This window comes from Algoriphagus alkaliphilus (genome assembly GCF_900103735.1).
GTDB classification, from domain to species: Bacteria; Bacteroidota; Bacteroidia; order Cytophagales; family Cyclobacteriaceae; genus Algoriphagus; species Algoriphagus alkaliphilus.
Genome location: NZ_FMXE01000010.1, coordinates 1 through 115,343 on the forward strand (window position 1 = coordinate 1; position 115,343 = coordinate 115,343).

Annotated in this window: 85 protein-coding genes, 2 tRNA genes and 1 pseudogene (1 of these 88 running past the window's edge); 41 read left to right on the forward strand and 47 right to left on the reverse strand. The window is 43.0% G+C overall.

What is annotated here, in order from left to right:
- Positions 1–432 precede the first annotated feature (432 nt).
- Positions 433–2,238 carry a translational GTPase TypA gene (gene typA / locus BLQ81_RS08405; protein WP_092729516.1) on the reverse strand — a complete coding sequence of 602 codons (1,806 nt, stop codon included), beginning with the start codon at positions 2,236–2,238 and terminating at the stop codon, positions 433–435.
- Between the two features lie 207 nt (positions 2,239–2,445).
- On the opposite strand from typA, the gene BLQ81_RS08410 reads away from it, so the two are divergent.
- Complete coding sequence (locus BLQ81_RS08410) at positions 2,446–3,516, forward strand: bile acid:sodium symporter family protein (RefSeq protein ID WP_092729517.1); 1,071 nt, start codon at positions 2,446–2,448, stop codon at positions 3,514–3,516.
- Between the two features lie 239 nt (positions 3,517–3,755).
- The gene (locus tag BLQ81_RS08415; RefSeq protein WP_139183593.1) at positions 3,756–5,042 is read left to right on the forward strand and encodes a hypothetical protein; all 1,287 of its coding nucleotides are present in this window, start codon (positions 3,756–3,758) and stop codon (positions 5,040–5,042) included.
- A 2-nt stretch (positions 5,043–5,044) separates the two neighbouring features.
- Here the strand turns inward: BLQ81_RS08415 and BLQ81_RS08420 are convergent, their stop codons facing one another.
- On the reverse strand, positions 5,045–5,830 hold the full coding sequence (locus BLQ81_RS08420; protein WP_139183594.1) for a GDSL-type esterase/lipase family protein: 786 nt from the start codon (positions 5,828–5,830) through the stop codon (positions 5,045–5,047).
- Between the two features lie 116 nt (positions 5,831–5,946).
- On the opposite strand from BLQ81_RS08420, the gene BLQ81_RS08425 reads away from it, so the two are divergent.
- From BLQ81_RS08425 to rapA, 4 genes are all read left to right on the forward strand, one after another.
- Entirely contained in the window at positions 5,947–7,068 is a 1,122-nt protein-coding gene (locus BLQ81_RS08425) for a DUF4407 domain-containing protein (RefSeq protein WP_092729520.1), read from the forward strand.
- 115 nt (positions 7,069–7,183) lie between these two features.
- The gene (locus tag BLQ81_RS08430) at positions 7,184–7,438 is read left to right on the forward strand and encodes a DUF6364 family protein (protein ID WP_092729521.1); all 255 of its coding nucleotides are present in this window, start codon (positions 7,184–7,186) and stop codon (positions 7,436–7,438) included.
- Positions 7,435–7,851 carry a PIN domain-containing protein gene (locus tag BLQ81_RS08435; RefSeq protein ID WP_092729522.1) on the forward strand — a complete coding sequence of 139 codons (417 nt, stop codon included), beginning with the start codon at positions 7,435–7,437 and terminating at the stop codon, positions 7,849–7,851. Before BLQ81_RS08430 ends, BLQ81_RS08435 begins: the two co-directional genes overlap by 4 nt.
- Before the next feature lie 310 nt (positions 7,852–8,161).
- On the forward strand, positions 8,162–10,990 hold the full coding sequence (gene rapA / locus BLQ81_RS08440) for an RNA polymerase-associated protein RapA (RefSeq protein ID WP_092729523.1): 2,829 nt from the start codon (positions 8,162–8,164) through the stop codon (positions 10,988–10,990).
- A 131-nt stretch (positions 10,991–11,121) separates the two neighbouring features.
- On the opposite strand, the gene vap15 is transcribed toward rapA, so the two are convergent.
- Positions 11,122–11,352, reverse strand: coding sequence for a type II toxin-antitoxin system VapB15 family antitoxin (gene vap15, locus BLQ81_RS08445; RefSeq protein WP_092729623.1), 231 nt, complete (start codon positions 11,350–11,352; stop codon positions 11,122–11,124).
- A 404-nt stretch (positions 11,353–11,756) separates the two neighbouring features.
- Between vap15 and BLQ81_RS08450 the strand changes: the two genes are divergently transcribed.
- Both BLQ81_RS08450 and greB read left to right on the forward strand, forming a co-directional pair.
- Positions 11,757–12,215 (forward strand): COG2426 family protein, encoded by a 459-nt coding sequence (locus BLQ81_RS08450; RefSeq protein WP_092729524.1) that lies wholly within the window; start codon positions 11,757–11,759, stop codon positions 12,213–12,215.
- Positions 12,216–12,226: 11 nt separating this feature from the next.
- The gene (gene greB, locus BLQ81_RS08455; RefSeq protein WP_092729525.1) at positions 12,227–12,700 is read left to right on the forward strand and encodes a transcription elongation factor GreB; all 474 of its coding nucleotides are present in this window, start codon (positions 12,227–12,229) and stop codon (positions 12,698–12,700) included.
- Between the two features lie 256 nt (positions 12,701–12,956).
- On the opposite strand, the gene BLQ81_RS08460 is transcribed toward greB, so the two are convergent.
- Positions 12,957–13,814, reverse strand: coding sequence for an MBL fold metallo-hydrolase (locus BLQ81_RS08460; protein ID WP_175454193.1), 858 nt, complete (start codon positions 13,812–13,814; stop codon positions 12,957–12,959).
- A gap of 120 nt (positions 13,815–13,934) precedes the next feature.
- On the reverse strand, positions 13,935–14,816 hold the full coding sequence (locus BLQ81_RS08465) for an SDR family oxidoreductase (protein ID WP_092729527.1): 882 nt from the start codon (positions 14,814–14,816) through the stop codon (positions 13,935–13,937).
- 112 nt (positions 14,817–14,928) lie between these two features.
- Here BLQ81_RS08465 and BLQ81_RS08470 point away from each other — a divergent pair, with 112 nt between their 5' ends.
- Entirely contained in the window at positions 14,929–15,264 is a 336-nt protein-coding gene (locus tag BLQ81_RS08470) for a winged helix-turn-helix transcriptional regulator (protein WP_092729528.1), read from the forward strand.
- Between the two features lie 149 nt (positions 15,265–15,413).
- Here BLQ81_RS08470 and BLQ81_RS08475 read toward each other — a convergent pair whose 3' ends face one another.
- From BLQ81_RS08475 to BLQ81_RS08505, 6 genes and pseudogenes are all read right to left on the reverse strand, one after another.
- A complete protein-coding gene (locus tag BLQ81_RS08475) occupies positions 15,414–16,133 on the reverse strand; it encodes a tellurite resistance TerB family protein (RefSeq protein ID WP_092729529.1) in 720 nt (239 codons plus the stop codon).
- 1,553 nt (positions 16,134–17,686) lie between these two features.
- The gene (locus BLQ81_RS08485) at positions 17,687–18,196 is read right to left on the reverse strand and encodes a helix-hairpin-helix domain-containing protein (RefSeq protein ID WP_092729531.1); all 510 of its coding nucleotides are present in this window, start codon (positions 18,194–18,196) and stop codon (positions 17,687–17,689) included.
- A gap of 377 nt (positions 18,197–18,573) precedes the next feature.
- Positions 18,574–18,942 carry a helix-turn-helix domain-containing protein gene (locus tag BLQ81_RS08490; protein WP_092729532.1) on the reverse strand — a complete coding sequence of 123 codons (369 nt, stop codon included), beginning with the start codon at positions 18,940–18,942 and terminating at the stop codon, positions 18,574–18,576.
- 1 nt (position 18,943) lies between these two features.
- Positions 18,944–19,168 (reverse strand): annotated as a pseudogene (locus BLQ81_RS22665) (type II toxin-antitoxin system HigB family toxin); the annotation flags it as partial.
- A gap of 304 nt (positions 19,169–19,472) precedes the next feature.
- Positions 19,473–23,147 (reverse strand): phosphoribosylformylglycinamidine synthase, encoded by a 3,675-nt coding sequence (gene purL, locus BLQ81_RS08500; RefSeq protein ID WP_092729533.1) that lies wholly within the window; start codon positions 23,145–23,147, stop codon positions 19,473–19,475.
- 232 nt (positions 23,148–23,379) lie between these two features.
- Positions 23,380–24,192 carry an alpha/beta fold hydrolase gene (locus tag BLQ81_RS08505; protein WP_092729534.1) on the reverse strand — a complete coding sequence of 271 codons (813 nt, stop codon included), beginning with the start codon at positions 24,190–24,192 and terminating at the stop codon, positions 23,380–23,382.
- Between the two features lie 223 nt (positions 24,193–24,415).
- Between BLQ81_RS08505 and BLQ81_RS08510 the strand changes: the two genes are divergently transcribed.
- Genes BLQ81_RS08510 through BLQ81_RS08525 form a run of 4 tightly spaced genes read left to right on the forward strand, consistent with a single transcriptional unit; the run spans position 24,416 to position 30,978 of the window.
- Positions 24,416–25,024: a TetR/AcrR family transcriptional regulator gene (locus BLQ81_RS08510; RefSeq protein WP_092729535.1), complete on the forward strand. Its 609-nt coding sequence runs from the start codon at positions 24,416–24,418 to the stop codon at positions 25,022–25,024.
- Between the two features lie 14 nt (positions 25,025–25,038).
- On the forward strand, positions 25,039–26,397 hold the full coding sequence (locus BLQ81_RS08515) for a TolC family protein (RefSeq protein WP_092729536.1): 1,359 nt from the start codon (positions 25,039–25,041) through the stop codon (positions 26,395–26,397).
- A 39-nt stretch (positions 26,398–26,436) separates the two neighbouring features.
- On the forward strand, positions 26,437–27,570 hold the full coding sequence (locus tag BLQ81_RS08520; protein WP_092729537.1) for an efflux RND transporter periplasmic adaptor subunit: 1,134 nt from the start codon (positions 26,437–26,439) through the stop codon (positions 27,568–27,570).
- A 3-nt stretch (positions 27,571–27,573) separates the two neighbouring features.
- The gene (locus tag BLQ81_RS08525; protein ID WP_092729538.1) at positions 27,574–30,978 is read left to right on the forward strand and encodes an efflux RND transporter permease subunit; all 3,405 of its coding nucleotides are present in this window, start codon (positions 27,574–27,576) and stop codon (positions 30,976–30,978) included.
- A 179-nt stretch (positions 30,979–31,157) separates the two neighbouring features.
- Here BLQ81_RS08525 and BLQ81_RS08530 read toward each other — a convergent pair whose 3' ends face one another.
- Entirely contained in the window at positions 31,158–32,630 is a 1,473-nt protein-coding gene (locus BLQ81_RS08530) for an alpha-amylase (protein WP_092729624.1), read from the reverse strand.
- Between the two features lie 317 nt (positions 32,631–32,947).
- Between BLQ81_RS08530 and BLQ81_RS08535 the strand changes: the two genes are divergently transcribed.
- Complete coding sequence (locus tag BLQ81_RS08535; RefSeq protein WP_245693212.1) at positions 32,948–33,262, forward strand: STAS/SEC14 domain-containing protein; 315 nt, start codon at positions 32,948–32,950, stop codon at positions 33,260–33,262.
- A 183-nt stretch (positions 33,263–33,445) separates the two neighbouring features.
- Here BLQ81_RS08535 and BLQ81_RS08540 read toward each other — a convergent pair whose 3' ends face one another.
- Both BLQ81_RS08540 and BLQ81_RS08545 read right to left on the reverse strand, forming a co-directional pair.
- Complete coding sequence (locus BLQ81_RS08540) at positions 33,446–36,745, reverse strand: ligand-binding sensor domain-containing protein (protein WP_092729539.1); 3,300 nt, start codon at positions 36,743–36,745, stop codon at positions 33,446–33,448.
- A gap of 668 nt (positions 36,746–37,413) precedes the next feature.
- Complete coding sequence (locus BLQ81_RS08545) at positions 37,414–37,698, reverse strand: hypothetical protein (RefSeq protein ID WP_092729540.1); 285 nt, start codon at positions 37,696–37,698, stop codon at positions 37,414–37,416.
- Here BLQ81_RS08545 and BLQ81_RS08550 point away from each other — a divergent pair, their 5' ends adjacent.
- Positions 37,699–38,271: a hemerythrin domain-containing protein gene (locus tag BLQ81_RS08550; RefSeq protein WP_092729541.1), complete on the forward strand. Its 573-nt coding sequence runs from the start codon at positions 37,699–37,701 to the stop codon at positions 38,269–38,271.
- Between the two features lie 74 nt (positions 38,272–38,345).
- Here BLQ81_RS08550 and BLQ81_RS08555 read toward each other — a convergent pair whose 3' ends face one another.
- The 6 genes from BLQ81_RS08555 to BLQ81_RS21965 all read right to left on the reverse strand — a co-directional run bounded on the left by BLQ81_RS08555 (position 38,346) and on the right by BLQ81_RS21965 (position 42,240).
- Positions 38,346–38,744: a DUF2784 domain-containing protein gene (locus BLQ81_RS08555; RefSeq protein WP_092729625.1), complete on the reverse strand. Its 399-nt coding sequence runs from the start codon at positions 38,742–38,744 to the stop codon at positions 38,346–38,348.
- Positions 38,745–39,618: 874 nt separating this feature from the next.
- Positions 39,619–40,386, reverse strand: a complete 768-nt coding sequence (locus BLQ81_RS08560; RefSeq protein WP_092729542.1) for an SAM-dependent methyltransferase — start codon at positions 40,384–40,386, stop codon at positions 39,619–39,621.
- Positions 40,387–40,540: 154 nt separating this feature from the next.
- Positions 40,541–41,104, reverse strand: coding sequence for an IS66 family transposase (locus BLQ81_RS08565; RefSeq protein ID WP_092729543.1), 564 nt, complete (start codon positions 41,102–41,104; stop codon positions 40,541–40,543).
- A gap of 142 nt (positions 41,105–41,246) precedes the next feature.
- A complete protein-coding gene (gene tnpB, locus BLQ81_RS08570) occupies positions 41,247–41,582 on the reverse strand; it encodes an IS66 family insertion sequence element accessory protein TnpB (protein WP_217636658.1) in 336 nt (111 codons plus the stop codon).
- 10 nt (positions 41,583–41,592) lie between these two features.
- A complete protein-coding gene (tnpA, locus tag BLQ81_RS08575) occupies positions 41,593–41,871 on the reverse strand; it encodes an IS66 family insertion sequence element accessory protein TnpA (RefSeq protein WP_092729545.1) in 279 nt (92 codons plus the stop codon).
- A 159-nt stretch (positions 41,872–42,030) separates the two neighbouring features.
- A complete protein-coding gene (locus BLQ81_RS21965; protein WP_139183595.1) occupies positions 42,031–42,240 on the reverse strand; it encodes a hypothetical protein in 210 nt (69 codons plus the stop codon).
- 166 nt (positions 42,241–42,406) lie between these two features.
- Between BLQ81_RS21965 and BLQ81_RS08580 the strand changes: the two genes are divergently transcribed.
- The 4 genes from BLQ81_RS08580 to BLQ81_RS08595 all read left to right on the forward strand — a co-directional run bounded on the left by BLQ81_RS08580 (position 42,407) and on the right by BLQ81_RS08595 (position 48,758).
- Complete coding sequence (locus BLQ81_RS08580) at positions 42,407–42,757, forward strand: hypothetical protein (RefSeq protein WP_092729546.1); 351 nt, start codon at positions 42,407–42,409, stop codon at positions 42,755–42,757.
- Positions 42,758–42,832: 75 nt separating this feature from the next.
- A complete protein-coding gene (locus BLQ81_RS08585; protein ID WP_245693213.1) occupies positions 42,833–44,023 on the forward strand; it encodes an efflux RND transporter periplasmic adaptor subunit in 1,191 nt (396 codons plus the stop codon).
- 25 nt (positions 44,024–44,048) lie between these two features.
- Positions 44,049–47,216 (forward strand): efflux RND transporter permease subunit, encoded by a 3,168-nt coding sequence (locus BLQ81_RS08590; RefSeq protein WP_092729547.1) that lies wholly within the window; start codon positions 44,049–44,051, stop codon positions 47,214–47,216.
- A 102-nt stretch (positions 47,217–47,318) separates the two neighbouring features.
- Positions 47,319–48,758 carry a TolC family protein gene (locus tag BLQ81_RS08595; RefSeq protein ID WP_092729548.1) on the forward strand — a complete coding sequence of 480 codons (1,440 nt, stop codon included), beginning with the start codon at positions 47,319–47,321 and terminating at the stop codon, positions 48,756–48,758.
- Between the two features lie 474 nt (positions 48,759–49,232).
- Here the strand turns inward: BLQ81_RS08595 and BLQ81_RS08600 are convergent, their stop codons facing one another.
- Positions 49,233–49,847, reverse strand: a complete 615-nt coding sequence (locus tag BLQ81_RS08600) for a hypothetical protein (protein WP_139183596.1) — start codon at positions 49,845–49,847, stop codon at positions 49,233–49,235.
- A gap of 454 nt (positions 49,848–50,301) precedes the next feature.
- On the opposite strand from BLQ81_RS08600, the gene BLQ81_RS08605 reads away from it, so the two are divergent.
- From BLQ81_RS08605 to BLQ81_RS08620, 4 genes are all read left to right on the forward strand, one after another.
- Positions 50,302–52,722 carry an ABC transporter permease gene (locus BLQ81_RS08605; protein ID WP_092729550.1) on the forward strand — a complete coding sequence of 807 codons (2,421 nt, stop codon included), beginning with the start codon at positions 50,302–50,304 and terminating at the stop codon, positions 52,720–52,722.
- 417 nt (positions 52,723–53,139) lie between these two features.
- A complete protein-coding gene (locus BLQ81_RS08610) occupies positions 53,140–53,832 on the forward strand; it encodes a head GIN domain-containing protein (RefSeq protein ID WP_092729551.1) in 693 nt (230 codons plus the stop codon).
- Positions 53,833–54,032: 200 nt separating this feature from the next.
- Positions 54,033–56,450, forward strand: a complete 2,418-nt coding sequence (locus BLQ81_RS08615) for an ABC transporter permease (protein WP_092729552.1) — start codon at positions 54,033–54,035, stop codon at positions 56,448–56,450.
- 168 nt (positions 56,451–56,618) lie between these two features.
- On the forward strand, positions 56,619–59,045 hold the full coding sequence (locus tag BLQ81_RS08620) for an ABC transporter permease (RefSeq protein ID WP_092729553.1): 2,427 nt from the start codon (positions 56,619–56,621) through the stop codon (positions 59,043–59,045).
- A 160-nt stretch (positions 59,046–59,205) separates the two neighbouring features.
- On the opposite strand, the gene BLQ81_RS08625 is transcribed toward BLQ81_RS08620, so the two are convergent.
- The gene (locus BLQ81_RS08625; protein ID WP_092729554.1) at positions 59,206–60,192 is read right to left on the reverse strand and encodes a bestrophin family protein; all 987 of its coding nucleotides are present in this window, start codon (positions 60,190–60,192) and stop codon (positions 59,206–59,208) included.
- Between the two features lie 93 nt (positions 60,193–60,285).
- Between BLQ81_RS08625 and BLQ81_RS08630 the strand changes: the two genes are divergently transcribed.
- Positions 60,286–60,696: an inorganic phosphate transporter gene (locus tag BLQ81_RS08630; RefSeq protein WP_175454194.1), complete on the forward strand. Its 411-nt coding sequence runs from the start codon at positions 60,286–60,288 to the stop codon at positions 60,694–60,696.
- A gap of 492 nt (positions 60,697–61,188) precedes the next feature.
- On the opposite strand, the gene BLQ81_RS08640 is transcribed toward BLQ81_RS08630, so the two are convergent.
- From BLQ81_RS08640 to BLQ81_RS08650, 3 genes are all read right to left on the reverse strand, one after another.
- Positions 61,189–64,344 carry a TonB-dependent receptor gene (locus BLQ81_RS08640; RefSeq protein WP_092729557.1) on the reverse strand — a complete coding sequence of 1,052 codons (3,156 nt, stop codon included), beginning with the start codon at positions 64,342–64,344 and terminating at the stop codon, positions 61,189–61,191.
- A gap of 335 nt (positions 64,345–64,679) precedes the next feature.
- On the reverse strand, positions 64,680–65,312 hold the full coding sequence (locus BLQ81_RS08645; RefSeq protein ID WP_092729558.1) for a DedA family protein: 633 nt from the start codon (positions 65,310–65,312) through the stop codon (positions 64,680–64,682).
- Between the two features lie 55 nt (positions 65,313–65,367).
- Positions 65,368–66,504 carry a dicarboxylate/amino acid:cation symporter gene (locus BLQ81_RS08650; protein ID WP_092729559.1) on the reverse strand — a complete coding sequence of 379 codons (1,137 nt, stop codon included), beginning with the start codon at positions 66,502–66,504 and terminating at the stop codon, positions 65,368–65,370.
- Between the two features lie 763 nt (positions 66,505–67,267).
- Here BLQ81_RS08650 and BLQ81_RS08660 point away from each other — a divergent pair.
- From BLQ81_RS08660 to BLQ81_RS22675, 3 genes are all read left to right on the forward strand, one after another.
- The gene (locus BLQ81_RS08660; protein ID WP_092729561.1) at positions 67,268–67,948 is read left to right on the forward strand and encodes an ERCC4 domain-containing protein; all 681 of its coding nucleotides are present in this window, start codon (positions 67,268–67,270) and stop codon (positions 67,946–67,948) included.
- 229 nt (positions 67,949–68,177) lie between these two features.
- Positions 68,178–68,858 carry a hypothetical protein gene (locus BLQ81_RS22670; RefSeq protein WP_245693215.1) on the forward strand — a complete coding sequence of 227 codons (681 nt, stop codon included), beginning with the start codon at positions 68,178–68,180 and terminating at the stop codon, positions 68,856–68,858.
- Between the two features lie 146 nt (positions 68,859–69,004).
- Positions 69,005–69,676, forward strand: a complete 672-nt coding sequence (locus BLQ81_RS22675) for a hypothetical protein (protein ID WP_245693216.1) — start codon at positions 69,005–69,007, stop codon at positions 69,674–69,676.
- A gap of 190 nt (positions 69,677–69,866) precedes the next feature.
- Here the strand turns inward: BLQ81_RS22675 and BLQ81_RS08675 are convergent, their stop codons facing one another.
- Positions 69,867–70,091 carry a hypothetical protein gene (locus tag BLQ81_RS08675; protein ID WP_139183597.1) on the reverse strand — a complete coding sequence of 75 codons (225 nt, stop codon included), beginning with the start codon at positions 70,089–70,091 and terminating at the stop codon, positions 69,867–69,869.
- 466 nt (positions 70,092–70,557) lie between these two features.
- Between BLQ81_RS08675 and BLQ81_RS08680 the strand changes: the two genes are divergently transcribed.
- The 8 genes from BLQ81_RS08680 to BLQ81_RS22935 all read left to right on the forward strand — a co-directional run bounded on the left by BLQ81_RS08680 (position 70,558) and on the right by BLQ81_RS22935 (position 77,161).
- On the forward strand, positions 70,558–71,520 hold the full coding sequence (locus BLQ81_RS08680; protein ID WP_175454195.1) for an alpha/beta fold hydrolase: 963 nt from the start codon (positions 70,558–70,560) through the stop codon (positions 71,518–71,520).
- Positions 71,521–71,713: 193 nt separating this feature from the next.
- Complete coding sequence (locus BLQ81_RS08685) at positions 71,714–73,060, forward strand: dihydroorotase (protein WP_092729564.1); 1,347 nt, start codon at positions 71,714–71,716, stop codon at positions 73,058–73,060.
- 11 nt (positions 73,061–73,071) lie between these two features.
- On the forward strand, positions 73,072–73,908 hold the full coding sequence (locus tag BLQ81_RS08690) for a DUF6671 family protein (protein WP_092729565.1): 837 nt from the start codon (positions 73,072–73,074) through the stop codon (positions 73,906–73,908).
- A gap of 355 nt (positions 73,909–74,263) precedes the next feature.
- Entirely contained in the window at positions 74,264–74,782 is a 519-nt protein-coding gene (locus tag BLQ81_RS08695) for a mechanosensitive ion channel domain-containing protein (protein WP_092729566.1), read from the forward strand.
- Positions 74,783–75,149: 367 nt separating this feature from the next.
- Positions 75,150–75,707, forward strand: coding sequence for a cupin domain-containing protein (locus BLQ81_RS08700; RefSeq protein WP_092729567.1), 558 nt, complete (start codon positions 75,150–75,152; stop codon positions 75,705–75,707).
- Between the two features lie 489 nt (positions 75,708–76,196).
- Positions 76,197–76,592, forward strand: coding sequence for a CHRD domain-containing protein (locus BLQ81_RS22925; protein WP_175454196.1), 396 nt, complete (start codon positions 76,197–76,199; stop codon positions 76,590–76,592).
- A 17-nt stretch (positions 76,593–76,609) separates the two neighbouring features.
- A complete protein-coding gene (locus BLQ81_RS22930; protein WP_092729569.1) occupies positions 76,610–76,993 on the forward strand; it encodes a CHRD domain-containing protein in 384 nt (127 codons plus the stop codon).
- 42 nt (positions 76,994–77,035) lie between these two features.
- Entirely contained in the window at positions 77,036–77,161 is a 126-nt protein-coding gene (locus BLQ81_RS22935; protein WP_262481045.1) for a CHRD domain-containing protein, read from the forward strand.
- Positions 77,162–77,809: 648 nt separating this feature from the next.
- Here the strand turns inward: BLQ81_RS22935 and BLQ81_RS08715 are convergent.
- The 10 genes from BLQ81_RS08715 to BLQ81_RS08760 form a co-directional block, all read right to left on the reverse strand.
- Complete coding sequence (locus tag BLQ81_RS08715) at positions 77,810–81,646, reverse strand: PVC-type heme-binding CxxCH protein (RefSeq protein WP_092729570.1); 3,837 nt, start codon at positions 81,644–81,646, stop codon at positions 77,810–77,812.
- Positions 81,647–81,711: 65 nt separating this feature from the next.
- Positions 81,712–83,055: a hypothetical protein gene (locus BLQ81_RS08720; protein WP_092729571.1), complete on the reverse strand. Its 1,344-nt coding sequence runs from the start codon at positions 83,053–83,055 to the stop codon at positions 81,712–81,714.
- Positions 83,052–83,825, reverse strand: coding sequence for an HAD family hydrolase (locus BLQ81_RS08725; RefSeq protein WP_092729572.1), 774 nt, complete (start codon positions 83,823–83,825; stop codon positions 83,052–83,054). The genes BLQ81_RS08720 and BLQ81_RS08725 overlap by 4 nt, the downstream gene beginning before the upstream one ends.
- Positions 83,826–83,884: 59 nt before the next feature.
- Positions 83,885–85,249 carry a glutamate-cysteine ligase family protein gene (locus BLQ81_RS08730; RefSeq protein WP_092729573.1) on the reverse strand — a complete coding sequence of 455 codons (1,365 nt, stop codon included), beginning with the start codon at positions 85,247–85,249 and terminating at the stop codon, positions 83,885–83,887.
- A 27-nt stretch (positions 85,250–85,276) separates the two neighbouring features.
- A complete protein-coding gene (locus BLQ81_RS08735) occupies positions 85,277–86,347 on the reverse strand; it encodes a deoxyribonuclease II family protein (protein WP_092729574.1) in 1,071 nt (356 codons plus the stop codon).
- On the reverse strand, positions 86,344–87,315 hold the full coding sequence (gene gshB, locus BLQ81_RS08740) for a glutathione synthase (RefSeq protein ID WP_092729575.1): 972 nt from the start codon (positions 87,313–87,315) through the stop codon (positions 86,344–86,346). Before gshB ends, BLQ81_RS08735 begins: the two co-directional genes overlap by 4 nt.
- Before the next feature lie 129 nt (positions 87,316–87,444).
- Positions 87,445–92,865: an AAA family ATPase gene (locus BLQ81_RS08745; RefSeq protein ID WP_092729576.1), complete on the reverse strand. Its 5,421-nt coding sequence runs from the start codon at positions 92,863–92,865 to the stop codon at positions 87,445–87,447.
- Positions 92,866–92,868: 3 nt separating this feature from the next.
- Entirely contained in the window at positions 92,869–93,585 is a 717-nt protein-coding gene (locus tag BLQ81_RS08750) for a hypothetical protein (protein WP_092729577.1), read from the reverse strand.
- 60 nt (positions 93,586–93,645) lie between these two features.
- Entirely contained in the window at positions 93,646–94,440 is a 795-nt protein-coding gene (locus tag BLQ81_RS08755) for a gamma-glutamylcyclotransferase family protein (protein ID WP_092729578.1), read from the reverse strand.
- A 2-nt stretch (positions 94,441–94,442) separates the two neighbouring features.
- Positions 94,443–95,468: a hypothetical protein gene (locus tag BLQ81_RS08760; RefSeq protein ID WP_092729579.1), complete on the reverse strand. Its 1,026-nt coding sequence runs from the start codon at positions 95,466–95,468 to the stop codon at positions 94,443–94,445.
- 221 nt (positions 95,469–95,689) lie between these two features.
- Here BLQ81_RS08760 and BLQ81_RS08765 point away from each other — a divergent pair, with 221 nt between their 5' ends.
- The gene (locus tag BLQ81_RS08765) at positions 95,690–97,834 is read left to right on the forward strand and encodes an alkaline phosphatase family protein (protein WP_092729580.1); all 2,145 of its coding nucleotides are present in this window, start codon (positions 95,690–95,692) and stop codon (positions 97,832–97,834) included.
- A 97-nt stretch (positions 97,835–97,931) separates the two neighbouring features.
- Positions 97,932–99,002 (forward strand): AI-2E family transporter, encoded by a 1,071-nt coding sequence (locus tag BLQ81_RS08770; RefSeq protein ID WP_092729581.1) that lies wholly within the window; start codon positions 97,932–97,934, stop codon positions 99,000–99,002.
- Between the two features lie 35 nt (positions 99,003–99,037).
- On the opposite strand, the gene BLQ81_RS08775 is transcribed toward BLQ81_RS08770, so the two are convergent.
- The 3 genes from BLQ81_RS08775 to BLQ81_RS08785 all read right to left on the reverse strand — a co-directional run bounded on the left by BLQ81_RS08775 (position 99,038) and on the right by BLQ81_RS08785 (position 101,161).
- Positions 99,038–99,119 (reverse strand) — tRNA-Leu (locus tag BLQ81_RS08775).
- A gap of 110 nt (positions 99,120–99,229) precedes the next feature.
- Positions 99,230–100,651 carry an alanine/glycine:cation symporter family protein gene (locus BLQ81_RS08780; RefSeq protein ID WP_092729582.1) on the reverse strand — a complete coding sequence of 474 codons (1,422 nt, stop codon included), beginning with the start codon at positions 100,649–100,651 and terminating at the stop codon, positions 99,230–99,232.
- Between the two features lie 436 nt (positions 100,652–101,087).
- A tRNA-Pro gene (locus BLQ81_RS08785) sits at positions 101,088–101,161 on the reverse strand.
- Between the two features lie 332 nt (positions 101,162–101,493).
- Here BLQ81_RS08785 and mobA point away from each other — a divergent pair.
- From mobA to BLQ81_RS22695, 4 genes are read left to right on the forward strand one after another with little or no spacing between them, the layout of a single operon-like run.
- Positions 101,494–102,060, forward strand: coding sequence for a molybdenum cofactor guanylyltransferase (gene mobA, locus BLQ81_RS08795; protein ID WP_092729584.1), 567 nt, complete (start codon positions 101,494–101,496; stop codon positions 102,058–102,060).
- A gap of 11 nt (positions 102,061–102,071) precedes the next feature.
- A complete protein-coding gene (gene cobA / locus BLQ81_RS08800) occupies positions 102,072–102,878 on the forward strand; it encodes a uroporphyrinogen-III C-methyltransferase (RefSeq protein WP_175454197.1) in 807 nt (268 codons plus the stop codon).
- Positions 102,879–102,913: 35 nt separating this feature from the next.
- Entirely contained in the window at positions 102,914–103,432 is a 519-nt protein-coding gene (locus BLQ81_RS22690; protein ID WP_262481046.1) for a cyclic pyranopterin monophosphate synthase MoaC, read from the forward strand.
- A gap of 3 nt (positions 103,433–103,435) precedes the next feature.
- Positions 103,436–103,834, forward strand: a complete 399-nt coding sequence (locus BLQ81_RS22695) for a molybdopterin-binding protein (protein WP_262481047.1) — start codon at positions 103,436–103,438, stop codon at positions 103,832–103,834.
- 408 nt (positions 103,835–104,242) lie between these two features.
- Here the strand turns inward: BLQ81_RS22695 and BLQ81_RS08815 are convergent, their stop codons facing one another.
- The 8 genes from BLQ81_RS08815 to nirB form a co-directional block, all read right to left on the reverse strand.
- Positions 104,243–105,685 carry a rubredoxin gene (locus BLQ81_RS08815; RefSeq protein WP_092729586.1) on the reverse strand — a complete coding sequence of 481 codons (1,443 nt, stop codon included), beginning with the start codon at positions 105,683–105,685 and terminating at the stop codon, positions 104,243–104,245.
- Entirely contained in the window at positions 105,682–109,206 is a 3,525-nt protein-coding gene (locus BLQ81_RS08820) for a nitrate reductase (protein WP_092729628.1), read from the reverse strand. Before BLQ81_RS08820 ends, BLQ81_RS08815 begins: the two co-directional genes overlap by 4 nt.
- A gap of 95 nt (positions 109,207–109,301) precedes the next feature.
- Positions 109,302–110,726, reverse strand: a complete 1,425-nt coding sequence (locus BLQ81_RS08825; RefSeq protein WP_092729587.1) for an MFS transporter — start codon at positions 110,724–110,726, stop codon at positions 109,302–109,304.
- Positions 110,727–110,871: 145 nt separating this feature from the next.
- Positions 110,872–111,534: a response regulator gene (locus BLQ81_RS08830; protein WP_092729629.1), complete on the reverse strand. Its 663-nt coding sequence runs from the start codon at positions 111,532–111,534 to the stop codon at positions 110,872–110,874.
- A 266-nt stretch (positions 111,535–111,800) separates the two neighbouring features.
- Positions 111,801–113,606: a sensor histidine kinase gene (locus BLQ81_RS08835; RefSeq protein WP_092729588.1), complete on the reverse strand. Its 1,806-nt coding sequence runs from the start codon at positions 113,604–113,606 to the stop codon at positions 111,801–111,803.
- A complete protein-coding gene (locus BLQ81_RS08840; protein WP_092729589.1) occupies positions 113,599–114,189 on the reverse strand; it encodes a DUF4202 domain-containing protein in 591 nt (196 codons plus the stop codon). Before BLQ81_RS08840 ends, BLQ81_RS08835 begins: the two co-directional genes overlap by 8 nt.
- A 9-nt stretch (positions 114,190–114,198) precedes the next feature.
- Complete coding sequence (nirD, locus tag BLQ81_RS08845; protein ID WP_092729590.1) at positions 114,199–114,576, reverse strand: nitrite reductase small subunit NirD; 378 nt, start codon at positions 114,574–114,576, stop codon at positions 114,199–114,201.
- An 18-nt stretch (positions 114,577–114,594) separates the two neighbouring features.
- A protein-coding gene (gene nirB, locus BLQ81_RS08850; protein WP_092729591.1) for a nitrite reductase large subunit NirB crosses the window boundary here: on the reverse strand, positions 114,595–115,343 show its 3' portion. It continues 1,762 nt past the right edge of the window; only the last 749 of its 2,511 coding nucleotides appear in the window; its start codon lies off the right edge, out of view; it ends in the stop codon at positions 114,595–114,597.

Consider the following 115,343-nt stretch of genomic DNA (forward strand, 5'->3'; position numbering starts at 1 on the left):
TATTACTGCAAGTTCCATAAATGGACTACGGTAGGATTGTGGTATTGGCTGAACAGAAAATTGATAGAATGGAAGATGGCTCAGAAACGGAGAATGGGTAAAAGAAAGGCTATCAGGTAGCTGGTAACAGTTTACCGGGGAAAGCCAAATCTATTCGCACATTGGCAACTTGTACCACCAACTCTTGGTAAAAAGTAGGGGACCTGACTTTGGAAGCGTCCGCCGCGGCGGAGAGACTATCACGCACGGTGCTGTGAGAGGTTTGGGGTGAAATTCCCCTTACCTACTCGACTAATTTTAGTTTATCTGACGAAAGTTTGGCTTTTTGGTTACAATTGAAAATCAAATTCATGATGAATGGAAATAAAAAATCCTCCAACTTTAGGTCGGAGGATTTTGATTTATGTTGGATTGTACTTAGAATCAGTTCAATTAGGCATCTTTTTTAGCCATTCTTCCTCTTTCGTTTTCATCCAAATAAATTTTCCGCATTCGGATGGATTTTGGAGTGATCTCAAGGTATTCATCCTTTTGGATGTATTCCATAGATTCTTCCAAAGAGAATTTTTTGGCAGGAATGATTCTCACGTTGTCATCAGAACCGGAAGCTCTCATGTTCGTTAGTTTTTTTCCTTTTTGGATGTTTACTACGATGTCATTGTCACGTGAGTGCTCACCAACTACCTGTCCGGCGTACAAATCATCTCCTGGATCAACGAAGAATACACCTCTGTCCTGAAGTTTGTCGATGGCATAAGCAGTACAAGGCCCGCCTTCCATGGCGATCAATGATCCATTGATTCTGCCCTGGATATTGCCTTTGAATGGCTCGTAAGCAGAAAATCGGTGGTTCATGATTGCTTCACCCTGAGTTGCTGTCAGGACGTTGTTTCTCAAACCGATCAACCCTCTGGAAGGGATTCTGAATTCGAGATGCTGAAGATCACCCTTAGGCTCCATGATCGTCAGTTCGCCTTTTCGCTGTGTGGCAAGTTCGATGACTTTACCCGCAGTCTCCTGTGGGACGTCCACAACGAGCAATTCGATAGGCTCACATTTTACCCCGTCGATATCCTTGAAGATCACCTGAGGCTGGCCTACCTGAAGTTCGTAACCTTCTCTTCTCATGGTCTCAATCAAAATTGACAAGTGAAGAATACCACGGCCATAGACCAAAAATTTATCTTCAGAATCTGTTGATTCAACTCTTAGCGCAAGATTTTTCTCGGTTTCTTTGAAAAGTCTGTCTCTCAAGTGACGGGAAGTCACGAATTTTCCTTCTTTACCGAAGAAAGGAGAGTTGTTGATAGTGAAGAGCATATTCATGGTCGGCTCATCGATCGAGATTCTAGGAAGTGCTTCCGGATTATCAGGATTTGCGATGGTATCGCCGATTTCGAAATCTTCCACGCCCATTACTGCGCAGATATCTCCGGCCGTAACTTCAGAAACTTTCACTCTACCCAATCCTTCAAAAACCTGCAATTCCTTGACACGCATTTTCTTGATCACGCCGTCCGCTTTGCAAAGTGCGATTTGTTGGTTTTCAGTGATTGTTCCTCGTTTCACACGGCCGATTGCAATACGACCTACGAAGTTGGAATAATCCAATGAAGTGATTTGCATCTGAAGTGTGCCTTCATCGATTTTTGGAGCAGGAATGTATTCCAAAATCGCATCCAAAAGTGGGAAAATAGAATCAGTTGGGTTTTTCCAGTCCGGGCCCATCCAATTTTGCTTGGCTGAACCATATAAGGTGTGGAAATTTAATTGCTCTTCTGTGGCATCCAAGTTGAACATCAAGTCAAAAACTGACTCATGAACTTCGTCCGGACGACAGTTTTCTTTATCTACTTTATTGACTACTACAATAGGAGTAAGTCCGAGTGCCAAAGCTTTCCCCAATACAAATCGGGTCTGTGGCATTGGTCCTTCAAAGGCATCCACCAAAAGAATAACCCCATCGGCCATCTTCAGAACGCGTTCTACTTCACCTCCGAAGTCAGCGTGACCTGGAGTGTCTATGATGTTGATTTTCGCGTCTTTGTAACGTACTGACACGTTTTTGGAAAGAATCGTAATGCCTCTTTCGCGTTCGAGGTCATTGCTGTCCAAGATTAGGTCTTGGAATTGTTGATTTTCTCTGAAGATTTGAGAGGCGTGGATGATCTTATCCACGAGGGTTGTTTTACCGTGGTCAACGTGAGCGATGATCGCGATATTCCGAATATTCTGCATGGTTTGCCTAATTGAAGCCGCAAAAGTAAGAATTTTATTTGGGAGTAAGGTTATTGACCTGTGAAGTTTACGATGACAATTTGCCAAAGCGACAGGAACTTTGGATTAGATTGGATGGCTAAAATTTTCTAAAATTGAAAATTATGTGGCGAGCAGGCTTTTTAGAAAGGGCTGTTATCCCGAAACCTGAATATCCCCAAGAGCCTGATGTATCGAATGTTTCTGAGATTTTCGTTTGTACTATTTTCCGTTTGGATACTGCTTTGGGTGTTTTTCGGGTTGGAATACTCCGGATTGGCTCTGATTGGTTTTTTCATTTTTTTGGGAATTGGATTTCGGAGCAAAGAATCCCTGAGAGGCTTGAGTTTCCCGGTTTTGATTTTTGGTGTAGTAGCAACAGCACTATTTTTTCCACAATATTTTCAGGAAATCAAAGGTTATTCGCTCTCCAATCTGATCACACCATTAATTCAAATCATCATGTTTGGAATGGGCACTTCCCTCAGTCTGAGCGATTTTTCCGAAGTGGTGAAAAGTCCCAAATCAGTAATGATTGGAGTTTTCGCTCAATTTTTAATCATGCCGTTAATTGGATTTTCTCTTGCCAGTTTCAGTGGCTTGCCTCCCGAGATTGCAGCTGGAATTATTCTCGCAGGATCCTCTCCGAGTGGTACTGCCTCCAATGTGATGACTTACCTCGCTAAAGCCAATCTTGCACTTTCGGTGACGCTGACTTCGATCACCACCTTGATGGCACCGCTGATGACGCCTGTATTGATGAAGTTATTGGCGGGTGAGTTCATCGAGATCGATTTACTGAAAATGATGTGGGATATCGTGAAAATGATCCTTCTCCCAATCACAGCCGGATTAATTTTTAATAAGATTTTAAAAGGAAAATCCGATTGGTTGGACAAGGCCATGCCGATAGTTTCCATGATTGGGATAGCATTGATCATTTTAGTCATCACTGCCGCAGGTCGTGACAGTCTGCTGAGTATCGGTCCAATTCTTATTGTTTTGGTCATGATTCACAATCTCTCCGGCTATGGTATCGGCTATTATTTGAGCAAACTATCGGGTTTGAGTGAGCGGGATTGCCGGACGATTGCCATTGAAGTAGGCATGCAAAATGCCGGTTTGGCATCAGGCTTGGCCAAGTCGCTTGGAAAGATCGCAACCGTTGGTCTAGCACCTGCTGTTTTTGGCCCTATACAAAACATTTCCGGTTCGATCTTAGCAAGTTATTGGCACAAAAAGGTGGTAAACGAAAAGTGACTTTTTTATTTGAAACGAGCGCAATAAAAGCATAGGAGTTTAGTTATAATATCATCTTTTATCGTAACGCTTCTTATATGAATAAATCAGCGCTTATTTCTTTTCTGGCTTTTTTCGGGGTTTTATCACCTGGCTTTTGCCAAGAAAAGTTTGCCTTTGAATTTTATGCTGGCCCTTCACAAGCTTTTTTGACATATGAAGTTATTCCACGGAATGATTTTATTTCTCCATCTAATAACATGCAGTATCATCTGGGTACTACTTTTCTATGGAAATTGAGAGACGATTGGCAGTTGACTGCACAATTGGAATTTTTCAAACGGGAGTTGGGGACACACGCTTATTCAAGTCCTGCTGACACGATCCAAATCACGGGATATTCCACTGAAGGAATACCACTTTTGGCTTTGGGAGTGAGGAAAACTTGGGGGAATCTTTACCTCCAACCTAGTGTGAGTCTGATGAGAAGTCCTTCCGTTTTGGATCAATACGATCGGGGAAATGAATGGAATGATATTAGGTTAGGCGTTATATCTGAGTCCGACTGGGGTATAGGTTTGAGGCTAGAAGGAGGGATGAAAATTTATAATCGAAGGGGAAATTACTTCTTGGGTGGACTGAGATACCAGCAGGGGCTGATTTTAATGGATAAAATGAATGCTGCGGTTCGCTATAATGAGCGGATTGGACATGTCTTGTCTGCAAAGAGTCGAGGCACGTATGCGGGACTATTTGTGGGATATGGCATCAACGGTCACAACCTAAAATCAGCCGGTAGCCGATCCCCCAAGCGGCTGTACAATGACAATAAATTGCTTAAGCATGAATTGTCCATTGAGGATGGTTGGTATTTTATGCTTTATGGAGGTCTGAGAAGACGGGAAAATCCGCTTTCCAATGAATTTACCTATTCCAATACCAGCGGGCAATTTCAGGCAGTTTTGGGTTATAATTACAACCGCTTTTCAGTAGAAACAGGTTATGGGAACTTCAGTTATAATGCCAATTATCAAATTGATTTTGATGGGGTAGAAGCATTAGTTATGAAGTGGGAAAAATATGATATGCCCATTATCCCCTTGACTTTCAAGTACCATATTCCGCTTAATGAGCAAAATACCGTACGTTTTGGTCCAAGCTTCAGTACTTACTTTGGGATTAGGGATCAAAGTAAATATAGATTTATTTCTAAAGGTTCGGGAGCAACGATTACTGATGAAAAAGAATACAGATACACCAGTGAATCGTATTCTGTCCGGAATCTGGACCATGGAAGATTTATTTTTAACGCAGGTATGTTTGCCGAAATGTCGGTTTTCAATTCCAGTTTTTTGACATTCAAGGTTTCCAGAAATTTCGCTTCACCTGACTTTGTACTAATCAAAGGAAATTACATCATTGAAGGAATACCTATTTCAATAGAAAGCCCGGGAAATATCAATGGCTTCATGTTCGATTTAGGTTATAAAATCCCACTTAAAGTGCTTAATCGACAACTGAAACAAGCGCGAAAAGCGACAGCCTAATATCAATTTTCAAAATAGCTTCTAAAAATCTCCGTCCAGAGTTCATACCCTTTTTCATTCAGATGAAGCTGATCTTGAATAAATAACTCCGGTCTTGGGTTTCCTGCTCCATCAGTTAAAGCCTTCCAAGTATCCACGAATTCTACTTTTTCTTTGGATAGACAATACTCATTTAACTTCTGGTTGAAAATCTCATAATTCAGCTTTTTCTCCCAGCGGGAAGGACTCGGTTTGGCACCGATCAGGTAAATCTCCATATTCGGATCGATGAGTTGTAGGCGATTGACGATTGCGTCCAGGCTGGTAAGAATAGCAGCAACCGGCACATTGCTCCAAAGGTCATTATCTCCCTCATAGATAAAGACTCGACTTGGCTCCAAGCGGATCACCAATGGAAATAAGTGGCTTTCAAGATCGGAAGCTTTCGACCCTCCGAAACCAGTGTTCAGAATATTTTCTTTCGGAAAAGAGCTTTGAAGGCTCTTCCACATACGGATCGTTGAGCTTCCGGTGAAGACTGTCCCCCCTTTTTTCCATCCTAAACTGTCAATTCGTGCGGAAATTTGTCTGACTTCTTGTTCGAATGGAAGAGATTGGGAAAAGGCGGTCAGATGGAGAAGACCAAAAAAGACAATAAGAAAATAAAGCGGCTTGTTCATAGGACCAAACTTAGTCGATTTTTTGCCTGAACCAAAACCGTTCATCAGCTGGCCGAATGCGTACAGTCCGTACAAAATAGATGGTTGTACGCTGTGTATTCTGGAGTTCTCAAAATCTGTTTCTGTCACAGGAAATGGGGGTTTGGTCACATTTCTAAGGGGATGTGGATGTCAAAAACTTTCCAGCATCTTTTTGGAGGAGTTTTAGCGTTCTCTTTAATATTCCAACAATCAATCTTCCATCCATGCATCAACTCACCCGTTTCTTTTGGTTTTGCAGCGGAGCAAATTTTGCTTTGCTCAAGCGTGCCCCTACCGAATCCAACAAATATTTTGGAATTGGCGCGACAGTTTTTTTCACAGGTGTACTGGCGGCATTGGCTGCCGGCTATGCGCTTTTCACGGTGTTTCAATCTTTGGTACCAGCGATTTTCTTTGGGGTGCTTTGGGGACTGATGATTTTTAATCTGGATCGGTTTATTGTTTCCAGTATGCGAAAAAAAGAAAATGCCTGGGCTGAATGGAAGCTTGCAATTCCAAGACTGGTCTTGGCTGTTTTACTCGCATTAGTAATTTCCAAGCCTTTGGAATTGAAAATGTTTGAGCGGGAAATTAACCGTAAGCTGGATGAGAAAAAGACTGAATTTATTGCACAATCCAAAGCGAATTTAGCCAAAGGATTTCCTGAGATTCAGGAATTGGAATCAAAGATTGACACCTTGAAAAGTGAAGTTTCCCAAGCGGAAACTTTCAGAGATCAGGTTCAAAGAGAATACGATGCAGAGCGATTCGGGGAGAAAACCTCCGGCACCAGCGGAATTGTAGGCCTGGGAACCAATGCCAAAAAGAAGGAAGCGCAACTCGATGCCGCACAGCTTGCATTGGATGAGTTGCGCAAAAGAAATCAGGTGAGGGTTGATACCTTGGAAGCGCAGATTCGTCAATTTATCGCCTTTCGTCAGGCAGAATTTGAAAAGCAACAACCCGGAATCGAAGGCTTTGACGGTTTGGCTGCCCGAATGGATGCCCTGTCTGTGTTGACAACGGAAAGTTCTGCCATGGCGATGGCTAATATTTTTATCATGCTCCTTTTCATCGCAATCGAAACTGCGCCGATCTTCGTGAAATTGATTTCAGCTCGGGGTCCCTATGATGAATTGCTGGAGCTACACGAGGAAAAAGTGAAACTCTTCAAAGGTGAAAAGTGGACCAAAGCCAAAGGGGAATCCGAAGCCCGGGTGAATTACTTTCAGGATACACATTTTTACGCCACGGACCTCAACAAAGAAAAAACCAATAAGAAGAACAAAGCGCAAACCGAGGCCGAAATCGCTGAAATTGAAGAAAAATGGCGAAGGAAGGTTTAAGTTAATAGGTTTATTTCTAATTGATTGTGAGAAAAAAGGTCGAAAAAATTTTGCTTTACGTATAGATTTATTTTTCTTTGCGTAGTAAATCTATTGTTCATATAATTTCTTTGTCATGGATGCTAAAATCACACTTGCCTTCAATAAAGATGTCATTGAAAAGGCAAAGGACTTCGCAGAGAGCAATAATATCAGTCTTTCCCGATTGACAGAGTATTTGTATTCTCAGATTACCTCCAAAAACTATAAATCTTTGGAGGAGTTGCCTGTTTCGGATTGGATCAATGAAGTATCTGAAGGACCGATCGAATACAGAAAGCTTCCTGGCCGAAATGACCTCAAGAATGAATTTTTTGAAAATAAAAAATGAGAGTTTTTCTGGACGCCAATGTGTTGGTTTCGGTCTTGAACAAGGAGTATCCACTTTTTCCAAACTCATCCCGGATTTTAAGTTTGGCGGACAAACCCGGCTTTGAGCTTTATACTTCTCCGATTTGTCTGGCAATTGCTTATTATTTTTCGGAGAAAAAAAGCGGAACTGCTATGGCTAAGAAGAAGCTTGAAATCATTTCCACCAAGCTCAAAAGCACCTTAGTCGATCAGGAGACTGTGCGATTGACTGCATCGGACGAGCGCGTGAATGATTTTGAAGATGGTTTGGAGTACTATTCAGCATTGAATTCTGCCTGTGAATTGATTATCACGGAGGATAAAAACGGCTTTTATTTCTCCAAAATTCCTGTGATGAATTGTGAGCGATTTATGCAGGAAAGATTGTTTTAGAGTAGAAAAAAACTCTGATTATCCGCAATCCTTCCAGTAATTAAGAAATATGCTTTAGATGTTGCGGATAATCGTCCACGGATGACGGTCGACGGTCCACAGCATGTTCTAAGGAACTTCAAACGATATTTAATAGGGTTATTGGTATGTAATCGGTAAAACATAAAAAATTAATACTATCCAATCTTAGGTTGATTTAGCCATAACCTTATAGTTTTTCCTGATCCCCTTCCCGAGACTGTTACCTTTGTGCGATTCTGAACCTAAAACCTAATGGTTTATTTTTCGGAACCTGACATTTAAATACAACATGGGAGAATTTTTATTAAATCAACGCTATACCAGTGCCGGAGAGCCTGAGTTGGGGGTGGGTATCGTGACAGAAGTCAGTAAGGGTAAGGTACGGATCTCTTTTTCTGCGTCAGCCGAAGCGAGACAGTATTCAATAGAAAGCGCTCCCTTACTGCGGACGATTTTCAAACCGGGGCATTCCATTGTCGATCAGCAGGGACAGAGGCTGGTGATTGAAGAAGTAAAACTCGAAGGTGGGCTTTATACCTACTTTGGCGAGGGCAGAAAGTTAAGTGAGCCGGAACTTGGGGATGTGACCATCTCTCACACAGTAGAAGATCGACTGTTTTCGGGAGACGTGGATTTGCCGGAATTTTTTGCCCTGCGCCGAGAAACGCTGGATCACGATTATCAACGAAGAATAGCTCCGGTGTATGGATTTGTTGGAGGGAAAGTAGATTTGATTCCGCATCAATTGTACATCGCACATGAGGTGAGCTCGCGGTTTGCGCCACGTGTTTTGCTTTCCGATCAGGTGGGACTGGGAAAAACCATTGAAGCCTGCCTGATTCTACATCGCCTTCTGGTGACGGGTCGGATATCACGGGTACTGATTCTTGTTCCTGAATCCCTGGTTCATCAGTGGTTTGTGGAGGTCTTGCGAAAATTCAACCTGTGGTTCAATATTTTCGACGAATCACGCTGTGCTTCTCTTGAAAAAGGTGCTCCCGAAGGAAATCCATTTCTGGATGATCAGCTGGTGATTTGTAGCACCGAGTTTCTGGCAGGTTCTGAAAAGCGAACCAAACAGGCCGTTTCTGCCAATTGGGACATGCTGGTAGTGGACGAAGCGCATCACCTCGAATGGTCGGTAGCCGAGGCAAGTCCGGAGTATTGTATTGTAGACTTGTTGAGCCGGGTGGCAAAAGGCCTGTTGCTCTTGACTGCTACTCCGGAGCAATTGGGGGAAGAAAGTCACTTTGCCCGGCTTCGGTTACTTGATCCCAATCGGTATGCTGATTTCCGGGATTTTATAAACGAACCTGAAGGTAACAAAGACATCGCTTCGATTGTCGAAAAACTATCTGCTGGCAAAGCTTTAAAAGCTAAAGAAACAATGCTATTGGAGTCGATTTTTTCCAAGGAAAGAGTTGCGCTACTTGTCAAAAAGGATGAACAAGCTATTCACAACTTAATCGAAGATTTGCTGGATCAACATGGCCCCGGAAGAGTGCTTTTTCGAAACACCCGATTGGCCATGAGCGGATTTCCCAAACGAATTGCCCAGCTGATTCCCCTTTCCGAAGGGGAAAATCAAAACCTATGGATTGATCGGCTGAGAAATGAGTTTTCCCGGGATATGGAAAAGGGCTCTGATTCAAATTCTGAGCAGGAATTTTGGTTTGACGAAGATCCGAGGGTGAAGTGGCTGGTGGGAAAAATGGAGGAGTTGGACCCTGCAAAGATCCTGTTGATCTGCACTTCCAAGGAAAAAGTACTGGCCCTAGAGTCGGCATTAAGTAAATTCCCTGAGCTTACCGCGAGTGTTTTTCACGAAGACCTCACGCTTGTACAGCGGGATCGCAATGCCGCTTGGTTTGCTGAGCCTGATGGTGCTCAGATCCTGCTTTGCTCTGAGATAGGCAGTGAAGGACGGAATTTCCAATTTGCCCATCACCTCGTCCTGTTTGATCTGCCTTACCATCCCGAGTTGCTGGAGCAGCGAATCGGCCGACTTGACAGAATCGGCCAAAAGGAGGATGTCACGATCTACATTCCCTATCTTATCGGCAGCCCTCAAGAGTTCCTTGTCAGGTGGTTTCATGAAGGCTTAAGTGCGTTCACTGTCAATTTGGAAGGTGGAAATATGATCTCCAAACTCTTCAGCAAGCGATTACTTGCCATTTCCAATAAAGCATCTTTTGATGCCGCCGAATCCGAATTGGATGCCTTGATCTCCGAGACCGCTGACTATCAAATAGTGCTGAAGAAAAGCCTTGCCGAAGGGCGGGACAGTATGCTGGAAATGAATTCATTTCGCCCGAAAGTTGCGGAGAAATTGATTCAGCAAATACGTGCCGAAGACAATGATCCTGCCTTGGAGATGTATCTGACCAAAGTTTTTCGACATTTTGACATCGAGATGGAAGACCTTGCTGCACGGACCTACTTGCTCCATCCTGCTTCGTTCAGCGCTTCCGTATTTCCGTCTATTCCGAAGGAAGGAGTGCAGGTCACCTTTGACAGACAGCGCGCACTCAGCAGAGAGGATGTTAGCTTCATTACTTGGGATCATCCCATGGCAACTGGAGCCATCGATAAGGTACTAAGCTCCTCCATCGGAACTGCCAGCTGTGGGCTGATTCGGAAATCGGGTAAACCCGGACTTATGCTTGAATTGATTTTTGTTCTGGAAACAGCGGGAAAGCAGCGGATGGATATAGACCGCTTTCTGCCTCATACCCCACTGCGAGTGGTGGTAGACCATGAAGGGGAGGACCAGACAGACAACTATTCTGTGGCAATGCTCAACAAAAGTATTGTTCCCGGCAACATAGATACCTTGCTGGAAAATGATCTATTTGTGGAAACGATGCTGCCCAATATGATTGAATCCGCCACAGAAATCGCAGAGGAAATGGGCGAAATAGAAATCGAAAAAGGATTGGAACGGATGAAAGGCATCCTGAATCATGAGATCAATCGGCTCACTACTTTGCAAAAGAAAAATAAAGACATTCGAGCTGACGAAATCCAGGCAGCCATAGAAGAGCGAAACACTTTATTCTTCCTAATCAAAAAAGCAAGAATAAGATTGGATGCGGTGCAGATGATCAGGATGGAGTAGATGATAAGTTTTATTCATCGGGAAACTAGGCACTATCCCTTAATAGGTATTCAAATTCGGTTGGTGTGATGATTTTTGAGAGTCTTTTTCCGATTAAAAAACTAATCCAGACATTGGTGTCAAAAATGACCTTAAGACTTTTGCTTGCCATAGATTTCTTCCCTTACACTTTCAACCTCATCAGTGAGGATATCAAGATCCAGATCATCTGCCTGAAAAGATTTCATCAACCTAGAAAGCTTTGTATCGATAACCTCTTTTTCCAACTCCTTCGCTAGTTTTGGCTTTTCATTTTTTGGCAGCCGGTTTACAATTGAAAGAATTTGTTCAAAAGTCAAGTTGCTTTTTCCTATAGTTTTCATAGAAATGTTTTTTTGATAGATCAATTTAACGAAATATCGATTTAAAAAGGTTGTTGGGTTCCATCATCAATCCATGGTGCTAAATACGATAGAAGCTGCTGCCTTCAAATGCCAATCCAAGGGTTTTATAATTCGATTCCAATACGGGAAGCTAGGATGTAGTCGAATCCGATCCCAATTTGGTTAGGATACTTGGGTGTTTAATCGCGTAGAGCTGTCCTGACTACAACCAGTCCAGGTTGATAAGTAGCGGTTAAGGGTCAGAGGAATCATGGAAATCGCTTCTAACTTCCTAAAAAGAAAATCCTTTTGTACGGGAAAGCGTTTTTATCAACAAATCGAAGTTTTTCCCTGAGGTCGCACTTCCGAAATTCACTACTTTTGTTGGTTCTAATCTTCACCTGATGTTTCTCGACATATTAATCGCCATGCTGTGGAGCATTTCTCCTTTTGGAGAGGCGAAATTGGGTATCCCTTACGCCTTGCTGAATGATATAAATATTTATTTGGCCTTTGTTCTTTGTTTTTCGGCCAATGTGCTGGTATTCCCCATTATGATATTTTTTTTAGATGTAGTAAACCGATATTTCATGAAATGGAATTCCTACAAAAAAGCGGCAATTTTTGTAGGGCGTAGGGCCAAAGCTGGAGCTGGGAAAAACGTGAAGAAATATGGTTTTTGGGGCTTAATGATCTTTGTTCTGATTCCGCTTCCCGGCACTGGGGTGTATGCTGGGAGTATTGCAGGATATCTTTTTGGTTTGGATAGAAAGAAAGCTTTTCTAGCCAACACCATAGGGATTTTTTTCTCGTGTGTCATCGTTTGGGGAACGACCGTTCTAGCCATGGGAGGGTTTAATTAAGCTGTGGAAATATGAAGACCATGTGGATTACTCCCGAAGGCTTGGAGAAGGTGAAGTCCGAATTGGATCATCTATGGAAAGTTGAGCGTCCGGAGACTACCCAAAAAGTCGCCTGGGCGGCAAGCTTGGGAGATCGCTCGGAGAATGCCGACTACCACTACAATAAAAAACGGCTCCGCGAAATAGACAAGCGAGTCCATTATCTCCGCAAATGCCTGGATGACTTGAAGGTAATTCACTATACACCCTATCAAGAAGGAAAGGTGATGTTTGGAGCTTGGGTCGAGATCGAGAATACAAAAGGGCAAAAGATACGCTTCCGTATTGTGGGTGGTGAGGAGATTTTTGAGCGCAGGGACTACATCTCAATCGATTCACCCATGGCCCATGCACTGCTCAAAAAGGAAGTAGGGGATGAGGCTCGCGTCCAAACACCCACGATACAGATTCTTTGGCGGATTAAGAAGATTGAGTATGAGAAATAAGAAGAATCGCCTCGGAAGCATGGTGTTTTTGAATTGGTAGAATTTTTCTCGAAAAATATATCCTCGTCAAAAAGTAAAAAGGCCTAATTCCCGAACTGATGTTGGGACCCTGTTTAAGGAATATTTTTATTTTTAGAGTGAGTCAAATCTCCTTGCCAAGTGATGAAACAGGTGGCGCAGCCCATCGGTAGGATATAAAACAAAAGTGAAGTAGGTCAGAAAGACCTACTTCACTTTTGTTTAACCAGTTAGGAGCTTATTTAGCCCAAGTATTGGGTTCCAAATAATAATCGAGGTAGATATCAACCAATTGTTCGCCTCCATACTCAGGATATTTTTTGAGGATAGCTGCCTTAAACTCTTCCTTATCTTTTGACTTCAAGATGGTTTCATTCACGAAAGCTAAGTAATTAAGATTCTCATTTAGAAGCTCAATTCCACCTTCTTTTCCGTGTCCCGATAGGATTGTTTGATAGGTTTTATCCTTTATGATTTGATGTAAAGCAGTCTCCCAACCTTTGGTGTCGCCTTCTATGAATAAATGAATCTTGTTGTAAACAATATCTTGGGCGATATACACGCCAAGTTCAGGCAGTTTGATGAGAAGCGAAACAGCCGATTCATTATTTACAGACTTTTCAAAGATAAACTTTACGTTTCCTATGGTTTCCTCTCCCGGTTGTTGTACAACCGAAGGTTTGTTCAATTTAGAAGCAATCATAGGTCCAAACTGTGCCTGTCTTTGCTCAAGAACACCTTGTCCAGCCTGCTCAATGGCCGCTTTTGTTTCAGCCAAAGCATACACTGGTACATTCGGAAAAGCATCTCCAAATCCTATGTAGTGGTCTGGATGGTCGTGGCTTACGTAAAACCTCGTTACTGGTTTGCCTAATGAGTCAGTAAATTCTTTCAATTCAAGTGCATAAGGCGCAAAGAATTGTCCATCGACTATGATGAGCTCATTTTTCAGTTCGATTACATGGCTTGTGTTTGCAAACATGGCCGAGGGGCTCATGTAAGTGTGAACTTTCACCTTCTTGTTTTGAGTGACAGTCCACGAGGTTCCAGTAGGAAGATTTTGTGCTTTTAGAGTTGAGAAAGCACTCAGAATCAAAAGGAAAGTAACTGATTTTAAAGACTTCATCTGTTTATATTTTGTTTTTCAGTGGTCAGATGGAATGCCCTGGATAATCATCCCCCTGTATGATCCGGTAAATACGGGATCATGGACATTTCATCTGTTTGATTGGGAATAAACCTGATTAAGGAATGTCTTTACAGTTGTTGGTTTGCGACCCAAAAGCTGCGCTAAGTCCGAACCGACTGTATCCAATTCCCCATTTGCCTGCGCTACCGCAAAGCTCGAAAACAAGCCAATGTACTCGGCCGGTACGCCGTATCCCGATAAGGTCAGTGTATACTCTTCTGCTGTAGGGGAGTGATAGGCGATGGATTTACCGGTAATCTCAGAGAGCTGATCGGCTACTTCCTGATAAGAAAATGCTTCTTGATGGGTAAAGTGATAAGTTTTACCGGCGTGATCGGACCCTGTCAAGGTATTCGCTGTAGCCTCTGCCATTTCTGATCTCAATACCGCCCCGACTTTGCCATGGCCTGCGGGCAGGTAAATGACACCTGTTTCTATTACATTTTCACCCAGAAAAGTGGGTACAAAGTCCATGTAGAGCGTATTCTTGAGAATGGTATAGTCTATGCCGCTTTCTTTAAGCCAAGTTTCGGTCTGCAGGTGGGATTGGGCTACCAGCCAAAGTGGGGAAGAGGCCGTTTCGTTTTTTCCCAGAAAACTGGTGTACACTATATGCTGTACTCCGGCTTCCTTGGCAGCAGTGACCACGTGCTGATGCTGTGTACGGCGCGCCATGATGTCGCTTCCGGATACGAAGAGCAGTTTTTCTACTCCTTTGAAAGCATTTATCAGAGAAGAATAACTGTCGTAATCGCCTATCCGCAATGCAACTCCTTTGTTTTTTAGATCCGCCGCCTTTTCCTCGTCCCGGACCAATGCCCCGATATTACTTTGAGAAATCCCTTTTTCCAGAAGAAAATCAATCGTTGACTTTCCAAAATGCCCTGTGGCTCCTGTTACTAAAATCATGTGTTTTGTTTTTTTTAAGTGGATTATTTACATTTGTTACACAAAGTAACAATTGATAGTTTTGAAAAGTAACAAGTAACCTTTTGGTAACTGGAAATAAAGTGGTAACAAAATGGTAACTGGAGCAGCAAAAAAGCGAGAAGTAAAATGTCCGGTCACCGGAATGATTCAACTGATCGGAGGGAAGTGGAAGCCCATCATTTTGTATTGCCTCAGGTCGGACAAGAGGCGCTTTGGCGAAATCTCCGCCCGAATCCCAGCTATTTCCAGGAAGGTGTTGGCCGAACAGTTGAAAGAGTTGGAGGAAGATGGCTTGCTCACCCGAACGCAGTACAATGAAATTCCTCCCCGCGTGGAATATGAATTGACAGCCCTGGGAAAAAGCCTGAACCCAGTCCTGAACGAAATGGAAAAATGGGGGATGGAAAACCTGATGAACAAATCCTGAATTCGAAAGGAGGATAAGGCAAAAAAATGACCCTTTGGTGGGTCATTTTTGGTTTTAGCTAGTGCGTCGTTGGGCAAACTATACCCAGCGCCCCAGAGGGGGCAGCCTATAGGAATGCACAATAGAAGCACTGAACTTTTCTTACTATATCATCCGCGATTCAGCGGCTGGCGAACTTGAGCTTCAAGCTCACCTTTAAGATCCGGATCAATTTTTAGCTGACGTGCCAGCTCCTCCAGGTATGATCGCTCCATGAAATTTTCTTCATCCACCATCAAAACACTTGCGATATACATCTCTGCAGCCATTTCAGGTGTTTTTCCAGCACTAGCTACATCAGCAGGATCAAGCGGTTTATTAAGTTCAGACTCAAACCAGCGCCGTAATTCCAAATCGTTTGAATACCTGTTTAATTCCTGGTCCAAGAGTTGACGTTCCTTTGCATCGAAATGACCATCAGCTTTCGATGCAGCAATAAGGGCTTTAAGAATTGCCATGCTGTGCTGCTCAACCTGCGGTGCAGGCAAAAGATTAATGGTTCTTGGCTCGCTATGCGTAGTTTGTAATTTTTGAGTCTGCCAGTTGCTGTAAGCTTTGTAAGCAATTACACCAAGCGCACCCAGGCCGCCAACCTTTGCGACTTTTGCGCCAACCTTACGGGCTTTTTTATTGCCAACCATTAAACCAATTGCGCCACCTGTAAGAGCTCCTCCACCAAAACCGGAAAGCATGCCTCCCAAACCACTGCCCGAAAGGAGGTCTCCGAGTCCGCCCAAAGGCGAATTTACATTTTTAGATTGTTCACTTCCGTTCTGCCCTATTCCTTGGACTGATTTAAGTAATTGATCGAGGATGCTGGTAGTATTCATAAGTTAGATCTCCACTTTAGGTTTTTAAATTTCGTTTTGGATTTACCGTTTAAATTGCTGTAATATCTCATAAGTATACTTATATGTCTTTATACGCAATGACACCAGTACAAAGTTGAACACAGAATAAAATTTATGAAATTGATTTTTCTTTGAAAATTCAAATCTACTCCTCAAGCTCCTCCGTAGGAGCGGAAGCCCAAGAAAAGCATCAACGGGCCTGCGGACTGGTATAATTAAAAAGTTTCTTCAAACACCCTTACTGCCGGGATATTCTCCCGGCAGTATTTTTGTGTCTTTGCTTCGATTCAACTTTTTATTGATCTATTTCAAGATTTAATATAAACATTACAATAAAAAGTAGTAACGTTTCATCTCTCGGTAGTAACGTTCAATGAAAAAGTAGAAATGCTTCTACTAAAAGTAGAAACGTCCCATGAAAAAGTAGCAACGTTTCATGTGTTTATAATTTGGTTTTTAATTGCCACATGGAATACCCCCAGATAATCATGCTCCTGTGTGTCGCTCTTTCGACATGGGTATTTCATCTGTTTATAATTGTTTTTTAACGGTCAGATGGAATGTCCTTAATAATCATACCCCTCCCGAAACCAGTTCGGGATCAGTTGTGTGTGAAGAGTTCCTCATGGGCATTTCATCTTGGAATAGAAAAGGTTAGTGAAAAAGATGAAATGCTCCATAAAAAAGTAGAAACGTCTGATCTCAAGGTATCAAGGTTCAATAAAAAAGTAGAAACGTTTCGTGCCTGAGTAGAAATGTTAAGTGGAAAAGATGAAAATTTTTTAATTCAGGTTGCAAGGTAGATTTCCAAAAAAAATGGAATTTTCAAGGAATTACAAATTCCCTAGGATATAAAAGCGGAGTTGCAAACTCCGCTTAGCTATACATACTACTCCCAGACGGGGCAATTGAATGAGTGTCAGTCCGAGCGGAGTCGAGGACCTTTCGGACTTCCCAACTCGTGTTGGTCAGGTTCTGCCAGTGGCAGAGTATATTTAGTTTCGAAAATATCGATATTTCAAAAATTTATTCTGTTTTTATGTCTTCCTATTTCCTTTTAACAAATAAAAAAGGCCATCGGATTTTGGTTGGCCTGTTCCATTTCTTTGTTCTTTTGGCTTGAATTAGGGCCTAGCGTATAGAAACAGTCCAGTGGACTGTTTTAGCTAGGAGCCAGGAGTAGCAGAGGAAAAGTTCAAGATTTGCGCCACCCTGCAAGCTGACCCCTCGCTAAATCTCTCCACTGGAGAGATTCTTAACACTCGGTCCTCACCGCACTAGGCCGAACGCTGGCTCGCTCCTGCCTGCTGTAGGCAGGGGCAAATCCTCCCACCGCGCCCTTCCGATCAATGTTTTGTCTAAGCAGCCAAAATTCAATCGTAAATCAAGAATTTCTTGGGCCTTCGACTCCAGTCACCCTAAGCGGAGTCGAAGGGTTAACCTGACATCGGAAGGCATAAAGTGATAGCCTCGTTTTCTTCCCGGTAGCTCGTGTACTGCCCCCATTCCAGGACCCCGCTTAACCCAAAATTCTACGCTCCGGAATGGCTGCCTTTCTTGTCCTTTCCTCCATATCCCAGAATTTCAAACCATGCTTTTTGAGGTCTGCTCTCAGGATATCCATTTTCAGCGCGAAACTTTTTTCGTTCTGGGGTAAAGTCCCACCACGTTTTTTTCTGGTCGTTTGTGTTGGCATAATGTACGACTAATCGGAATTGGTCTTCCACACAAGGGTCTGTCCAATACCCTTTTTTCAGTTCGTATTCGTCTGTCAGTTTTGCGCCGTCTTTGTCTTTTAGTTCGTCTAGCGAAAAGTATCCTAAAAACACCAGGTTCTCGGCAAATTTTATCCCAACGGAGGGGACAGTTTGAAATTCTGCCAAAGCATGGATTTCTTTAGCTCGCTCGGGTGAAGCCTGAAGCAAAACTTCCAATTCGTCCACAGCAAAGTCAAGAATGTTGGCCATCTTGATTTTATGGGCTCTCAACCTGGCCTTTTCAGCGTCAGTGAGCGGAAGTTTGAGATTTTTTTTACTGATCATCAGGAACAAAAGTTAGCAAATAGTTGGTAGGATCTCCGCTCGATAATTCTGAGGAACCGAAAATGTTATTTCTAGTCCTTTGACCAAGTTTGTTTGTCTTGGGTTAGGCGTAATCTTGGGCTTGGTGTAGTAAGCAAAACGCCTTCCTTTCAAATCGAATTGCGAATTCGATTTCATGCCGTGATAGAAGGTGGAATCATTCCCGATTACAAATCGGTTAGGATATTTGGGGATTGCTCCAAGGGATTTTTGGGGATTTAAGATTTAGAATTTATGATTTGAAATTCTCAAGCTTTCGGTTTGCAGTAAATTTCGAATGTCGAATGTCGAATGTCGAATGTCGAATGTCGAAAATCGAACGCCGAACACACCGAACATCAAACCACCAAATCATAATCCTTAATGAGAGTCTCGGCCGAGAGGTTGAGTTTATTGGTCAGTTTGCGTACCATCTCAATGGTGAGTTTTCTTTTACGGTTCAGAATTTCAGACACTCGATTGGTTCCGCCCATAGCTTCAGCCAAGTCAATTTGCTTGAGCGAAAGTTCCTCCATCCTGATTTTTATAGCTTCAATTGGGTCAGGGGGACCAATTTGGAAATGCTTGTTTTCATAGTCTTCAATCAACAAAGCCAAGATATCTGCTTCATCACTTTCCGGACTTTCAATCGGTGCATCGAAAATTTCATTCAATCGTTTTAAGGCGAATTGGTAATCAGTGTCAGTTTTAATCGGTTTTATATCCATCTCAAATTGTGTTAGCATCTATTGAATCGTATTCTCGGTGTGTTCCAATGAACCGGATAAAGAGCCATTCCTTTTCATAGTTAATTCGGGCTATTAATCGGAAGGAATTGCCTTTAATGTTGAAAACAACTCGACCTTCTTTTAGAATACTAGCGTTAGCAAAAGTTGCTTTCACATCAGCAGGACTTTTCCAAGTAGACTTATGAACTGTTTCATACCAGACCTTTAAGTGCTGTTCGGTTTCTGGATATCGTTCCCAATACGCTCTTAATGTTCCCTTGGAAAAAAATCCGCTCCATTTCTAAAGAATTTAAATGAAGTAATTATTCCCAATTTGGGAATAAAAATTAAGAGAACAAAAAAAATCCCTCAGATTGCTCCAAGGGATTTTTGTTGATTTGAGATTAGGGATTCGAGATTTGAAATTCTCAAGTTTTCGGTTTGCAAGTTCTTCAATCTAAAATCTCAAACTTCAAATTTCGAATCAAAAGAATATCGAACACCGAATGCTGAACGTCGAATATTGAAGATTAGGAATGCTCCTCCACCCATTTCCTCGCATTCACAAAAGCCTCCATCCAAGGCGTGAAGTCGTCGTTTCTGTCGCTAGGGTAGTGGCCCCAGTTCCAAGGCTTGAGGCTTCGCTCGATATGGGGCATGATAGCCAGGTGACGTCCGTCTTCCGAAGCAATACCGGCTGTGGCAAAGTCCGAACCGTTTGGATTTCCCGGATAGGAGGCGTAGCTGTATTTCATCGCAAAGTTGTATCCGTTTTCACCTTTTGGAAGGGAGAATTTGCCTTCTCCATGGGCTACCCAAACTCCTAATCGCTGACCACCCAAAGAGCCCAGCATTACGGAGTTATTTTCCGGTACAGTCACATTCACAAAGCAGGACTCAAATTTATGAGAGGAATTGTGGAGCATTTTAGGTTGCTGATCGTGATCAGGGGTGACCAAACCAAGTTCCACCATCAGTTGGCAGCCGTTGCACACGCCCAATGAAAGCGTATCAGGTCTCGCATAGAAATTATCCAAGGCCTGCTTGGCTTTTGGATTATAGAGGAAGGCACCGGCCCAACCTTTGGCCGAACCCAGAACATCCGAATTGGAGAAACCACCAACAAAGACGATCATCTGTACATCTTCCAAGTTTTCACGGCCAGCGATCAGGTCAGTCATGTGAATGTCTTTCACCTCAAATCCTGCCAACCAAAGTGAATAGGCCATTTCCCGGTCACCGTTCACGCCTTTTTCACGGATAATGGCTGCTTTAGCTTTTCCCTTTGTAGTTCGGAATGGATCCAATCCTGCTGCTGCAAAGCTGCCTTTCCAGCCTTCTGCAAATTGATAGGAAAGGGCTTGGTTTTTATAGTTTTCAAATCGCTCTTTGGCCAGTTTCTCTCCGCATTGCCTTCTGTCCAATAAATAGGATGAGCTAAACCAAAGGTGACGCATTTCGGTCACGTTCAGACTTTGATTTTCAAGCGTCACCGTTCCGTTTAGGGTAACTTCAGCCAATTCCACAAAGTCGATTTCAGCCGCTGTGAGGTAATCTTCAACAGCATGATCAGCTGCGACCTGGATCAGGATTCCCGGATTCTCTGCGAAAAGGGCCTTGATCAAGTCCGTTTCCTTCAGGCGGGATTCTTTAACAATCAACCCAAGGTTCATAGAAGGGAAGCACATTTCGAGCAAAGCAGTGATGATTCCGCCTGATGAAATATCGTGACCAGCCAGCACCAATCCCTTTTCGATCAGATTTTGAACCGCTCCAAAAGCAGCTGCGAAATAGGCAGAATCGGTGACAGTAGGGGTTTCAGTCCCGATTTTATTCAGGATTTGGTAAAAAGAAGAACCTGCGAGTTTGGCTGAATCTTTGGAAAAATCAATGTAAAGTACCTTGCTTCCCACCTTGGGTAAAAGCGCTGCCTTTACCGTTTTTTTGATATCGGAGCATTCACCGACGGTGGAAATTATCACTGTACCCGGAGAATAGACCACTTTTCCGTCAGGATATTTCTGGGTCATAGAAAGGGAATCTTTTCCTGTAGGTATGTTCACTCCCAATTCTATTGCGAATTCAGAAACTGCTTGTACAGCTCTGTATAGCCGATCATTTTCACCTTTGTTTTTTGCAGGCCACATCCAGTTGGCAGAAAGTGAAACTCCCGCCAATCCATCCGCAATCGGAGCAAAAACTAAATTGGTCAAGGCCTCGGCGATGGCTAATCGGCTGCCTGCCTCAGGATCTGCCAATGCCGCTACAGGTGCATGACCAATCGAAGTAGCGATTCCTTTATTTCCGGTATAGTCTAAGGCCATGACAGCCACGTCATTTAACGGAACTTGGATTTCACCAACCGTCTGTTGTGTAGCAACACGACCTGTGACTGAGCGATCGACTTTATTGGTCAACCAGTCTTTGCAGGCCACAGCTTCCAGCTGAAGGACTTCCGATATATAGGATTTGAGGTGCTCGGGATTGTATTCGCCTTCGGCAAAAGAAGCATTCCCAGATTTGTCCTCTAAAATGGTTTTTGGGGAAGAGCCAAACATGTAGGCCAAGTTCCAGTCTACCGGTTTTTCACCTGTTGTGCTGTTTTCAAACTTGAAATGCATGTCTCCGGTCGTCTCGCCCACCACATAGAATGGCGCGCGTTCCCGCTCGGAAACCTGCTTCAAGGTGTCCACATCCTTCTTGCCCACGACCAATCCCATTCGTTCCTGGGATTCGTTGCCTATAATTTCTTTGGAGGAGAGGGTAGGGTCTCCTACAGGTAATTTATCAATGTGTATTGTGCCACCGGTGCTTTCGACCAATTCAGAAAGGCAATTCAAGTGTCCTCCAGCTCCGTGATCGTGAATGGATATGATGGGGTTGTTTTCGCTCTCAGCCATGGCGCGAATCACGTTGGAAACGCGCTTTTGCATTTCAGGATTAGAGCGCTGGATGGCGTTAAGTTCGATGGCGTTTGAAAGCTCGCCGGTATTCAATGAAGAAACCGCTGATCCACCCATGCCAATGCGATAATTGTCTCCGCCCATGATGACGATTTGGTCACCTTTTGCGGGTTCACTTTTCTTGGTGTACTTGGCATTGGTGAAGCCGACACCACCTGCGAGCATGATTACCTTGTCAAAACCGTGGTGCTTTCCATCCTCCTCGTGCTCAAATGTCAAGACTGATCCAGCGATGAGCGGCTGACCGAATTTGTTACCAAAATCAGATGCTCCATTTGAAGCTTTGATCAGGATATCCATCGGAGTTTGATAGAGCCAAGGACGCTCAGCCAGGTTTTTCTCCCAGCTTCTTCCTTTTTCCGATCGGGAATAGGAAGTCATGTAGACTGCCGTTCCGGCCAAAGGAATCGAGGCAGTTCCGCCTGCCAAGCGGTCCCTGATTTCTCCACCGGCTCCGGTTGCTGCGCCATTGAAAGGCTCTACTGTTGTGGGGAAATTATGCGTTTCGGCTTTCAGGGAAATGACCGTATCAATCTCTCTGGTTTCAAAAAAGTCTGCCTGATGCTGGGTTTTCGGAGCGAATTGCTGTGCTTTTGGCCCCGTGACGAATGCCACGTTATCTTTGTAGGCCGACGCGATTCGATTGGGGTGTTTTTTAGAAGTTTCCTTGATAAGTTGAAAAAGCGTCATCGGTTTTTCTTCTCTATCGATGACAAAAGTTCCATTGAAGATCTTGTGTCGGCAATGCTCGGAATTGACTTGGGAAAAGCCAAAAACTTCTGAATCTGTCAATGGACGAGCCAACTGCAATGCTACATTATCGAGGTAATCGACTTCTTCCTGACTCAGCGCAAGACCTTCTGATTTATTGTATGCGGCGATGTCGGTGATGGCTTTGATCGGCTCAGGTTGAAGATGGATGTCAAAAATCTCCTGATCCAAATCGTCATATATTTTCTGAAGCATTGGGTCAATCTGAGCCTCCTCGGATAAAGGAGTGAATTCCTCAATCCGAACAATTCCCCGGATTCCCATATTCCCCGTGATCTCCACTGCATTGGTAGACCAAGGAGTGATCATTTCTTTTCGTGGGCCGGCGTATTTTCCACTTACTTTTTCTCCCTGTATAGGTTTTGCTTCTGCAAAAAGCCAGGTGAGTTTTTCGGTGTCTTCGGTACTTAATGGGTGAGGAACTTGAACTCCGTAAATGAGTTTCTGAGGTGATTCAAAGAAGAAAATCATGTCCTTTGGCTGGTAAGTTGCAAATGTAAGGAATCGAGCGATAGATTGAAAAGTATGAAGGATTGAAAGATCGGGAAAAGTGTAGGATGCTCAAAAATACCTCAACTTCTTGTCGGCGGTAAAGGAGCGATAAACAAATTGACCAATGTCCGATCAATTAGCCAATCGGGACTTGGTTTTATTGGCCTAAGATACTTTCAGGTTTTTTCTTCACCACCTGAAAAATTACACTTCAAATCTTATCCTGTTGATTTTCAAATCTTAAATAGTCCACTGCAGCTTCAATCAATTGCCCGTGACCGACAGGCAGTGTGACTTTTTTCAGCTGTGGGATTTTTCCGCTGAATCGGTCGAGGTTTTTATGGGTGACCATTTTATCATATTCTCCGATGAACAAAGTGATTGGTGTCCGGTAGGTTCTTGCCTGCCGGATGATATTTCCAAGTTGGAGCTGAATTGACCCAAAAACTTTCCAGACAAAATAGGCTTGTGCTCGCTTGGATCTAGTTTCCATTTGAGTCCTTACAAATTTCACCAAGCTTTTTTCGACCAATCCTGAGGAATTCAGCCCATCGACTAACCCGAAGAAACGATTGGGTTTGAACACTACGCCTTTGAATGCGGCATGAAAGAAATTGGGATAATTGCTCATGCTATACCAAAGACCCGTTTTGATTCCGTCAGGGGCAAGTAAGGTCATACTCTTAAGTTCTTTCACAAAAAGTTCATAGGTGAGCAATGAGAATTTTCCCCCCATACTGTAACCGATCAAATGAAACGCTTTGAAATCTTCCTGTTTTTGGAGTGATGTGATTAATTCTGACCAGGTGACCCGGTCGAGTTTTTTGGAAGATTCAACCCATTGACTTCGTCCATGATAAAACATATCAACAAACAAAAAACATTGATTTGGCTTTCTAATTCTCTCAAAGGAGAGCATGTCCCGATGACATTGACCAAATCCATGGAAAATCAAAAACACTTCATTACCATCTCCGACTTTTTGATAAGCCAATTTTCCTTTTGGATGAATTAAATAATTCATGGAGTTAGAAATTTATATTTTGAGAATATGCAGAATAGAAAATTTAATTCAGAAATTAAATAAAGATTGGAATAATATTCCGTGTAGGATTTAAAAACTTTCTTTTGTCCGATTTTGAACGGTTGAAATTTCATTTTTCAAAATAATATTTCAAATAAAACTATGGAAACTATTGAACAATAAAAAGTTTCCATAGTTTTGCATTGAAATTCAGGAAAAAGAATTGGAGACGAGAAAGCGGATTTTAGAAATCGCCACTGAGCAGTTTGCCCGGTATGGAGTGCGTGCAGTGACTATGGAGGATATAGCCCGTCAAGCAGGCGTATCAAAAAAAACAATTTACCAGGAGTTTTCTGACAAAAAGGATTTGGTCAAGGAAGCTTTTGAGAAAATTTTGGATGAAGACAGGTGCAAACTTGCATTCATTCTGGAGACTGAGGACGGAGTGATTGAGCACTTAGTCAAGACTTCAAAAATGATGCGGGAAAGATTGCAAAACATGAACCCCATGGTGATCCTGGAGATTCAAAAATATTTTCCGGAAGCATGGAAAATGTTTGAAGCCTTCAAAGTCGAAGTGATCATGAAAGATCTGGTCAAAGTTATTGAGAAAGGAAAGGAACTTGGGTATTTCAGAGCTGAAATCGATTCTGAAATTCTGGCCAAAACTCGAGTCAATCAGATCACCTCATCTTTTGATCCATCCAACTTTATCAACCCAAATCACAATTTAGCGGACGAGCAGATGGTTTTGTTGGATCATTTTCTTCATGGGATTTTTACAGAAAAAGGTCGCCTGGCCTTCACTACACAGCAAGCAATAGAAGATTGAAAACTACCCCACCTATGAAAAATTACCTTTTTACAGCTTTGGTATTTTTACTGACCTTTTCAGGTATGCAAGCTCAAGAAGTCGCCCAACTGACTTTGAATGAATCAATTTTGTATGCCATTGAAAACAACGTAACTACCAAAAATGCACGATTGGAGACCTTGATTTCCAAAGCAACAGTAAAGGAAAAGACCGCCCTGGGTTTACCTCAGATCAATGGTTCCTTTAATGTGGACTACAATCCCCAAATACCGGTGGTATTTCTTCCTAATCAACCTCCTTTTGGTGATCCTTCCAATCCCAGTGATGTAATCCCCGCCAGATTTGGAGTGAGTTATTCATCAGGATTGGGAGTAAATATGACTCAAATGATTTTCGACGGGTCTTTTTTTGTGGGCTTGCGTGCCGCAAAAACCTTGACGCAACTGACGGATTTTGATTTGGTAAAAGCCGAAAATGACGTGATTGAAAACGTGAAAAAGGCCTATTTCGGCGTTTTGGTCAATCAGGAAAGAATCCGCCTTGCAGCATCTAACCTTGCCAGAATCGATTCCTTACTCAAGGAAACCAAAGCCCTGAATGAGGCCGGATTTGCTGAAAAGATCGAAGTGTCCCGTATTCAGGTACAGCGTAACAATACCTTCAGTCAAATGGAACGCAGTCGGACTGCGTGGGAAATCAGCAAGGAAATCCTAAAAATACAAATGGGAATGCCACTAACAGTGGATATACTGATAGCGGAGACTCTTCAGGATTTAAATCCCGAAGAGGAACTTAATCAGTTATTGGCACTTGAAAGTGAAGGACGAGTTGAACTAGACCAATTGAAAACTCAGATCGAGCTGGTGCAGTTGGACTTGAAGTTTAACACCTCCCAGTATATGCCCACAATTGATTTTATCGGAAATGCAAGAAGAACTGGTGCCGGCAATCAAATGAACACGGTGTTTGACAAAAAAAATTGGTTTGGAAGCTCCCTTCTTGGAGTAAGTATGAACATTCCGATTTTCGACGGACTAAGCAAAAGCGCTCGGATACAGAAGAACAAATACACCATCAATCAGCTCGAAAACCAGCGGTTTTTCCTAAATGATAATTTCAAAAACGAAATATTCACGGCCAAGTCTAATCTCAAGAATGATCTTAATCTCCTCGATATCCAGCGTGAAAATCTCGATCTGGCTCAGGAAGTATTCGAAATCGCCAGGATTAAATATCAGGAAGGTGTCGGGTCTAATTTGGAAGTAGTCAATGCAGACAGTGCCTTGATTGAGGCAGAGATTAACTATTTGGCGGCAATGTATGATGGACTGATTTCGAAAGTAAATCTTGAAAAAGCCCTTGGTCTGTTGAAAGCCAATTTGAATAACTAAACCAACTTATTATTCCTCATTCAAAATTATCTTCTTGATATGAAATCTATACTTAAATTTTTCCCAGTACTCATCCTTGCAGGGATAGTAATTTCCTGCTCTCAGGAAGAAGGCGTAGAAGCCAAGAAAACGAAGCTTTCCGGACTCAGGGACCAAGTCGGCGAGCTGAACAGTGAAATCAAAATGTTGGAAGCTGAAATTTCTAAGCTTGATCCTGATTTTGCCAAGGCAAATAAAAAGTCCATTCTTATTACTACTGTTGCTGCTCGCAAAGGGGAGTTTACACATTATGTGGAAGTCACCGGCTCGGTACTTTCCAAGAAAAACGTAAGTATCAGTGCTGAAACTTCAGGAAGAATACTTGAAGTCCCGGTCATGGAAGGCATGCGGGTGAGCAAGGGTCAAATCCTGGCCAAGATTGATGCTGAATCTATTCAGCGAAATCTGGAAGAAATGGAAAACTCTTTGGAATTGGCCGCTACCATTTTCCAAAAGCAAGAACGCCTCTGGAAACAAAAAATCGGCACAGAAATTCAGTACTTGGAAGCAAAAAACCGGAAAGAGGGCTTGGAGAAAAATTTGGCTTCTATGAAGACACAATTGGACAAGTCCTACGTCAGAGCCCCATTCAATGGTACAATCGAAACCGTACAAGTTAGGATGGGCGAACTGGTTCAGCCTGGGGTACCCATGTTTGAGTTTGTAGGGGAAAGTGACTTATTCATTCAGGCGGATGTATCGGAAAATTACATAGGGGTTTTGGCTAAAGGGGACACTGTCAACATAGAATTTCCTTCGATCCATAAATCCCTGTCCAGCCGGGTATCTTCCATAGGGGGAATCATCAATCCCAATAATAGAACTTTCAAACTGGAAGTCGCTTTGCCTAACATGTCAGACCTTAAGCCAAATATGATTTCAGTATTGAAAATCCGTGATTATCGCAATTCAAACAGTGTACTGATACCCGCTCATTTGATATTGGCTGATACGAAAGGTGACTATGTATTCGTCGTTGAAAATCAAACTGCGCAAAAGAAGTACGTGAAGCGGGGACTTACTGCCGGTGACGAAACAGAAATATTGGAAGGGTTGTCAGGTACCGAAATATTGGTAGACAAAGGATTCCGAGAGGTCGGAGATAATTTCAGTGTCAATATTGCTCAATTGTAATTTATGACTAATACTCCTAAATCCGGTATTATTCGGGAATTTGGACTGTCTAGTTTCAGTGTAGACAACTCCACATCCGTGGTTATTTTAACGCTGATTATTACGGTTCTTGGCCTAGGGGCATATCGAACCATGCCCAAGGAAAGTTTTCCTGAAATCGTCATTCCTACCGTTTATATCGGCACGCCTTATCCGGGCAATTCACCGGTAGATATTGAAAACCTGATAACTAGACCGATCGAAAAGGAACTGAAGTCGATTAATAATGTGAAATTCATTAAGTCAACTTCAGTTCAGGATTTTTCTTCTATTGTAGTGGAGTTTAACCCCGGCATTCAGATTTCAAAGGCGATCCAAGATGTCAAGGATGCGGTCGATAAATCCAAAAGCGAGCTTCCAACTGATCTCGATCAGGATCCGAATGTAGTTGAAATCAATACTTCTGATTTCCCGATCATGAATGTGAACCTTTCGGGGCCTTATTCAGAGCAGGAACTGAAGAAGTTTGGAGAATATTTGGAGGATGCGATCGAAAAGCTCCCGGAAATTTCAAAAGCGGACTTGGCGGGAACGATCGAGCGGGAAATCCAGATCAATGCCAATCCCTATAAAATGGAAGCGGTCGGCGTGAGTTTTGGAGACATCTCCGGCGCTATTCAGGCCGAGAACTTGACTATCTCGGGAGGAAGTATTAAAAGCGGGGATTTCGAGCGGAGCCTTCGAATAGATGGAGAATTTACAAATCCCAATGAATTGCTGGACATCATCGTGAAGAACGATCAACAAAAGATCGTCTACTTGAGAGATGTAGCCGAAATCAAGGACACCTTCAAAGACCGGACTTCCTATGCCCGAAGCAAAAACCTGCCGGTGGTCACGATCAATGTCACCAAGCGTAGTGGGGAAAACCTCCTGGATGCTGCCGATAAGATTAAAACCATCATCGCAACCACCAAAGCCAACCGCTTTCCCCAGGATCTTGAGATTACCATTACCAATGATCAGAGTAAGCAAACCCGAACTCAGGTAAGTGATCTGGAAAATTCAATCATTTTTGGGATTATCTTGGTTGTCTTGGTTTTGATGTTTTTCATGGGTTTCCGAAACGCCCTTTTTGTGGGTTCGGCGATCCCACTTTCCATGTTCATTTCCTTTTTGATATTGAATTCCTTTGGGATTACACTCAATTTGATGGTGCTTTTCTCCTTGATCCTTGCTTTGGGGATGTTGGTGGATAATGGTATCGTGGTGGTGGAAAATGTTTACCGCTTGATGCAGGAAGGTAAACCTGCCATCAGAGCTGCAAAAGAAGGAGTAGGAGAAGTGGCTTGGCCGATTATCACTTCTACAGCCACAACTTTGGCGGCCTTTCTTCCTTTGGCGTTTTGGGATGATTTAGTTGGGGAGTTTATGAAATTCCTTCCGATTACGCTGATCATTGTACTTTCATCTTCCCTTTTTGTAGCCTTGGTGATCAATCCGGTGATGACGGCCATGTTTATGAAGATTGACGAATTGGGGATAGAAAAGCCAAAGCAGAAATCAATTATCATAGCGGGCGTTTTCCTGATCTTATCGACAATTTTCTTTTTGATAGGTTGGACAGCTTTTGGATCTTTGGCCTTGGTTGCCTCCGTGTTGACGATGTTCAATGTGTTCTTATTGAGAAAGGCGATCAGATGGTTTCAGACAGTTTTTCTGGTCAAACTTGAAAATGCCTATGAATCCACACTCCAGTTTGCGCTGCATGGCAAAAAGCCTTACCTGTTTTTTGGAGGAATTTTCGCATTGCTTATTTTATCACTTGCCTTGTTGGTGATTCGATCTCCCAAAGTGCTCTTTTTCCCAGATAATCAGCCACAATTGGTCAATGTGTTTATAGAGTTTCCAATCGGGACCGACATCAATGCGACTAATACCTTTGTAGATATGATGGAGGATGAAATGTTGATTGCATTGGAGCCATACAGTAATATTTTGGAATCTGTGATCACACAGGTGGGTGAAGGAACCGGAGATCCTACAGAAGGTCCAAGTCAGCAAGCTACTCCGCACAAAGCTAAAATTACAATTGGGTTTGTAGACTACATCAATAGACAAGGCATCAATACCAATGGTGCCATGGAAGCGATCCGTGATTTGGTTGAGAAATATCCTGGCGTCCTCATTACAGTGGATAAGCAGCGAAATGGGCCGCCGGTAGGCAAGGCTGTCAATATTGAATTTGTAGGGGAAAATTATGAACAGTTGATCGCTTTCGTAGCGGATACCAAAGAATACCTGGAGTCCAACAATATTCCGGGCTTGGAGGAACTGAAGTCTGACCTTTCTTTGGGAAGCCCCGAAGTAGTGATTCAAATTGATCGAGAGAAAGCCAGAAGATTTGGCTTGTCCACCTCTCAGATTGCCACCGAATTGCGGACATCTCTTTTTGGACTGGATGTATCAAAATACAAAGAGGGAGAAGAGGACTTCCCTATTCAACTACGCCTTTCCGAAGAATATCGGTATGACATCAATACCCTTGTTAACAAGAAAATAGGCTTTAGAGATAAGTTTGGAGATAAGAGAGAAGTACCCATCTCGGCAGTCGCATCTATTGAGTATGGATCAACCTATGGATCGGTGAAACGAAAGGATCTGGAAAAGGCAATCACGCTATTTTCGAATGTTCTCGACGGATACAATCCTACCGAGATTAATAATAAGATCAAAGAATTGATGGAAAACTACACAATCCCTGACGGCTTATCAGTCAAATTCACGGGAGAGCAAGAAGAGCAAGCGAAGTCAATGGCCTTTTTGCTCAATGCGCTCATGATTGCAGTGTCTTTGATTTTCTTAATCATTGTGGCTCAATTTAATTCTGTGATCAGTCCTTTTATCATCATGACTTCGGTACTGTTGAGTACAATAGGGGTGTTTTTGGGATTAGTTATTTTCAACATGGACTTTGTGGTGATTATGACCGGAATAGGAATTATCTCCCTGGCAGGGGTGGTTGTAAACAATGCGATTGTACTCATTGATTACACCAATTTGGTAAGGGAGAGGAAGCGGGAGGAAAAAGGGATAAAAGAAGGAGCGTTTTTAGAATACGAAGATTTGTTGTCCAGTATTATCGAAGCAGGCAAGACACGACTTCGTCCTGTTTTACTCACAGCGATCACCACAGTACTTGGATTGATCCCGCTTGCGATTGGCATGAACATCAATTTTGGGACTTTATTGACGGAATTTGACCCCCAATTTTATGTGGGAGGAGATAATGCAGCCTTTTGGGGACCGATGGCTTGGACTGTGATTTTTGGGTTAACCTTTGCAACAATCATTACGTTAGTCATCGTACCAGTCATGTATTTGCTGGCGGACAAACTCGCAATGAGGCTCCGCAATCTCAAAGAATGATTGATTTAAGGTTGGTGGTTTTTTTTGACAAAACCTCCGGGACAATGTTCCGGGGGTTTTTTGTTTTTTACCGATTAGACATGGAAACTTAGATTTGATTCAGGGTCAAAATCGGATTTTTAGACCGTAAATGCGAGAATAAGTTGAATTTTTCAGGGAATTCAAGTTGACTCCTTTTTTTACCTCGGAAGCCAAACCGAAACTGATCCTGCATTGCACCTAAACTCCCCCCAACCGGATTCGTTTGTCCACACGTCTTCCTGAATTTGATTTGTCAAATCATAATATTGCGTATTGGCCGAGCCTGTTTCCATGTGTTTGGTGGCATAATCGCCTGAACTTAGCAGTACTGCCATTCCGGTTGGATTCCGTTCATTGCTTGACCGTGTCCAACCGATGCATGTTGGGTCGTCCAAATAGTCATATTGCGGGCCATAGCAGAAGGTATTGCGCGCATACAGGAAGCCATTCAATAGATCCTGATGGCTAGCCATCCAGATTTCATAGTCCTGTCCGTCTTTTCCCTGATCGGAGTAATGCGCCCCATAGTAATCTGCCGCAAAAATGCAGGGATAGCCTGACTGACGTAATAAAATAAGCGCATAAGCCAAGGGCTTAAACCATTCTTCAACGACAGACTCCAATTCCTGCAGCGGCTGCGTATCGTGATTGCTTACGAATGTGACTGCCAAGTCCGGATGATCTTTGACGAGCGTAGTGTCAAAAATAGTCCGCAAATCAAAGGAAGAGCCATCCTTGCTGGCTCTTGCAAAATTGTAATGGAGATTGACATCAAATAACATCATGTTGCCATCTGTAACTTCTATAAACTGCTTGATGGCTTCACTGTGTCCCGTCCAGTATTCACTGACTACGAACAGATTTTCCCCGGATTTTTCGCGCAAATGCCTGATCCAATCCAGCATAAAGCCAAATTCCAGATGCTTCATCGCATCGAATCGGAATCCATTTACCCCTGTAGTCTCCAAGTACCACTCACCCCAATAAAACAACTCCTGCCGCACATCCGGATTTTTGGTGTCTATATTGCAGCCCATTAGAAAGTCCACATTGCCTTCGGCCGGATCTTCTTCGCCAAATGTCTTCCCGTCAAAAAGAAAAACTGCCTCCATTTCCTGATCATACATATTACGGTCGGTGGCTGAAAAATGCCACCAGTGCCATTGGAGTTCCGAATATTTTCCATTTCGGCCGGGAAAAGTAAAATTAGTCCAAGCCATAATCTCCTGCTTTTCGGCGATTGGCTCGTTGTGGTTGGTAGGACTATAGGGTGTGGCCAAAAATTTTTCTTCCGCATCTCCTCCCATTTTGTGATTAAAAACAATATCAGCATAGACCTCAATTCCCGCTGATTGTGCAGTTTTGATTGCATTGAGGTATTCATCACGAGTTCCGTATTTGGTGCGAACACTGCCTTTTTGATCAAATTCACCCAAGTCAAAAAGGTCATAAACACCATATCCGGTGTCGTATCCCCCATTTGCCCCCTTGTATGCGGGAGGCAACCAAAGTGCGGTAATTCCGGCCTCTGAAAGGGTTTGGGCACTTTCTTCCAATTGTTTCCACAGACTTCCGTCACCCTGGGTGTACCAATGGAAAAACTGCATCATTACTCCGTTTTGTTCAGACATGTCTTTTTGATAGGGGTTGGTTTCGCTCGGGTGAAAAATCAGATGCTCAGAAAGCAAAAAATCTAAACGAACACGATAGAAATGGTTTGTTAAAGGGACTTGAGATAAACTTCATGCGGAAAATTCCTTGCAGGTTTTGTTCGCTCAATGCCACTTAACTTATACTCCATTGTAGGGATTTAGTTTGTTCCTTGGGACCTATCGTTTCCATGCCGGTTTATCATGTATCAGATGCATGTCTTTCAGTTTCATTGAAAGGAAAGAGAATGGTCTCAATTTTATCAAAAACTCTTTGACCCAAATCCTGTTTGAAAAGCATGGAACCCTACGCAATCATCGATGAATCCTCATTTCCAATCGTAAGAATTGGTTTTACCGGAAATAAAAGTACAGATGAAAACTTCCAAACCTACCTGGATCAAACCAAAGCTTGCTATCGGAATGAAAAGAGATTGTCCATCATCTTTGATGCGTCCAAAGCCAGCATTCCTTCTCTTTCTCAGCAAAAAATGCAGGCAAGCTGGCTCAGGGAAAACAAGGATCTGATGCAGCATTACTGTGCCGGAACAGCCTACATCATTCCCAATGCCGCCATCCGGGCTATTTTGAAAATGATCTTTTCGCTTCAATAGCAGCCGGTTCCTTACAAAATATTTGAAACTTCGGAGGAAGCTGAGGATTGGGTGAAAGGGTTGTGAATGTTCCCCTGAGTTTCCAGCTGCAAAAGGCACCAATGCATGGAGTTCAAATCATGCTCTGTCAGGTGCTATTCTGGAATTTTGATTATCCTACTAGCTGTCGAGAGCGATTGGGTGCTATACAGCTACTTCTGCATGCTCTTTCTTGCTGAGAGAAAAATGGAAGGTACTGCCCTCCCCAAGTTTACTTTCTGCCCAAATTTTACCAAAGTGTTTTTTGATTATTTCCTGGCAGAGTACCAATCCCAATCCTGTGCCCATTTCGCCCATCGTACCTGATTTTTGGAATTTTGATTTTGAAAACAGTTTGTTGAGCATCTCTTCATTCATTCCCGTGCCATAGTCCTTGACGGACGTGATAATGGCTCCGGATTTTTCCCTGACAGAGATTTCTATTTTGGAATTTTGATCAGAAAACTTGATAGCATTGGATATCAGGTTTCTTACCACAGTCTGGATCATATTCTGGTCAGCATGGACTAATACATTTTCTGAAAATAATTTCTCCAGGGTGATTTTTTTATAGTCAGCCTGGGAAGAAACCATGGCTATGGCTTTATCTACCAGTTGATTCATGTCAATCACTTCGGTTTTCACCTCAAATAGCTTCGTTTCCTTGATTGCCCATTGTAAAAGGTTTTCCAAGAGATTATGGGTGTTTCGTGAGACGTTCAGGAGATACCGGATATTCTCCAAGTGCTCGATATTTTGAGTGTTTTGAAATTCTTCCTCCAGGAGTTCCATATAGCCTATGATGGAGAAAAATGGATTTCTCAGGTCATGCCCAATGATACTAAGGAGTTTGTCCTTTTCATTGATGTGCTTCTTGAGTTCGCTGTTTGCATGCTTGAGCATGGTGGTTCGCTCTTCAACGGTGTTTTCAAGCTGCTTATTTCGATCCTTGATGGCTCGGATTCGCAGTTTATAGGCAAGAATTAAAATGCCTGTCAACATAAGTGCCGTGATGACCACAAACCAGGTGGTTTTCCAAAATGGCGGGGTAATGACTAAGACCAAAGAGGTGCCAACTTCATTCCATAAGCCATCATTGTTGGCAGCTTTGACTCGAAATATATAGGTGCCGGGGTTTAAGTTGGTGTAGGTGGCATTTCGCTGAGCGCCCACATAGTTCCATTCTTTTTCAAATCCCTCCAAAATATAAGCATACTGGTTTTGCTCCGGGTGGGTATAATTCAATGCTATAAAATCAAAGGTCAGCACGTTTTCCCGATGGGAGAGGGTAAGAGTATCAGTGGCGGAGATATGTTTTTGCAAAGGTGAATCAGGCGCTTTATAATTTACACGTTGATTAAAAAGCTTGAGATCGGTCAGGTAAACTTGAGGGAGATGGGGATTGGACGCCAAGTGATCGGGATGGAAAAGATTGAATCCATTCATTCCCCCAAAAAGTAATTCGCCATTTCTGGTTTTGAGGACCGAATACCTGGAAAATTCATTTCCCTGTAAGCCGTCGTATCGATCAAAATTTGTGAAAACCTGTTGGACCGGATCAAATTTTGAAATCCCCTTAATGGTCCCTATCCACAAAAAACCGCTATCATCTTCCACAATCGAGTTGATTTCATTCACAGGCAATCCATCCTTTTGGTGATAGGTGAAGAAATTATCTTCTTCAGCCATATAACGTGAAAGCCCCCTGTCTGTCGCTATCCAAATAGTTTGATTTCGGTCCTCGAAAATCTGCCGAATAGAATTGCTTGGCAGGCTTTTAGGATCTGATTCAGTCGGATGGTAGACTTTGAACTTTCCTTTTGCCTTGTCTTCCGGATGTATCTTATTCAAACCGGATTGGGTCCCGATCCAAAGATTTTTTTTGCTGTCTTCGAAAAGGCGAAGTATCTGACTGGAAGAAATCCCACCTAAATCACTGTCATTTTTATCAAATAGCCTGAGCTCTTTCGTTTTTAAATCATAGCGGTACAAACCCTCATCGAAAGCCGCTACCCAAATGTAGTTTGAATCAAAATGAACATCGAAAACATGCTGGATAGGATATTTTTCATTTTTGATCCATTCTTTGAAGTTGATGAAATCCCCTTTTTTCTCATCCAGTAAAATATTGAGTCCACCCCCCCAGGTACCTACCCAAAGTTTTCCATCCGGATCTTCATTTAGGCTGATGACGGCATCAGCGCTCAGAGATTTCGGGTTTTGAGGATCATTTTTAAAGATTTTAAATGTACCCCTCGATGGATCATAATAATTCAGTCCACCGCCATCAGTGGCTACCCAGATGTTTCCGCTTTTTGCTTCCAAAAATTCCCTGATGATGTCATTATTCAAGCTTTCCGGATTTAATTGATTTTTGAAAAAGTGGGTGAACTTGGAAGCATGGGGATCTGCCAGGTTGATGCCGGATTGGGCGGTGCCTACCCAATATCGATCCTGATTATCCTGAAAGATATTCCAGATCGAATTATGAGTAAGGCTTTTAGGGTCTTTCGGATCATGCAGATATCTGTAAAAGGTATCTTTTTCTTTATTGTAAAGGTGAAGTCCTCCATTTTCATTACAGCTCCAGAGTTTGCCTTTTTGATCTATGTAGAGCTTATAAATATTATTATTGAATAAACTCAGCGGATTTACCGGATCATGGAGATACCTGACAAAGCTAACCTTGTCCTCTTCCACAACCATCTTGTTCAGTCCCTGACTTCTGGCCCCTACCCAAAGATTTCCTTCAGGATCCATGACGACGGTTTTTAGATTATTCGAGCTGATAGATCTGGGATTGGCAGGGTCATGCTGGTAAGATGTGGTATGTTTGGTTCGAGTGTTTAACTTGACCAAGCCACTATTTAAAGTTGCCAGCCATAATACCTCACCTTCACCTGCTGCCATACCATTTATAGCTACGATTCCTTCGACTTTATAAGGCAAAAATTGCTGCTGCTGTCGATCAAAAAAGAATAAGCCCGAAGCAATACTGGAGACCCATATTGTTCCCTTTTCATCTTCTAGGATAGTATTGACCAAATTATTTTCCCCACCCTGTACCGGATTGTCGGACTTGAGATTGAACCTTGTAAAATCATCGGTTTTCCTGTTATATTGTGCTACTCCACTGCCAGTTCCGATCCACAATTGATTCCTGCTGTCCTCATAGATGGAACCAATGTAATTATCGTTGATGCTCGTGGAATCCGTGCTTGTGGAATATACCGTAAAACCCAAGCCCTCATATCGGTGAAGACCACTGAAAGTTCCCACCCAAATAAAGCCAAATTTGTCCTGATTTATAGTGGATATCCGGTTGTTGATCAATCCTTCGAAGATTCGTTGGAATTTCAGATCAGGTCGTTCTTCGAGTTTTTGGCACTGTACACTTGTCACTGACAGGGACAGCAAGGCCAAAAAACACAAGGTCCATCGACACAGGTTGTTTATTAATGGCATAGATTCTGATTTCTTGAAAAACTTCCTTTTCAAGCAGGTTTTTGGGTAATTATTGGGCGATACCTAAGCGAAATCAAGGAAAATTTCCCTTAACTGACATTAGTACAGGCGAATGTATAATTTATGCAGATTGAAACCTAAACGCGGGTTTCATAAACCAATCCAAAAAATCAGCCCTTAATCCGCAAGTTTTTTCTCCAAAAAGTCATACTTGGTTCGATTCTCAATTTTTTGTCATTTAGGAAAATTCAATAAGGATAAACTTATTCGAGATGTCAGAAACCATTTTTTTATATAGATCTGAAAATGAGAGTTTCAAACCGGAAAGTTTAGATTTAATTTAAAATAAGATGTTTTGATCTTTTTTTTGAATTTCTAAGGGTTGAAAAAATCATTGTTTGATTCGTTAAATTCAAAAATCGCTAAGTTATGTAAACAAGTGACCTAGCCTTGATTGAGTACAAGTTCAAAACTTCCCCAAATTTATCCAGCGATGGGGGATCAATCCATTAGCAGAGAGATTTGAATCTTAACCAAAATATTCAATTTGCCAGGGTCTGTCCGGACACAAAGACTCCGGCCGCAGTTCGGGTTTGAAAGCTAAATTCAATAACAAAAAAATCCCCGGAATTGCCCGGGGATTGATATTCAAGAAATATGTCAGGCGATTACTCGTCTGCCATTTTAAATGAAAAATCTGTTAACATAATCAGGTATTCTTTTCTACTTGGATTATAGCTCACCCTGTATTTGGAAGGATAGAAGCCGTATACCTGAAAATGTGTGGGTAGAGGAATTTCATCCAGATGGCTTGGTTTGCTCTTGATATAATCCAAGGTGATCATCGGCTCCATAAATGCCACTTTCTCCTTGTAAGTGCCATCTATAAAAGTTCTGGTAAAGGTTTCACCTGCAAGTTCTGGACTTAAGGGATTTATCCAATGAACTCCCATATGAGGTACTCTTCCCGGAAGCTGAATATAGGGGGAGGGAATGTATTTGGGCATGAATTTCTGGAAGCAATAATTACCAAGCTGGACAAGAAGGCGGAGCAGTTATCGGTCGAGAGTACTCCCACTGAATTTTTGGATTTCTTTTTAGATATATCCGACTTCCATTCGAAATACCTTGCCCACATGCTTATGGAGGAGAGGGAGGTTCTAAAAGCCATTTGGGCCAATTTTACAGATGAAGAATTAATTGTCCAGCATCACAGGATCCTGTCTTCCTTTACTCCTGAAAAAATCCTGAGATGGTTTAGGTTTATCGTTCCTGCATTAAATCCCCAGGAAAGAAAAATTGTCCATGGCGGGATGAAAGCAATTGCACCGAAAGTGTTTTTCAATGAGCTTTTGGAAGTGATAAAAGCTGAAATGCTTGAATTCGCCTTTGCCAACTTGGTGAAATCACCGGAAGAAAAAGATTTGTCAAATCCATTAGCCTTGGATGCGCTGCTATTTTTTGGTCGTCCGGAGATTTCCGTACGTTTTTTTAAAATCCCTTTTTCGTATTCCGCCCATTTTTGAATTAAATGGTTTTTTTTGTGATTTTATTCGGCATTAGGACAATGCTTTACCCAGGCGAGGATACGGGATGATTTTCATTTATTCCCTTTTTTGTAGCCATACCACCAATTTTTCAAATTCAGAAAAATGCTGCAAAAAAGGGCACTGAAAAATACTAGGGCTGTGCCTGTATCTACCAGATGTGTAGGCAAATTTATTCCTGTCAATTTCAGAATAAGGAAATGGATGTAGGAATCTGACAGATTTTGATAACCCAACAACTCACGGACTTCCCAATGCCAGTCCGTGCAGAAACAATATCCCCAACCATACCAAATTCCAAGGATGAACCACGAAAATGCCGTCAGCGCTAATGTGGACAGGTTCAGCAAACGCCAGCGTGGGACCAGCCATCCGAAAATATTGAACAGAATGAAAATAGTGTGGAAGGAAAAAAAGAAAATATCAAGGAGGTGGAGGGAGAAGTCTGACATCGCGAAAAATACTAAGTTTTCAAATGATCTGGTATCTCCAATGTTTTCAAACCGATCAATTATCAAAGGAGTAGTGTTCAATTGCAAATTCCGCTCCAAAAAAACTTATCCAAGGGTTTGGGATATCCTACAAGCTGTTGAGGTTTTCATTCTTTGCCTCGAAGTTTAGGTAAAGAGTAAGGTTTAAAAAAATCCGGGTCAGGTATTGGCAGATTATTTAATAATATATATGCTGGATGCCAGGAGTGGTTTGTCTGTCCCGACTAGATATCCAAACCAATTTTTTATTGGCTGAACGTTTCGATCGTTCGAGTATTGGCAATCTGAAAACTAGGCCTGACCTAATGCCATTACCACTCTCAGATGGGAGGCAGTTAAAGGCCATCCTAGGATTTCCTGAGCATATTTCAGGTAGGAAGGAACCAAAACTTGTTTGGGATACCGGTCCTTTTTATTGCCAAATCAGAGATGATTTAGTGATTTTTCAGCTGCATTGGCCTAAGAGAAACCAAATGACCGCAAAAACTACAATGGTACTGATGCAACCGCCACCGAGTTTTTTGGCACCATAACCTGCGATCAAAGCCTTGAAAATATTGTTCATGTGTTTTTTTGAGTTTGTTGTAATTTATGCTTTTAATCCCGTGCCAAAGTTGAATTTGTCTGCCTAATTGAGCAAGGATTAGGTTTGCGAGGGTCCAAGGGATCAAAAAAACGGGAATAATCTATTCACATTGGGAATAATTTGGTAAGGTGTAGAATCAGGGAAAAGGAAAACCAGGCCAAGGCCTGCGCCAATCTATTCTCGGTTTTGGGGGATTTCCTTAATTGAAAAATGGAGTTTCGTGTTCAATACATTTACCAACTCCCTTGCTCACCCCTCTTTCTCAGCAACGATGTAAACTTGCCGGTCACCAAGTTTAAAATTCGTTTTGGTTGTTGAACTGTAAGTTGCAATTGTACGCAACCCATGTAATTGCAGGAGCCGAATTACTTCTCCTAAAGTAAATACATAGTGCTTAAATGAATGCTCCTCAGATCTTCCTTCCTTTTTATAGAGAAGGTCACTTGTCATGTAACCTTCATCGGCAAAATAGGTGTTGGTGACCTCCATTGAGATAGTATCAACTGTATAAGATTTATTTTGAGCGTAGTTCAGGAAATTTGGTAATATGCTTTCAGCTACCATACCCGAGTTTATTATAAATTTTGAACCTGGCATAAGGCAAGCAGATACCTTTTCGACAAATAAGCTCATCTTTTCAATGGAGAAATACCCGAAGCTATTTCCCATGCAAATGGCTGCTGAAAACGACGTATTCAGCCGAACAGAAAGAATATCAGCTTGAATTACTTTAATATCCAGACCGCTGGAATTAATTTTATCGGAAAGACTAGAAATAAATTTCTCAGAAATGTCCACACCAGTGACATGATAGCCTCTTTTTGCAAGTTCAATGGCATGTCTACCATTGCCGCAAGGTATGTCAAGTATAGATTGACCTGGCTGGAGGTTTAATTCACTTAATAAAAAATCAACCTCCTGAAGTGTTAGATCAATTGGGATTGCTTTTTCCCAAATTTCACAATTGATTCCCTTAAAGAAATCTTCATACCAGCTATCGGAAATTTCATTTTTCATGGTAGTGGTATTGTTTACGATGTATCCACCCGGCCAAGTACATTATCACTTAGACTGATTTTTTTCTAGGAACAATTTATTATTTTTTGGGCAGGAGTTCGTGTATTTTATGGATGTTTGTGTCCATAATATTGTCGAAGACGTATTTGAGCCATTACTGTGGGTTTACCTCTTCGGTTTTACACATGGCAAAAAAAGAATAGATCATCGCTGCCCGCTGAGCTGCATTGTGCGATCCTGCGAACAGGTAGTTTTTCCGTCCCAGGGCTACGGGTCTGATTTTGTTCTCGACGGGATTGTTGTCGATTTCAAGTACCCCGTCCATGAGGTAGTTTGACAGCTCTTTCCATCTGGACATGGTATAGGCCATTGCTTTACCGATGGCACTTTTTGGAAGTGTCTGGGCATAGTTTTCAGTCAGCCATTTGGAGAAGGCTTCCAATACAGGCAGGGCCTTGTCCAGCCGATAAGCTTTTCTGTCTTTTGGAGTTAGCTTCTTTTCCCTGCAATGGGCCTCGATCTCATAGAGTTTTCCGATAAAGACCAGTGCCTGTTCGGCCCTTCCAGCTTTTCGATGCGCTGATCCTTGGAATCCAGCTCCTTTTCCCGCTCGCCCAACAGGGCGATGAGTTCGGCAGTGGAGAGCTTGTCCAGGGGTTTGTTCATACACCGAAAATAATACCCCGGAAGAAGCGGTCAAAGCATTGGTTTCCCACACAAACCGTGGATAAACAACCCATCAGGGCTGATTTTTGACTTACCGCACAAAAGGTCGTCCCGTTGCCACGGGAGCCTGTTTCACATCCAAAAACCTGAACGGCGGTCGATAAAAAAGGGGTAAAAACCCTGAAAAAAAATTCTCAGGGTACGGTAAATCCGGGAAGCTGGCGGGATTCCAGAATCCGGATGCCCTCGACTATCAGCACCAGTGAACTCCACGGGAGTTTACCGCCACCTTCCATTCCTTCGGGAGGCCGGAAATTGCCTTTTTCCAGACGCTTGTAGTAGATCACCAGTCCTCCGGCTTCCCAGTGGAGCAGCTTGACCAGGGTACGGCTGCGGTTTAGGAAAATGTACACTTCCCCGGACAGCGGATCCCGATCCAGTGAATTGCGGATCAGACCGCAGAGTCCGTCAAAACCTTTCCGCATGTCCACCGCCCCGCCGAAAAGAAAGAACCGGTGCGAAGATCCCAAGGCAAACATCTTACAGCTTGACCAGCAGTTGAAGCAGTGAAAGGTCCTGGATGCCCCGTATCCTCACCCCATTGGGATAGACTGCCTCAAGACCGTCAGAAGGCAAAGTAGGGGTCACTTCGGTAAAACCGGATGAGATAGGCGTAGCTCCGGCTCCTACTTTCCGGTACCAGTAGGAGAACGTGGGCAGCTTGATATTCCCCCGCTGACAGAATTCACGTTGGGTAAAACCACTGGATTTGAAGGAAGCTACCATCGCTTCCATTTCTTGTTGACTCGCTCTTTTCATCGGTTTGTCTTTTTAAACAAACCTATGGGTTCAAGTCAAATCAGAAAATATGAAGTTTCTCGGGGGGATACGGATTAACTATTACTTCAAGTTTCACAAATGGACAACGGATGGACAACGGATGGACAACGGATGGACAACGGATGGACAACGGTAGGATTATGGTATTGGCTGAAAAGGAAACTGATAGAGTGGAAGATGGCTCAGAAACGGAGAATGGGTAAAAGAAAAGCGATCAGGTGGCTGGAAAAGGTCTACTGAGGAAAGCCAAATCTCTTCGCCCACTGGCAATTGGTACCACCAACTCTTGGTAAAAACAGGAACCCTGACTTTGGAAGCGTCCGCCGCGGCGGAGAGACTATCACGCACGGTGCTGTGAGAGGTTTGGGGTGAAATCCCACTTAACTACTCGACAAAATAATGATAATCAATTGGGAACTAATTTACTTTGTGTACAGTTGTCGGATTGATTTATAGAATCTATGTCCGACAATAGCCCAACAACCGTATACACCTTATTCCGGCGATTGAAAATATGAAATGGTTCTTAAGGTTTGCTCTTTTCTTTATCTGTCATGGTGCCTATACTGTTGGGGACAATACTCCCGAATTATCTGGAATTAGCCACTATTCGAAAGCAGATTTACAAACTGAAACATTGGGTGTTTTTCAGTTTGATTCTTCTGATTTAATCCCTGCTGAAGCTAGGGTTAGGTCTACTTCAAATTCTTCACAAAGAATAAAGGATGACCGAGAATTTGATAAGGTCGAAATACACGGTCTGATTTTTCTGACTTGTAGAATTGCTAAATCCTATTGTGAAATTCATATTGATAAATATTTAAAACAACTCATTCAGTATACCATCCAGGTCAACGCCCCCTGACCGAATTTTTCACCTTCCTTTTTTATCATCAGACAATAGCCCTGATGTCGCTCTATATTATTTATCTCTAAACTTATGAAAACTGAAAAACTCACTGTGTTTTCCGGAGTGAAAACATTTGTTATAACTCTGTATATTCCCCTGATGTCCCTAATGGTTTTTGGAGGAACATTGTCTTCTTGTACTAAAGGAAATTCAAAAAATAAAATAGAAAAAGAGGTGCTAAATATTCCTGTATTGGAATTGCAGCCTCAGTCTGTGGAAGTTCCACAAACCTATATTGCTGATATTCAGGCAATACAGTTTGTTGAAGTTCGTTCCAAAGTCGCCGGATTTGTAGATCGTATTTTTGTGGATGAAGGTCAATATGTGAAGAAAGGACAAACCCTTTTTCAGCTTTCCTCCACAGAATACAGCGAAATGGTGAACTCTGCTAGGGCGAATTTGGCAGGAGCAAAAGCAGAGCAGTCTGCTTCAAAGGTAGAGATTGAGCGTCTTGAGATTTTGGTCAATAAAAAGATCATTTCTCCATCTGAACTTGAACTGGCGAAATCTAAAAAAGCAGTGGCTGACTCCCAAATCGCAGAGGCAGAATCCATGCTAAAGAATGCCCAAACCGGCCTTTCTTACACCACGGTAAAAGCGCCATTTGATGGAATTGTGGACCGCATTCCACATAAAACCGGAAGCTTGGTGACTGAAAATGACCTATTGACTTCCATTACCGACATTTCTTCGGTCTTTGCTTATTACAAGGTTAACGAAAACGAATACCTAACCTTTATGCGAAATAAAATTGAGGGCGGAGCAGATGCTTTTTCAGAAAAGTTGACTTTATTCCTATCTGACGGGGAAATGTACCCTCATAAGGGAAAGCTTGAGACAACCGAAGGAGATATAGAATCAGGGACAGGTTCGATCGGTTTCCGCGTGCGATTCCCGAATCCTGATAATTTGATCAAGCACGGTGCCTCCGGTAAAATCCAGATGATGTCTAAATTGGATCAGGTATTTTTGATCCCTCAAAAATCCACTTTCGAAATCCAGGATTTCACTTATGTGTATGTAGTTGATAAGGAAGACACAGTGAAAGTGAGAAGCTTCAAGCCGATTCATCGATACAAGAACTTTTACATAGCAGAAGGATTTGAGCCAGGTGATAGGATTGTTTTTGAAGGCATTCAACAGGTGAAAGACGGAACAAAGGTGGTTCCTCAGTCTGTGGCGGCAGCTGACGTGTATCCCGATTTTCTAGGCCCCCGTTGATCTGACCCTATAACTTACCCAAAACATGCTGGAATTATTTATCAGGAGACCGATTCTCTCCACCGTCATTTCTGTGTTCATTACTTTGCTGGGTATTTTGGCGCTGACTTCGCTTCCGATCACCCAGTTTCCTGATATCGTGCCGCCTGCCGTGACGGTAACAGCCCGATATACAGGTGCCAATGCGGAAGTATTGGCAAAAGCAGTAGCTACTCCACTTGAGCGCGCCATCAACGGAGTCCCGGGGATGGAGTACATGACTTCTGTCAATACCAACGACGGTATTTCACTGATCAACATCGTCTTTAAGGTAGGAACTGATCCCGATCAGGCTGCTGTAAACGTACAAAACCGTGTGGCGACTGTTTTGGATGAACTTCCCGAGGAAGTAATCCGTGCAGGGGTGCAGACGGAAAAGGAAGTAAACTCCATGCTTCTTTACCTCAACCTGACTTCTTCTGATTCTGCTCAGGATGAAAAATTTGTGTACAACTTTGCTGATATCAATATCCTTCCAGAGTTGAAGCGAATCGATGGAGTAGGTCGTGCCGAAATCATGGGTATGAAGGACTACGCGATGCGGGTTTGGTTGAAGCCTGACCGATTGGCTGCTTATGATCTTTCTCCTCAGGATGTGACTGAAGCCATTCGTGCTCAAAACGTAGAAGCGGCTCCCGGTAAATCCGGTATCTCTTCTGACCGGGATCCCCAAGCCTTGCAGTATGTTTTGAAGTACACGGGAAAATTCAATCAAGAGGAACAATATAGAAATATCACGCTAAAAGCTTTGCCTGACGGTTCTCTGTTGAAGTTGAAGGATGTGGCAGATATCGAATTTGATGCTTTGGAATATTCCATGGTTTCTATGACCGACGGAAAGCCCTCCGCTTCCATCATGATCAAGCAACGTCCGGGTTCCAATGCCCGAGAGGTAATTTCCAATATCAAAACTAAGATGGAAGAGATTGAGGAATCTTCTTTTCCTCCCGGGATGACTTTCAATGTGTCGTATGATGTCAGCCGATTTTTGGATGCTTCGATTTATGAAGTGATGAAAACCTTGATTGAGGCCTTTTTGCTGGTATTCATTGTGGTATTCTTGTTCTTGCAGGATTTCAGATCTACCCTGATCCCGGCCATTGCAGTACCGGTTTCCTTGGTGGGTACCCTCTTTTTTATGCAGCTGTTTGGTTTCTCGATCAACTTGCTTACCCTTTTTGCTTTGGTTCTGTCCATCGGTATTGTGGTGGATAATGCCATTGTGGTCGTGGAAGCCGTACACGTAAAAATGCATGAACTGAAGATGAACGCGCTTGATGCTACCATCGCAGCGATGAAAGAAATCGGAGGAGCGATTGTAGCCATTACCCTTGTTATGTCTGCAGTATTTATTCCGGTGAGTTTCCTTTCCGGTCCGGTGGGGATTTTCTACCGTCAGTTTTCCCTGACTTTAGCAATTGCAATCGTAATCTCGGGAATCAATGCCTTGACCCTCTCCCCAGCACTTTGTGCCATGATGCTCAAGCCGGTGCATCATGCAGAAAAGGGACATGAAAATGCACTTCAGAAGTTTTTCAATGGCTTTAATGCCAAATACGATGCCCTTGCGGGAAAATATCTGGGTGTGATAAAAAGTATTGCCAACCGAAAGTCTATAACTTTTGGAGCTCTGGTATTGTTTTTTGTACTGACATATGGGATGCTTTCGATTGTTCCAACCGGATTTATTCCGAATGAAGATCAAGGAATGATTTATATCAACGTGACTACTCCTCCAGGCGCTACGGTGGACCGGACCTCAGAAATCATGAATCAAGTGCAGGCAGCTTTGCTTCCACTGGAAGAAGTGGAGACGGTGTCTACCTTGGCGGGATATTCTCTATTGACTGAAACTGCTGGTGCTTCCTACGGCATGGGTATGATTAACTTGGCACCTTGGGACAATAGAAAAATGGATGTGAATGCTTTGATGGCAGATTATGCAGAGCGGACTTCCCATATAAAAGGTGCTGAAATTCAGTTTTTGGCTCCTCCGCCTGTTCCGGGATTTGGTAATGCATCAGGTTTTGAACTTCGGCTTCAGGATCAATCCGGGGCTGATTTGGATAATATGTCACGGGTGAATGAGGAATTTATCCAAGCACTCAATGACCGTCCGGAAATCAATGGAGCCTTTACCAATTTTGACCTGAGTTTTCCTCAATTCTTGTTGAGTGTAGATCACGACAAGGCAGCCAAGCTTGGCATTTCTGTCAATGATGCGATGGAGACGCTTCAGAGCTACATCGGTTCTTATTACGCTTCCAATTTCATTCGCTATGGTATGATGTATAAGGTCATGATTCAGGCTTCTCCGGAATACAGAACATCTCCCGAGTCTATTTTAGATATGTATGCGAAAAATAAGGATGGGGAAATGGTGCCTTACTCCAACTTTGTAAGCCTTGAACGTGTCTATGGCCCGGAGCAATTGACCCGATACAACATGTTTACTTCCGCCTTGATTTCAGGGGATGCCGCTTCTGGTTATTCTTCAGGTGATGCGATTAAAGCTGTAGAGGAAGTAGCGGCAGAAGTATTGCCTAGAGGGTATGACATTGACTGGTCCGGAATTACCAGAGAGCAGATTGCCTCAGGTAACCAAGCGGTTTACATTTTCCTAATCTGTCTGGTTTTTGTATACCTGCTGCTTGCTGCGCAATACGAAAGCTACATGCTTCCTTTACCAGTGATTTTGTCACTTCCTGCAGGGATTTTCGGTTCCTATTTCTTCCTTTGGCTGGTAGGTCTTCAAAACGACATCTATGCACAGGTTTCTCTTGTCATGCTCATCGGTTTGCTAGGAAAAAATGCCATCCTGATCATCGAGATTGCGATTCAGAACCGAAATAAGGGAATTTCTATCCTTCAAAGTGCGATCAATGGTGGGGTGGAGCGTCTTCGGCCTATCCTGATGACCTCTTTTGCTTTCATCTGTGGTCTGATTCCTTTGACTATCGCTTCAGGTGCAGGTGCGATCGGTAACCGTACCATCGGAACTGCAGCAGCCGGCGGGATGCTTATAGGAACTGTAATAGGGATATTCCTTATTCCGGGGTTGTATGTGGTGTTTGAAACCATCGATTCCCGACTCAAAGAGAAAAAGGCTAAAAAGCTACAAACCATACCATTTAATCAGGAAGTCCACGCATAAAACCAAGCATAGATCAAACCCTTCTAATTTTAAGGGTTTGGTCAATTGTGAGATTTTCCCGATATCCACAGTTAGGCCTTTTGAAGAACAAGACATATACAAATGAAAAATATAACTTCTTTATTACTCCTTGGGCTGATTGTGGCTTCAGGGTGTAAGGTAAGTGAGGTATCCCAACTTGAATCTTCGATTCAGTTTCCTGCCGAATTTAATGGGACAGATATTGATACCGCTGCCTCTATTGCACAGATTTCTTGGGAGAATTACTTCAGAGATCCCCGATTGAAGACCTTGATCGGTAGTGCCCTGACTCATAATCAGGATAATCTGATGACCTTACAACGCATCAATGCAGCCCGAGCTTCTCTTTTGGCAGCCAAGGCTGGAGTTTTACCGTCTGTCTCAGGTATGGCAGGTGCCTCTCAACGTAAGTTCGGTGAATACACCATGGATGGAGTCGGTAATTTTGATTCCAACCTTTCTTTGGCAGTTCCTGAAGATAAGCGTATTCCGGATCCTTACAAGGATTTTATTATCGGAACAAGTTTTGAATGGGAATTGGATGTATGGGGCAAGCTGAGAAACCGTAAACGGGCAGCTGTTTCCCGCTATTTGGCATCAGAGGAATTTTCAAAAAGTGTCCAAACCTGGTTGGTGTCGGAAGTGGCAAGTACCTACTACGAACTATTGGCGATTGATGCTGAAATTCAGGTCTTGAATGAGAATATTATACTTCAAGAATTGGCCTTGGAACTTATCACAGAGTTGAAAGAAGGAGGAAGAGCCAATCAATTGGCAATTGATCAATTTGAAGCATTGGTTTTGAACTCCAAATCCCTGTTGGAGGCAAAGCTTCGTGAACAGAAAACGTCAGAATATGGATTAACTCGACTGGTGGGTACAATAGAAATACCTTTGGATCGAATCGAATTGGACAGTGCAGTGGAAAGACCAAGTGTATTGGAAATAGGCCTTCCTGCTCAGCTGCTCCAATACCGTCCTGATGTGAAGGAAGCCGAATATAGCCTTCAGGCTACCAAATTTGACGTTTCTGTTGCTAAAGCTGCTTTCTATCCTTCCATCAATCTCTTTGGGATGGCAGGATTCAATGCCTTTGAATTTTCCAAATTGTTCTTCAATCCGGCTTCTACGATGTACCAATTTGGAGCGGGTCTTGCTTTGCCGATTTTCAATAGACGGCAGATTCAAACTGAATTTGACTTGGCTAAAACGCATCAACAGATTGCATTGCTTGACTATGAAAAACGTACGCTCAATGCTTATTTGGAAGTCTTGGATTTGGTCAATCAGATTAGAACTTTCGAGAATCAGCTGGAATTGAAGGAAAAAGAAGTATTGGTTTTGCAGCGATCGATTAACAATTCCAATACGCTTTTTTCTGTGGGATACGCCAATTACTTGGAAGTAATCAATGCCCAAAGCCGTGCCTTGGAATCGGCCATCGAATTGGCGGATCTGAAAGCTTCCCGACTTCAGTCTCAAGTTCAGCTTTATCGGGCTTTGGGTGGAGGGTGGAATTGAGCCTAATAAAGGAAAAGGGATCATTCAGGTCCCTTTTTTTTACCTTGATTAAATGCTATGTCTTTAGGGACTAACAAAACATTTTTTCAAATTGATTATAAATAATCTGTATGTCCGCTTTCTTGCCAGTAGCCATAGGAAATAAGGATAGAAGTCCGATGAGACGAGCTGTGGACTGTGGAAGGTCGTCTGTCGACGATTATCCGCTTTTTGCAATTTCAATTTTAGCAAACTGGTAGAATTGCGGATAATCAAAATAAATAATATGATTATACGCTATTCTGCCAGTAAGCAAATTTAATGACTCATTTGGGCCGGATGTCGGGTGTCCGATGTCCGATGAAGCCTAACTTTTGGTGTTTTTAGGTAATTTTAAGTCTATTCAAAAGCTACTGGCAAAGTCCCGTACATACATATTCAATTTTTATTCGAATCGATTTGATATCAAAAGCGTCGAAAATCTGATTTTTGATCCTACAAATACTCAAATCTCCCACTTCCATTCTGCCGGAGGGTTTTATAGAAGGGGGTGAATGGCTCTTTCAAATTTAATTTCATCAATTGGCTAGAATCTGCCTTGATGTCAATTTCATTTTTAAGTAAGTCCGTATCCTCAAGGAGAGGGGCCTTTGAATTGCAAATAAATTTGGCGGAAGTATTCGCCGATCTGCTGTAGAGTAAAATTCCTAATTCGGCCTCAAACACCTCACTTACAAAGTGAAAATGCTTTTTCCGAGCACCTTTGTCGTATCCCATTTTTTCCCAAAGAGCCCTCAGTTCTTCTTCTATATAGGCAATGGGCAAAAAAGCATGCCTTAAATTCTCCAATTTGCAATACACCGATTTTGCCCTCGAAAAGGTAATATTAGCCTGATGGGCTAATATTGGGCTGCTGTTTTGTTGATTGGAAAACTCTAGGTTGAAATTGCTTTTCGATATAAACTCAAACTCACTTTTCGGGCCGTATTCAATTTTGTCCTCGATTCCTTCCCGGGATATGAAATCAAAGACATTCATTACTTTCCGATGGTTTCTCTTATCCATTTCAAAAACATCCCCAATAGAGATTTTCTGGTTGAAAAAATTCACAAAGGTATTTTGACCTTTAAGGATTCGATAAGCTTTTTTTGCTGTAGAGCTGCTCTTTTAGTCGTTCATTCATTTTGGGATCATTCAATAAATCCTCAATCGTCTGTTTTTTTCTCATCTCGTGTGAATTTAGCAGACACACTTTAATGAACAGCCTCACAATGCCGACCAATAGCTTAAAAAGAAATTAAATAAAACATGACGCTAAAAAATGTAGGAAAAATTACTTGCTATTGTTCTAAATCTCAAGACTTTGAGATGAAAAAATATAAATTTATTTTAAATATTTCTTTTGTTTTATTCATTTTTTACGCTCAGCATTTTTAGGGTGGTCTATGCTTCTTTAGGTTTTTTAAAACTCCCTAAAATTTCTCCAAAGATCCATGCAACCAGTTTCAAGAAGTCTGCATCCAAGGAGTAGAAACTAAGCCAACACTTTTCCTCCAGCCACCTTATGCTCAAGAGCTATTTCAAAATCACCTACCGAACCCTGATCAAAAACAAGTTTTATTCAGCGATCAACATTCTTGGACTTAGTCTTGGAATGGCTGCCAGTATTCTTATTATCATTTTTATCGTTGATGAACTGAGTTACGACAAGTTTCATCCGCATGGCGAATTGACCTATAGGGTCAATATGCAGGGAAAAATGAATGGTAATGAATTTAACATGGCCTTGTCGCCTTCGCCAATGGCTCAGGCTTTGAAGGATGAAGTTCCCGAAGTAGCAGATGCCATTCGTTTGGGTGCATTCCGCACCATGCCGATCCGATACGAAAATAAAACCTTCACTGAACCGATGATGCTGGTGGCTGAATCTAATTTCTTTGACTTTTTCGGGTTTGAAATGCTACAGGGAGATCCCAACACTGCACTTTCTGGTACAGACAAAATAGTATTGACAGAGACAGTGGCCAAGAAATATTTTGGGGATGAAGAGGCCATCGGAAAAGTAATTTTCAGGGGTCCTGATAAAAAGGCAACTGAGGTTTCAGGGGTAGTTGAAGATCCGCCTCATAATTCCCACCTGGACTTTAATATGATCCTCTCGGGCGAAAGCTGGGCGTATATGAAAGACCTGCAATGGTCCTCCAACAATCTTTATACTTATTACAGAATCCATCCTCAAAGCAATCCTGAAAATGTCAAAGTCGCATTGGATTCTTTTATCCAAAAATACTTTGGGCCGGAGATTGAGCAGTATTTGGGCATTTCTTTGGAATCGTTTCTAGCCCAAGGAAATCAGTTTGGGTACATATCGCAACCACTTCTTAATATCCATCTAAATTCGGATTTGGGTGAAGAAATCAAGCCCGGTGGGAATATCCAATACCTCTATGTTTTCGGAGCAATTGCAATTTTCATCATTGTGATTGCCTGCATCAACTTCATGAATCTCGCCACAGCCCGCTCGGCAAATCGCGCCAAAGAAGTGGGTGTTCGTAAATCAGTAGGAGCAGGAAAAGGGAGGTTGATCGGTCAGTTTTTGTTAGAGTCGATGGTTTACAGCTTTGTTTCCGGATTTTTCGCTTTGGTGTTAATTATTCTAGCGCTTCGACCATTTAATGCACTTTCAGGAAAAGATTTGGGATTGGAGATATTTGCCAATCCAATGATTCTACTCGGGTATTTAGGGTTTATAATTTTGATCGGGATGATGGCAGGCTCTTATCCGGCATTTTACCTGACTTCTTTTTCACCTGTGGCAGTTTTGAAAGGAAAAATCCGAAATGGTGTCAAGCGTTCTGGTTTCAGAAATGGGCTGGTTGTCTTTCAATTTATTGTTTCCATTTCTTTGATCATCAGTAGTATGGTGGTGTATAAGCAGCTGAACTATATGCAGGAGAAAGATCTGGGATTCCAAAAAGAAAATGTTCTGAAACTCCTTCATACCCGATCATTGGGGAATAATGCGGAAGCCTTCAAGCAGGAACTACTCGGAAATACCGGATTTTTGTCTGCAAGTTTTGCGAATGCACTCCCACCAAATATTGATTGGAGCTCGGTTTTCAAGACTTCAGATACCAATCAGGACTTCCTTTGCAATCTGAATTTTGTGGACCATGACCATCTGGAAACCATGAAATATGAACTGGTCATGGGCCGATTCTTTTCGCGGGATTATCCGAGCGATACTGGAGCAATACTTCTTAACGAAAGTGCATTTAAGCAAATGGGTTGGACCACGCTCGACGGAAATCAGCGCTTGGCAGGATTTTGGAATGTGAACGACGAGCCAATTCAGCGGGAAGTCATCGGGGTACTTCGGGACTTCAATTTTGAAAGTCTAAAATCTTCGGTTCGCCCTTTAATCATGACTTTAGGACCAAATCCCAACCAAGAAATGGCGATCCGAATCGGTTCGGGGGATTTAGAAACCAAGCTCAGCTTTTTAGAGAAAACTTGGAAAATGCATGCAGACGGCGCGGCTTTCGAGTATTCATTTGTGGATCAAAATTTTGAAGCCCTTTTCCAATCCGAACAGAAAATGGGGAATATCATCCTGATCTTTACAGTTTTGGCTATCAGCATTGCCTGTTTGGGATTGCTGGGATTGGCCGCATACACCACCGAACAACGATCTAAGGAGATCAGCATACGCAAAACTTTGGGAGCATCTACGGCACATTTGGTCACGATTCTCAGCAAGGATTTCACGCTTTTGGTTGTACTAGCATTTGTATTCGCAGGGCCCTTGGCTTACTATTTTATGACCAATTATTGGCTTGTTAATTTCGCTTATCGAGTAGAGATAGATTTATTTCTGATTCTTATGGCTGGCGTCATTTCCATCACTATTTCTTGGTTGACCGTGAGCTATCAGAGTTTCAAAACTGCGGCAAATAATCCTGTGGACTACTTAAAAAACGAATAATTAAAAATGGCTTTTCTTTACCGCAAAGACCACAAAGAAACACAAAGGGTTATTCCACAGACCTGTCTACCGCTGGTTAGGATTTCAGACTATAGAGGTTTCATAGATTTGACCTTAAACCGGACTTCAGAAATTACTTGTTTAACTGGCCTTTTTCAAGGTCACAAAGGATATTCGCTTCGCTCTTTTATCATTATAGCAAGTAAGAAAGTACCCATAGACCAAAGCTACTGCGACTTCTCACTGCCTTCTGCAACCGGAAACAGATCACTGATTTCGTTCGCTGACGGTCAAAAATGCCGTATCTCGGACAATTCAATTTCGAAATTACCCACGCTGGAACGCGTATCGAGGTTTTTTACCTTGGCACAATCTCTGGCATTTTAAATCAATAGAAAACTAACACAAAACTATCCCATGAAAACTTCAAAATTCTCCTCCTTAGTTTTTGCCTTGTTCCTGATAGGATCAGTGGCATTCGCTCAAAGATCTCAAACCAGAACCCCGGGCGCATTCACCAAAATCGAAAACGGTGGGAGTTGGGACGTCGAAATCACCAAAGGCTCCAAGGATGAAATCCGATTGGAGTCTTCCAGTTTTGACCTCAGTAAAGTGATCACAGATCTCGATAGAGGAAAACTTGAAATCAAACTGGAAAAAGGAAATTACAGAAACGTTGACCTCAAAGTATTTATCACTGTTCGCCAATTGGAATCAGTAGGAAACGGTGGCTCAGGTAATATGGAGATCAAGTCTGATTTTGGTGCTGAATCATTTGGAATCGGACTTTCTGGATCCGGGAGCATCTCAGCTAAAAAAATCAACGCCCAAAAACTCAGTGTCGGAATGAGTGGATCAGGAAAAGTGAAAATCGAGGGCGGTCAGGCTGAAGAAGCCAATATTGGGCAATCCGGTTCCGGTAATTTTGAAGGAATAAACTTCACCGCTGAATCTGTAAAAATCGGAAAGTCGGGTTCGGGTACCACAGCAATCAGCGTAGTGGAATCACTGACAGTAGGTGCTTCCGGCTCAGGAAATGTCTACTACCGTGGGAATCCAGAGAAGCAAAGCATCGGCGTATCCGGATCTACCAAGGTGATTAAACAATAGTATCTAGTATCTAGATAAAAGTATCTAGATAAAAGTATCAAGATTTAGAAGCAAGAGCCAAGAGGCAAGAACCAAGAGCGGGTAGCCATGAGATTTTGTAAGTAGAAAATAGTGAGTAGTGGTGTAAAGGAAAAATTTGGGAGTGCCTAAATCTTTCAATTTTCCAATTTTCCAATCTTTCAATTTTCCAATCCGAAATAATGTTCAAAAATTACCTGAAAATCGCCTATCGGAATCTTGTCAAAAACAAAGTCTATTCAGCAATCAATATTTTCGGATTGACCTTAGGCTTTGTTTGCTGCATTTTGATCATGCTGTTTGTCAAGGACGAATTGTCCTATGATCAATGGATTCCGAATAAGGGAAATATTTATCGGGTAGCTTTGGAGCGAATCTACCCGGATCACTCCAGCTTTTATGCGATTATTCCCGATAGCTATTCTGAAGTCATAGCAGAGGAAATCAAGGGCGTAGAGGAATCTGTCCGCTTGTTCAATTTTGGAAATGCCCTAATCATCGAACTAGGAGAAGAAAAAATTGAAGAAAAGAATGTAATCTCCGCTGATTCTAATTTTTACAATGTTTTTGAGTTTGAAATTTTGCAGGGTAATGCCCAATCCGCACTGAGCCAACCCAACACGGTTGTCCTTACTACGACTACCGCTCAAAGATTATTTCCAGGTGTAAATGCTGTTGGTCAATCATTTCGATTTTTTGATCAGGATTATGCCGTTTCTGCAGTGATGCAGGATATCCCTGAAAATTCTCATTTAAAGTTTGATTACATTTTTTCATCAGTCTCATTTCCCAATCTGGCCCAGGAAAATTTCACCGGATTTTCGGCATTTACTTATTTGAAATTAAGTCCGGGTACTGATCCTCTAGAAGTAGAAAATCAAATTCCAAGCCTGGTAGAAAAGTATGCGGCAGGACAGATCGAACGAGAATTGGGAATTTCATTTTCCGACTATTCAAAAGCTGGAAATGGATACCGTTACTTCCTTCAACCTTTAGCTTCAATTCACCTGAATTCAAATTTGCAATCTGAATTAAGAGCAAATGGAAATGCCCTATACGTCTATATTTTTATTTCCATTGCTATTTTCATCTTAGTCCTAGCTTGCATCAACTTTATCAATTTGGCCACGGCAAGATCTGCAGACCGAGCTAAAGAAGTGGGAGTAAGGAAAGCAATGGGTTCTCAACGAAATCAAATCGTTGTTCAGTTTTTATTAGAGGCCATGGTGTTGACTTTCGTCAGTTTAGGCATCGGGATTGTTTTGGTGAGTTTTTTGCTTCCATTTTTCAATCAGCTTGCAGAAAAGACCCTTCGAATAGATCTTTCTGCCGTGTTAATTGCTCTTCCCATTTTGGTTGGATTTGGCATTTTAATAGGACTTTTGGCAGGCTATTATCCTGCTTTTCATATTTCTAAATTGAATACCATCAGTATTCTAAAGGGTAAACTTCAAGCCAACGGAAATCAAAACTGGCTAAGAAACGGACTGGTTGTTTTTCAGTTTGCTATCGCTATCATCCTGATTTCAGGCACCTTGATTGTCAATAAACAAATCGATTTTATCCAATCCTCCAGCTTGGGATTTGAGAAAGAAAATGTGGTCATCATTGAACGATTTGCGAATCAAGAAAATCAAGAGGTGATTCGGAATGAAATTGAACGATTTTCCAATGTAATTTCTGTAGGCACCTCGAGTTCAATCCCTGGAGTGCGAACTTTCGGTTCCCAGTTCACCACGCCGGGAGATCAGAAAGTATTAACCACCAAGAGTATGTCCGCCGATGAGGACTTTTTCAGTACACTTGGAATTGCCGCTGAGGAAGGCAGATTGTTCCAAAAAGAATTCAATGACTCTCTTTCTTTGATATTGAATAGGGAGGCGGTGAAAGTATTTTTTGGGGATGAGAATCCGATTGGGAAAAAGCTTTTTAATACCGCATTTAGGCAGGAGGTTCCTAACGAATTGACAGTGATTGGTGTAGTGGACAATTTTAATTTTGAATCCTTACATACTACAGTCACGCCCTTGGCGATTTTTAACATTCGAAATGGAAATGGTTTTCCAGCTTTCTTAACCATTCGTTATGCGGGTGCTGACCAAGAGGCAGTGTTGAATAAGCTGAAGGCTACTTGGTCGGAATTTTCAGACGGAAGCCCTTTGGCTTATTCATTCTTGGATGAAAACTTGGCTGAATTGTATCGGACTGAGCGGGTTTCAGGTCAGATCTTAGGAGTATTTTCGTTTTTAGCAATTATAATTGCCTGTATCGGTTTGTTCGGTTTGGCAGCCTATACGGCATTTTTGCGTACTAAAGAGATCGGAGTTCGCAAAGTCTTGGGAGCTTCGGTAGGAAGTATTGTGCTTTTGCTCTCTGTGAATTTTGCCAAACTCGTCGGAATAGCTTTTCTCTTTGCGATTCCTGTTTCCTGGCAAATGATGGATAACTGGCTTGATTCTTTTGCTTTCAAAATTGAACTCGGGATTTGGGTTTTCGCCTTTGCAGGCATCATTACGCTTTTGATAGCGTTGCTGACAGTGAGCTATCAGGCCATCAGTGCGGCCATAGTCAATCCCGTGAAAAGTTTGAAAAGTGAATAAATTATTAAGACATAAGATACAAGACATAAGATACAAGACATAAGATACAAGACATAAGATACAAGACATAAGTATTTAGAATCGAGAACCAAGAGTAAAAAAAAGAAAATGAAAGGGTGATCCTAATTTTTCAATCTTCAAATCTTCCAATATTTCAATCAAATAACCATGTTCAAAAACTACTTCAAAATTGTCTTCCGGAATGCCAAAAAGCATCCAATGTATGTGCTGATCAATCTGACCGGTTTGGCAATCGGCATGGCAGTGAGTATCGTGATCTTGCTGTATGTTCAGTATGAGTTGAGCTATGACAAATACCATCCTGATGCAGATCGGATATATAGGGTTTCCAGGGCTTGGTTCAACCAAGATGGAGAAGAAAGCCTTCATCTGGGTCATTTGGCACCCCCTTTTGGTCCATTGATACAATCCGATTTTCCGGAGGATGTCGCAGTTTCTGCCCGGTTATTCAATTTTGATGCTTTGATCAAATCCGGCTCTAATGCCATGGTTGAGGAGCGGTTTTTCTTTGCTGATCCGGAATCGTTCGACCTGTTTTCATGGGAAATAATTGAAGGCGAAGCCCAAAAAGCCTTGAGGGAAGGGGATGGCATTATACTGACTGAAAGTACGGCTAGACGGTATTTTAGTAATGAATCAGCAATCGGTAAAGAATTATTGGCAGAATTGGCAGGTCAGGAATTCACCTTTCAAGTGCGAGGCGTGATAAGGGATATGCCGGAAAACTCCCATTTTCATGTGGATTTCCTGGCTTCCATGATCCCTGTGGTTCAGTTTTACGGCGGACAGGAAGCCTTCATGTCCAACTATGGCTCCAATAATTTTTCCACCTTCATCAAATTGGCCGAAGGGGTTGACGGGAAGGCATTCGAAGCCAAACTTCCTGCGATGATCGACCGACACATGGGAGAAAACCAAGCCGGAATACCGATGTCTAAAGGCACTAAGCTTAATCTTTGGCCGATTTCAGATGTTCACCTTCATTCAAATTTGGCTTCTGAAATCGAACCCAACGGGAACATTGCTTATGTAGTTGTCTATCTGGCAGTGGCGCTTTTTATTCTCCTGATCGCCTGTATCAATTTCATGAACCTTTCTACTGCAAGGTCTTCCTTGAGATCCATGGAAGTGGGGCTTCGCAAAGTAATGGGAGCGGATAAAATGGTTTTGATCCGTCAGTTTATGGGAGAATCTTTCGTTATGACACTTTTTGCCATGGTTTTGGCGATCCTGTTGGTTTACTTGTTTTTGCCCTTTTTTTCTGATTTTACTGATAAAAATCTCAGTCTGAATTTCATCGAAAATCCTGAATACCTCTTGGGGATTTTTGGTTTGATCGTTTTTGTGGGTTTGATTTCCGGAAGTTATCCTGCCTTGTTTCTGTCGGGCTTTATGCCTGCAAAAGTGCTAAAGGGTGCATTCAAAGCCGGAAAAGGTCATGAAAATTTCCGATCTGTGTTGGTCATTGGACAATTTGCCATTTCTGTGATCCTCATTGTAGCAGTTTTGGTGGTGGTACGACAGCTGGATTACATGCAGAGTAAGGATTTAGGTTTCCAAAAGGAGGATATTTTGGTCTTGCCCAATAGTGCACAAATCAATTCGAATTATCTCATTATAAAAGATCGACTGGAAAATCATCCCGGAATTAAGGAAGTTAGCATTTCCAGCCGGGTTCCTTCGGGAAGATTGCTGGATTCTCAGGGAACCACAGCTGAAGTCAACGGAGAATTAACTCAGCTCAATGTCCGAATTGCCGATATCCATGTTGCGCATAACTTCCTAAGCACTTATGGGATACCGCTTGAGGCTGGAAGGGATTTTGACTTCCAGCGAGCCAGTGATTCTACCGAAGCTTTTATCTTAAATGAGGCTGCAATTCGAGCCATAGGTTGGGCAAATTCCGAGGAGGCTGTTGGAAAGCAATTTCTCTACGGTGACCGAAGAGGCTTTGTAACAGGTGTGATGCAGGATTTTCATTTCGAAAGTCTCCATCAGCCCATCGTACCCATAGTTTTCATGATTTCTCAAAATCGAAACAATCAGGTCAGCATCAAGATCGATGCTGCACAACGGGAACAGGTCTTGGCCTATCTGGCAGGGGAGTGGGCTCAGTTGCGACCCGATTACCCTTTTGAACCCCTTTTCGTCGATGAGGGATTCAATCGGCAGTATGAATCCGAAGCCAAGGTGAAAACCATCTTTACTTTCTTCTCGGTCTTGGCAATTTTGATTTCCATCCTTGGCTTGTTGGGTTTGGTAACTTTTGCAACCGAGCAGCGTACCCGTGAAATCGGTATCCGAAAGGTAATGGGAGCAGAGACTGGTAATATTTTGGTTTTACTCGGGAAGGATTTCCTGAAGTTGGTTGCCATTGGATTCCTGATTGCCATCCCGGTATCATGGTTCGGAATGAACAATTGGCTGGAAGATTTCGCTTACAAGACAGGCATCGGCTGGACAACTTTTCTGTGGGCTGGTCTGATCGCCGGAATCATCGCTGCCGCCACTGTTACTTTCCAAACCCTCAAAGCCGCTTGGTCAAATCCCATAAAGAGTATTAAGAATGAGTGAGGGGTTTGGATGTTAGGAAGTCGGGAGGTCGGGAAGTTTGGAGATTCTGGAAATATGGTAGAAAGACGATAGAAATAGGCTCCCTGCGGTCACGAAATAAGATTTAAGATATCGAGCCCCATACCTCCTGGCCTCCAAGACCCCATACTCCCAATCCTCCCTACATCAAAAACCCATTCTCCACCGGATAAGGCTCGGGAATGTCTTTTTCCTCCAGCAATTCCAGCAAATCAATTTCGATAACCCGTGAGATTGAAGAAATCGGCACATCATTGTATCCTCCCTCAAATGGGTTTTCGGAATAGTCTCCAATTCGATCCACCAAAAAGAAAATCCAAATGATGATCGTAGAAAACGGCACGGTTAGCCAATAATGAAGCATGGAGGATTGTGTGAAAATATCCAGCAAACCAAATGGAATCAGTGCACAAAAGATGTAATTGATAAACAAACCGGTGGAGGCATATTGTCTCGGAAAGGGGAAGTTTTTGATCCGCTCCGACATGCCTTGGCTGTCCATAAGTTTGGAGATCAATTGCTGCAGCCACACATGCATGTATTCAGTAATTCCTCCGCTTTCCTCCAGTTTTTTCAATTCCAAACTTTGAGTTTTCAAAAGATGAAAAGGGATGTTGGTGTAGGTTTTTAAGTTTTCTATTTGATCAGAGCTGAGGTATTTTTCCAATTCCGGAAAGACTCCTTTCAGACCTTCTTCCCGATAGTAAGGGGTAAAAACCAAGTTCTCTAATTTCGCTCCATGCTCCCAGGATTTCATCTTTCGCATCGCGTGCTTCAGCGCAAGAACCCAGGCTATATGACGATAGACAAATTCTTTCCGCCACTCAAAGGGAACATCTGACCTGGGAAGGCTCAAAACGCCAATCGCAATGGATCTACTGTCATTAATTATAGCCCCCCAGATTTTCCGGGCTTCCCATGCCCGATCGTAGGAGCTGTTGTTTTTAAATCCAAGGTAAAAAGCTACCGCTATACCGATAACTGAGATAGGCTGCCAAGGAAGTGAAAACGGAATTCCGGTGACTTCATAGAGTATGATTACGGCCGCCGAATAAAACAGCGCGTTGATAAGTGGTTTTTTTGACCAGCGTATGGTGCTCCAAATATGATAATGCCTGTTGACGTACATGAGGGGTGGTTTTGGTTTAGAATATCAAAAAGTTATCCCGATTATCCAATTCAAAAATCTTAAAGAATTTTTTTTTCGTACTTGTGTCATGATTTGGATATTCTTGATTCTCGCAGTTGCATTTTTAGTTATAGCCACGGCTCAAATGCTAATTTCAAAGGTTTTGCCACACTTTATGGAAGCAGAAAATTGTCCTATAAAATGGCAATCATCTGGGCCACGATCACCACCTTTCTCGGGTCTTTGGCAGCGATTATCTTGGCTGTGAGCTTGGTTAAGAGTTTTTCCGGTCGTGGGCTTGTTCCCGATAGCATTGTCTCTGATCCGATTTTTGCCGTTTCGGTGGCCATGGGTGCAGCTTTGACGGTTATCCTTGCTACCAAAATCGGAATGCCCGTTTCGAGCACCCATGCCATGGTCGGGGCATGGGGGGAATCGGCTTGGCCATTTCAGGTGGGGATGTGGCTTTTTCCAAATTGGCTACTGTCTTCGTTCTTCCTTTGATTTTGACGCCTGTTTGCTCGGCGTTTTTGTCTTACATTCTCCTGGCGTTTCAGCTGAAATCCCTTAGGGATGAGCGAAACTGTGTTTGTATTCCTTGGGGCAGACGATCCTTTGAGAAGCAAGAAGCTAGACACAAGAAGCTAGGTAATAAGTCAAAAAGCGAGAAGGACGAAAGAAAGATTTACGCCGCCGTGAGTGTCCCCACTCACGACTCCTTCCCCTCGATTTACGCCGCCGTGAGTGTCCCCACTCACGACTCCTTCCCCTCAATAAAGGCTTTTTTTAAAACAAATCGAAAGAGATATTAATGTATAGCAGAGATGAAGAAGTTGATCATTTCTTTTCCGAAAAAATCACAATCAATTTAAATGCAATCACGTAAATGGGGGCACTCACGCAGGCGAAATCTGAAGTCAGAAACCTGAAAAATCAGCTATTTACAATTTGCCGTCAACTGTTGACCGTTGTCTGTTGACTATTTGATTTAGCCAATCAAAAAGTATAAGCCAATCCCAGCTGCATTTGCCAGCGGGATTCTATCGGATCGATTAGCCAGGGAGTTCCTTCAGGGTTTTTGAACTGAAATACAGGCCTTTCACCCTCAATTCCCACAAAATCAATCAGCCCAAAGCCTGAGTTCTGCACATTGGGTACAAAATGCTGTTTACCCCAATTTCGGTTTAGCAGGTTGCCGAAGTTGAACACATCCAGGGTGAGGTTCAGCTGATTGCCGTTGTCACCGAATACCCTGTTAGAACTCAGACGGAGATCCACCTGATGATTCCAGGGCGTGCGTGCAGCATTTCGTTCAGCATAGCTACCCCGATTGGCTTTTAGATAGGAATTGGAATTCAAATAGGCATCCAGCTGCTGCCATTGTTCGGATTCACTGACACGGATTTGACCATTTGAATTTCTGATCGGTCTGAATTTAATGTCTTCCTGTTTTTCCGGGATATAGATCAGGTCATTTTTTGCTGAACCGTCCCGATTCAGATCACCTTCATACACGAAGGTAAAAGGGCTGCCTGCACGGCCGTTATAGACCAAACCGATGGTCATGAATTGATTCTTGCCCAGCCCGAAATTTAGAAATTGGGTCGAAATGATTTTATGCCTCAGATCAAAGTTGGAATAGGCCAAACCTGGATTGTTGCCATTGATAGCCTGATTCCATTCAAAATTCGCCGCATGCGAGCTTCGGACTGTACTGGAGATGTCTTTGCTCTCCCCAAAGGTATAGCCGATATAACCCTGGTAGGTTTTGGTCTTCTTGCTCAGCCCGGCGGTCAGATTATACCTCCAGCCTTGGTTGGTATTGGTGAGCAAAAAGACATTTGTAAAATTCGGATTGATCTGGATGGATTTGCCGCCAGAGAGAAAATAGCTTCGATTGTCTGCTCCTGAAAAATTCCCGACTGAATCTTTCCTGTTAATGGACTGGAAAAGTAATCCGCTCATGACCTTGGCATAGGTAGCTTCCAGAGTGAGTTCAAATCCGTTTTTAAGCCGTATATCCGCAGCAAAATTGGTTTTCCAGTCCCGTGGAAGTTGAAAGCCATTGTCTACGAGGTTAATTTCGGTCAGTTTCGGCTGCAAAGCCGCCAACTCGGACAAATCCCGTGTGATGGGCAGTGGTCCTGCTGGCCGATAGTCGATATTGTTGTAAGTGATTCCTGAATTGTAGTGCACATAGGCATACCACAAAAAGGGCATTCGACTGGTAAAAAGCCCGGTTCCTCCTCTGAAAAGCACATTTTCTTTCCAGCGATAGTCAAAACTTACCCGAGGATTCAATTGTGGCTTGGTGTTGATGTCATTTTCAAATCCGGCAAATTCAGGATTGACATTGAGATCGGGGTTTAGAGGGAATTTCCCGATGTGATTTTGCATATCCACCCGTACACCTGATTGGATATTCAGCTTTTGATTGACCCGGAATTCATCCTGTGCATAAAAAGCCAAAAGCAAAACTCCGTAATCGGCAGAGAGGATATTTTTATTGAAATCAAACGCATTGTTTTGGACATTGTACACCCCGCGTACCCGTGAAGGTTGGTCATTGAAAAATGCTTCCTCTGAGGAATACTGCCAACGTCCATTATATGCGGTGAGGAAATTAAATTGAATGGAACTAAGTTCGGCATTTCCTCCAAAAGTGAGAATATGCCTATCCTTGTACAGCGTGAGGTTGTCTGAAATCTGCGTGGTATTCAGCTTTAATCCATAGATAGCCGCCTCCCGGTAGGTTCCTGCAAAGATGGTATTGGCCGTGTTGTAAGTGATTTCCAAGTGGGGAAAAACATCACCAGCGTAGGTCCGGTTGTCATTCACGTGGGTGTTGCCAATGGTGAATTTATTGGACAGGTTTGGACCCAGATTGCTTTTAAGCTCAGCCAGAAAACTGTTGGTGAATGTGTTATGCCGGAATCCCTGATTGCCAAAATTGAAAAAATTCTGAGACCACTCCAGATTGTCCGCATAGCCCTGGACCAGGTTGTTTCGCAGGGTGAGTTTGTGCCGTTCGGACAGGTTGAAATCGAATCGAAGAAAATACTTCGTGCTTGCCCGCTCGATCGCTGTTTTTTGATATGCACCGGGATCGTAACCATACCGGGACTGAAGCGTGTCGGAAATAGCAGTGACCAATGCCAGGGGAATATTGGAACTTAGACTTCCGGGTGCATTCAATAAGGGAGCGTTTCGATACGACCTCTCCACGTTAAGAAAGTAAAACAGCTTGTTTTTGATAATCGGACCGCCCAAACTCATTCCAAATTGGGCATCCTTAAATGCGGCCTTTTCCTGTTGTTCACCTCCGGCAAATTTTCCCTGCAGCAGTTCATTTCTCCCAAATCCATACAAGCTTCCGACAAAATCATTGGTGCCACTTTTAGTTACCACGTTGATACTTGCACCTGAGAAATTCCCATAGCTGACATCAAAGGGAGCGATTTTGACCGAAAGTTCTTCAATTGCACCGAAGCCAATGGGTTGTGTTCCGGCCAATCCTCCTGGAGTTCCGGAGGCAGTCGATCCTGCCGCCCCACTGGAGGGCTCCTGAAATCCAAAGACGTCATTCGTGGCCAATCCATCGATACTTAGGTTGTTAAATCGGTAATTTGCCCCTCCAAAAGAATTGAGGTTGGACTCCGGAATCAACCGGGTAGCATCTTGAATACTTCTGTTGAGCGAAGGGATTTTGGATAAAGCAGTCCCGTCAATGCTAGTTTCATTTCCCTTTTTGGGGTTTTCGATGAAATCCACTCCGGCAGTGATGAGTACTTCATCCAACTGCAGATCCTCGGGATTGAGAAGAATAGTGACAGTGGTAGTTTTTCCTAGGTTCACTTTAACCGCTGTTTCGGAGAAATCCAAAAAGCCAATGTATTGAACCGTGAGCTGGTAGGTCTCTGCGGGAGGAAGTTGATTGAATTCGTAATAACCGTCATTTTGCGAGAAGACAATGAATCTGCTCCCGTTGGATCGGTTTTCAACACGAATCAAAGCTCCGGGAATTGGAGTCTTATCGTTGTCCAATACAAAGCCCTGAAGTTTTCCGGTGGTTTCCTGTGCCCAAAGCGAAAAGTTGCTCAGAAAAAGTAATGTAAATGCGAGAAAATAAGGCAGGGGTTGTTTTGAAACCATTTAGATTATGATTTTCCAAATATACGATGCTGAAGTATTGTTAGGATGTAATGAAACCGACAAATGGATATTTTAAACTATGAGTTTCCGCAAGGATTCAAGTTGGATGAAAAATGGCCGGTAAAGTCGTAAACCTTCGATTCTGGTCGATAGTCCTTGGTTGCTTGGCAAATCATTCCTCCGATCCAAATTTCAATTGCGATGTGCAAGTTTATGAATACACATCTTTCAAATTGTGGTTGGTCAAGTTATTCTGGGCAGCATTGCAGAGGATTTGACAACTTGTTTATCAATGGATATTTGGATAAAGTCTAAACCAACTCTGTGAAATCGGGTTAGGAAATTGGACCTCTCTTGAATTTGAGATATTGTCTGATCAATGGAAAGGAGGTAATAGCGATCAACGTCAAAATGATCCATTCCAGGTAATGAATGAGGTCAGGAAAGATCATTTTCAACCAATATCCTGCCAGAACCAAGCTTGAAGTCCAGAATAAAGCCCCGATGAGATTATAAATCAGGAAATTTTTAAAATCGGATTTGATTAGACCCAGGCAAAGTGGCAGAAAGGTACGTATGACGGGAATAAACCTGCCGATGATGATGGCCCCATGCTGTCGCTTATCAAAGTAAGAAGAAGCCATATTGAGGTAGCTTGATTTGAAAAACAGAGAATCCGGTCGGGATAGTAACCAAGTCCCTAATTTCAGCCCTATATAGTAGGAGACGATGTATCCAATGAATGCAGAAATGGCTATATAAACCACCAACAGATAGATGGAAACATCCAAAATCGGTAAACCACAGAGCATTCCTGCCAGAAACAAGAGCGAATCCCCAGGTAGAAAGAAGCCGAAGAATACGCCGTTTTCGGTAAACACGATCGCCAAAAGCACGATAAGTCCACCCCGATTGATAATCATGGCTGGACTCAAATGCTCCAAAATAGATTGAATAATTTCATACATGGAATTTTTGGCTTATACTTTTTGAGAAAACTTGGCTCGATTCAGAGAGATTTGATTAATTCTTGGTAGCATGTGGCATTTCGGTAGTGAATTCGGCACCCTGCAAGATCAAATCGGGATTTTCGACTATAGGGAGACCAAACTCACCCTCCCACTTTGCAATGACACTGGTAGCCAGGCAGGTACCAATCACGTTGACCGATGTCCTAACCATATCCAGGGCTTCCATCGCCTTGGGAAGGGCTGCCTCTGAACTCGTAGTGCCAAAGTCAATGGATACAGGTTCGGAGATGGCTTTCAAAAATTTGATCACCGGGATCTTTAGCAGCAGCGCAATAGGCATTAATACCAAGACCAAAAAGGCCAAGAGGGCCACGTGCAGGGTGGCAAGCAAATGAAAGAGATTGACCAAGATGCCCAGGCCCATTTCACCTACCGTGTAAGCGATCGCTGCTCCGACTCCGAATGGAGCAAAATACATGATGATTCGGGTGAAATTGAACATCACTTCGGACAGACTCTCCGTGAAGTACAGCATGACTTGCTTCTTTTTTCCATCCTTTACCAGGACCAATCCGATCCCGAAGAGAATACTGAATATGACGATTTGAAGAATTTCCCCTTCTCCGACCGATTTGGCAATATTTTCCGGGAAAATATGGAGGATCACTTCCTGCCAGGTTCTGGCCGTTCCCTGAAGCGGAACTTCACCTACAGGCAATTCGATGCCGGCACCTGCCTGAGAAATGTTGATGGCCAAAAGACAAATCAACAGTGCCAAAGTCGTGACGATTTCAAAGTACAAAAGCGATTTCCATCCCATTCTTCCCACTTGCTTCAAGTTGGAGTGGCCGGCGATTCCCACCACGAGCGTCCCAAAAATCAGGGGGTCGATCACGGTTTTGATCAGTTTGAGGAAAAGCTGACTGACTACTTTCAGATTCGTGGCCACCTCGGGAAAATCTGTTCCGATTGCCGTTCCGATGAGCATGCTGCCAAATATCCAGGTGGTGAGCGAAGCTCTTTTGAGGCAATAGCCCACCACAGCCACCAAGCCCAACCATCGACTGGTAAGCATCATCGGGTCGCCAACAGTACCCGGAAAAAGGAGATTGATAGCAATTAAAATGGCCGCTTGAGTAGCCAATACAGCTAATAGGATCAAGACCCCGCTTGATTTATGAAGTGACATAGAAATTAGATTTTGAAATACTGAATTCACTTCTGAGATAAACCGACTGTTCCGTTGGAAATCAAGGAGGAATTACCCTTGATCAGATTACGGATAAGGAGCCTTTGTTTAGAAGCGAATGATTTAATCCTTGGTTAGAATTGGGGATTACCTTGTAGGGAAAAGCGAAAGATCCCCTGGGCTAGGTGAAATAGTGGTGCGGAAAGGCAATGAGAAACGCGGGTAAACCTGTCTCGATGGTGTGTGCTGATTTTTGGTAGCAGCGTCCCAGAAATTGGCAATTGGCTGATAAGCCCGTAAGATTGGCAAAAAGAACCTTTAACGAATCAAACTTCTGAAGGGAGCGAAAAGCAGGTCTTTCAGGAATAAAACAGTTGGCTAAAGGTTCGCCGACTTCTCGAATGGAATAATGCTGAACAAAAAAATCTGAATTTGAAATCAGGCCGTTTTCCGGGACACTTTGATCCCAATGGCCAGGTAGCTGATCTTTTCCGAAGACCAAAGATCCGACTAGACTGAGAAATAAGAATAACGTCCCCAAAATCCGCATAAACTGCATTTGGGATTAAAGCTAGTAGAAAAAAAAGGATAAAAATTTAAAGTGGGTTCATTTAATTTTTTTTGCCTTTTAAATAGACAGATGCTTCTTCAGAGTTGTTAGAATTGGGTATTAGTTAAGGTCACCTTTTCATTTTTCCTCCTTGATTCAATAGGGTGTAAAATGATAACCTCGTAAATTAGATAAGATATTCCTGTCATTTTTATGCCCAAAATTCTGAAGTCTTCCAGTTATTTCCCCTTGCAGGTCACTATCGATGACCGTGAACCCGGTGTATTGGAACGTGAGTTTCGGGAATTGGGCAACATGATCATCCATCGAAAGCGGTTGGAAGTAGGGGATTTTTTGCTTGACGGAGATTTTTTGGTGGAGCGAAAGTCCATTCCTGATTTTTGTGTATCCGTCAAAGACGGACGATTATTTACCCAAGCCGGAAAATTGGTTAACAGCCGAATTCCTGCCTGCCTTATTTTGGAAGGGAAAAACAGGGAATTCAGGAAGACTGATTTTTCTCCAAAAGCAATTCAGGGGATAATGCTTTCCATTTCTCTTGCTTTCAAACTGCCGATTTTGCGGACTAAAAGCACACATGAATCGGTCGAAGTCATGCTTCAGGGCTATAAGCAACTTACCCGGGATAAACTGGAAGACCAGCGCTTTTATCCCAGACCTTTTCCTTCAAAATTGAAAAGAGATCCTCTTTTGGCTCAAAAGCTTCACATTTTGGAAGGGTTTCCGGGAATTGGTGTGGACAAGGCAGAAAGGCTTTTGACGAAATTCGGAAGTCTTCAGGCGATTTTCTCTGCTAGTTCTGATGTCTTACTTGAAACACCGGGAATAGGTAAAAAGACCGCTGAGGGTATGCTTGAAATTCTTAAAAAATAAGTGTCTGCATGGAAAATTAGGGCTGAAATTAGGATCACGTGTGTGGAGACACTCACGTGGGTGAACATTTCATTCCGCATCAGTGAGTGGCCCAACTTCCGCCGCAGTGAGTGTCATCACTCACTGCGGCGGAAGTTGGGCTATTTACTAGATATTGAAAATAAAAGTGTCATAAATTGAAGTTATGGCCCTTTTTTTTGATGCATTATATCTAGTTAATAGACTAGATATGGGGTATCTAACCAAAATACAGCGAATCAATAGAGCCAAAAGTGAACAGTGGTATGTCAATTTTCCCGCGGCTGTGGCTCAGGCCATTGAGTTTCAACAAGGAGAAGTGGTGGAATGGATCATCGACGACCACCAACGCCTGGTGCTTCAGCGCAGTGATCAGTCTGTTGCAGACCTTAAAAAAAAAACTCCCCAAGAAGACCTAAAAGGCGTATTGGAGGGGATTTTTTCAGAATGCCAATCCTGCTTCAAGCAGATTCGGACTTGGCAAAGAGCCGCAAAGCTGGTTAACGGTGTACTTTCCTGTATGGGGCGTTCCACCATTACCGGTTGGCTGACTGCGAGTGGGATCAGTTTAAGGATTGGTCGGCTGCTTATCGCCTTTTTAAAGGGGACAGGATGGATATTGCCGGGATTTTCGGTGTCATCCGAAGGAAAGTTGTCGGATTGGCTGATCCGGTACAGCGGTATGTTTTTGCCCACATGGATGACACCCTATTACGAAAAAAGAAAAACGTATTTGGTGCCCGTTGGCTCAAAGATGCACTTGGGCCACCTTTCCAGATTAATCTGGTTTGGGGACTGCGTTTCATTCAGCTTTCATTGTCCTGTTTTTCAAAAATGGGCTCGGTACAGGCCAGAGCTATTCCCATATATCTTCATCATTGTCCCACCGTAAAAAAGCCCGGTAAAGCAGGGTGAGAACAGGATTGGGAACTGTTTCGGGAAACTCAGAAAAAAGCTAAGCTCAGTGTCATCGGTGCTCAACGGATCAAGCTCCTGCGTGAAAATCTCGATCAGGACGGGTTCACCGACAAGGAACTGGTGGTCAGCGTAGACGGAAGCTATACCAATGAAGCGGTTCTAAAGAAACTTCCTTCAAACACCATCCTGATCGGCAGAATCCGAAAAGACTGTAGCCTCTTTCTTCCTCCTGAACCACCCACATCCGGAAAAGGACGCAAAAAAGTCTATGGAAAGTCGCTGCCAACTCCGGAGCAAATCCGCCAGTCCGATGACTATTCTTGGGTAAAAGTGCAGGCATGGGCAGCAGGAAAAGTTCACGAGTTTGAACTTAAAGTAATCCCAGCTGTCCGCTGGAGAAAAGCCGGAAACAAAGATCTTAAACTGGTCATCATCCGTCCGATTTCCTATCGTAAAACCAAAAAATCACGCCTGCTATACCGGGATCCGGCATACCTCATCTGTACTGAACCGGAGCTGGAATTAGCCACGCTCCTACAAGCCTATCTCTGGAGATGGGAAATCGAGGTCAACTTCAAAGACGAGAAAACTATCCTTGGATGCGGGGAAGCTCAGGTCAGAACCCGGCAAGCCTGTGAAAAGGTCCCCGCATTCCTCACTTCCGTTTATTCCATGCTTCTGCTGGCCGCAGAAACTACCAAGAACCAAGTCCTACCCCGGCCAAAGTGGTATAAATCAGAGAAATCAGTCCTACAACAACCGGAGACATCCTCAACCAATTCCGCGCAATAAACTGGGTCCACACTTCAAAAATCAATTTCTCAGACTTCGTAAACATCCAGAAAAAAATGCAAACCCTCAAAAAATCAGATAATCCTATCCTATCAGCACTGTTTCATGCTAGAAATTAGCCAAACTTGAGTGGGTGGAATTGCAAATTCCACCTAGCGTCCACTTGAACTTCAAAGCTGCTGAGGAGATTCTACGCCAGAGGGGGGGCTTTTGCCCAATAGCCATTACGTTTACCCTGTTCATTCATTGCCCAAGCAATCGCTTCCTCGGTGGGAGAGGAGACGAGTTCGGAAGGGAAACTGAACTTCCCGACCTGCTCCATGTTGAAGGATTGAGAGAAGATCGGGTGGGAAACAAATAGAAATAGGAAAAGTAGGAGGAGGGTGAAGGGCCAATTTGGCCAGATGGCGGCCATAGTTGGTGACCGTGCTTTGACTTTTGCCAGCCACAGTAACTTTTTGCTCAAACTTGGCTAGCAGTTCAGCAAATCCAGCTATCTTGGAGCAAGCGGTCTGGAGGAGGTTATCTTTTTTTTCATGATGAATAAGAGTTAATGAATGAGTTAAAAAGTTACGGGCTTCCGACTGCTAATCGAAGAAACTACCGCAGGTTTAGTGCAATATGGGTTTTGCAAAAGTGGCGGTTCAGTGCTTCTATGGCAGTTTAGTGAAAGATTCAACAATAGAAATTCTATTGAAATTTTGTGCTAAAATCCGTCACATCCCAAATCTGCAAACAGTTGGTGGCAATGTGGCCGGGACAATGAAGCCATCCAAACGTTGAACAAAAATTATTCACATGTACAACATTAACTGCTTCATAAGAGGACAATTAACGTTGGACAAAACAGAATGGTCGAAAATGAACGAAATCTTCGACAGATGAGAAACCTAATTTTATCCATTATCCTCCTTTTGACTTATTCTTATTGTTTGGGACAGAATCTTAAGACCTTCAATAATGGCCCATTAAAATTGTACTATGAAGAATATGGTAAAGGGCCCGCACTTTACATTTTGTCAGGCGGACCAGGAGAAGCACCCGAACATCCATATCGCCAAATCGTAGACAGCCTTAAATCATTTTATACCTGTATTCTAATGCATCAAAGAGGTTCGGGAAAATCAAGAGACATACCTATAGATCATACGACAATATCAATCAAGAACTACACGCAGGATATTGATCTATTAAGGAGGCATCGAGGTGATAAAATAGTTACATTATTAGGAATATCATGGGGTGGGTTGTTGGCTATGAATTATGCCATACTTCATCCGGAAAATGTTTCAAATCTCATTCTTGTAAGTTCGGCTCCTCCATCGTATACAGTATGGAACGTACTTTATGACAATCAATTTGCGAGACGGTCTAAACCAGAATTGGACTCAATGGCCGTCCTGCAAAAATTATTTTCAACAAAGACCGAAAGAGAGTTGGACTCCCTTAAGTTAGTAGCTCAAAATTGCAAAGAAGTTGTTGCATACAAGGAGTTTATTGCTCTCCACGTCCGAGCGATGTACTATGACAGAAGCAAAATATCAAAAAAAAACTTCAACGACCTTTTTTACAGTTTCAATTTTCAACCAATTCCAATAATTGACAAGGAAATATTAGAAACCAAGTGGGATATCACAAGTGAACTTAAAAAATTAAAAACACCAGCTCTTATCGTTTATGGTAGACAAGATGACCAAGGCGAATCGACTTTTTACCTTCAAAAGGAAAGTCTGAGGTTTAGTGAAACACATGTAATAGAAAAATGCGGACATGAAATTCTAGAGGAACAACCTGCTGAGTTTTTTAAAATACTTATGGACTATGTTAAGCGGACGAGAAACTGAAAAGCGTGTGCATCGCCACACAGCCACCACCAACATGTTTCTTCAATGGTTCGGTGACGTGTAAGCTATAAGTTTTTATCTTCGTTCCACGTTTGGTTTCGTGGGACAGGATGCGGCTTCCGAAGCACACCACTGCAGAGACATTAGCGTTAGCATCATTGGCAGAAGGCCCAATACAAACAGACAATTTTAAATGACAGAAAGAACTTTAATCAAAAATATTAGCATCGTTAACGAAGGACAAATAATCCTTGCCGACATTCTAATTGACAATGGCGTAATTCAAAAAATTGGACTGCTCGCAGACATTACTAATTCAAAAATTATTGACGGAACAGGAAAATATTTATTTCCGGGCATCATTGACGGACAAGTTCATTTTCGCGAGCCTGGCCTAACCCACAAAGCAGACTTATATACAGAAAGTAAGGCTGCAATTGCAGGTGGCGTGACTTCTTTCATTGATATGCCCAATACGTTTCCGAATGTATTGACCATAGACATACTCAATGAAAAATATCAAATAGCATCAGAAAAATCCCTAGCCAACTATGGTTTCTTTTTAGGTGTTAATGGTGACAATCTCGACTACGTAATCAACCTCGACACATCAAAACTTTTAGGCGTTTCCGATGACGGACTTTACTTTACCAAGAAAGGAAACCTACTTGCCGACAATCCGGATACAATGGAAAAACTATTTGCGAACTGCAAATCAATCATCGCCATACATTCCGAAAAAGAACAAATAGTTGAAGAGAATGAAAACATATATCGTGAAAAATATGGCGATGATGTGCCTGTTGAATTTCATCCAATCATTAGAAGCGAAAAAGCCTGTTACGAAGCAACTAAAAGAGCAATAGACTTAGCAAATAAGCACAAGGCACGACTTCACATTCTGCATTTGACCACAGAAGCGGAAACACATCTTTTCCGTAATGACATTCCGCTTGAAGAAAAAAATATAACGACAGAAGTATCGGTTCATCACTTGTGGTTCTCCGACACAGATTATAAGCGTTTAGGAACTCTAATAAAATGGAACCCAGCTATAAAAACAGAAAAAGATAAAAAGGGATTATTGAAGGCGTTGTTGGACGATAGAATAGACTTAGTAACGACAGACCACGCACCACATACCTTAGAGGAAAAACAGAAACCTTATTTTCAAGCAATGTCAGGTGCTCCAATCGTTCAGCATTCGTTAAACATTATGCTTGAGTTCTACAAACAAGGACTTATTTCGTTAGAGAAAATCGCTCAAAAAATGTGTCATAACCCAGCGACACTTTACCGAATTGAGAAAAGAGGTTTTATACGTGAAGGCTACTTTGCAGACCTCGCTATTGTTGACTTAAATTCAAGTTGGACAGTTAGTAAAGAAAATATTTTATCCAAATGTGGTTGGTCACCTTTAGACGGAACAACATTTCAAACAAAAGTGACCCATACATTTGTAAATGGCAACTTAGTTTACGACAACGGACGATTTAACGAAACAAAAAAAGGAGTGGCGTTAACAAAAAAGAATAATTGAGTTTAAGTTCAATGTTTCAAAACAGAAAATTACTTATTGCAACAAAGCATCAAAAAGAAAATGTGATTGCCCCAATTCTTGAGAAGGAATTAGGCGTAATCTGCTTTATTGATGAGACCTTTGATACCGATACTTTGGGAACATTTACGGGTGAAATTGAAAGAGAACTTGACCCTATTTCAACCGCCAGAGAAAAGTGTCTAAGGGCAATGAAAATGAATGACTGCGATTTGGGTATTGCGAGCGAAGGTTCTTTCGGACCGCATCCATCCTTGTTTTTTGTGAGTGCTGATGATGAATTCTTGATTTTTATTGACAAGAAAAACAATCTGGAAATAATAGCCAGAGAATTGAGTCCTGAAACTAATTTCAATGGTAAAGAATTAAAAACCGAGAGTGAACTTTTAGATTTTGCAAATTCAATCGGATTCCCGGCACACGGATTAATTCTTCGCAAAACAAAAGATGATGTTTCTGAAATCCGTAAAGGAATAACTGACCTTGAATCGCTAAAGACGGTCTTTAACCATCTACACTCCAAATATCACGCTGTTTATGCGGAAACAGATATGAGGGCTATGTATAACCCAACACGAATGAAAGTGATAAAGAAAGCCGCAAAGAAGTTGGTTGAAAAAATTAAGTCCGCCTGCCCTGAATGTCAAATGCCAGGTTTTGGAATCACGCAAGCAAAAAAAGGACTTGAGTGTAGTTTATGCGGATCCCCGACTAATTCAACCCTGAGTTATATTTATCAATGCCAACATTGTAAATACACTAAGGAAGATATGTTTCCAAATAAAAAGAAAACAGAAGACCCAATGTATTGTGACTATTGTAATCCATAAAAAAGTGACACAAAGATTGGAAATAATAAATAGCAGACCGAAAAACAAATCCACAGCAACTAAAAAACAACTAGGTTTTCGTTGCGCGCGAAGCACGAACAATGAAACCGCTTCCCGAAAGCATTCGGGACGGTGAAGTATTTATGGGGATTGAGTCGTTTTTTTTTGTGCCAAACGATGTGTCCGATTAGATTAAAGTTTTAGCAAATTAGACAAATCGCCAAAAAAATGGAATGAGCATACCGAAGCATTTTTTGGACAAGAACTGGATAGGTTGGTAACTAACGCAACGCTACTATATGAAACGGTCAATAAAATAGGCTCAGAGCGAGAATTAAAATTAAAATCATAGAGAATGGAAACTTACAAAATTCAAATCATAGAAACCGTAGTAGTTTTGGTTGGCTACATAGCTACACATTTCTTGACTAAAATAGTTATCAACAATACACTGAAAAAAACTCATTTGCAGCGAGGCAGAAGAAAAACTATTGTGAAAGCCATGCATCTATTTTCTTTCATTACTGTAGCCATTCTGCTATCGGCAGTGTGGGGGCTTAAACAAGGTGAAATAGCTATTTTCGTTGGCACTATCCTGACTGCATTAGGCATCGTTTTTTTTGCCCATTGGTCATTACTCTCGAATGTTACATCAAGCCTATTATTGTTTTTTAATCACCCAATAAAAATAGGAGATACAATAAAAATATTAGACAGAGATTTCCCCTTTGAAGGAGAGGTGTCTGATTTGACCTATTTTTTTATCCATTTAAAAACGGAAAATGAAGAAATAATTACCATACCGAATTCTATTTTATTTCAAAAATCAGTTTTAGTTATAGAAAAGAATAGGAATTTACTGTCATCCGAGTAAAAAAAACCACTATAAGTCCGCATTCTTGAAATAGTACAAAACAGGAAAAGCGGAACCACCGATTTGGTAAATTCCGATTGGATGATTGGGTGTGAAATCTGGAATCGACCCAATCATCTGCACAATGAAAAATCCTGCTAAATCGAATGAATTTGACTCAAGCTTAAGTATTTTAGTGCGAGAGGATATTTGACCTTGGCTGTCGAAAGTCTTGCATACAGAGTCCACTGCGGCCCTTGAGTGTGTCACATGTGCGGACGGTGAGGGAAGGTCTGAGGAGATCCCCATTTCTTGACCCTCTGGAGGTAATTATTAGGTTAAGGCTTCAATTACATGTCTTCAGTTAAACAATTTAAAAATCAAGTTTATGCCAACAAAAGGTCAAACTATAATCAACCCGACAAATGGTGATTCTTATGAATTTTTAGAAACGGCCAAGGATTCTAATGGAGAACGAATAATCATGAAAGCGGTCATAAAGAGTAAAGGACAGCTCGTTCCTAAACACTTTCATGTTTTCCAAGACGAGACTTTTGAAGTTATTTCAGGCCAACTTACAGTTTTATTCGAAGGCAAAACATATAAACTGTCGGCAGGAGAAAAAATAACATTACCCAAGAATGTTCCCCATAATCATTATAATGATGAAATCATTTCGGTAACATACCTTCATTCTGTTACGCCCGCATTGGATTTTGATTATTTGATTGAAAATTTAGTAGGATTGGCTGCCGACGGAAAAAGCAAAAACGGAAAATATGGCTTAGTTCAGGAGCTGGTTGCTCTTAAGTACCTTGACAGCAAATCATATCTTGCTGATATACCAATTGGAGTACAAAAAATACTAATGAATATCATTGCTCCAATTGGTCGGCTTTTGGGTTACCGAGCGATTTATAAAAAGTATTCAGGAATTGAAAAATAAAATTGACTCACCACAAAGTTTTTGTTGCGTGCGCAGCTTGCTTGCAGAGGTAGAAACAATGAATTGCGAAGTATTCGGGGAATGCTATAAAATCAATCTTCAACCCGAAAAATGCATAACCAATTCTACGCCACGGCACACAAGATATTCCGGTCAGTAATTGCTTCGAAATCAGTCACTACCTTGCTGTTTTTGACAATACCTATCAGTAGACAGGGTCACCATATCCGACATGGTGAGGGCCGTGGAGTTCGCTCCACCCATGCGGACAAGTGTCGTCGGTTATCCCCTGCGGTCTAAGTATATTTGATCTATTGCCAGCTTCGGGGATAATCACCTAATAATATAAGTTTTTTGCTCTTCTTTTTTTTTATCAGCGTTATCTTTCTCTTTTGGATAGTAACTTTTAGACCATCAGCTCAATCCGGTTAATTGGTTCAGTTCGTTTATTGAAAAATGAGTTTCAATAAACCAAAACCAAAAAAACCAATGAAAAAACCTATGTACAAAACCTTCATTGCCAGCCTGGTGGGCTTGGCGATGATCAGCTGCCAAACAATGTCAGAAGAAACCCCCATGAATCAGACATTTGTGGATGGTGTATCCGAGGGAGGTAGTGGAGACGAAAATGCCCGTATGGGGTTCGGGTCTGAATTTGGAGTTTTTTTGATAGGAACTGAAGAAGTTACCGGAGGAAGCCCCAATATTTTAGGGTCTTCAGGTGCAGGAACAGCATCATTTACGGTCAGTCCTGACGGGAATTTGTTGATGTATGAAATCAGAGTTTCAAACACAAAAGACATCATTTTCGGACATCTTCATTTAGCTCCTGCCGGAGTAAATGGGCCTGTGATTTTGGATATACTTGGAGCCAACCAGGCTTAAATAATGGTGTCATTGCCATGGGTGAAATCCGCAAAGAGGATATCAAAAATGGGTTTACGGTAGCTCAGCTTGTAGAAGAGTTCAAGGCGGGAAACATCTATGTAAATATTCATACTGATGCGAATCCCGGCGGAGAACTCAGGGGTCAGGTAAGTGTGGTAGATCCCGGTGCAAACAAAAACTTCACTGTGAAGCTTTCCAGTGCCAATGAAGTTCCGGCAGTAATGACAAATGCGGCAGGCTTGGCAAGATTTCAGTTTAACGCCAAGGATTCCAATATGGACTTTCAGATAAATGTGAGTCAGATTTCCTCCAATATTCTGTTTTTCCACATCCATATTGGAAAGCCCGGTTTTAACGGCGGAGTGGTGTTTACGCTAAAAGGAGAAGTAGTGCCATGACCTTTTAATGGGGTCTATGCCAATGGAAGCATCACAGCAGGGATGCTGTCCGGTCAGTTTCTTGGAGGGGATTTGATGATTTTGAAAGAAGCCTTCCGTACCGGTAATGCTTATGTGAATGTGTATACCGCAAACTTCGGTTCCGGTGAATTAAGAGGTAATTTCTAATTCTGATTATCCGCAAACCTGCCCGTAATTAAGAAATATCCTTTTGAAGTTGCGGCTAATCGACCACAGACGACGGTCGACGGTCCGCGATATTTAATAGGGTTACTGGTAAAAAAGAAAATCTACAAATTTCTAATCATTCATGAGCCGAAATTTGCCAGACCTAGCGAAAAAGTATCCCACCAAAGTCAAACAGGATGAATTTATTTTTGAAAACCGGAGTGAAAGCTTCGGTTTTTTTTCATCAATTGCGATCGAGGTACCCTATTTTAAGCTTAATAGTTGGGCTATTTTAGCCTTTTGAAAAAGAAAATGATTGTTCCCAATGACACTAGGGGCCGAATTTCATATTGATTTCACCTCGACTTGGTTCGACTTCGCTCACCAACCTTAGCTCGGTGCCCCTTGTTTAGCTTTATGAGAGGCTGTCTGATAATTGTTGTTTGTCACATTGAGTGCCCGCCTCCCGGAGGGCATGAAGTCGAAATGTGCCTGGATTGGCTGTAAATGGCCCTCGACTCCTGTCACACTGACCCTTCGACTCCGCTCAGTGTGTCTGGAGTCGAAGGATCAGGCTGACATCTTCTGACCATTTGAAACAACCTCTTTTTTTTAAATTTAGAAACCAAGGTTTTCCTTCGGCCAAAATCATTCCACCCGCTTATTCGTCTTCAGGTACGCCATCAAGTTGACAATCTCCTCTTTGGTCAAATTTTCAAATAAGCCAGCAGGCATCATGGACACATCCGTGACTTCCCGGGAGAGGATGCCGGATTTGTTGATGATGAGCTGATCCTGACCTACGATCCGTATGGTGACTTGGCGTTCGTTTTCCGAAATGATATTTCCGGAATAGGTCCTGCCATCCCGGGTATTGATCACGACCATTTTGTAATCATCCTGAATTTCGGCACTGGGCTCCAGCACATTCATCAGGATATATTCCGGATCGGTTCGGTTGGATCCTGTGAGATCCGGGCCGATGATTCCGCCTTCTCCGTACATTTTGTGGCAGCTTCCGCAGGATTTTGAAAAGACCGTTTTTCCGGTTTTGAGATTGGCGGAATTCAGGGCGGAAGTACTGAGCATGGCGCGATAGTTCGCATAGGCTGCTTTGTCGCTGGGCACTTGCTCAATCGGTCCCCATACTTCAATAAATCCACTTCCCACTACCCGCAGCAGCTGTCGGGCGACACTTGCTGGAACTTCCGACTTGGCGATTTTTTTGGATTTGATTTCCTGGGTGAGCATATTTCCATAGCGCGCCCGGGAGGACAGGGTTTGCATGGCTTCAAGTTTTTCCGTGGGGGAAAATTTCGGATAGTTTTCCAAAAGTAGTTTTCCCAGGGACTCATTATCGAAAGCTGCGACCGATCGGATGACATCTAGTCTCATGCTTGGTTCCTGCAGCAGGGCAGGGATTTCCGCCGGCAATCCTTTCTGCTGTTGTGCGCTGAGTGTTTGCAGGGCTTTGATTCGTTGATCTCGGGTCGCTGATTTGTTTTTCAGCATCGCAAAAGCGCGTTGGGTGGCTTCTTTATCACCAAATAAACTGGAAATTTCTGTGGCTAAGTCCTGCTGTTTTCCTCCTGACTTTTGAAGTTTTTCAGCTACTGCCTTCCAGTTAGCCGGAGTTTTGAGATCTGTTCGCCCCTCCATTCCGCTCAGCATACCCGACATGAGCAATTCGGTATTGGGGCCACCTCTGCCGATCAAGGCGACCAGTTTTTCAATCTGATCTCCGTCCACAGCCCGTCTGCCCATATTTTGGGTGACAAAAGGGAGCTTAGATTTGGGAGCCAATTCAAGGAATTTATCTGCACTTTGAGCAAAAAGAGGCTCGACACCATACCAAAGCATTTTAGGCAGATTGTGGTCTTTATTGTCTTCGGCATGCTGAATCAGACTTTCTGCCAATGCCCATTTTTCGGAAGTGGGAATTCTTTGCAAAGCCGCAGTCAGATAAAGCCGAACCACAGGGGAGGGGTCTTTCGCTGCCATTGACTTAAATTTTGTCAGGGCTTCCTGAGAAGGTTTCATGTCTTCGCAGAGCAGTTGGATCGCCCATGCCCGTATGTAAGGTTCGGTGTCAGAAAGTGAATTGATCAATTCCTTTTCTGAAAATCCTCCGGTCTGATGCAGGGTCCACATGGCCCTAAGCCTCCAGTCGGGATTTTTATCTTTTTCAAAAATCGATTTCAAGGCCGGATTGGTCCTTGTATCCAACTTTTTGTTTACCGCCCGCTTGTGCAAAATGCCCCGCGCTCTGCGGGCATGCCAGTCAGAAGTATTGGTCTGCAAGGCCACCAGTTGGGCATCCGTCATTTTGTTCAAATCACTGTATCTGCCGGGAAAATTTTGCGCAAGTGATTTCTCCGGCATAATTCTGAAAATCCGGCCCGTCTCCTCATTCAACACTTCTTGGCCACAGATATCGGCATCATGCCAATCTAATACGTAAAGTCCCCCGTCCGGGCCAATCTCCATGCTGAATCCTACCCATTGGGCATTATTGGCCAACATGAATTCATCGCCGTGTTTTCCTTCAAATCCGGAGCCTTTTGGGATCAGAATGTCTGACAGGACACCATGCTCGTGGATGTTTGCCATGAAAATCCTTCCCTGTTCCTCTTTGGGAAAAGCATCGGACTGGTAAACCCGTGCGCCTCCATGGGCGGAACGGTGGCTGTGGTTGGCGATGGTTTTGATATCCTCGTACACGAAGGGATTGAAATGCTGCCCGCCCTGACGGTGGTAGATTCCTCCTGGTACCACATGCCAAAGGTGGGGAATCACACAGGCACTCATGAAAAGTTGACCTTTGGCATCGTAGTCAATCCCCCAGGGATTGCTGAATCCATGGGCTACGACCTCAAACCTGTCCTTGACCGGGTGATAGCGCCACACGCCACCGTTGATGTTCACTCCGTCTTTTTCCAAAATGTCTTCCGGAAAAGGATCCTTGTGGTAATAAAGCTTGGAATCTCCATCACCCTTGGGTTTACGGATTTTGGAAGGGGTAGCAAAACCCTGTAGGCCGTAAAGCCAACCATCCGGACCCCAATGCAAGCTGTTGAGTGTTTCGTGGCGATCCCGGATTCCCCAGCCGGTCAGCAGAATTTGGATGTCTTTCATATCGGCCTTGTCGTCCCCGTTTTTGTCAGGTACAAAAATCAGATTGGGCGGTGCACCGATAAAGACCCCGTCAAATCCCACTGCGATTGCCGCAGGGAAAGCTAATCCTTCCATGAACACCTTCTGACTGTCGGCCACTCCATCCCCATCGGTATCCTCCAAAATCAGGATTCGGCTGTCTCCGGAGTTGGAGAAACCGTCCCCCCGGGACTCATAATCCTTGTTTTCGGCAATCCAAAGTCTTCCCCGATCATCCCAGCAAAAAGCCATGGGCTGGGTCATCATAGGTTCGGAGGCCCAGACATTTACCTTGTATCCTGCCTTGACAGTCATCGCATCTACCGCTTCTTGGGCAGTTAGAAATTTCGCATTTCGCCCTTCTTGTTGAGCCAGACCCCAAAGTTCGGTGGTCGAATACATCCCTTCTCTTCCGGAGAATTTTCCCCAGGCTTCCGTCAATGCCACATCATTTATATCACCGGAATGGACTAAAAGGCGAAGTTTGATGGTCTCTGTTTTGCCCTGATCGATGGTCCAGTCTCCATCCTTGGTAAATGCGGGCCCCAAGCCCAACTGACCGTCCACGCGCCATTTATTGGGATAGCCTCTGTTTTCTGGATGATCAAAAACTGCTATGTTGGCCCGGTTTTCCCTGCCGTCCACCGTCATGCCCACATTGATCCACATGGAAGGCTGACCTTCTGCTTGGGCATTTTTTTGTCGGGCCGCATTGATTATTTCCCCGTCAATTCCTTCTTTCCAGGGCATTCGGATGAATAGGCTTCCATAGTCATATTGTCCAATCGTCACCTGCGTTTTTGCTTCCCCTTTCCATTCCAGATCCAGGATATATTCCCCGTTCACTTCAGCCAAAGACCAGTTTTGGGTTTCCTCCATCACCGGATTTCCAAGGGAATCCAAAAGGTGATATATCGTCTGCCATTTTACCTGTTGACCGCCTTCCTCCACGATATTCAGCGCTACTTTTTTCCAATAGTCGCCCTGAGGATTGTGAAAGTAATCCCGGCCGTTGACCCGGGTTAGGCCCCAGTAGAGTCCGGTCTGATGTTTATGGTGGCCGGGACTGTATTCGGTCAGCACACCTTTTCCATCGGGAGCAATAATGGGGTGGATGTAGGGGCGAAAATCATCTTTTGCATTTTGGGTCAGAAGGGGATCTGTTTCTCCCTGCCTATAAACTGATATGGTGCCATCAGCTTCATTTTGGACAAGTGTAAGGAGGGTAGGTTCTGTTGAGATTTCAGCTTGCTTGGGGGCTTTTGGCTTACAGTAGAGAAGAATACCTAAAAGACAAAAGAGCGAAAGCCAGGAAATACGTGCTGGATACATAAGCTTGAGGTTGATTGGGTTGAGGTAGAATATCAGACGAATCGGTATGATAATTCCATTCTTAATCAGCAGGAAAGTTTCCGAGGATCGGTAGGACCAATGGGATCACCGCAGGGATTGTTTTTTTCCTTTGCCTCCTGACAGCGCTTGCAAGCCTGATCGAAGTTGTAAGTTGGACTTGGAGGATTTGGAGTGAAAAAGAGATCCATTTGAGCCAGCGCACATAATGTGAGGGCATCTTTTGGATCCGGAGGTGTCGGAGCCCCGGTTCCGGTTTCGTTTCCATACCATCTTTTACAGGCTTGTGCCTTGGCGTCTTCGGGTTCCAGATTCGGATTTTCGGTATAGAGTTTCAGGAAAGTTGCCGCCACTAAATCCTGCGCTTCATATTGCCTGATATCAGGAATCTGCGATGGGTCTTTGGTGCATTTTCCGGTCACTCCGGCAGCAATCATGTGATTCCCGATGAAATAAGGTGTTTCACGCTTGGAATCAGGAAAGACTCTAAACTTACCTGTCTGCATCACATCGACCAGTGGAATGGAGTAGGGGACACCACTTTGTTCACCTGTATCAGTAGGTAAGATATCAGTGTAGGCCGTCCTAAACCAACCCGGAGCCTGTGGATCATAGAGCGGTGAGCCGCAAATCAAAAGTGGCAAAGTGTATTTGCTGTCTTCGGGCCATCCCGGAGGGCTCAGGTAAAGTTCCAACATGGATTTGATATAATCCCGGTCTCTTGGCCCGTCAAAGAATGCAGAAGCCATCATGATCGGCATGTAGTCATTTGGATATTCACTTTCGCCCGAACCCGGGGCAGCCACCGGATTGACATCGATGAAGGTTTTGTAAAGATCGACTTCATCAGCCGGGACTCCGGCCGCGGATAGCATCCTTCCCCAACGCTGCATCGTCATGGCGTTTTCAAAAGTGCCTGCCTGTAGCACTGCCCAAGGTGGATAATGAAGTAAAAGCAATCCTTTTTGCCCGATCACATTTAGTCCCAAGGGTGGAAAAAGCGTCCACTTGGAGGTGCCGTCATTTGGATTTTTATTGACGGAGTAGTTGTTCATGGGATTCCAAACGCCAAAGCGTTCCATCAATTTCTTGCCTCGAATGGCTTTTTGTGAATTGGAAGCATCGAATATCCGGAAATGGCGATTTCCAAATGTCTTTAAAACTTCCAATGATGCCGTACCGCTGAGTTCGATGATGTATTCTCCATTTTCTTTTTTGACATTCACCTGATCGATGCCGCTGATCCTGTCGGCTGCCAGGGAGTTTTTGGTGTAATGGGCAATGACATCAGCCCTGGTTTTAAAATTCAGGTCTTTATTGGCGAATTTTGCCGCAGGAAAAAGCTCATTCAGTGCCCGGACAGGCCCGAGAGAATACCGATAAGTGGTCATGGTTTTTGGGATGAATAGTTGCTTGCAGGTGTCTGCCAATCTGAAAAGTCAGAAATCACATTCAGTCCCTCAGTACTGACTTTATCATTGGGATTCCAGGTGGTTTTCACCCAAAAGTTCAATGCATTTGGATAATGTTGGTTGAATAAAACTGAGTTTCCAGGCTCATTGTCAAAGGTCGCCACAACAGTACCCTTTAAGGAGTTGATCTCAGCCAAAGCTTCAGATTTGTAATCTACATCGGTTTGGGTTTTCTCTTTTTTCAATTTCAATTCGCAACGCCCTTTCCAAAATGGGAATCCTCTATTGGTAAAATCCAGAGCAGTTCCCAGTCCCATCCCGTTTTTCAGCCCGGGATCTCCGATATGTCGACCGGTGAGGTAGAATATCATCGCTCCGGCATCATGGCAGGCATTTGCAAAGTCAACTGCGCCGGGATTTGGCAAATCAAGTGAAGCATAGTCATCGGTGAAAAAAGTATTGCCCCAATAGGCAATGAAAGGGGCGATTGAGGCAGAATTAGCATCTAATCCGGCTTGGGTAAGTGCAAACTTCACACTCCAATTCATGTCGGAGAGGCTCAGCTTGGCAGCTACTTTTGCAAAATCAGGAAATTGATCGCTCTGGTCCGCGGCAAAATTCTGAATAATGGTCAAGTTTCTGCGGGCAGTTGAGAACAGCGTGTCGTCCAAGTCAAAAACCACAATCGGCAGCAGGTTTTCTGATTTGATGGCAGGAATGACTTTTTGAAGTGGGGAAAAATCTGTCATGTAAGATTTGTTGGGTTAAAAATATGTGAATAGAATAATCCAGAAGTTAGAATAATGGATCAATAAATCAATGATTTACCTTCTAAAAATCTTGCAACCGTCGCTTCAGCAACAGATTTTCGTTGTGAGGTGAAGGTGTTGTAATAATTTTCCAAATTTAATTTTGAATCCTTGCAGGCAAATTCCTCCTCGAATCCAGCCATCCCGTCCAAAGCCAGCTTCATCAACTTACCGGATATTCCAAAGATCTCATTGGATTCAAATCCGAAGGATGATTTCTCCCAAATTGCGTTGATTTCTTTCTGAAAGGGCAAAAGCAACTCCAATACTTTTTCCAAGGAATCATTGGAATAGAGAAGACCTGTATAAAAAAATGCAGGTACCAATTGCCATTCCCGGGGTAATGCATCTGCCGTTCTGATTTCCAAAAATCCTTTAATTCTCACTTCAGGATAAAGTAAGGATAGATGATTTTCCAAGTCGTCCCATGATGGAGAAAGTCCCGCAATAGGATTTTTTAACCAATAGTCAAAAGTGAAATCAACCGGGAAAACACGATCTCCCAAGGCCCTGATATGAAGGATTGGGGCCTTCATGGCAAAATCCAGATATGTTTCTATTAACTGACTTTTTTCGGGTAGTCCATCAAAGGGTTCAAGCCCTCTTACCCCTGTTCTTGAGGAATCAAGTTGTTGCCACAGATAGCTTCGATGTGATTTCCGAGTGGTAATTTTCCCTTCCAAAATCCCTGAATTGGCGAAAATTGCCGTGGCAAACGGTGCCAAAAGATTTGCCGCCACAATCCGTTTAACTTGGGTTGATTCAGCCAATCCCAGGTCTAGATTGACATGAAGCGAACAAGTCTGCCGCATCATTTGAACACCATATGGACCCAATCGGGAAAAGTATTCTTGCAATGCCCGGTACCGGGGCTTGTCTAATTGAAGTCCGATTTGTGTGAGATCAAACCATGGATTTGTGCCCAATTGGGAAAAGTATATCTGATGTTCGCTTGTAATACGGTCTAAAATATCCTGTTGAAGTCTGAGCTGAGCGATCAACTCCGGCAGGGTTTTACAGGGAGAGGTGGCAATTTCCAGTTGTCCTCCCGGCTCATATTGAAACAAACTTCCGTTCGGGAATCTGATTGGAGCAAGACTTCCATTGTTGCTAAAATCAACTTTTCCATCCATCAAGGCGGAGGCTTTTTCCAGTTCTTGATGCAAGGATAATTTCTCACCTTTCAGCGGGATTGGAATAGCTTTAGTTTTTTCATAGTCTGTAAACCGAACAGGGAAAGCTTCCAGTTCAACGCCTATTTTGTCCGAATTTTTTTGAGACGCACCCGAATCAGTCTTAGGTTCAAAAAGAGTTTGCGCGAGAAAATTTCGACATCCATCGAGCGTAAGTTTTTCAATTTTCATTGGTTCAGATGACAAAAAAGTATTCAGTTAGGATAGGTCTTTGTGAGGATTGGATTCAATATTTTTTTCAACAATCTGGATTTGATCAAGGAAATTCCAAAGGTCGGGATCCCGAAAAGCCAAACCGCCTCCGCCTCGGTTGGCTTGGCTGAGTTGTCGGTTGATGTCGGATACGATGATGTATCCCGGTTCGATACTAGGAGTAATTCCCCATTTCGCATGATCTTTTTCGAATGCCCAAGAAAATCCTGTCAGTCCGATTTTGCTGAGATCCACATCCACAATGTCCTCTGTAATATCCTGTACTTCGGAATCCAAATCACCGAATACTATTCCTCTCCGCCAGGATTCCACATCGATGTCACACTTAAGCGTAGGGCCAACCAGATCCTTCCAGAAGTCCCTGCCGACTTTACTTCCCTTTGGAGCTTTGCTCCATCTCCTGTTTTTGGCTATCAAGTTAAACTCGATTCCATTGTGAGTATTAAATTGAAAATGAACAGGTTGAATGGGTTTATCTATAGTTTCACTTTTCGCGAATTTGGAGAGATTTTCATCAGGATCTGTCTCCGGTAGGTGGCTCGCATAGACTTGTGCCTCATGCTGGGAATGCAAAATTCCGGCAATCTGATTTGCAGTGTCATAATCCTTTAAGCTTACACAAAGATAGGTTTGTCCAAATTTCCGTTCGTAATCTGGAAGAACGGTAGCACCCGGAATAGGGAATCTTGGCGTAGAATGAAGCAAATAAAATCCACTGTTGGATTTTTTGGAAAAGGCTAAAATTCCTTTGGTATGTCCCATGGATCCTTTGTTTTTGGGCTTAGGATTTCCCGGAGTTGGGGGGATTTCGTCGTTCCAGATAATATATCCGTAGCCTGAATCGGGGGAAAAAATTTGCTCCAAAGTCAAACCCAAGGCTGACTCGGGATGATCCATTGAAATAGGAGAAAGCTTCAATCCGTTTTCGGGAAGCGAATCTGAGTACAAAAATTCAAAACCGGTGCTGTTCTTATGGGGTCCGATTTTGATGGGTAATTTGTAAATAAACCACCAATCTACGACCTGAGCTGTTTGGTTGCTTAAGGGCGAAATCATGGTTTATTTTTCTGGGTGGAAAGCTTGTTTTCAAGTGCCTCAAAAAATTTTGCGCCAATGTTGATGTGGAAAATTTTGCCGATTTCTTTGATTCCGGTAGGGCTGGTCACATTGATTTCCGTCAGGTAATCTCCGATTACATCGATTCCGACGAAAAACAAGCCCCGCTGTTTTAGTTCCGGGCCAATTTGAGCGCATATCCATTTATCACGTTCAGTCAATTCAAATCCTTCTGCGGTGGCTCCGACGGCTAGATTTCCGCGATGATCACCTGCTCCCGGGATTCGTGCAATGCCATATTCCACGGCCTCTCCGTCGATTAATATGATTCGCTTGTCGCCTTTAGTCGAGATTTCAGGAATATAGGCTTGTGCCTGTATGTAGCAGGTTTCCCGTTGGGTCAATTCTTCGATGATGACATTGGTATTCGGGTCTCCTTCTACAATCACAAAAATTGACTGTCCCCCCATTTTAGCGGTGGGTTTTACGACGATTTTGTGATGAGTTTGGAGAAAATCTTTAATGGCCGATTTAGAACGTGTCAATAGGCTGGCAGGGCAGCATTGAGGAAACCAAGCTGTGAAAACCTTCTCATTGACATCGCGGAGTGACTGGGCCCGATTGAGGACCATTACGCCTTCGGATTCGGCACGTTCGAGAATATAGGTTGCCATGATGTATTCAATGTCAAAAGGAGGATCCTTTCGCATCATGATGGCATCCAATTCTGAAAGACTGCCGTAGGTTTCAACTCCGATTTCATACCAATGATGCGGGTCGTCAAAGACTTTGACCTGACGCATCCTTGCTTCTGCACAACCGCTTCTTAGAAATAGGTCTTTCATCTCAAGATAAACCAAGTCCCAGCCTCTTGCCTGTGCTTCGATCATGAGTGCAAGTGAAGTGTCTTTTTTTGGATTGATGGATTCGATGGGATCCATTACTACGCCTAGTCGAAAAGCCTTCATGAAATTGTTTCCATTTTGTTGCGAGAAAAAAAATCCATTTATCGTGGTCCTTTATTGAGTGGTTATAAAAGCTGTGCCTATACCCGTATCTATTTTCTTTTAATGTAAGAAAAATAGGTCACTGTGAAACTATTTGGAAAAGAGGCTTTCATACCCCATCCAATCTTCCGGTGGAGGGTTTTCGAGATATCGTTGAGACCGATTGATGAAAATTTCAAACACCGGATCCTCTGCATCTTGGAGCGTTCCTTTTGAAAAAATTTCAAAGGCTAAGGCAAAGTCCCTGCCGAAATAGGCATTCATGCCGGCATGGAGTAGGCCTTTTGTCGCTTCTTTGATTTCTTTCCGTTCCGGGCTTTCTGCGTCGATTACCTCGTAGAGGCTTACCGCCTGTGCTTTTCCTTTTACCGCTACTCGGTCCACCATTCGGATGGAAAACTGATCAGGATCTCCCAAAGATTGAAAGGTATTTTCCCCGATCAGAAACTGGGCACCATAGACTTTGGTGAGTTGCTCGATCCTGGAGGCCAGGTTGACGGTATCTCCCAACACAGAACATTGCATCCGGTCGTATGCCCCCATCGTCCCCAAGACCAAAGGGCCAGTATTGACTCCGATACCCATTTTCAGGATTGGACGGCCCTTGAACTCGGATTCCAGGTTGAATTTCCGAAGTGCTGCAGCCATGTTGACTCCGGCCTCTACAGCCTGCTGTGCAGGAACAGCAAAAAGTGCCAAAAACTCATCTCCTGAATAAGAGTCAATAAATCCGCCTGACTCTGAAATGTGTTTCCCGAGGTGGTTGAAGTATTCATTAAGTAGCTCAATCACAGATTGCGGGGTGAGTAACTCTACCAAAGGAGTGAAATTCCGAATGTCAGAGAAGAGGACTGACATATCCATGGAGACCGATTCTCCCAGTTTAACTTTGGCAATGTCATTATGTCCCAGGTGTTTCAGAAATTGAATAGGAACAAAATGCTGCTGTGCTTTCAGGAGTTTTTCCTGCTGTTCGTAGATTCGGGCATTTTCGATGGAAATGGCTGCTTGGGCAGCCAGCAATTTGATTACTTTGACCCGATCCTCTGTAAAAGCACTGTGCGTCAGGTTATTTTCCAGATAGACTGCTACATTTCCCTGATTATGTGTGGAAAGTGGCACACACATCATTGAAAGTGGCTTTTGATGAATGATGTAAGGATCTGAGGAAAAGGAGTTCTGTTCACGGGCATTCCCGATCACAATCGGCTTATTGGTTCGCAATGCCGTGTTGATCAGGGATGCGGGAATTAAGGATGGATCTGCCTTTCCAGCGACTTGGACAGGAATAACTTCTTCTGGATGATCCGCATCGTTTTGTGCCAGTACAACCAAAGTTCCATCCTTCTGTTCGACCAAGAATCCTTTTTTGGCCCCTGCATTTTCAATTAGGATTTGCAAAGTTGCTTTCAGTAGCTTTCCCAGCACCAACTCTCCGGAAATCATCTGAGAAGCTCGAAAAACGGAGCTCATATCCAAGAAATCTGCATTGAGCGTATCAGAACCCATGGTTCCTGGCGCGCTTAAATTTTGCCGGGACAAAGAGGAGCTGTTGTATTGTGAAGAAGTCCTGAAAACCTGATATTTTTTCTCCATCTCCTGGGTTTTTCTGTAAGCTCCCCATCGATAGTAGAGGTAGTGGGAGGCAAGCAGGTACCCTTCGGAAGCTTTAGGCAAAGTTTTTCGTATCAGAAACTGGGCAGTCAGTTCGTTTGCCAAAGCTTCGTCTCTTATAAATCCATTTTTATTGGCATGTTGGATGGATTGTTCATACAGATTCAAGGCCTCGCTGATTCTGCCTGCATGGCCGCTAAGTTCGGCCTCCATAAGTAATCGCAGGTGTTCGAAGTTTTCAGGGCAAGTTTTGGCCCATTTGGCCATTTTCTCCAGTCCTTGGTGCAAGATTAAAACTACCGACTCTTGTTCTTCCAATTCCAGATTGGAAAGCAGCATCGATCTGACTAAAAATGCGACGATTTGAAATCTTACGGATTGGGGCAATGACATCACGGATGCCATCAATTTTTCCTGTTCTTTAATATGAGGCATTGCCCCTGCAGGATCATTGTAAAATAGGTGAATTTCTGCTTTATAGATGTGGTAATTAGCGATTCCGGTCATGAAATGCCGCTCCAACATCCCGCTCACACACTCCATTTCGTCAAAATTCTCATCAGTCAATGTGAATTGACTTTTGGTCAGTCCCTGGAAGTTTTGCTGCATTTGCAGAAAGAGTGTGCCGGAATCATAGGAGTCCTGATACTCACATTCTTTTACAATGACGAGTAGTTTTCGCTGTTCCCGGGAGGCAGTTTCCAAATCAAGGGTCGGATCCCAGATGATACAATCCTGCGCACTGTAAGCCAAATACAATAAGTCACCGGATTGGTAACCGGCTTTGATGCCTCGTTGAAACCAAGTCGTCATACTGGACCAGTGATTGCTCCAGTGATGGACAAACATGGTGTAGACATAGATGATTCTAGACCTAAGGGAAATGTCGTCAAACTTTTCAATCAGATTCACAGCCAGTTTACCGTATTTATAGCCTTCAGCGGGATCTTCAAAATACCCCGATAGGAGCATGGCATAGCCTGCATAAGCAAAGGCCGTCTCGGGACTGTTGCCGTATTTTAATGCGATATTGACAGATTTCAACACCAGGTATGGAAACATTCTACCGGTTCCTGAAAGGAAAGCTGCCGGAAAAATTTCCATCAGAAGTTGACTGGCAATTTTCGCTTTTTCGTCAGTGATTTCAGGATTGTTGATGAGGTCAGCGACTTCTTTTCCGTTGAGGTTTTCAGTGACAAGCTGGACTTCCTCGGCGACATTTTTGGAGTCGGGAACTTGGATAAAATTGAACCCCAGAATGGCAAGTCCCTGATAGGCGGCTTTTATAGATTCGGGAAGTTTACCGATAGTGGCGTACTGACGCGTTCTTGCTGCCAAGACCAACCCTTTTTCAACAGGTGTTTTTGCATTTTTGAGCATGACTTCGGTCCAGTCATCCGCATTTTTCCAATCTCCGGTCAGGTAATAGCAGCTTTGCAATTCTTCACTGAGTCTCCACATGAGCGCGTAGTCATTTTCCCAGGAATTTTCATCCAGCATTTCAAAGCTGATCTTTAGATAACCCAGTGCGGCGTCATAGGCAGAAGAATGACGGGCTTTGATTCCAGCTTCCAGATTCAGGCGGGAAAACTCCCTGCGTTCTTTGGGATCATGAATTAAAGTCCTACCCTCATTTAAGTGGCCGACTACATCTACCAAGACTTCGTCGAGTTCTTTTGCAGTCGTGTGGGCAAGTATCAACCTTCCTATAGAAAGGTGTAAGGCCTGCCGCTTTTCTTTTGGAATCGTTGAATAGGCAGCCTGTTGCACCCGGTCATGTTGAAATTTGTAGATTGGATTGAGAAGATCAGAGCCAGACTCGCTAAAGTCTTGTATTTCTTCGTTTGTCGTGGCAAATGCAACCCCTACATATTTATAGTTTTCATTCAGCGGAATGACCATGTTGGATTTGATGGCCTCATACAGTTCTGCCGCTGTAGTTTCCATACTTCCTTCACGGATTATAGAAAGGGTTTTGAGGTCGAATGTAGCACCGATACAAGCTGCCAATTGTAAGACATGTTGCGTTGACTCATTCAATCTGTGCTGACCCGAAACCAAAAAATCAATCACGCTATCACTGTTTTCAACATTTTTTACGGCATTCAGATCCCAATCCCATGCTCCTTTATTCAGATTGAAAACGATGACTCCCCGTTCATGCAAGTCCTTTAACAATTCGATAGTGAAAAATGGATTTCCACCAGTCTTTTCATACAATACAGCACTGAGGGATTCAGATCTTGAATGGTCGCAAAGTAAGGTGTCCATGATGATCTGTTCTACGGCCTCTTGCGTAAGCGGCTGAAGTGGAAGTATTCCCACGTTTCGCTTTTTCTTGATTTCTTCCAAAGTCAAAATCAAAGGATGGGTGGCATCCACGGCGTTGTCGCGATATGCACCGATCAACAACAAGTGACTTTGTTCTTGGGCGGTGACCAATCTGTTGATCAGGTTGAGAGTAGGTATGTCACTCCACTGCAGGTCATCAAGAAAAATAACCAAGGGGTGATCTGCTGTAGCAAAAACTTTAACGAAGTTCAGAAAGAGTATCAAAAACCGGTTTTGGGTTTCTGCCGGAGAAAGTTCCTGTACCGGGGCTTGTTTTCCGATGATCAGTTCCAATTCGGGAATCAAATCCACTATCAGTTGTCCGTTGGTATCGAGTGCGGAGGATATTTTTGTGTTCCATTCGTCCAGTCGTTCTTTGGGTTCGCCCAACAATTGCCGGATCAAATCCCGAAATGCACTCGCTATCGCGATATAAGCGGCATTTTGTCGAAACTGATCAAACTTTCCGTGAATGAGGTATCCTCTTTTTTTGGCAATGGACCGACCTAATTCTTGAACCAATACAGATTTTCCGACACCTGAGTAGCCTGACACCAAACAGAATTCCACTGAACCTGTGCTGGTATTTTCAAAGAAAGTCTCCAGCTTATGAAGCTCTTGAGCTCTTCCATAGAGGCGTTGAGGAATTTGAAAAAGCTGGGATACATCCGAAAGGCCCAGCGAAAAAGCATCCGGATTTACCCCGTTTTGGAAGTTTTCACGCGCTTTTTCCAAGTCCAATGCCAGTCCAAAACTACTTTGGTAACGGTCTTCGGCATTTTTTGCCATCAGTTTTTCGATGATGGCTGATACCATTTTTGGAATGGCACTATCAATGCTTACCGGCGCGGGAGCTTGCTTGCTGATGTGGCAGTGAACCCACTCCAAGGCATCTTTGGCGTTGAAGGGAAGCTTGCCTGTGAGAAGTTGAAAGAAAGAAATACCGAGCGTATAGTAATCTGTGCGGTAATCAATGTCGCGGTTCATTCTTCCGGTTTGTTCCGGTGCCATGTAGGGGAGTGAGCCTTCGATGTTGTTTAGGAAAGCAACATCCTGATGCTCCCTGGAAAGCTCAGATGAAGCACTGAAATCAATCAGCCGAAAATCGGCAGAGTGGGGATCGATCAGAATATTTCGCGGGACGAGATCTTTATGAACAATCCCTTTTTCATGCATTTTGCCCAGAGACTTAACCAGAGGAATAGCAAGTGTAAAAAATTGGTCAAGGGGTAAAATTTGACCTGGAAAGGCTGCACTATGTTCTTCTAGAGAGATTCCAAACCGTTCCATTTCAATGGCCGATTTGCCATTTCCGAAATTGACCAAAGCGTTTGCCGCAATGATCCCTTCTCCCTGCAGTTTGGTGATGATTTGATATTCTCTACGAAGACTGGATAAGTGTTCTTTTTTGGGATATTGGTCAAGTAAAGTTTTTAAGACTACCTGAACGCCGTCTTTTTTTCTGGAGGCGAGGTACAAAATATGGGGAAAGGATTCTTTGATAATTTCCTCCACGACATATCCTGGGATATCTTCAGTCAGTGGTATATCGTGGAGGTTTTTCACAAATCAAATATTGAAAAATTGTGCAATAGTTTTGTGATATTCTTCTTGTGCTTCGTGCTTCAGTGGATACCCATGTCCGCATAATGCATGTTTATATTGGACTTTTTTCAAGCGTTCAAAATCTTCAGGTTTTGGCTGGCTTTCATGAAGCCAAGCAAGTCCAAGTCCGGCTTTTTTGAAGAAATTCATTTTTTCCATAGTGGGTACAGTTTCCTCATCAAAAAACTGATCTGGTTCCACCCAGTTTTGAAGCGAATCGCAGGCAATCATGATTCCGCCTTCACGATCGAGCCGGAGGATGCCTTCGGGTCTGGCTACAGTTTTGAATTCAAATAAGGTGCAGTCACCGAAAGGCATTTCTCCGCCTTCCCGGAGTTCCTTGTCTACAGTCAGTCCCTCCTGAACTCTCATGCCAGGCATTGCCCAAAATTTAGCCTTGTAGCGATCTACATAAAACGGATCATCCACTCCGTGCATATCACCGATCCTTACCACATTGATTACCTTACCCAGAAGATCCAGCTCGGCCAGGGCTTCATCTTTCAGTCGGACAGAGTTGATGATGGTAAGGTTTCCGTTTTCTCTAACGACGGTCATATTGCGGCTGAATTGCCACATCGAACCAAAGAATTCATTTTTCATCGTCCCGGTAACGAAAAATACATCTTTAAAAACCTCCTGAATTGGGCCATGGGGCATGGCCTCTTGATAGTTTTTCATGTTGTTGTTTGGTTGGGTTAAAGTTGTTTGGTTTTTCTTAAATATCTTTAAATGTACAAGTTAAGCAGGATCGGATAGATACCTTCCTGCATAGCTGAATTCTTGACTATACTCATTCAAGTAGGCATTTAGATAGGTTTGGACGGGTTTGGAAATTCGTCCCAATTTGACATCTTCCAAAGTTTCGGTCCCGGTGCTGGTATCGTGTCGTTTCACATGGAAAAGTGTCATGTCTTTGCCTCCAAATAGTCCTTCAATCACTTTCAATTTTGGCCGGGCTTTGCTCATATCGAATACTGCTCCCAGCAGTGCCGTAAGGTGCTTGTGTTGGGCCAAAGTCTCTGAAGTATAAATCGGGAAATTTCCAGCAGGAGCTTCAAATACAGGATACACGATTTCAGGTAAAAGCGAGTAGGAGCTAAGGTTGTAAATATAAGATTCACTAAGTTCTGCGGCCCTTGCCCCTTTCAACAGGATGTTTAAATACCTGCGGGTGGGAAGACAAGAATTATCCAGGTAATCCGGCATGCCGATATAGGCAAATGCTTTTATTATGCCAGAGGCGGTCTCCAATTGTACCTCAACGCGGTCATAGGCTACTCCGAATGATTCCATAGCATCCATCGAAGCTAGCTGATCATCGTGGCACAAATGAACCACACCTTCGACCAGGTCATCCTCATTATTGGAGCGTGCTATATTTCCCATTCCTCCCTCGTGCCGAAACCAATGCTGGACATTAAATGTAAGTTTCCAGCCTCTCAGGATCGCTTTTTGGGAATGGATTGGATCCACTCCTTTTGCCCTCAGAGAAATCAGATTCATATTTGACCCGTATCCGAAATAGTAGAACATTCCTATTGATTGAAATTGTACGCTTTGTCTTCCTGGTCCATGATTCTTTGGAAATCGGGATTATCAGTCCAGAACACGTTCAGGGATTCGAGAATTTCCTCTGATCTCCCGTTGAAGTTTTCCGTCATTCTTGCCTGCCATCCGGTTGCAATTAAGTCCTGCATTAAAATCTCCCTTTTTTCATCGGAATAGGGCTTATTGGTATAATAAAGGTATTGACTGGGGTGGTTGGCGATTAAGAATGGAGTGATGGTATCATCATCGTAGAGTTTGAGCTTCAGTACAGAAAGGGTCTTGGGTTTTTCGGGGATCTGATCCGGAAACAATTTTTGTAGCAAATCATGTACTGGTGACCCACAAGCGACAACAGGCTGAGTGTGATACCCATCAGAGGTAAGGCGCGCCTGAAGCATCTTTTTGACATAGGGTGCGAAAGTGTCATTAAAAGGTTCGATTCCCTGCATATCACCTCCGGGAGCTCCAATTGGAACACAATCCACAATGCTTTCGAATTTGGGAAAATCTGCAGGGTTCAAATCGTTGTAACCCAGTAAGTTTTCCCAGCGTCGGTTGGTTGGCGAAAAAATATAATCTGAGTAGATAAATGCTTCAATAGGAGGAAAATGCAGCATTTGTACCGATTTGACTTTAGCCAAAGAAAGTCCCCAAGGCAGCATGAATTGCATTCCCTTGCCCGTGGTTTTTATTACCTGATCGAGCTTTTCCTGATTTTGTTGGAGGATCTCCAAGGCAAGTGTTCCGGCCTCGATGAAGTCAGGAATGCATTGGCGATACTGACTTAGGTCATGATGAGGGCTGGAGATTTTGAGGTTGTAGCTATCCCCGATTTTCCAGACCTTGGCCCAGGCCCCAAATAAGCCGTCTCGTTGGAGCGTTTGGTTGATGAAATGCCCGATGTAAGTCTCCAGAGAAGTCATTCCATCGGCTGATTTTTCGGGAGTAAATGAAAAAAGCCGGGAAAGAAATTCTTCACTAAAATTTAATCCGATGTCGATTGTGTTTTCCATCTATTGAGAATAAAAGTAATGTTTGGAACTAAATTGAATTACGTTTTTGCCATTAATTGGCTGTAAGAAAAAATTAAATCGCATTTGAATGTTTGGCGGAATAATATAGGATTTTTTCCAGAATAATTTACTTAATTTAAGCAGTATTTAATACAATTTTGATTTGTGTACCGAAAGTAATTTCGAGCTTCTTCTCATATTTTTCATAAAAAGCCATTCCTATGAGTACTTTCCTTATCAGCAGATGTAAATCAGACAGCAAATACCTGGTCTGGAGTTTCAACACCGAAAAACAGGAGTTTTTTCGTTCCGTTTCGATTTCCAAAGATGCCGAGTATAATCCTACACTCAAATTCGCTCCGATTGGAGGATATGTATTGGAATGGGGTCCCGGTATGGATGCGGTAAATGGAAAAAATTACCCCTATAAGCTTTTTGAATTTGATCCGACTTCCTCAGATCCCCTCAATGGAAAGGCAATCCAACAGGGAGTTTGGTCCTCCAAGAAGTTTTGGGGCTACCGTGCTCACTATTCCGATAATCCAAAGGAGCAAAATGAGTTACCTCTCATTTCAATGGGTAATTTCATGTTGTTTTTCATTGGTGGAAAAGGAAGAGGCACCTACATGCTGTATAACTTTGATCCCAATTCCGCCAATCCCAATACGACGGATCCCATACCTTCAACTTATACGCCCCAAGGCGGCTTCCCTACGATACAGCAAGGCCATGAATTGGTCTGTATGAATAACTATGTCATTGACAGGCATGGTGATGGAACCAATGTCAGAATTTGGAGTTTTGATCCCCAAAATACTGTCCCACTCTCCATTCCGGAAGTCTGGAGTGGAAAGTGGAATGGAATTGACTCCCGGCATCAATTAGTGTCGGTAGGCGATAAAATCCTGACTTGGATCCCGGGAGAATCAGTTTATAAGCTTTGGTCTTTTAACCCTCATTCAGAAGTTCCATTTGAGGAATTGGCTATTGGCAAATTACCGGATGAGATCAAAAACAGTGATTCCTTAGTAGCCATCCAAAGCAAAACACAGATCGAGGCTGAAGGCGATATTCAGCCGGCGACGATGGACTACATGAGGTCCAAAATCAAGCATGTGGTTTATTACATGTTGGAGAGTAGGTCTTTTGATAATGTATGTGGGTGGCTATATGAAAAAAATCAGGCTGCCCTCAATTATATCGGTTCTGACAAGCCTTTCGAGGGAGCAAGCAGCCAGAACTTTAATATGGACGGAGAAAAGAAAGCTTTCCAGAGCAAATTTCATGATGGGCAGCTGAGTAATCAGTGGGATTTATCGGATCAAAAGCAAGACCCATTCCATGACAACTCGGATGGGTTGCAGCAAATGTTCTACAACGGATATCCGGGCTATCCTGGCAAGGCTAAGCCAGATATGGGAGGTTTTGTTCAGAATAATTCCAGTGACGATGTCATGCTCAGTTTGACACCCGAGCAGCTTCCGATTCTCAATGGACTCGCGGAGAATTTTGCCATAAGCGATGAATGGTTTTGCTCGGTGCCCGGTGGTACCGACATCAACCGAGCGTTTGCGCATACAGGATCAGCAATGAATCGACTGGATACTTGGGAGGGAGGAAATATTTATCAAAATTGGAATCAGTACCCTCATCGTCCTTCGCTTTGGAAGGTACTTTGGAATAATGGGATCAAAGACTGGAAAATTTATAATGCCATTGAATGGACCAATCACCCATTCACTTACCACCTATATTTAGAAGGCCAAGTCCCCAGCATCGATGCCAACTCCAAGAATTACCTGGATAGCGTGGATAACTTTGTCACTCAGGCCAAGTCAGGTTCTCTCCCAAGTTTCAGCTTTTTGGAACCGGTGTGGATTGCTCCCGTGGGGACCTCTTCTTATCATCCCGGCGCAAGTATGGTTCCGGCAGAAGTGACACTGAACACCATCTATGAAGCCATCAAGTCAGGTCCTCATTGGGAGGACACCTTGTTTGTGATCACATTTTCCAAAAATGGAGGGATATACGATCATGTAGTCCCACCTTATGCGGCCAAGCCTTGGCCAAATGACTGGGCGGATGGGTTTGAATTTGATCTGATGGGGCCAAGAGTCCCTACCATTATGGTCTCACCCTGGATTAAGAAAAACACGGTTTTCAGATCAGGAGGGCCAAAACCATACGACTCTACTTCATTTGCAGCGACACTGCTTCAATGGTATGGAATTCCAAAAACCCGATGGGGGTTGGGAGACCGAATGGATCAAGCACCTACATTTGAGGGGATATTTCAGGAAAATGAAGCAAGAAATGATGCTCCTACACTTCAACCTCCCTATGACAAAGGATTTCCCCAAAAGTGAGATTGTTTCAGTTTATTTTCTCTGTAGGATGAAATTCACTGGACACCTTAGTGCAATTCAAACTATTTCCAGTTAATTTTTTTCGTAAAGAAATTTTATGAATCGCCTACAAGATATAGCCAACTTTCTGATCATAGTAGTACTGGGTGGTATCCTATTAATCGAAGGTGCATTTATCTTGGTGCCGCTAGTTTGGGGAGTTTTTTTCGCGTTTGCATTGTATCCTGTTTCATCATGGATTGAGCGCAAAAGGATACCCCGTGGATTAGCTATTTTTTCGAGTATTTTAATTGTTGGCCTGGTTTATCTTGGGGTGTTCTATTTACTTATCAATCAAATGGTTGGTTTGATAAAGGAAATTCCTGAAATCGGTAATAATCTTGAGGAAAAGCTTGGTAGATATATCGATGAACTCGGCCTTTTGATTGGGGAAGACTTGGAAGATCCCGGGAATAAGATTTCATTGCTACCCAGTGGCAACTTCAATCAGACCCTACTCGCAACTGGAAAGTCATTGACTTTGGCAGGAATTGTGCCTCTTTTTACATTCTTATTGATGTATTACAAGGATTTTTTTATCGAATTTTTAGTTCGGTTTTCATCCAAAAACAAGGAGCTCATTCTCAATTGGGCCACGGACTCAGGTCATATTATCCAGTCTTACCTTGCCGGGATAATCCGGGTGACGGGGATAGTAGCGCTAATGGCGGGGCTTTTCTTCTACCTGATGGGAATCAAGTATTTTATATTGTTTGCTTTATTTATCGCGATCATGAATCTGATTCCTTACGTGGGGGTTTTTATCTCCTCCTTTTTTGTCATTCTATATGTGTTTCTTACCACAGATTCCTTGTTCCCGCCGGTTTTGACCTTTGCTGTTCTATGGGGAATTCAACTTCTTGAAAATAATTTAATCACGCCCTTGGTAGTTGGGTCAAAAGTTAGGGTGAATGCCCTAGCTGTGATTTTAGCCATATTACTGGGAGGTTGGCTGTGGGGGATATCCGGAATGGTACTTTTCATTCCATTAGTGGGAGTTTTGAAAATTACCCTAGAAAGGAGTCAATCTCTGAAAGCATTTGCGTATTTGTTGGGAGATGACATTCCGATATCAGAGGAAAAGGAGAATTTCTGGAAACTGTTGCAAAAACGGATTCAAAAAAAATAAAAAAGCAGACCATTTGGTCTGCTTTTGAAATATTGTGCGGATGAAAAGATTCGAACTTTCACACCCGAAGGCGCTGCCACCTGAAAGCAGTGCGTCTACCAATTTCGCCACATCCGCATCATTCGATTGGTTTACAAATAAAGTAAAACTCTGACACCTAAACTAAACGAGAACTCAATAAAATTGAGCTTAGCTTAGCTCCTTTCATAAATAGCTTTGACAGCCAATCACTTCCATAAATCGGTGTTTTCAATCCCAACATTCTTTGCTATAAATACAGGGTCTTTTCCGGCTTTTCGTTGTTTTTTGTAATCTTCAAAAGCCATATATGCGGGTTTTCGGAGTAATAGTATGGCTATGATATTCAACCATGCCATTATTCCAACACCGATGTCTCCGAGAGTCCAGGCTATTTCTGCGGTTTTTATAGAACCATAAAATGTTGCGATAAGGATCGCTGACTGGAGTAATTTGATTGCCAATTTGGAGGATTTGTTTCGGGTTAGATAGCTCAGATTAGCCTCTGCGATAAAGTAATAAGCCATAATAGTAGTAAATGCAAAAAATAAAAGAGAGACGGCAATGAATCCTTTTCCAATACTGGGGAAGTGGGTGCCAATCGCATACTGCGTGTATTCGGGACCAAATGGAACACCAGGCAGGTTTTCTACAATAAAGCCGCCCTCAGGATTCACTACATTGAATTGTCCGGTGAATAAAATCATCAGGGCTGTAGCAGTGCAAACAAATAAAGTATCAACGTAAACGGAAAATGCCTGTACCAATCCTTGTTTCACCGGGTGAGAGGCCTCAGCAGCAGCGGCAGCATGAGGTGCAGTGCCTTGACCCGCTTCATTGGAGTAGATTCCACGCTTTACACCCCAAGCAATCGCCATCCCGAACACCCCGCTGTAAGTAGCCTCCAGATTAAATGCAGACTTGAAGATCATGGCAAAAACAGCAGGCACTTCTGTAATATTGATAACGATGATAATAACGGCCATTAGAATATAGGTCATGGCCATAAACGGAACGACTATTTCGGCGACTTTGCTAATCCGTTTTACGCCGCCAAGAATAATCAAGCCAAGAAAAAATGTGACGACTATTCCAGAGTAAAGAACAGGGATGTCAAAAGCATTATTTGCACTTAGTGCAATACTGTTACTTTGAACCCCGGGAAGAAATAGAACGGTGCTCAGAATAGTCGCAACAGCAAAAATTACCGCGTACCATTTTATGCCTAGTCCTTTTTCGATGTAGTATGCGGGACCACCTCGGTAAAGCCCATTATTTACTTCTTTGTAGATCTGGCCAAGTGTAGATTCAATAAATGCCGAAGAAGCACCCAAAAATGCGATTACCCACATCCAGAAAATCGCCCCGGGACCACCCATGGCAATCGCTGTGGCAACTCCTGCAATATTGCCAGTGCCCACTCTACCGGAAATTGCTATTGCAAAAGCCTGAAAAGAAGAAACGCCTTTTTCAGAGGACTTTCCTCCAAAAAGCAGACGGATCATTTCCTGGAAATAGGTGATTTGAACAAATTTGGTTGCAAAAGAAAAGTAAACTCCTGCCGCCAGACACAAAAATATCAAGGCATTACTCCAAATAATACCATTGATTGTATCAATTATCTCCTTCATAAATTAGATTATATTTTCTTTAAGGTTTTATTTTTTAGAAATCAAGCATTGAAATAGGGGCTAAGTAGCGGAAAAATTGTGAATAACTTGATGAATGGGTTGAAAAATGAGGGGATTTGGTTTTGAGTGCAGGTTAAGATAGGGCATGGTAGAGGGAGGGATTTTGCTTTGTTGGGTTCTCTCAAATGACATAGAAAATCACAGATATTTGGATTTTTTAAATCAATCAATAGCCACTGGATTTTCATCCAAAGGCTATATGAAACTAAGTCGGGGTGGCAGTCCCGAAAGCTTTCGGGAGAACCTACGACCTTCCCGATCTGAATCGGGAAGCGATACCGGGCTACGCCACAACCCTCAGATTAAGCAAAAGGATGGGAAGGAAAAAGGCAAAAAAAAGCCTCTGGATTTTTATCCAAAGGTTATTGAAACTAAGTCGGGGTGGCAGGATTCGAACCTACGACCTCCACATCCCAAATGTGGCGCGATACCGGGCTACGCTACACCCCGAAGACTTAAATTTTAATCTATTTTTTTAACCGGCACTTTTGCCAATTGAGGGATTCGAACCTGAGACCTTCCCGATCGAAATCGGGACGAGATAAAGGGCTACCCTATACTCTGCTTTCTGTTAATTTTTGGATTATCAGGTCTTTTTTTTAACGGCATGCAAACATACGGATTAAAATCTTTGCTCAAAGCAGAGGTTTGAAAAAAGATGTTTTTTTTCAAAACCCGACAATTTTGATTACACAGCTTTTTTCTCATTTTTTGAAAAAATACGTAGAACATAAGTATAAATACGTATTTGTATTTATATTTATTCTCAATTTAAGTAATCTATGGATCCAAATCTGTCGGCCTATATTCTTTGTGGAGGAAAAAGCTCCCGAATGAAAACCGAAAAAGGACTTGTCCAATTTCAGGGAAAAAGCTTTGTTCAATGGATTCTTGAAGCCCTTTATCCCTTGGTTCTATGCCCAGTTTTGGTTGCCAAAAATCCAGCTTATGAATCATTCCAATTGGATATGATTTCTGATAGGATCGAAGGCAAGGGGCCCTTGGGAGGAATTTATTCAGGTTTGACTCATTCCCCCACCGGTTTAGTACTTATTCTAAGTTGTGATATCCCGAAAATTAGCACCGATGTTCTTGCCTTTTTGCTTCGATATTCCACTAGAAATCCTGACAAAATCACCTTTCTTTCAGATGGAGAGAATGATTATCCATTGATTGGAGTTTATCCCAAAAAATGTCTAAAAGCTGTCGAAAATTCAGTTTTAAGAAATGAATTGAAACTTCGACAGTTTGTGGAAAGCCAAGCTCATCAGCGGATTTTGCTGAGCCCCAGTCATATTCAAGCGGTTCAGAATATTAATACCAAAGACCAGTTACTCAGCCTATCTTAAACCTGATTACCATGAAAATCTCACCAAAAAAAACTCCTCATCTCACGCTGATCGGAGCAGGTCCGGGGGATCCCGAATTGCTCACGCTAAAGGCAGTCAAAGCCTTGAAGCAAGCTGAAGTAGTGCTTTACGATGCCTTGGTCAATGAGGATATTCTTGACTTGGCCAAAAATGCGGTCAAAGTTTCGGTTGGAAAGCGAAGAGGATCCCATTCTTTCACTCAAGACGAAATCAACCAATTGATCGTCACCTATGCCTATGAATTTGGTTCTGTAGTTCGGCTAAAAGGGGGAGACCCTTTTGTGTTTGGCAGGGGAAAAGAGGAGGAAGTATTTGCCGGAAAGCATGGAGTTGAAACAACGGTAATTCCAGGGATTTCATCCTGTGTTGCCGTGCCTGCCTCGATTGGGATTCCGGTTACCTTTAGGGGAATTTCCGAAAGCTTTTGGGTGATAACAGGTACTAACAGCTCGCATGAATTGTCGGGCGATATAGCACTGGCAGCTCAGTCTTCAGCTACAGTAATAATCTTGATGGGATTGTCGAAAATTGAGGAAATCACCAAGATTTATAAGGACTTAGGGAGATCAGATTTACCCATAGCAATCATTCAGAATGGTACCCGAAACGATCAGCGAGAAGTGATTGGCACGATTAAGTCGATCGTTAAACTTTCTGAAGAAGAAGCAATCAAAGGTCCGTCCGTTTTGGTAATCGGAGAGGTGGTGAATTTTGCCGGGGTAAAAAAAATAACGGAGGAGATTTTTGCTTGCGAGGATGAATTTATTTTCCAGAATCTTGGAGCTTTTCCATTTTAAAAGAGTAAAAAGACAATTTTTGTTCAATAGTAGATATCACTCCAAACCTTTTCTCTCTTAAGGAGGCATCAGCAAAAGCGATCGTTCAAGTCAGCAATCCCGAGACGATTTCAGCGGTGGTTGAAAATCGAGTTCCAAAAGGAAACGTCTTCGAAATGGCCAAAGTAGCCGGACTTTTTGCAGTAAAAAGCACAGTTCAAATTCTTCCTAATTCGCATCCCAAACCCATCGAATTCACCGGAATTGAGTATCAGATTCAGGATTTGGAAATCCATATCCTGGTCAAAGTAAAATCCGTATGCAAGTCAGATCTTGAAATGGAAGCTCTCTATGGAGCCACAATAGGGGCTTTGACTATATATGATATGCTTAAACCGATCGATAAAGGCATCAGCATCCTGAAAATTCAATCCGAAGAAAGGACTCAAAAGATTTCGAATGTCGGAAATCAAAAAGCAATCACTACAGCTCTTGTAGTATGCTCTAATGCGATTTATAATGGCTTCAAACCGGATTCGGCCGGGCAGGAAATTTTATCAATTCTGAAGGCTTAAAACATTCATCCAAACTCCTACGAGATTATCCCGGATGATTTGCAGCAGATCCGGGAAAAATCAAAAAGTCTATCCGCCCTAAATCAGCTGGTGATATTCTGCGGTGGAACCGGACTTTCAAAAACTGATATCACTCCCGAGGCTTTGGAGTCATTGCTCGAAAGGAGAATTCCCGGAATTGAAGAAGCGATGCGTAGCTATGGGCAAATCAGGACGCCATATGCCATGTTTTCAAGAAGTTTAGCTGGTATGATCGGAGATTGCCTTGTAATGGCTTTACCAGGATCGACAAGGGGAGCCAAGGAATCAGTAGAGGCTATTTTCCCTGCCATACTTCATCTGTTTATAATTTGGTTTTTATTGGTCAGATGGAATGCCCTGGATAATCATTCCCCTGTGTGAGAAGCCTTTCTCATGGGCATTTCATGTAATCAAAAGCATGAAAGTTCCCAATGAATAATACCTCAAGTGATTTTTGGAAGGAAAGAGGTTTTATTCCTCTTTCCAGATGTGCTTGAACAGATTTGGAGTCACAATCAGCTGAATCCAAGCCCAGTTTTGAGTTTTTGCAGGCTGAATTCCACCTTTGACACTTGCCATGCTTTCAGTCTCAAAAAATTGGGAGTAGCCAGCGTTTAGTTTGATGTTTTTTGCTATAGTTCTGAAGTAAACCAAATCCAGTTCAGAACCTAGATATCTATTTTGATTGTGGTGTAGATTAGTTTTTTCATCAAAGATAAAATAGGTTGAATAAAAATAAGTAAAAATACTTATATATTTAAAAAAATACTTAATAAAATACATACAATATTATTCCTCCCGTCTGAGAAATTTCTTTTTCAAAAAGCTGCTTTTTGGTGCTTCGCAAAGCGGGCAGTGGTAGGTTTCCGAAAGGTTTCCGAAAGGAGTTTCCGGAATAATTCCCTGGCTCAAATCTCCAAACTCAGAATCATAGACCGTCAGGCATTCCTGACATTGATACACCTCCCGACTGCTAGGGTCTTTTGGTTTGTTGGGTTTTTCCGGCTTCGGATTTTCCCTTCCCAACTGTTCAAAATAGATTTTACTCAATTCAATGAGTAATTCCGGCAGATCCGTTTTGTCCACTTCTTGTACGTAAACCAAATATTCCTGCGTATTGGGGTCGAAGTTTTTGGCAAACAAGAGATTGTAGGTGCTTCGGATTTTCACACTTTCCAACTGAGTTGGAGGCTCGTTTTTTTCAATAATTATCGAAGTGAAATAATAGGCTTTTCTGGTGTAATCCGTAATTCCAAAAGTCAATCCATAGGTACTGATGTCATGCTTGTCGAAGTAGGAAACGAGGTATTTTTTCAGTTTTAATGCCGACTTGTTACTGACAGGTAAGTGCCAGTTTAACTCCAGCATAGAGTGGCGGACATTGATTCCGTATTTTCCCAGTAGCTTTTCCCATTCCAACTTGTATTGCTCGGCAATTCCTTTGATGATAAGGGATTTCCAGGGGGTGATAGAGATTTTTCCAATTCTACATTCTGAACACAGGTCACAGAGTGCCTTTAGAAATTCGATGTAGTATCTATTATTTCTCCAATATAATCCCAGCCAATAGGTGTCTGAACCCACTCGATTGATTCCTTCATAGTAGGGGAAAGGGTAGAAGGGAACCTCCAGGAGCTTGTCCACAGTGCGGCTGTTGAGGTCTAGCGCATCATTGACCAGCTCAAAAAGGAAGTCCACCGTCTCCGGCTCTTCCTGCAAAATGTCCTCGATTGCTGCTGCAACTTTTGCCAAATCCCAACTGTAAATCAGCGCCGGGTACATCTGATTGCTTTCCCATTCAGGAAGTCTGACAAATAAGTACCAATAATCTTCATGCTCAGCGGCGATGAAATTCAGGTGTCCGGTGAAAAGAGGAACAAGGCGTTGTTTGGGGTCTGTGATGTTGATTTTAAGGATAGGCAGAATTCGGAATTGCTCCAGGATATACAGGTAGCGATCACTGGTCAGCCAAGGTGTATTAGGGAAAATGTCCGAGGAAACATAAGATGAAACGATATTTTCTGCACCTTCTACCTCTGGGGAAATGAACTGAAATTTACCCTGGGGCTCAAAGGAAAACTCACCATCTTCTTTTATAAATAAGATGTCTTGCCGAGACCCAAACGATATCGTGTCCAGTCCGGCACTTTCTGCGATTTCCAGAATTTGCTTGAGTTCAGCCGGAGAAAGTACTCCGCCTTTGACGACTACCCGGGTGAATGTACTCTTCATGCCTTAATCTTTGATTGGTTTAATATTTCTCGCACTTCAGTTTTGCAACTTCCACAACCGAGACCCGCGCCGGTTTGGGTGCAGAGGGTTGAGAAATCCGAGCATCCACCAGCAATCGCTTCCAAGATATTCCCTTCACCCACCCGGCTGCAACTGCAAACCAGTTTTCCCAGTATAGGTCGGGTTTCCGACGACCCCATCAATAGTGATTTTCGCTTTTCAGAAAGCTCGATTTTATTCTCAATCAGGCTCTTGAATTCGGCAAATTCACTTTTGTCTCCCATCAAAACCGCCCCGATCAACAAATCATCTTTGACGATGCATTTCTTGTAATACCTCCTGCTTAGATCCGTAAATACTATCTCCTCATAGCCCTCCTCGTTTTCGGGGATGATGATTTCGCCGATACTGCAAAGCTCCAAATCCTTAAATTTCAGAATATTCATCAGTACAGATCCGTTGTATGTACTGCTGATGTCGCCAAGGATGAAATTGGAAAGAATGGCTGCCTGCTCTTCGGCAGCTGAGGTGATTCCAAACAGTTGATTTTCAAACTCCGCAATCTCGCCGATGGCGAAAATGTTGGGAAAATTAGTCTGCAGATGCTTGTTTACCTTGATTCCCCGTCCGCAATTGATGCCGTTTTCTCTGGCAATTTTGATGTTGGGCTGTGTGCCGATGGCATAGACAATGGCATTGGCTTGAATGGTTTTGCCACTTTTTAGGGTAATGTTCAGGATTTTTGAATTTTCATCGTCAAAAACTGTACTGACCTCATTGTCGAAATAAATATGAATGCCTCGTTCTTGAACATCCAGGGAAAGCAGTTTACTTGAAACCAAATCCAATTGACGTTCCATCAGGCGGGATGCTCGTTGGACAATGGTGACTTTTACATTCGTATGCTGAAGGGCTGCTGCCAATTCGAGTCCCAAAAGCCCACCACCAACAATGACTACGTGCTGATCCTCAGCGGGTAATTTTGTGGAATTCAGATAGTTTTTGAATTTGTCTGCGTCTTCGCGGCTGCGCATGGTGAAGCGTCCTGGGAGGTCCAGTTGGGCATCTTTTGGGATAAAAGCCCGGCTCCCTGTCGCCAAAATCAATTTGTCATAGGCATGGGCATTCCCTTGAGAATCCCATACCATCTGACGTTCAGGGTCTATTTTTTCTATTGAAAGGCCGGTTTGCAGGTTGATTTTAAGTTTTGCAAGCCCTTTCTCTTTGATTTTTTGAAGCTGCTCCCAAGTGAGTTCTTCAGTCACATACTCAGGTAGCAAGACTCGGTTGTAAAAAGGATGCGGTTCCTTGGAGAAAACATGGATGGAGTCGGTTTCGTTGTGTTCCCGGTAATTTTGGATAAACCGGAAAGATGCTGCTCCGGCTCCAATCACAATGATTTTTTCTTTTGGCTTCTGGTATTTGGTGACCGAAACGGTGGTGTATTTGAAATCAGGTTCTTTGGATTGCGGATCCACCCGGGTATAGGTCAGGTTATTCGCCCGATTGAGGTCGTTTTCCAGTTGTTTTCCCCAGTGCATGGGCAGAAAGACCACACCATTCCGGATGGATTTGGAAAGTTTCGCACGAACTCTGACTACCCCGTTTTTACTTTTCACCTCCACCACATCCCCGTCCTTGACCTTGTAGATGTAGCCATCCAGCGAACTGATTTCCAACACAGGATGGGAATAGTGAGTCCGGAGTCGGGCTACCTTGCCTGTTTTGGTCATGGTATGCCACTGATCCCTAATTCTCCCTGTGGTCAAAATGAAAGGAAATTCTTGGTTTATTTTCTCAGAACTATTTTCGATCTGAGCCGGAATGTTGAAAATGGCCTTTTGGCTTGGGGTATAGAATTTTTTGTCTGCAAAAAGTCTGGTTGTACCCGGATGACGGTATTCAGGAACAGGCCACTGAATGCTACCCTCGGATTTTAAGCGGTCATAATTGAGGAAAGAAATATCAATATTTGTCCCCTTGGTCATGGCACAATACTCCTCGTAGATTTCTTCGGCATTGGTGAAGTTGAATCCTCTGAAGCCCATCCGCTTGGCAAAATCGCAAAGGATCTCTACATCAGGGCGGGCTTCTCCTGGAGGATTGATTCCCTTTGGCAGGTAGGAGATCCGTCGCTCAGAATTGGTCATAGTGCCCTCTTTTTCCAACCAAGTGGCAGCAGGCAAAACCAAATCTGCATAAGCAACTGTATCCGATCGGTGCGAGATGTCCTGAACCACCACAAATTTGGCGTTGGCCAGCGCTTTTTCCACACTATTCAGGTTGGGAAGGCTAACCATGGGATTGGTACATATGATCCAAACTGCTTTCATCTCCCCGCTTGCCAAGGCATCAAACATTTCAGTTGCCGTATACCCAGGAGTAGGGGAGATCTGATCAACTCCCCAAAAGTCCGCCACATCCTGTCGATCCTGCGGGTTTTGGAGTTCTTTGTGGACTGCAAGAAGATTGGCCATGCCACCAACCTCCCTACCGCCCATGGCATTGGGTTGACCGGTAAGAGAGAAAGGTCCATTACCGGGTTTACCGACCCTTCCTGTCACCAGTGAAAGGTTGAGCAGGGAGAAGTTCTTGTCCGTTCCTATAGAACTTTGATTCAGTCCCATGGCCCACATACTGATAAATCCATTGGATGTACCAATCAAGTCAGCCACTTCTTTGATTTCTTCCACACTTATTCCGCAGCGTTTGGCAGACTCTTTCAGGGAGGTTTCCATTACCTGCTTGCGGTAATTTTGGAAGTTTTCGGTGTGATTTTTTACAAAATCAGGATCAATCAATCCCGTCTCGATCAGTCTTCGTCCGATGGCATTGTAGAGAATGATATCCGTGCCGGGGATGAGCTGAAGGTGGATATCTGCAAAATTGGCTGAGTCTGTTTTTCTGGGGTCGACTACAATGACTTTGACATTGGGATTCTTTTCCTTGTGTTTTTCTAACCTTCGGAATAGGATAGGGTGATTCCAGGCAGGATTAGCCCCAGCAATCAAAAACACATCAGCCAGCTCAATGTCCTCATACGAAATCGGAACAGAATCTTCTCCAAAAGTCTTTTTGTATGCTACTACCGCCGAACTCATGCATAGCCGGGAATTAGTGTCGATGTTATTCGTTCCCAAAAAGCCCTTGGTCAGCTTATTGGCGATGTAATATTCCTCAGTCAAGCATTGGCCGGAAATGTAAAAACCGACGCTGTTGGGCCCGTATTTTCGGATGAGGGATTTAAACACTGCCGCAGCCCGGTCAAGGGCTTCATCCCAGGTGACTCGTTCCCGTGGATGAGACCGACCCCAGCGCATTTCAGGATACAGAATCCGATCCGAAATATCGTTGGCCACGTAGTGGAGATTCATCCCTTTGGAGCAGAGCATTCCGGAATTGACCGGATGATCCGGGTCGCCTTCCACCGTTACCTTGTCCTGCGAATTGACTCCGGCGACGATTCCGCAGCCCACCCCACAGTAAGGGCAAGTAGTTTTTATTTTTTTTTGGGAATTCACAGCAAAGAATGTTGACCGGATGAGGAAATTCAAGCCACTTCCTCCAAAAGATATGCTTCCAGAGAAAGTGGTATTCTATTATTCAATGACACAATTTAATCCTCAATCCGGATTAATTCAGGAGTAAGTTGTTCCAATTCTGTTTTGGCGACTTTTTCATCCTCCAGGCTGAATCGTATGATTAAGGTAATTATTCCGGAAACAACTATCATCGCACCGATCAGTAGGTAGCCTCCTGAAACTGCTGAAGCTGCTCCTGCTGCCTGAGCTACTTTTGTGGCTTCCTCACCCAAGAGTTCATTTGCCTGAAGAGCCTGCTTCTCCGCTTCGGCGGATCGGTATCTAAGAAAAAGAGCGGTCAAAAATGCCCCGAAATTCCCTCCGGCTCCGACAATGCCCGAGATGGATCCAATGGCCTTCTTGTTAATAAAAGGAACCACGGAAAACGTGGCACCTTCTGCCATTTGCACGGTTAGGCTGAACCCAATCAATAGCGCAATTCCCAAAATCAAACTTGTAGCCATTGAAAATAATCCCAGCATCAGCCCCTCCGCCACGATGATGGAAGCAAGAAACCATACTCTTCCTTTGAGTCCGTTGGTCTTACCGAATTTATCACCAAACCATCCTCCCAATGTTCTGGCAAAAATATTCATCAGGGCAAAAGACAATACAAGGTTACCGGCTGAGATTCGATTTAAGCCATAGGTGTTTTGAAGGTAATCATCCATGGTGCCGTAGACGGTCAGTTCGATGCCGAAACAGGCCGCATATACCATAAACAAAACCCAAACACGGTAATCTTTGGCAGCCTCAAAAAAACCTACGCTGTCTTTTTTTCCTTTTGGAATCTTTTCACCTCTTGCGATTAAATCAGAGTAATTTCCTGAAGGCGTGTCTTTGGTGAAAAAATAATAAAGTAGACCTGTCAAAAAGCAAATGATCCCGATAATTACCATCGAATACCTCCAGGCATCAGCCTCGGCAATTCCAAATGCAATTACCAGCGCAGCCAGCAGTGGCATTCCCAATCTATTGGCACCTCCGCCCAGATTCCCCCAGCCGGCTGAGGTTGCATTGGCTGTGCCGACCACATTTGGAGCAAACATCAGCGAAGTATGAACCTGTGTGATCACAAAAGAAGCTCCTATAAAACCTGTAAGAAGCCGGCAGATGTAAAACTGCATCGGAGAGGTGACCAATCCACTCAAAATCACCGGAATTGAGCCCAAAATCAACAGCCAGGTGTAGCATAACCTTGGGCCGTATTTGTCGCACAGTTTCCCGATAAGTAAGCGGGAAAAAATAGTCCCCGCAACGGCCAATACAACTGAATTCCACTTTTGCTCGGGAGTAAGACCGAGATCTCTGACCACATCAGGCATGAAGGGGATTATACCAAACCAGGCAAAGAAACAAATGAAAAACGCGAAGGAGGTGATCCAGAATGTCCGGATCGGCACACTGTTAAAATCTCCCAGATTTAAGCGTGTGGCTTTAAGTGTAGCTTGATTCTTCATAGTACTTACTTTTATTTAAAATAAAAGTAAGTAAAAATACTTATATAAAACAGTTAATACGTAAAAAAATAAGTGATTAAAACTGAAAAATTTATTCTAAGCCAAAAAAAATGGGTTTTTAAAAATAAAAATACTTAGATGACTCTTAGATCAAGTTCAATTCTTTGGATTTTTGAGTCAGTTCGATTAGATTTTTGACATTCAGTTTTTTCATCAGATTAAAGCGATGTACTTCGGCAGTCCGCTTGCTTATTTTCAGAGCTTCAGCGATTTCGCTATTTCCTTTTCCGTCGAGGATCAATTCGAGGATTTGCTTTTCCCGATTTGTGAGAAAGGAGATTTCCTCAGGTGTACTTAGTGGCTTCTTGGAAGTTTTGGATTTCCCATTGACAAAGTTGTCTATAATAATCTCTGAAATGTCACCCGAAAAATACTTGCCCCCAGCCGCAATAGTATGGAGAGCCTTGAGAAATTCTGCCTTGTTGCTTCCCTTTAGTAAGTAACCGTCTGCTCCTGATTCAATGGATTCCACCACATATTCCTCGGAATCGTGCATGGACAAGACCAGCTTTTTGACTTTTGGAAAATCCCTGGTGAGGTTTTTGACCACTTCGATGCCGTTCATGACAGGCATTCGTATATCGACAATCAGGATATCTGGTTGTTCCTGAGCGATTATTTTTAGGGCCTCTTTTCCGTCAGAAGCTTCTGCTACGACTTTGAAATCTTCTTCATTTTCTAAAAGGGATTTGATTCCGTCACGTACGAGTTCGTGATCATCGGCAAGCACAATTCGGGTCGGGTTCATTGCTTCTAAATTTATTACGTAGTAAAGTAAAGGGTTTTTACGTAATCCCATCTGGAAAATTTACATTTTCCTTCCTTCGAATGGTTTGTTTTGTGAAGTGAGGGAGCCAATAGGTAAGAGGTGAAATTAAGCGGTAAGTGGCAACAAAAGCTTCAGCTTTTCTGTGTACTCATAAGAACTCAGTCCTAGTAATCCGGAGTGAAGTTCTTGAAATATCACTGTAAAAAAGCCTCATTCTCTGAGGTGAAAAATCCTAGAAGTTGTAATTATTGTAAAGGAATATTCAGCGTGACTTTGGTTCCTTTTTGCGGGGAGGAATTGATGAATAGTCGACCGTTGATGTATTTGATTCGTTCCTGCATAAATGTGAGCCCCATTCCACCGTTTTTGTCAGGTTTTGGTTTGAGCAATTTTTTGTCAAAACCCTTTCCATTGTCATCGATGGTGATGCTCAGGATTTTTTCACTGTGAGAAATGGTCACCAGAATCAGGGTAGATTCTGCGTATTTGATGGCATTGTTGATGGCTTCTTGGGTGATTCGGTAGAGGTTGATTTCTACCAGAGAATCCAATCTTCGGTTGAAGTCGGACTTGTTCATCAGGATGATGTCTTTGCCGGTGAGTTTGCTCAGTTCCTGCGTCAGTTCAGTCAAAGCCGGCACGATTCCGTAATCCTTGAGCTCGGGAGGGGTGAGGTTAAAGGTGGCTGTTCGAACTCCCTTGATGATGTTTGTGGTCAGTTCTTTGAGTTTTTCGAGTTTGAGCTGCGCCTTCTCGCCTTCGCTGAGATCCACACTTTCAAGCAAATACTTCAATCCGGTCAGCATCTGACCTATCCCGTCGTGAATGTCCTTGGCGATTCGATTTTGTTCGTTTTCCTGATTTTCAATGATTTGACGACTGATCGCATTTTGTTGCAGTATTTTTTCTTCAAAACTCTCCTTGGTCAGTTGCGCCACTTCCAATTGAGCTTCTTTTCGCCTGGTGATATCCAGACAGATAATGATCAGTTCGGATTTTTCTCCCGAGAAAAAGGGAATCATGGAAAAGTCAAGCCAGAGGTCTTGCCCTCCGGGTGTGGTTGCCTTCAGTTCACCCTGCCAACCTGATTTCTTGTTTTCGGAGATAATACGGTCAATGGTCAGTTGCTCATTTTCCTGTACAGTCAGCACCTCGGAAAACTTTGCATTTTGGTTGAACTTCTCAAACTTGAGCAATTTGGCAAAACGGTCGCCAATATGGGTAATGTGGCCGTCCGGAGAGATTCTTGCAAAAAGCAGAATTTGATCCATAGCCTGGCTCAATGCCCGGAGTTCGCGTACTGATTTTTCCTTGGCCTGGCTAAGGAAATCTGCGTCTTGGGCCATTTTTATTGCTTTTTTCTCCGCCTCCATCAGTTCTTGGATGCTGGCCCGCATGGCTTTTGCCGAAGGCCAAAAGATGATAAGAAATTCTGCTACTAAGATCAGCAGGGTAAATAGGGTAATGATGAGCTCGAGGCGCTTAAGACTTTCGACTTTTTCCTTGGCCTCAAAGTCATAGCGATTTACTATTTCTTCCATTTTGGAAAGAAATTTCTTCGAACTGTTTAAGATTTTGGCCACTGGAAGATGGAGATGTAGCGAGTCAGAATTGGCTCTCGAAAGCTTTATCAGTGAATTGGTGTTGGTGACGATTGTATCGAACGAAGCTTGAATTCCTTCAAACATTTTCATGATTTCCGGGCTGTTTCCCGGGTTAAGTCCCAGTTTTTTATCTCCAAACTGAAGTGCCAGATGAGCTGTTTCCCAGGCTTTTTTTGTTGCCAAAAGTGTGTCTTCCATTGCCTTTCGCTCAAAGTCAGCTGGGCTAAGTGATAGAATTAAAGCTTCTTTGCTGAGTTTTTGGCTAAGCATCCGCTGACGGCCTGCTAAATTGACTAAGCGACTGTCGTCTTCCTGATCGGCTAAGTACTGCCGGATCAAAATTTGACTGGTGATCAGGGAAATGGCAATCGCTCCAAGCGCGATGAGATAGAGTCGCTTGAGCCGAGTGAAAGTGTCCTGATCGAGTGAATTGGTCTTCTCAGTCATTGGATTCGAAAAGTGCTTCCTGAATCAGGCGAAGACTTTGGGGTGAAAAATTGAGTTGTAAGGCAGCTTTATGGCCATTGTCGGACATTTTGTTCCAGGTTTTTTTTAGGATATCCTTGATCTTTTCAGATTCGTGCTTCTCGGCAAATTCCTCAAAGTAATATTCCAAAAAGACTAGGCAAACCACATCTTCCAAGATCTGCGTTTCGAAATCGGTTTTGAGTTGCTTTTTACGAATGAGGAATTTGACTTTGGAGATAATCTCTCCCTCATATCCTACCTGTGACAGGATTTCACTTGCAAGATCAGCATGGAATTTTTTTAGTTCTTCACGCCAAGTCAGATAGCCGGTGCGATCCATGGGATAGGCTGACCGCTGGATTTTCCACCTGGCAATATGTTGGGCACGGGCGGCAATTTTCAGGTGCTCTGCCGCGTCTGGAGCGAATTCCTCCAGTTTCTTAGTCATTCGATGGGAATAGAGCAATTCTTTGGGAAAGCCTTTGCCTTTCCATGTTTCAAGAGTTGGATCTTCGGCGTTGATTTGATCGATCAACTGGATGGCTTTTTCAAAACGGGTCATTGAAAGTGATTATTCGACAAATCCAATATAGACATTTCCCTCCTCAATTTTGACCGGATAGGTGGCTATGCTGTATTTCTCACCGTTCAGATTGGAGCCATCTTCGAGCGAAAAGGTTTTTTTATGCATGGGACAGGCCAGTTTTGGGATGCCTTCCGTATCTCCAATCAGACCTCTTGACAGTACCATTTCCATTTTATGCGGACAAAGATTTTGGCAGGCATACCATTTTTGGGTTCGGGTAAAATGATATACCGCAATCTGCCTGGACTTATACTTGATACAGGCTCCGGCATTTTCGGGAAAGTCATGTATAAGTCCCACTTTTACCCAGGAATTTACCTCGGCTGGCTTAACGGTTTGATATTGACTTACGATCTCTTCCATGGTTTCTAGAATTAAGGATTACCAGGGTCTGGGCATTTTTTGTTCACGAAGCGGCACAAAGACCAATTGGTCATCCGACTCCTCGGTGTTGACAAATGGCTTGAATCTTTTTAGGGTTTCAGGGTTTTCGATTGCCTCTTTCCATTCGCAGGCATATTTTTCAACCAGTCCATCCATTTCTCTTTCAAATTCTTCCGCCATTCCGAGACAGTCATCTACGACTACTTTTTTGAGGTATTCGATTCCACCTTCCAGTTTTTCAAGCCAGGTGGAGGTTCTGATCAGTGGCCCTGCAGTTCGGATGTAATAGATGAGAAATCGGTCCAGGAATTTAATGCAGGTGTCATCGTCCAGTTGGGAGGCTAGGAGAATGGCGTGCTTCGGATTAGCTCCGCCGTTTCCGCAGACATAGAGGTTCCAGCCTCCTTCAACTGCAATCACACCGAAGTCCTTGCCTCGTGCTTCTGCGCACTCTCGAATGCAGCCTGAGACTCCGCCTTTCAGTTTGTGTGGTGAGCGGAGGCCTTTGTAGCGCTCCTCGATACGGATCGCAAAGCTTACACTGTCATGCATTCCAAAGCGGCACCAGGTCGATCCCACGCAGCTTTTGACAGTTCTTAGTGACTTGCCATAGGCATGCCCGCTCTCAAATCCGGCATCGATGAGTTCTTTCCATATCATGGGTAATTCATTTAATTGGGCACCGAAGAGGTCTATTCGTTGTCCTCCTGTGATCTTGGTGTAGAGGTCATATTTTTTAGCAACCT

Coding starts and splice junctions, on each gene's coding strand:
- typA (WP_092729516.1), bottom strand. CDS start 2,238: ATGCAGAATATTCGGAATATCGCGATCATCGCTCACGTTGACCACGGT.
- BLQ81_RS08410 (WP_092729517.1), top strand. CDS start 2,446: ATGTATCGAATGTTTCTGAGATTTTCGTTTGTACTATTTTCCGTTTGG.
- BLQ81_RS08415 (WP_139183593.1), top strand. CDS start 3,756: ATGCAGTATCATCTGGGTACTACTTTTCTATGGAAATTGAGAGACGAT.
- BLQ81_RS08425 (WP_092729520.1), top strand. CDS start 5,947: ATGCATCAACTCACCCGTTTCTTTTGGTTTTGCAGCGGAGCAAATTTT.
- BLQ81_RS08430 (WP_092729521.1), top strand. CDS start 7,184: ATGGATGCTAAAATCACACTTGCCTTCAATAAAGATGTCATTGAAAAG.
- BLQ81_RS08435 (WP_092729522.1), top strand. CDS start 7,435: ATGAGAGTTTTTCTGGACGCCAATGTGTTGGTTTCGGTCTTGAACAAG.
- rapA (WP_092729523.1), top strand. CDS start 8,162: ATGGGAGAATTTTTATTAAATCAACGCTATACCAGTGCCGGAGAGCCT.
- vap15 (WP_092729623.1), bottom strand. CDS start 11,352: ATGAAAACTATAGGAAAAAGCAACTTGACTTTTGAACAAATTCTTTCA.
- BLQ81_RS08450 (WP_092729524.1), top strand. CDS start 11,757: ATGTTTCTCGACATATTAATCGCCATGCTGTGGAGCATTTCTCCTTTT.
- greB (WP_092729525.1), top strand. CDS start 12,227: ATGAAGACCATGTGGATTACTCCCGAAGGCTTGGAGAAGGTGAAGTCC.
- BLQ81_RS08465 (WP_092729527.1), bottom strand. CDS start 14,816: ATGATTTTAGTAACAGGAGCCACAGGGCATTTTGGAAAGTCAACGATT.
- BLQ81_RS08470 (WP_092729528.1), top strand. CDS start 14,929: ATGGTAACTGGAGCAGCAAAAAAGCGAGAAGTAAAATGTCCGGTCACC.
- BLQ81_RS08475 (WP_092729529.1), bottom strand. CDS start 16,133: ATGAATACTACCAGCATCCTCGATCAATTACTTAAATCAGTCCAAGGA.
- BLQ81_RS08485 (WP_092729531.1), bottom strand. CDS start 18,196: ATGATCAGTAAAAAAAATCTCAAACTTCCGCTCACTGACGCTGAAAAG.
- BLQ81_RS08490 (WP_092729532.1), bottom strand. CDS start 18,942: ATGGATATAAAACCGATTAAAACTGACACTGATTACCAATTCGCCTTA.
- purL (WP_092729533.1), bottom strand. CDS start 23,147: ATGATTTTCTTCTTTGAATCACCTCAGAAACTCATTTACGGAGTTCAA.
- BLQ81_RS08505 (WP_092729534.1), bottom strand. CDS start 24,192: ATGAATTATTTAATTCATCCAAAAGGAAAATTGGCTTATCAAAAAGTC.
- BLQ81_RS08515 (WP_092729536.1), top strand. CDS start 25,039: ATGAAAAATTACCTTTTTACAGCTTTGGTATTTTTACTGACCTTTTCA.
- BLQ81_RS08520 (WP_092729537.1), top strand. CDS start 26,437: ATGAAATCTATACTTAAATTTTTCCCAGTACTCATCCTTGCAGGGATA.
- BLQ81_RS08525 (WP_092729538.1), top strand. CDS start 27,574: ATGACTAATACTCCTAAATCCGGTATTATTCGGGAATTTGGACTGTCT.
- BLQ81_RS08530 (WP_092729624.1), bottom strand. CDS start 32,630: ATGTCTGAACAAAACGGAGTAATGATGCAGTTTTTCCATTGGTACACC.
- BLQ81_RS08535 (WP_245693212.1), top strand. CDS start 32,948: ATGGAACCCTACGCAATCATCGATGAATCCTCATTTCCAATCGTAAGA.
- BLQ81_RS08540 (WP_092729539.1), bottom strand. CDS start 36,745: ATGCCATTAATAAACAACCTGTGTCGATGGACCTTGTGTTTTTTGGCC.
- BLQ81_RS08545 (WP_092729540.1), bottom strand. CDS start 37,698: ATGGGAGTTCATTGGATAAATCCCTTAAGTCCAGAACTTGCAGGTGAA.
- BLQ81_RS08550 (WP_092729541.1), top strand. CDS start 37,699: ATGAGGTACTCTTCCCGGAAGCTGAATATAGGGGGAGGGAATGTATTT.
- BLQ81_RS08555 (WP_092729625.1), bottom strand. CDS start 38,744: ATGTCAGACTTCTCCCTCCACCTCCTTGATATTTTCTTTTTTTCCTTC.
- BLQ81_RS08560 (WP_092729542.1), bottom strand. CDS start 40,386: ATGAAAAATGAAATTTCCGATAGCTGGTATGAAGATTTCTTTAAGGGA.
- tnpA (WP_092729545.1), bottom strand. CDS start 41,871: ATGAAAAGAGCGAGTCAACAAGAAATGGAAGCGATGGTAGCTTCCTTC.
- BLQ81_RS08580 (WP_092729546.1), top strand. CDS start 42,407: ATGAAATGGTTCTTAAGGTTTGCTCTTTTCTTTATCTGTCATGGTGCC.
- BLQ81_RS08585 (WP_245693213.1), top strand. CDS start 42,833: ATGAAAACTGAAAAACTCACTGTGTTTTCCGGAGTGAAAACATTTGTT.
- BLQ81_RS08590 (WP_092729547.1), top strand. CDS start 44,049: ATGCTGGAATTATTTATCAGGAGACCGATTCTCTCCACCGTCATTTCT.
- BLQ81_RS08595 (WP_092729548.1), top strand. CDS start 47,319: ATGAAAAATATAACTTCTTTATTACTCCTTGGGCTGATTGTGGCTTCA.
- BLQ81_RS08605 (WP_092729550.1), top strand. CDS start 50,302: ATGCTCAAGAGCTATTTCAAAATCACCTACCGAACCCTGATCAAAAAC.
- BLQ81_RS08610 (WP_092729551.1), top strand. CDS start 53,140: ATGAAAACTTCAAAATTCTCCTCCTTAGTTTTTGCCTTGTTCCTGATA.
- BLQ81_RS08615 (WP_092729552.1), top strand. CDS start 54,033: ATGTTCAAAAATTACCTGAAAATCGCCTATCGGAATCTTGTCAAAAAC.
- BLQ81_RS08620 (WP_092729553.1), top strand. CDS start 56,619: ATGTTCAAAAACTACTTCAAAATTGTCTTCCGGAATGCCAAAAAGCAT.
- BLQ81_RS08625 (WP_092729554.1), bottom strand. CDS start 60,192: ATGTACGTCAACAGGCATTATCATATTTGGAGCACCATACGCTGGTCA.
- BLQ81_RS08640 (WP_092729557.1), bottom strand. CDS start 64,344: ATGGTTTCAAAACAACCCCTGCCTTATTTTCTCGCATTTACATTACTT.
- BLQ81_RS08645 (WP_092729558.1), bottom strand. CDS start 65,312: ATGTATGAAATTATTCAATCTATTTTGGAGCATTTGAGTCCAGCCATG.
- BLQ81_RS08650 (WP_092729559.1), bottom strand. CDS start 66,504: ATGTCACTTCATAAATCAAGCGGGGTCTTGATCCTATTAGCTGTATTG.
- BLQ81_RS08660 (WP_092729561.1), top strand. CDS start 67,268: ATGCCCAAAATTCTGAAGTCTTCCAGTTATTTCCCCTTGCAGGTCACT.
- BLQ81_RS22670 (WP_245693215.1), top strand. CDS start 68,178: ATGGGGTATCTAACCAAAATACAGCGAATCAATAGAGCCAAAAGTGAA.
- BLQ81_RS08675 (WP_139183597.1), bottom strand. CDS start 70,091: ATGGCCGCCATCTGGCCAAATTGGCCCTTCACCCTCCTCCTACTTTTC.
- BLQ81_RS08680 (WP_175454195.1), top strand. CDS start 70,558: ATGAGAAACCTAATTTTATCCATTATCCTCCTTTTGACTTATTCTTAT.
- BLQ81_RS08685 (WP_092729564.1), top strand. CDS start 71,714: ATGACAGAAAGAACTTTAATCAAAAATATTAGCATCGTTAACGAAGGA.
- BLQ81_RS08690 (WP_092729565.1), top strand. CDS start 73,072: ATGTTTCAAAACAGAAAATTACTTATTGCAACAAAGCATCAAAAAGAA.
- BLQ81_RS08695 (WP_092729566.1), top strand. CDS start 74,264: ATGGAAACTTACAAAATTCAAATCATAGAAACCGTAGTAGTTTTGGTT.
- BLQ81_RS08700 (WP_092729567.1), top strand. CDS start 75,150: ATGCCAACAAAAGGTCAAACTATAATCAACCCGACAAATGGTGATTCT.
- BLQ81_RS22925 (WP_175454196.1), top strand. CDS start 76,197: ATGAAAAAACCTATGTACAAAACCTTCATTGCCAGCCTGGTGGGCTTG.
- BLQ81_RS22930 (WP_092729569.1), top strand. CDS start 76,610: ATGGGTGAAATCCGCAAAGAGGATATCAAAAATGGGTTTACGGTAGCT.
- BLQ81_RS22935 (WP_262481045.1), top strand. CDS start 77,036: ATGCTGTCCGGTCAGTTTCTTGGAGGGGATTTGATGATTTTGAAAGAA.
- BLQ81_RS08715 (WP_092729570.1), bottom strand. CDS start 81,646: ATGTATCCAGCACGTATTTCCTGGCTTTCGCTCTTTTGTCTTTTAGGT.
- BLQ81_RS08720 (WP_092729571.1), bottom strand. CDS start 83,055: ATGACCACTTATCGGTATTCTCTCGGGCCTGTCCGGGCACTGAATGAG.
- BLQ81_RS08725 (WP_092729572.1), bottom strand. CDS start 83,825: ATGACAGATTTTTCCCCACTTCAAAAAGTCATTCCTGCCATCAAATCA.
- BLQ81_RS08730 (WP_092729573.1), bottom strand. CDS start 85,249: ATGAAAATTGAAAAACTTACGCTCGATGGATGTCGAAATTTTCTCGCG.
- BLQ81_RS08735 (WP_092729574.1), bottom strand. CDS start 86,347: ATGATTTCGCCCTTAAGCAACCAAACAGCTCAGGTCGTAGATTGGTGG.
- gshB (WP_092729575.1), bottom strand. CDS start 87,315: ATGAAGGCTTTTCGACTAGGCGTAGTAATGGATCCCATCGAATCCATC.
- BLQ81_RS08750 (WP_092729577.1), bottom strand. CDS start 93,585: ATGAAAAACTATCAAGAGGCCATGCCCCATGGCCCAATTCAGGAGGTT.
- BLQ81_RS08755 (WP_092729578.1), bottom strand. CDS start 94,440: ATGTTCTACTATTTCGGATACGGGTCAAATATGAATCTGATTTCTCTG.
- BLQ81_RS08760 (WP_092729579.1), bottom strand. CDS start 95,468: ATGGAAAACACAATCGACATCGGATTAAATTTTAGTGAAGAATTTCTT.
- BLQ81_RS08765 (WP_092729580.1), top strand. CDS start 95,690: ATGAGTACTTTCCTTATCAGCAGATGTAAATCAGACAGCAAATACCTG.
- BLQ81_RS08770 (WP_092729581.1), top strand. CDS start 97,932: ATGAATCGCCTACAAGATATAGCCAACTTTCTGATCATAGTAGTACTG.
- BLQ81_RS08780 (WP_092729582.1), bottom strand. CDS start 100,651: ATGAAGGAGATAATTGATACAATCAATGGTATTATTTGGAGTAATGCC.
- mobA (WP_092729584.1), top strand. CDS start 101,494: ATGGATCCAAATCTGTCGGCCTATATTCTTTGTGGAGGAAAAAGCTCC.
- cobA (WP_175454197.1), top strand. CDS start 102,072: ATGAAAATCTCACCAAAAAAAACTCCTCATCTCACGCTGATCGGAGCA.
- BLQ81_RS08815 (WP_092729586.1), bottom strand. CDS start 105,685: ATGAAGAGTACATTCACCCGGGTAGTCGTCAAAGGCGGAGTACTTTCT.
- BLQ81_RS08825 (WP_092729587.1), bottom strand. CDS start 110,726: ATGAAGAATCAAGCTACACTTAAAGCCACACGCTTAAATCTGGGAGAT.
- BLQ81_RS08830 (WP_092729629.1), bottom strand. CDS start 111,534: ATGAACCCGACCCGAATTGTGCTTGCCGATGATCACGAACTCGTACGT.
- BLQ81_RS08835 (WP_092729588.1), bottom strand. CDS start 113,606: ATGACTGAGAAGACCAATTCACTCGATCAGGACACTTTCACTCGGCTC.
- BLQ81_RS08840 (WP_092729589.1), bottom strand. CDS start 114,189: ATGACCCGTTTTGAAAAAGCCATCCAGTTGATCGATCAAATCAACGCC.
- nirD (WP_092729590.1), bottom strand. CDS start 114,576: ATGGAAGAGATCGTAAGTCAATATCAAACCGTTAAGCCAGCCGAGGTA.